Origin of the sequence: Stenotrophomonas maltophilia (assembly GCF_039555535.1) — a bacterium.
GTDB lineage: Bacteria > Pseudomonadota > Gammaproteobacteria > Xanthomonadales > Xanthomonadaceae > Stenotrophomonas > Stenotrophomonas maltophilia_Q.
On the sequence record NZ_CP154630.1, the window covers coordinates 2,641,464 to 2,756,806 of the forward strand.

The 115,343-nt window shown below is 67.1% G+C and carries 98 protein-coding genes and 1 pseudogene (2 of these 99 cut by a window edge); 66 read left to right on the top strand and 33 right to left on the bottom strand.

The window, feature by feature from the left end; all coding sequences use genetic code 11:
• The 45 genes and pseudogenes from rpoN to AASM09_RS12425 form a co-directional block, all read left to right on the top strand.
• On the top strand, positions 1-1,149 hold the 3' portion of the coding sequence (gene rpoN, locus AASM09_RS12205; protein WP_100443522.1) for an RNA polymerase factor sigma-54. 261 nt of this gene lie to the left of the window's left edge; 1,149 of the gene's 1,410 nt are visible here — the last part of the coding sequence; the start codon falls outside the window, past its left edge; it ends in the stop codon at positions 1,147-1,149.
• Positions 1,150-1,163: 14 nt separating this feature from the next.
• Entirely contained in the window at positions 1,164-1,541 is a 378-nt protein-coding gene (locus AASM09_RS12210) for a response regulator (protein WP_010485922.1), read from the top strand.
• Positions 1,538-3,043 carry a sigma-54 dependent transcriptional regulator gene (locus AASM09_RS12215; protein WP_100443523.1) on the top strand — a complete coding sequence of 502 codons (1,506 nt, stop codon included), beginning with the start codon at positions 1,538-1,540 and terminating at the stop codon, positions 3,041-3,043. The genes AASM09_RS12210 and AASM09_RS12215 overlap by 4 nt, the downstream gene beginning before the upstream one ends.
• Positions 3,044-3,635: 592 nt before the next feature.
• Positions 3,636-4,001, top strand: a complete 366-nt coding sequence (gene fliE / locus AASM09_RS12220; RefSeq protein ID WP_005416441.1) for a flagellar hook-basal body complex protein FliE — start codon at positions 3,636-3,638, stop codon at positions 3,999-4,001.
• Between the two features lie 13 nt (positions 4,002-4,014).
• Positions 4,015-5,661 carry a flagellar basal-body MS-ring/collar protein FliF gene (gene fliF / locus AASM09_RS12225; protein WP_049429345.1) on the top strand — a complete coding sequence of 549 codons (1,647 nt, stop codon included), beginning with the start codon at positions 4,015-4,017 and terminating at the stop codon, positions 5,659-5,661.
• Between the two features lie 7 nt (positions 5,662-5,668).
• Positions 5,669-6,655: a flagellar motor switch protein FliG gene (gene fliG / locus AASM09_RS12230; RefSeq protein WP_024958226.1), complete on the top strand. Its 987-nt coding sequence runs from the start codon at positions 5,669-5,671 to the stop codon at positions 6,653-6,655.
• Positions 6,652-7,293 (top strand): FliH/SctL family protein, encoded by a 642-nt coding sequence (locus tag AASM09_RS12235; protein ID WP_049429346.1) that lies wholly within the window; start codon positions 6,652-6,654, stop codon positions 7,291-7,293. The genes fliG and AASM09_RS12235 overlap by 4 nt, the downstream gene beginning before the upstream one ends.
• A complete protein-coding gene (locus tag AASM09_RS12240; protein WP_049429347.1) occupies positions 7,290-8,675 on the top strand; it encodes a FliI/YscN family ATPase in 1,386 nt (461 codons plus the stop codon). Before AASM09_RS12235 ends, AASM09_RS12240 begins: the two co-directional genes overlap by 4 nt.
• Before the next feature lie 3 nt (positions 8,676-8,678).
• The gene (fliJ, locus tag AASM09_RS12245) at positions 8,679-9,146 is read left to right on the top strand and encodes a flagellar export protein FliJ (protein ID WP_005413256.1); all 468 of its coding nucleotides are present in this window, start codon (positions 8,679-8,681) and stop codon (positions 9,144-9,146) included.
• Positions 9,146-10,312, top strand: a complete 1,167-nt coding sequence (locus AASM09_RS12250) for a flagellar hook-length control protein FliK (RefSeq protein WP_049429348.1) — start codon at positions 9,146-9,148, stop codon at positions 10,310-10,312. The genes fliJ and AASM09_RS12250 overlap by 1 nt, the downstream gene beginning before the upstream one ends.
• A gap of 242 nt (positions 10,313-10,554) precedes the next feature.
• Positions 10,555-11,070, top strand: a complete 516-nt coding sequence (locus AASM09_RS12255; protein WP_057504318.1) for a flagellar basal body-associated FliL family protein — start codon at positions 10,555-10,557, stop codon at positions 11,068-11,070.
• 10 nt (positions 11,071-11,080) lie between these two features.
• Positions 11,081-12,085 carry a flagellar motor switch protein FliM gene (fliM, locus tag AASM09_RS12260; protein WP_049431106.1) on the top strand — a complete coding sequence of 335 codons (1,005 nt, stop codon included), beginning with the start codon at positions 11,081-11,083 and terminating at the stop codon, positions 12,083-12,085.
• Complete coding sequence (fliN, locus tag AASM09_RS12265) at positions 12,082-12,417, top strand: flagellar motor switch protein FliN (RefSeq protein ID WP_005409543.1); 336 nt, start codon at positions 12,082-12,084, stop codon at positions 12,415-12,417. The genes fliM and fliN overlap by 4 nt, the downstream gene beginning before the upstream one ends.
• 17 nt (positions 12,418-12,434) lie before the next feature.
• Positions 12,435-12,833, top strand: coding sequence for a flagellar biosynthetic protein FliO (fliO, locus tag AASM09_RS12270; protein WP_180848852.1), 399 nt, complete (start codon positions 12,435-12,437; stop codon positions 12,831-12,833).
• A gap of 1 nt (position 12,834) precedes the next feature.
• Positions 12,835-13,614: a flagellar type III secretion system pore protein FliP gene (gene fliP, locus AASM09_RS12275; protein WP_049431111.1), complete on the top strand. Its 780-nt coding sequence runs from the start codon at positions 12,835-12,837 to the stop codon at positions 13,612-13,614.
• Positions 13,615-13,698: 84 nt separating this feature from the next.
• Positions 13,699-13,968 carry a flagellar biosynthetic protein FliQ gene (locus AASM09_RS12280; protein ID WP_005413254.1) on the top strand — a complete coding sequence of 90 codons (270 nt, stop codon included), beginning with the start codon at positions 13,699-13,701 and terminating at the stop codon, positions 13,966-13,968.
• Positions 13,969-13,981: 13 nt separating this feature from the next.
• On the top strand, positions 13,982-14,773 hold the full coding sequence (gene fliR / locus AASM09_RS12285) for a flagellar biosynthetic protein FliR (RefSeq protein ID WP_049431117.1): 792 nt from the start codon (positions 13,982-13,984) through the stop codon (positions 14,771-14,773).
• 275 nt (positions 14,774-15,048) lie between these two features.
• Entirely contained in the window at positions 15,049-17,181 is a 2,133-nt protein-coding gene (locus AASM09_RS12290; protein WP_100443524.1) for a putative bifunctional diguanylate cyclase/phosphodiesterase, read from the top strand.
• A gap of 210 nt (positions 17,182-17,391) precedes the next feature.
• Complete coding sequence (locus AASM09_RS12295) at positions 17,392-18,948, top strand: CocE/NonD family hydrolase (protein ID WP_238378609.1); 1,557 nt, start codon at positions 17,392-17,394, stop codon at positions 18,946-18,948.
• Complete coding sequence (locus tag AASM09_RS12300; protein WP_238378610.1) at positions 18,945-19,643, top strand: CocE/NonD family hydrolase C-terminal non-catalytic domain-containing protein; 699 nt, start codon at positions 18,945-18,947, stop codon at positions 19,641-19,643. Before AASM09_RS12295 ends, AASM09_RS12300 begins: the two co-directional genes overlap by 4 nt.
• A 247-nt stretch (positions 19,644-19,890) precedes the next feature.
• Positions 19,891-21,021 carry a flagellar biosynthesis protein FlhB gene (flhB, locus tag AASM09_RS12305; RefSeq protein ID WP_100443525.1) on the top strand — a complete coding sequence of 377 codons (1,131 nt, stop codon included), beginning with the start codon at positions 19,891-19,893 and terminating at the stop codon, positions 21,019-21,021.
• Between the two features lie 44 nt (positions 21,022-21,065).
• Complete coding sequence (gene flhA / locus AASM09_RS12310; RefSeq protein WP_180848854.1) at positions 21,066-23,126, top strand: flagellar biosynthesis protein FlhA; 2,061 nt, start codon at positions 21,066-21,068, stop codon at positions 23,124-23,126.
• A gap of 145 nt (positions 23,127-23,271) precedes the next feature.
• The gene (flhF, locus tag AASM09_RS12315; RefSeq protein WP_100443526.1) at positions 23,272-24,894 is read left to right on the top strand and encodes a flagellar biosynthesis protein FlhF; all 1,623 of its coding nucleotides are present in this window, start codon (positions 23,272-23,274) and stop codon (positions 24,892-24,894) included.
• A complete protein-coding gene (locus AASM09_RS12320; protein ID WP_049426835.1) occupies positions 24,881-25,768 on the top strand; it encodes a MinD/ParA family ATP-binding protein in 888 nt (295 codons plus the stop codon). Before flhF ends, AASM09_RS12320 begins: the two co-directional genes overlap by 14 nt.
• Entirely contained in the window at positions 25,765-26,508 is a 744-nt protein-coding gene (locus AASM09_RS12325; protein ID WP_005413248.1) for an RNA polymerase sigma factor FliA, read from the top strand. The genes AASM09_RS12320 and AASM09_RS12325 overlap by 4 nt, the downstream gene beginning before the upstream one ends.
• A 57-nt stretch (positions 26,509-26,565) precedes the next feature.
• The gene (gene cheY, locus AASM09_RS12330) at positions 26,566-26,958 is read left to right on the top strand and encodes a chemotaxis response regulator CheY (RefSeq protein ID WP_005413247.1); all 393 of its coding nucleotides are present in this window, start codon (positions 26,566-26,568) and stop codon (positions 26,956-26,958) included.
• Complete coding sequence (locus tag AASM09_RS12335) at positions 26,958-27,563, top strand: protein phosphatase CheZ (RefSeq protein WP_006442968.1); 606 nt, start codon at positions 26,958-26,960, stop codon at positions 27,561-27,563. Before cheY ends, AASM09_RS12335 begins: the two co-directional genes overlap by 1 nt.
• A gap of 2 nt (positions 27,564-27,565) precedes the next feature.
• Positions 27,566-29,383 (top strand): chemotaxis protein CheA, encoded by a 1,818-nt coding sequence (locus AASM09_RS12340; protein ID WP_049426837.1) that lies wholly within the window; start codon positions 27,566-27,568, stop codon positions 29,381-29,383.
• 101 nt (positions 29,384-29,484) lie between these two features.
• The gene (locus AASM09_RS12345) at positions 29,485-30,225 is read left to right on the top strand and encodes a flagellar motor protein (protein ID WP_005409527.1); all 741 of its coding nucleotides are present in this window, start codon (positions 29,485-29,487) and stop codon (positions 30,223-30,225) included.
• A 1-nt stretch (position 30,226) separates the two neighbouring features.
• On the top strand, positions 30,227-31,243 hold the full coding sequence (gene motD / locus AASM09_RS12350; RefSeq protein WP_049426838.1) for a flagellar motor protein MotD: 1,017 nt from the start codon (positions 30,227-30,229) through the stop codon (positions 31,241-31,243).
• Positions 31,244-31,247: 4 nt separating this feature from the next.
• On the top strand, positions 31,248-32,030 hold the full coding sequence (locus AASM09_RS12355) for a ParA family protein (protein ID WP_005413243.1): 783 nt from the start codon (positions 31,248-31,250) through the stop codon (positions 32,028-32,030).
• Positions 32,027-33,274, top strand: a complete 1,248-nt coding sequence (locus tag AASM09_RS12360; protein ID WP_100443527.1) for a chemotaxis protein CheW — start codon at positions 32,027-32,029, stop codon at positions 33,272-33,274. Before AASM09_RS12355 ends, AASM09_RS12360 begins: the two co-directional genes overlap by 4 nt.
• A 61-nt stretch (positions 33,275-33,335) precedes the next feature.
• Complete coding sequence (locus AASM09_RS12365; protein WP_049426841.1) at positions 33,336-33,644, top strand: STAS domain-containing protein; 309 nt, start codon at positions 33,336-33,338, stop codon at positions 33,642-33,644.
• Positions 33,641-34,006 (top strand): response regulator, encoded by a 366-nt coding sequence (locus AASM09_RS12370; protein ID WP_005409521.1) that lies wholly within the window; start codon positions 33,641-33,643, stop codon positions 34,004-34,006. Before AASM09_RS12365 ends, AASM09_RS12370 begins: the two co-directional genes overlap by 4 nt.
• A 45-nt stretch (positions 34,007-34,051) precedes the next feature.
• Positions 34,052-36,043: a chemotaxis protein CheA gene (locus AASM09_RS12375; RefSeq protein ID WP_343368465.1), complete on the top strand. Its 1,992-nt coding sequence runs from the start codon at positions 34,052-34,054 to the stop codon at positions 36,041-36,043.
• A gap of 396 nt (positions 36,044-36,439) precedes the next feature.
• Positions 36,440-38,689 (top strand): methyl-accepting chemotaxis protein, encoded by a 2,250-nt coding sequence (locus AASM09_RS12380; RefSeq protein ID WP_100443529.1) that lies wholly within the window; start codon positions 36,440-36,442, stop codon positions 38,687-38,689.
• 216 nt (positions 38,690-38,905) lie between these two features.
• Positions 38,906-39,679 (top strand): flagellar brake protein, encoded by a 774-nt coding sequence (locus AASM09_RS12385; RefSeq protein ID WP_049426672.1) that lies wholly within the window; start codon positions 38,906-38,908, stop codon positions 39,677-39,679.
• Between the two features lie 184 nt (positions 39,680-39,863).
• Positions 39,864-40,355, top strand: coding sequence for a chemotaxis protein CheW (locus AASM09_RS12390; RefSeq protein WP_049426673.1), 492 nt, complete (start codon positions 39,864-39,866; stop codon positions 40,353-40,355).
• Between the two features lie 136 nt (positions 40,356-40,491).
• The gene (locus AASM09_RS12395; RefSeq protein WP_005409515.1) at positions 40,492-40,875 is read left to right on the top strand and encodes a hypothetical protein; all 384 of its coding nucleotides are present in this window, start codon (positions 40,492-40,494) and stop codon (positions 40,873-40,875) included.
• A 101-nt stretch (positions 40,876-40,976) separates the two neighbouring features.
• Positions 40,977-43,355 carry a methyl-accepting chemotaxis protein gene (locus AASM09_RS12400; protein ID WP_100443530.1) on the top strand — a complete coding sequence of 793 codons (2,379 nt, stop codon included), beginning with the start codon at positions 40,977-40,979 and terminating at the stop codon, positions 43,353-43,355.
• Between the two features lie 816 nt (positions 43,356-44,171).
• Positions 44,172-46,441, top strand: a pseudogene (locus AASM09_RS12405) (methyl-accepting chemotaxis protein).
• A gap of 37 nt (positions 46,442-46,478) precedes the next feature.
• The gene (locus tag AASM09_RS12410) at positions 46,479-47,348 is read left to right on the top strand and encodes a CheR family methyltransferase (protein WP_049431156.1); all 870 of its coding nucleotides are present in this window, start codon (positions 46,479-46,481) and stop codon (positions 47,346-47,348) included.
• Positions 47,345-47,941 (top strand): chemoreceptor glutamine deamidase CheD, encoded by a 597-nt coding sequence (cheD, locus tag AASM09_RS12415; protein WP_014037083.1) that lies wholly within the window; start codon positions 47,345-47,347, stop codon positions 47,939-47,941. The genes AASM09_RS12410 and cheD overlap by 4 nt, the downstream gene beginning before the upstream one ends.
• Complete coding sequence (locus AASM09_RS12420; RefSeq protein ID WP_100443532.1) at positions 47,938-49,011, top strand: protein-glutamate methylesterase/protein-glutamine glutaminase; 1,074 nt, start codon at positions 47,938-47,940, stop codon at positions 49,009-49,011. Before cheD ends, AASM09_RS12420 begins: the two co-directional genes overlap by 4 nt.
• A gap of 238 nt (positions 49,012-49,249) precedes the next feature.
• Positions 49,250-49,621, top strand: coding sequence for a hypothetical protein (locus tag AASM09_RS12425; RefSeq protein WP_049431160.1), 372 nt, complete (start codon positions 49,250-49,252; stop codon positions 49,619-49,621).
• A 96-nt stretch (positions 49,622-49,717) separates the two neighbouring features.
• Here AASM09_RS12425 and AASM09_RS12430 read toward each other — a convergent pair whose 3' ends face one another.
• The 4 genes from AASM09_RS12430 to AASM09_RS12445 form a co-directional block, all read right to left on the bottom strand.
• On the bottom strand, positions 49,718-51,469 hold the full coding sequence (locus AASM09_RS12430) for a WG repeat-containing protein (protein ID WP_308306894.1): 1,752 nt from the start codon (positions 51,467-51,469) through the stop codon (positions 49,718-49,720).
• Between the two features lie 159 nt (positions 51,470-51,628).
• On the bottom strand, positions 51,629-54,220 hold the full coding sequence (gene acnB, locus AASM09_RS12435) for a bifunctional aconitate hydratase 2/2-methylisocitrate dehydratase (protein ID WP_049431167.1): 2,592 nt from the start codon (positions 54,218-54,220) through the stop codon (positions 51,629-51,631).
• Between the two features lie 43 nt (positions 54,221-54,263).
• Complete coding sequence (locus AASM09_RS12440; RefSeq protein WP_005409506.1) at positions 54,264-54,662, bottom strand: type II toxin-antitoxin system VapC family toxin; 399 nt, start codon at positions 54,660-54,662, stop codon at positions 54,264-54,266.
• Positions 54,663-54,668: 6 nt separating this feature from the next.
• On the bottom strand, positions 54,669-54,893 hold the full coding sequence (locus AASM09_RS12445) for an AbrB/MazE/SpoVT family DNA-binding domain-containing protein (RefSeq protein ID WP_005409505.1): 225 nt from the start codon (positions 54,891-54,893) through the stop codon (positions 54,669-54,671).
• A gap of 301 nt (positions 54,894-55,194) precedes the next feature.
• Here AASM09_RS12445 and acnA point away from each other — a divergent pair, with 301 nt between their 5' ends.
• Positions 55,195-57,948, top strand: a complete 2,754-nt coding sequence (gene acnA / locus AASM09_RS12450; protein ID WP_049431171.1) for an aconitate hydratase AcnA — start codon at positions 55,195-55,197, stop codon at positions 57,946-57,948.
• Between the two features lie 87 nt (positions 57,949-58,035).
• On the opposite strand, the gene AASM09_RS12455 is transcribed toward acnA, so the two are convergent.
• Together AASM09_RS12455 and AASM09_RS12460 are read right to left on the bottom strand one after the other, a co-directional pair.
• The gene (locus tag AASM09_RS12455) at positions 58,036-58,491 is read right to left on the bottom strand and encodes a hypothetical protein (RefSeq protein ID WP_152906599.1); all 456 of its coding nucleotides are present in this window, start codon (positions 58,489-58,491) and stop codon (positions 58,036-58,038) included.
• A gap of 116 nt (positions 58,492-58,607) precedes the next feature.
• Positions 58,608-60,158, bottom strand: coding sequence for a BCCT family transporter (locus AASM09_RS12460; RefSeq protein ID WP_049431175.1), 1,551 nt, complete (start codon positions 60,156-60,158; stop codon positions 58,608-58,610).
• A gap of 170 nt (positions 60,159-60,328) precedes the next feature.
• On the opposite strand from AASM09_RS12460, the gene betI reads away from it, so the two are divergent.
• The 5 genes from betI to AASM09_RS12485 all read left to right on the top strand — a co-directional run bounded on the left by betI (position 60,329) and on the right by AASM09_RS12485 (position 67,106).
• Positions 60,329-60,919 (top strand): transcriptional regulator BetI, encoded by a 591-nt coding sequence (betI, locus tag AASM09_RS12465; protein ID WP_100443535.1) that lies wholly within the window; start codon positions 60,329-60,331, stop codon positions 60,917-60,919.
• A gap of 38 nt (positions 60,920-60,957) precedes the next feature.
• Entirely contained in the window at positions 60,958-62,430 is a 1,473-nt protein-coding gene (betB, locus tag AASM09_RS12470; RefSeq protein ID WP_100443536.1) for a betaine-aldehyde dehydrogenase, read from the top strand.
• Between the two features lie 101 nt (positions 62,431-62,531).
• On the top strand, positions 62,532-64,214 hold the full coding sequence (gene betA / locus AASM09_RS12475) for a choline dehydrogenase (protein WP_049429885.1): 1,683 nt from the start codon (positions 62,532-62,534) through the stop codon (positions 64,212-64,214).
• A 181-nt stretch (positions 64,215-64,395) separates the two neighbouring features.
• Positions 64,396-66,072: a long-chain fatty acid--CoA ligase gene (locus AASM09_RS12480; protein WP_049429884.1), complete on the top strand. Its 1,677-nt coding sequence runs from the start codon at positions 64,396-64,398 to the stop codon at positions 66,070-66,072.
• A 161-nt stretch (positions 66,073-66,233) separates the two neighbouring features.
• Positions 66,234-67,106 carry a crotonase/enoyl-CoA hydratase family protein gene (locus AASM09_RS12485; RefSeq protein ID WP_049429883.1) on the top strand — a complete coding sequence of 291 codons (873 nt, stop codon included), beginning with the start codon at positions 66,234-66,236 and terminating at the stop codon, positions 67,104-67,106.
• Between the two features lie 74 nt (positions 67,107-67,180).
• Here AASM09_RS12485 and AASM09_RS12490 read toward each other — a convergent pair whose 3' ends face one another.
• From AASM09_RS12490 to AASM09_RS12530, 9 genes are all read right to left on the bottom strand, one after another.
• On the bottom strand, positions 67,181-69,358 hold the full coding sequence (locus AASM09_RS12490) for a response regulator (protein ID WP_049429882.1): 2,178 nt from the start codon (positions 69,356-69,358) through the stop codon (positions 67,181-67,183).
• On the bottom strand, positions 69,355-70,500 hold the full coding sequence (locus AASM09_RS12495; RefSeq protein ID WP_049429881.1) for a response regulator: 1,146 nt from the start codon (positions 70,498-70,500) through the stop codon (positions 69,355-69,357). The genes AASM09_RS12490 and AASM09_RS12495 overlap by 4 nt, the downstream gene beginning before the upstream one ends.
• A gap of 205 nt (positions 70,501-70,705) precedes the next feature.
• A complete protein-coding gene (gene lysS / locus AASM09_RS12500; protein ID WP_049429880.1) occupies positions 70,706-72,217 on the bottom strand; it encodes a lysine--tRNA ligase in 1,512 nt (503 codons plus the stop codon).
• Between the two features lie 161 nt (positions 72,218-72,378).
• Positions 72,379-74,019 (bottom strand): acetolactate synthase large subunit, encoded by a 1,641-nt coding sequence (locus AASM09_RS12505; RefSeq protein WP_049429879.1) that lies wholly within the window; start codon positions 74,017-74,019, stop codon positions 72,379-72,381.
• 65 nt (positions 74,020-74,084) lie between these two features.
• Complete coding sequence (locus tag AASM09_RS12510; protein ID WP_049429878.1) at positions 74,085-75,470, bottom strand: NAD-dependent succinate-semialdehyde dehydrogenase; 1,386 nt, start codon at positions 75,468-75,470, stop codon at positions 74,085-74,087.
• A 639-nt stretch (positions 75,471-76,109) separates the two neighbouring features.
• Positions 76,110-76,892, bottom strand: a complete 783-nt coding sequence (locus AASM09_RS12515; RefSeq protein ID WP_019661470.1) for a helix-turn-helix transcriptional regulator — start codon at positions 76,890-76,892, stop codon at positions 76,110-76,112.
• Between the two features lie 154 nt (positions 76,893-77,046).
• A protein-coding gene (prfB, locus tag AASM09_RS12520) for a peptide chain release factor 2 (RefSeq protein ID WP_014037064.1) occupies positions 77,047-78,172 on the bottom strand; the annotation gives its coding sequence in 2 pieces (ribosomal slippage) (positions 77,047-78,096 and positions 78,098-78,172; 1,125 coding nt in all).
• Positions 78,095-78,316, bottom strand: coding sequence for a hypothetical protein (locus AASM09_RS12525; protein WP_180848857.1), 222 nt, complete (start codon positions 78,314-78,316; stop codon positions 78,095-78,097). The genes prfB and AASM09_RS12525 overlap by 78 nt, the downstream gene beginning before the upstream one ends.
• A gap of 39 nt (positions 78,317-78,355) precedes the next feature.
• Entirely contained in the window at positions 78,356-79,225 is an 870-nt protein-coding gene (locus tag AASM09_RS12530) for a LytTR family DNA-binding domain-containing protein (protein ID WP_049427642.1), read from the bottom strand.
• Between the two features lie 175 nt (positions 79,226-79,400).
• Between AASM09_RS12530 and AASM09_RS12535 the strand changes: the two genes are divergently transcribed.
• On the top strand, positions 79,401-80,669 hold the full coding sequence (locus AASM09_RS12535) for an acyltransferase family protein (RefSeq protein ID WP_238378611.1): 1,269 nt from the start codon (positions 79,401-79,403) through the stop codon (positions 80,667-80,669).
• 107 nt (positions 80,670-80,776) lie between these two features.
• Here AASM09_RS12535 and AASM09_RS12540 read toward each other — a convergent pair whose 3' ends face one another.
• From AASM09_RS12540 to AASM09_RS12570, 7 genes are all read right to left on the bottom strand, one after another.
• A complete protein-coding gene (locus AASM09_RS12540; protein ID WP_049427640.1) occupies positions 80,777-83,671 on the bottom strand; it encodes a VIT domain-containing protein in 2,895 nt (964 codons plus the stop codon).
• A 125-nt stretch (positions 83,672-83,796) separates the two neighbouring features.
• Positions 83,797-85,554 carry a single-stranded-DNA-specific exonuclease RecJ gene (gene recJ, locus AASM09_RS12545; protein ID WP_049427637.1) on the bottom strand — a complete coding sequence of 586 codons (1,758 nt, stop codon included), beginning with the start codon at positions 85,552-85,554 and terminating at the stop codon, positions 83,797-83,799.
• Between the two features lie 163 nt (positions 85,555-85,717).
• Entirely contained in the window at positions 85,718-86,635 is a 918-nt protein-coding gene (locus AASM09_RS12550) for a phosphoglycerate mutase (protein WP_049427636.1), read from the bottom strand.
• 4 nt (positions 86,636-86,639) lie between these two features.
• Positions 86,640-87,104, bottom strand: a complete 465-nt coding sequence (gene greA / locus AASM09_RS12555) for a transcription elongation factor GreA (RefSeq protein ID WP_026347191.1) — start codon at positions 87,102-87,104, stop codon at positions 86,640-86,642.
• Positions 87,105-87,112: 8 nt separating this feature from the next.
• Positions 87,113-90,355, bottom strand: coding sequence for a carbamoyl-phosphate synthase large subunit (carB, locus tag AASM09_RS12560; protein WP_100443537.1), 3,243 nt, complete (start codon positions 90,353-90,355; stop codon positions 87,113-87,115).
• Between the two features lie 148 nt (positions 90,356-90,503).
• Positions 90,504-91,631, bottom strand: coding sequence for a glutamine-hydrolyzing carbamoyl-phosphate synthase small subunit (gene carA / locus AASM09_RS12565; RefSeq protein ID WP_049429087.1), 1,128 nt, complete (start codon positions 91,629-91,631; stop codon positions 90,504-90,506).
• A 308-nt stretch (positions 91,632-91,939) separates the two neighbouring features.
• Positions 91,940-92,611, bottom strand: a complete 672-nt coding sequence (locus AASM09_RS12570; RefSeq protein ID WP_049429088.1) for a 4-hydroxy-tetrahydrodipicolinate reductase — start codon at positions 92,609-92,611, stop codon at positions 91,940-91,942.
• 138 nt (positions 92,612-92,749) lie between these two features.
• On the opposite strand from AASM09_RS12570, the gene AASM09_RS12575 reads away from it, so the two are divergent.
• The 4 genes from AASM09_RS12575 to AASM09_RS12590 all read left to right on the top strand — a co-directional run bounded on the left by AASM09_RS12575 (position 92,750) and on the right by AASM09_RS12590 (position 95,167).
• Positions 92,750-93,511: a 3-oxoacyl-ACP reductase gene (locus AASM09_RS12575; protein ID WP_197620418.1), complete on the top strand. Its 762-nt coding sequence runs from the start codon at positions 92,750-92,752 to the stop codon at positions 93,509-93,511.
• A gap of 4 nt (positions 93,512-93,515) precedes the next feature.
• Positions 93,516-93,911 carry a MerR family transcriptional regulator gene (locus AASM09_RS12580; RefSeq protein WP_049429090.1) on the top strand — a complete coding sequence of 132 codons (396 nt, stop codon included), beginning with the start codon at positions 93,516-93,518 and terminating at the stop codon, positions 93,909-93,911.
• A 55-nt stretch (positions 93,912-93,966) separates the two neighbouring features.
• On the top strand, positions 93,967-94,548 hold the full coding sequence (locus AASM09_RS12585; RefSeq protein ID WP_049429091.1) for an NAD(P)H-dependent oxidoreductase: 582 nt from the start codon (positions 93,967-93,969) through the stop codon (positions 94,546-94,548).
• A gap of 157 nt (positions 94,549-94,705) precedes the next feature.
• Positions 94,706-95,167: a DUF4304 domain-containing protein gene (locus AASM09_RS12590; protein ID WP_049429092.1), complete on the top strand. Its 462-nt coding sequence runs from the start codon at positions 94,706-94,708 to the stop codon at positions 95,165-95,167.
• A 95-nt stretch (positions 95,168-95,262) separates the two neighbouring features.
• On the opposite strand, the gene AASM09_RS12595 is transcribed toward AASM09_RS12590, so the two are convergent.
• The 3 genes from AASM09_RS12595 to AASM09_RS12605 are packed head-to-tail and all read right to left on the bottom strand — an operon-like array spanning position 95,263 to position 97,633.
• Positions 95,263-95,517: a DUF6587 family protein gene (locus AASM09_RS12595; protein WP_049429093.1), complete on the bottom strand. Its 255-nt coding sequence runs from the start codon at positions 95,515-95,517 to the stop codon at positions 95,263-95,265.
• Complete coding sequence (gene feoB, locus AASM09_RS12600; protein ID WP_100443538.1) at positions 95,517-97,382, bottom strand: ferrous iron transporter B; 1,866 nt, start codon at positions 97,380-97,382, stop codon at positions 95,517-95,519. The genes AASM09_RS12595 and feoB overlap by 1 nt, the downstream gene beginning before the upstream one ends.
• Entirely contained in the window at positions 97,379-97,633 is a 255-nt protein-coding gene (locus AASM09_RS12605; protein ID WP_005409473.1) for a FeoA family protein, read from the bottom strand. Before AASM09_RS12605 ends, feoB begins: the two co-directional genes overlap by 4 nt.
• Before the next feature lie 119 nt (positions 97,634-97,752).
• Here AASM09_RS12605 and AASM09_RS12610 point away from each other — a divergent pair, with 119 nt between their 5' ends.
• The 6 genes from AASM09_RS12610 to AASM09_RS12635 all read left to right on the top strand — a co-directional run bounded on the left by AASM09_RS12610 (position 97,753) and on the right by AASM09_RS12635 (position 101,860).
• Entirely contained in the window at positions 97,753-98,541 is a 789-nt protein-coding gene (locus tag AASM09_RS12610; protein ID WP_049426738.1) for an enoyl-CoA hydratase/isomerase family protein, read from the top strand.
• A gap of 2 nt (positions 98,542-98,543) precedes the next feature.
• On the top strand, positions 98,544-98,945 hold the full coding sequence (locus AASM09_RS12615; RefSeq protein WP_100443539.1) for a VOC family protein: 402 nt from the start codon (positions 98,544-98,546) through the stop codon (positions 98,943-98,945).
• A complete protein-coding gene (locus AASM09_RS12620; protein WP_049427504.1) occupies positions 98,942-99,838 on the top strand; it encodes a hydroxymethylglutaryl-CoA lyase in 897 nt (298 codons plus the stop codon). Before AASM09_RS12615 ends, AASM09_RS12620 begins: the two co-directional genes overlap by 4 nt.
• A 100-nt stretch (positions 99,839-99,938) precedes the next feature.
• The gene (locus tag AASM09_RS12625; protein ID WP_049427502.1) at positions 99,939-100,709 is read left to right on the top strand and encodes an SDR family oxidoreductase; all 771 of its coding nucleotides are present in this window, start codon (positions 99,939-99,941) and stop codon (positions 100,707-100,709) included.
• 49 nt (positions 100,710-100,758) lie between these two features.
• Positions 100,759-101,325, top strand: coding sequence for an elongation factor P-like protein YeiP (gene yeiP, locus AASM09_RS12630; RefSeq protein WP_005409468.1), 567 nt, complete (start codon positions 100,759-100,761; stop codon positions 101,323-101,325).
• A complete protein-coding gene (locus AASM09_RS12635; RefSeq protein ID WP_049427499.1) occupies positions 101,315-101,860 on the top strand; it encodes a hypothetical protein in 546 nt (181 codons plus the stop codon). Before yeiP ends, AASM09_RS12635 begins: the two co-directional genes overlap by 11 nt.
• 88 nt (positions 101,861-101,948) lie before the next feature.
• On the opposite strand, the gene AASM09_RS12640 is transcribed toward AASM09_RS12635, so the two are convergent.
• From AASM09_RS12640 to AASM09_RS12655, 4 genes are all read right to left on the bottom strand, one after another.
• A complete protein-coding gene (locus tag AASM09_RS12640) occupies positions 101,949-102,641 on the bottom strand; it encodes a COG3650 family protein (protein ID WP_049427498.1) in 693 nt (230 codons plus the stop codon).
• An 83-nt stretch (positions 102,642-102,724) separates the two neighbouring features.
• Positions 102,725-103,117, bottom strand: coding sequence for a nuclear transport factor 2 family protein (locus AASM09_RS12645; RefSeq protein WP_049427496.1), 393 nt, complete (start codon positions 103,115-103,117; stop codon positions 102,725-102,727).
• Positions 103,098-106,247, bottom strand: a complete 3,150-nt coding sequence (locus tag AASM09_RS12650) for a multidrug efflux RND transporter permease subunit (RefSeq protein ID WP_049427494.1) — start codon at positions 106,245-106,247, stop codon at positions 103,098-103,100. Before AASM09_RS12650 ends, AASM09_RS12645 begins: the two co-directional genes overlap by 20 nt.
• A gap of 36 nt (positions 106,248-106,283) precedes the next feature.
• The gene (locus AASM09_RS12655) at positions 106,284-107,429 is read right to left on the bottom strand and encodes an efflux RND transporter periplasmic adaptor subunit (RefSeq protein ID WP_100443540.1); all 1,146 of its coding nucleotides are present in this window, start codon (positions 107,427-107,429) and stop codon (positions 106,284-106,286) included.
• Positions 107,430-107,558: 129 nt separating this feature from the next.
• On the opposite strand from AASM09_RS12655, the gene AASM09_RS12660 reads away from it, so the two are divergent.
• Together AASM09_RS12660 and AASM09_RS12665 are read left to right on the top strand one after the other, a co-directional pair.
• Entirely contained in the window at positions 107,559-108,275 is a 717-nt protein-coding gene (locus AASM09_RS12660) for a response regulator (protein ID WP_180848859.1), read from the top strand.
• Entirely contained in the window at positions 108,275-109,351 is a 1,077-nt protein-coding gene (locus tag AASM09_RS12665; RefSeq protein WP_049429054.1) for an ATP-binding protein, read from the top strand. The genes AASM09_RS12660 and AASM09_RS12665 overlap by 1 nt, the downstream gene beginning before the upstream one ends.
• On the opposite strand, the gene AASM09_RS12670 is transcribed toward AASM09_RS12665, so the two are convergent.
• From AASM09_RS12670 to AASM09_RS12680, 3 genes are all read right to left on the bottom strand, one after another.
• On the bottom strand, positions 109,329-111,224 hold the full coding sequence (locus AASM09_RS12670; RefSeq protein WP_414488880.1) for a DUF4105 domain-containing protein: 1,896 nt from the start codon (positions 111,222-111,224) through the stop codon (positions 109,329-109,331). The genes AASM09_RS12665 and AASM09_RS12670 overlap by 23 nt on opposite strands.
• A 10-nt stretch (positions 111,225-111,234) precedes the next feature.
• Positions 111,235-111,534 carry a DUF2388 domain-containing protein gene (locus tag AASM09_RS12675; RefSeq protein WP_005413193.1) on the bottom strand — a complete coding sequence of 100 codons (300 nt, stop codon included), beginning with the start codon at positions 111,532-111,534 and terminating at the stop codon, positions 111,235-111,237.
• 62 nt (positions 111,535-111,596) lie between these two features.
• A complete protein-coding gene (locus tag AASM09_RS12680; protein ID WP_049429053.1) occupies positions 111,597-112,985 on the bottom strand; it encodes an FAD-binding oxidoreductase in 1,389 nt (462 codons plus the stop codon).
• A gap of 169 nt (positions 112,986-113,154) precedes the next feature.
• Here AASM09_RS12680 and serA point away from each other — a divergent pair, with 169 nt between their 5' ends.
• Positions 113,155-114,396 (top strand): phosphoglycerate dehydrogenase, encoded by a 1,242-nt coding sequence (gene serA, locus AASM09_RS12685; protein WP_014037034.1) that lies wholly within the window; start codon positions 113,155-113,157, stop codon positions 114,394-114,396.
• Positions 114,397-114,490: 94 nt separating this feature from the next.
• On the opposite strand, the gene AASM09_RS12690 is transcribed toward serA, so the two are convergent.
• Positions 114,491-115,105, bottom strand: coding sequence for an NUDIX hydrolase (locus AASM09_RS12690; protein ID WP_080355001.1), 615 nt, complete (start codon positions 115,103-115,105; stop codon positions 114,491-114,493).
• 133 nt (positions 115,106-115,238) lie between these two features.
• Between AASM09_RS12690 and AASM09_RS12695 the strand changes: the two genes are divergently transcribed.
• Positions 115,239-115,343 carry the beginning of an amino acid permease gene (locus AASM09_RS12695; protein ID WP_100443543.1) on the top strand. The gene runs 1,371 nt beyond the window's last position, so the window shows 105 of its 1,476 coding nt (coding positions 1-105); the start codon lies at positions 115,239-115,241; its stop codon lies beyond the right edge, outside the window.

Below are 115,343 nucleotides of genomic sequence, written 5' to 3' on the forward strand. Positions count from 1 at the left end.
TGGCAGGACGGTGACGACGATCGCATGGCGCGTATCGCTGCCGGCGAATCGACCGACCCGCAGCTGCGCGTGCTGCAGCGCCTGTCGCTCGACATGGATGATCGCCAGCTGGCAGTGGCCGCATTCTGGCTGGACCACTGCGACGAGGCCGGCTACCTGCAGGCGCCACTGGACCAGCTGCAGCTGCTGGCCAGCGCACAGTTCGACATCGCTGCCGACGGCGTCGAAGCCATCCGCCAGCAGCTGCTGCACGGTGAACCGGCCGGCATGGCCGCGCAGGACCTGCGCGAGGGCCTGCAGGCGCAGCTGCGCAGCCTTCACGGCGCGGTGCCTGCCCGCCACCTGGCCACGCGCATCCTGGACGGCGCGCTCGATGCGCTGGCCGCACATGATTACCCCGCCCTCGCCCGCCAGCACGACGCCGAGATCGACGACGTTCGCGAAGCGGTACGCCTGATTCTGTCGCTGCAGCCACGCCCGGGCGACAGCCTGCTGCCGGAACGCAATGCCGTTGTGGTTCCGGACGTGGTCGCCTGGCACGCCGATGGCCAGTGGAAGGTGGCATTGAACCCGACCACCAGCCGCCGCGTCTCCATCAACAGCCAGTACGAACAGGCGCTGGCAGAGACCAGCGAGGCCGCCCCGGCACTGCGCGAAATGCTGCAGGAAGCGCGCTGGTTCAGCCGCGGCCTGTCGATGCGCTACGACACCCTGCTGCGCACCGCGCGGGTGATCGTCGAGCGCCAGGCCGCCTTCCTGGCCCGTGGCGAAGAGGCCATGGCCCCGCTGACCCTGAAGGAAGTGGCCGAGGAGATCGGCATGCACGAGTCCACCGTTTCGCGCATCACTACCGGCAAGTTCCTGCAGACCCCGCGCGGCACCTTCGAACTGAAGCACTTCTTCGCCGTGCGCCTGGAAGGCGCCAGCGTCTCCGGGCAGGCGGTGAAGGCCATGGTCCGCCGCCTGATCGACGCCGAACCGGCCGGCCGCCCGCTGGCAGACGAGGCCATTGCCGGCCTGCTGTCACGCCAGGGGGTGAACATTGCCCGCCGAACCGTCGCAAAATACCGAGAACAACTGGATATCGCCCCGGCCCGCGAACGGCGCCGGCTCAGCGCCAGGCAACCCCAGCTGGCCCGGGTGGGCTGAAAAGGATGTTGGACATGAACAAGCTCACGGTCCTGCTGGTCGATGACCACGAGGGCTTCATCAACGCGGCGATGCGCCATTTCCGCAAGATCGACTGGCTGCAGATCGTCGGCAGCGCCGGCAACGGCCTGGAAGCGATCGAGCGCTCGGAAACGCTGCGCCCGCAGGTGGTGCTGATGGACCTGGCGATGCCGGAAATGGGCGGCCTGCAGGCCACCCGCCTGATCAAGTCGCAGGACGATGCACCGTACATCGTGATCGCCAGCCACTTCGACGACGCCGAGCACCGCGAGCACGCACTGCGTGCCGGCGCCGACAATTTTGTCAGCAAGCTGTCCTACATCCAGGAAGTCATGCCGATCCTGGAAGGCCTCAGGGAGGATCGATCGTGAGCGAATCGCGCATCCTGGTGCTGGACAACGACGCCGTGCGCGCAGAGCGCACCGTTGCCCTGCTGGAATTCATGGACTTCAACCCGCGCTGGGTCTCCGACGCGGCCGACTTCGATCTGGGCCGGCAGCGCCAGAACGACTGGATGGCGGTGATCGTCGGCAGCCTGGACGACAGCGCCGCCAGCACCGCACTCTACAACTGGCTGGGCGGCAGCAGCCTGCCACCGCCGGTGCTGCTGGCCGATGGTGATGCCTCTGCGTTCGCGCAGCAGCACGGCCTGCACGAAGCCAATATCTGGCCGCTTGAAACGCCGCTGCGCCACGCGCAGATGGAAGCCCTTCTGCGCCGCGCCAGCCTCAAGCGCCTGGATGCCGAGCATCAGGCCGGTGCCGTGCAGGATCAGGGGCCGACCGGCAACGGTCCGGCGGTGACCGCACTGCGCACCATGATCGAACAGGTGGCCGCGTTCGATACCACCGTGCTGGTGCTGGGTGAATCGGGTACCGGCAAGGAAGTGGTGTCGCGCGCGATCCACCAGCGCTCGCCGCGCCGCGATGGCCCGTTCGTGGCGATCAACTGCGGCGCCATTCCGGCGGACCTGCTGGAAAGCGAACTGTTCGGCCACGAGAAGGGCGCCTTCACCGGTGCGCTGACCGCGCGCAAGGGTCGTTTCGAAATGGCCGAGGGCGGCACCCTGCTGCTGGATGAAATCGGCGACATGAGCCTGCCGATGCAGGTGAAGCTGCTGCGCGTGCTGCAGGAGCGCAGTTTCGAGCGCGTGGGCGGCAACCAGACCATCCGCTGCAACGTGCGCGTGGTGGCGGCGACCCATCGCGACCTGGAAACCCGTATTGCCGAGGGCAAGTTCCGCGAGGATCTGTTCTACCGCCTGAACGTGTTCCCGATTGAAGTGCCCGCGCTGCGCGAACGTCGCGAGGACCTGCCGGCACTGGTGGAAACCATCGCCGCACAGCTGGCCCGCACCGGCCGTGGCGAGGTGCGCTTCACCCCGGAAGCCTTGCAGGCACTGGCCGGCTACGAATGGCCGGGCAACGTGCGCGAGCTGACCAACCTGGTCGAACGACTGGCCGTGCTGCATCCGGGTGGTTCGGTGCGCGTGCAGGACCTGCCGGCCCGCTATCGTGGCGATGCGGCACTGGCCGCCGTCGCTACGCCGGCACCGGCACCGCCCGCCGCCAGCGAAGAGCGGCTGGACCTGCGCAGCTTCTCGTTCCACACACCCGGCAGTGGCAACCAGCCGGCGCTGGAGCACGGCATTGCCGTCAATCGCCCGGCGGCTCCGGCCGCACTGCCCGACGAAGGCATGGACCTGCGCAACCACATGGCCAACATCGAACTGGGCCTGATCCACGAAGCACTGGAACGCACCCAGGGCGTGGTCGCCCACGCCGCCCAGCTGCTCGGCCTGCGCCGCACCACCCTGGTGGAAAAGCTGCGCAAGTACGGCATCGAGCGCGAGCAGGCCGAGCTGGCCGGCTGAACCGCGCTATCAGCATGAAGGGGGCACGAACGCCTGGGCTTGCCCGGGCGTTGGTGTTTGTGGCGCCCGGGGTCAGATCCCTTTCCGCTGGAAGGGGATCTGACCCCCCGCGCACTCACAGCGCCGGAATTCCGGCCACTGGACCCTGCGGCCCCAGGCCAGAAAACCGACGCCGGTTAAATGGCGCCATGACCGGGGTCAGAGCCCGTTGCACTGCAACGGGATCTGCCCCCCTCCGAGCAGTGTCGACCAAGGTCGACACCCACCATCAGATCGCAGAGAACTGTCGAAGGCGGGGTGGGTCCGGTTGCGGGGGCGTGAGCCGCATGGATGCGGCGACCGAGCCTCCATGGACGGATTTACGGCGCCCCCCGCAACCGGACCCACCCCGCCATCCCACGGAATGTTCGCTGTTGCTGTTGCTGTTGCTGTTGCTGTTGCCGGCCAGCGGCCGGCACTACCGCGGGGAGCGGGGTGCAACCCCGCACGCACACCCAACCTCCTCACTTCACTGAATCGAAAACCGGTTTCGGCACGGCACTTGCACTGGCTCCAGCAGACAACCCCATCCCTGTTTCTGGAACCGTTGCAGATGTCCCACTCCGTCACTTCGATCCTTTCGCAGATCCGCTCCTATCAGACCCAGATGGGACAGCCGGCGCTCAACCCGCTGGGCGAAACCCCGCGCAGCAATGCCCTGCCGGGCACGGTGCTGGAAGCACCGCAGGCCCAGCCGGCCAGCTTCACCGAAACCCTGCGTGGTGCGATTGCCGGCGTCAACGACGCGCAACAGAAGTCCGGCGCCCTGGCCAAGGCCTTCGAAATGGGCGACCCCAGTGCCGACCTGGCCAAGGTGATGGTCGCCTCGCAGCAGTCCCAGATCGCCTTCCGCGCCACCGTGGAAGTCCGCAACCGTCTCGTCCAGGCTTACCAGGACGTGATGAACATGCCGCTGTAAGGAACATTGACGCATGGCACTGACGCTCTCCAAGGACAGCCTGAACGCCGAGAAGGCCGGGCAATGGTTCGACCGCCTGCAGAGTCTGCAGATCACCCGTCGGCTGGGCCTGATGGCGATGATCGCGGTGGCGGTGGCGGCAGGCCTGTCCGTGTTCTTCTGGTCACAGAAGCCGGGCATGGTCCCGCTGTATACCGGCCTGGACCAGAAGGCGACCGCTGAAGCGACCGACCTGCTGCGCGCCGCGCAGATTCCGTTCGCGCTCGATCCCGCCACCGGCGGCATCACCGTGCCGGAGAAGAACCTGCACGACGCCCGCCTGAAGCTGGCCGGCTCCGGCCTGACCGACAGCGGCAAGCTTGGCTTCGAGCTGATGGAACGCGACCCGGGCTTCGGCGTCAGCCAGTTCGTCGAAAGCGCGCGCTACCAGCACGCGCTGGAAACCGAGCTGTCGCGCACCATCAACACGCTGCGCCCGGTGCGTGATTCGCGCGTGCACCTGGCCATTCCCAAGCCCAGCGCCTTCACCCGCCAGCGCGATGTCGCCAGCGCTTCGGTGACCCTGGAACTGCGCGGCGGCCAGCAGCTGGAACGCAGCCAGGTGGACGCCATCGTGCACATGGTCGCGGCCAGCATCCCGGATCTTGCCCCGGAACGGGTGACCGTGGTCGACCAGAGCGGGCGCATGCTCAGCATCACCGACCCCAACAGCGAGGCGGCCGTCAACGCTGCCCAGTTCGAACAGGTGCGCCGCCAGGAAACCTCGTTCAACCAACGCATCCGCGAGCTTCTGGAACCGATGACCGGCCCGGGCCGCGTCAACCCGGAAGTGAGCGTGGACATGGATTTCTCGGTGACCGAAGAAGCCCGCGAGCTCTATAACGGCGAGCCGCAGAAGCTGCGCAGCGAGCAGATGAGCGAGAACACCACCAGCACGCCGGGGCCGCAGGGTGTGCCGGGGGCGACCAGCAACAGCCCGCCGGGCCAGCAGGCCGCGCCGGCCACCGCGCAGACCCCGACCGAAAGCAGCAAGAACGCGACCCGCAACTACGAGCTGGACCGCACCCTGCAGCACACCCGCCAGCCCGCGGGCCGCATCAAGCGCGTGTCGGTGGCAGTGCTGGTGGACAACGTGCCGCGCGCCGGCGCCAACGGCAAGATGAGCCCGCAGCCGCTGTCGGCCGCCGAGCTGACCCGCGTCGAGGCCTTGGTGAAGCAGGCGGTCGGCTTCAACGCCGAGCGTGGCGACACCGTGTCGGTGATGAACGCCCCGTTCGTGCGCGAGATCACGCCCGAGGAAGGCCCGGCCTGGTGGGAGCTGCCTTGGGTGCACGACGCCGGCCGCATGCTGCTCGGCGCGGTGGTGGTGCTGGCACTGCTGTTCGGCGTGCTGCGCCCGGCGCTGCGCGCGATCACCGGCCAGAACAAGAAGAACGACGAGCACGCACTGGAACCGCATACCGCGGACGTGCAGCTGGTTGATGACGATGGCACCCCGCTGCCGGCGCTGGGCGCCGACCGGGCCAGCCTGGCCGGGCCAGACGCACTGGCCCTGCCGGTGGATTCATATGAGGAACGACTGCGGATGGCGCGTGAAGCCGTGAAGACCGACTCCAAGCGCGTGGCCCAGGTGGTCAAGGGCTGGGTGGCCAATGACTGAGCCGCAATTGACCGGCGTGCAGCGCGCGGCCGTGCTGCTGCTTTCGCTGGGTGAGCTGGACGCGGCCGAGGTGCTGCGCCACATGGAACCCAAGGAAGTGCAGAAGATCGGCATCGCCATGGCCACCATGACCGACATCACCCGCGAGCAGGTGGAACGGGTGATGGACCAGTTCGGCCAGGAGCTGGGCTCGAAGACCTCACTGGGCGTGGGTTCGGATGACTACATCCGCAACATGCTGGTGCAGGCGCTGGGCAGCGAGAAGGCCGGCAACCTGATCGACCGCATCCTGCTCGGCCGCAACACCACCGGCCTGGACGCGCTGAAGTGGATGGACCCGCGCGCGGTGGCCGACCTGGTGCGCAACGAGCACCCGCAGATCATCGCCATCGTGATGGCGCACCTGGAAACAGACCAGGCCGCCGACGCACTGAAGCTGCTGCCCGACCGTACCCGCGTCGACGTACTGCTGCGCATCGCCACCCTCGACGGCATTCCGCCGAACGCGCTCAATGAACTCAACGAGATCATGGAGCGCCAGTTCGCCGGCAACCAGAACCTGAAGTCGTCCAACATCGGCGGCGTGCAGTGCGCGGCCAACATCCTGAACTTCATGGACAGCGGCCAGGACCAAGCGATCCTGGGCGAAATCGCACGCATCGATGCGCCACTGAGCAACCGCATCCAGGACCTGATGTTCGTGTTCGACGATCTGGTCGATCTGGACGATCGCGAAATGCAGCTGGTCCTGCGCGAAGTGAGCGGCGAGCGCCTGGGCTTGGCCCTGCGCGGTGCCGACATCAAGGTGCGCGACAAGATCACCCGCAACATGTCGCAGCGCGCGGCCGAAATCCTGCTGGAGGACATGGAAGCCCGTGGCCCGGTGCGCCTGTCCGACGTGGAAGGCGCGCAGCGCGAGATCCTGGCCATCGTCAAGCGCATGGCCGATGAAGGCACCGTCACCATCGGTGGCAGCGCGGAGGCCATGCTGTGAGCAACGTCGTGCGCTGGCTTGCCCCGGACCTGCTGGCCCAGCCCGAACCGGCGCTGGCGCAGGAAGATGTGTTCGAACTCACCGAGCCGGACCCGGAACACGAACCCGAGCCACCGCTGCAGCTGCCGACCCTGGAGGAGATCCAGGCGATCCAGGACAGCGCCGAGAAGGAAGGCTTCCAGCACGGCCATGCCGACGGCTACAGCCAGGGCCAGGCCGAGGTGCGGCGCCTCGCCGCGCAGATCGAAGGCATCCTGGACAACTTCAGCCGGCCGCTGGTGCGGCTGGAGAATGAAGTGGTCGGTGCGCTCGGCGAGCTGGCCGTGCGCATCGCCGGTGCCCTGGTCGGGCGTGCCTACGAGGCCGACCCTGCGCTGTTGGCGCAGCTGGTCGGCGAGGCCATCGACGCGGTCGGAGGCAGCACCCGCGAAGTCGAGGTGCGCCTGCACCCCGACGACATCGCCGCCCTCGCCCCCCTGCTGAACCTGTCGCCGCAGCAGCGCCTGGTGCCCGATACCAGCCTGAGCCGCGGCGACCTGCGCGTGCATGCTGAAGCGGTGCGCATCGACGGCACCCTGGAAGCCCGCCTGCGTGGCGCGCTGGATGCGGTGATCCGCCAGACCGGAGCAGGCGCATGACGCCCGAATCGCAGCCGGCACCACCGCCCGCCGACTGGGCCATGGCCCGCAACCTGCGCCTGGCCCGTCGCCTCGACGGCCTGCGCGTGGATACCGCGCATGGTCGCGGCCTGATCCGCGAGGGCGTGCTGCGCCGCGCGGTCGGGCTCACCCTGGAAGCGGTTGGCTGCGAGGCGCCGCTGGGCGCCAGTTGCAAGGTGGAAGTGGTCGACGGTGGCTGGGTCGATGCCGAAGTGGTCGGCTTTGCCGGCGAGCGCACCTACCTGATGCCCAGCGCTGAACTGCACGGCCTGCTGCCCAACGCCCGCGTGGTGCCGTCGGCGCGCCGCGGTGGCGTGGAAGTCGGCGAAGGCCTGCTCGGCCGGGTCATCGACAGTGATGGCGTGCCGCTGGACGGCAAGGGGCCGATCCGCGCCGAAGGCCACGTCGGCATGGCCGGTGTCTCGATCAATCCGCTGGCACGTGAACCGATCACCCAGCCGCTGGATGTGGGCGTGCGCGCGATCAACGCGCTGCTGCCGATCGGCCGCGGCCAGCGTGTCGGCCTGTTCGCCGGTTCCGGCGTCGGCAAATCCACGCTGCTCGGCATGATGACCCGCTACACCGCTGCCGATGTGATCGTGGTCGGGCTGATCGGTGAACGTGGCCGCGAAGTCCGTGATTTCGTCGAAACCACTCTGGGTGAGGAAGGCCTGCGCCGCGCCGTGGTGGTGGCCAGCCCGGCCGACCGCCCGCCGCTGGCACGCCTGCACGGCGCCTACCGTGCCACCGCCATTGCCGAATGGTTCCGCGACCAGGGACTGAATGTGCTGCTGCTGATGGACTCGCTGACCCGCTTCGCCCAGGCACAGCGCGAGATCGGCCTGTCGGTCGGCGAGCCGCCGACCACCCGCGGCTACCCGCCGTCGGTGTTCGCCAAGCTGCCGGCGCTGGTCGAACGCGCCGGCAACGGCGCCAAGGGGCGTGGTTCGATCACGGCGTTCTACACGGTGCTGACCGAGGGCGACGATCCGCAGGACCCGATCGCCGATGCCGCCCGCGCGATCCTCGATGGTCACATCCTGCTCTCGCGGCGCGTGGCCGACAGCGGCCTGTATCCGGCCATCGACGTCGAATCGTCAGTCAGCCGAGTGGTCACGGAAATCGCCGACGAGCCGTGGCGCCTGCGCATCCGCAAGCTGAAGCGGCTGGTCTCGGCCTACTCGGCCAACCGCGACCTGATCGCCATCGGTGCGTACCAGCGCGGCAACGACGCGGCCACCGACGAAGCCCTGGAACGCTGGCCGGAAATCATGGAGTTCCTCGGCCAGGACGTTGCCAAGGCCGCAGATCTCCCGCACAGCCAGGCGGCACTGCAGCGCCTGGTGGAACAAGAGAGTTAAGCCATGAACCAGTCCAAGCGCATCGATCCCCTGCTCAAGCGGGCCCAGGAACACGAGGACGCGGTCGCCCGAGACCTCGCTGAACGCCAGCGCGTTCTCGATACCCATCTATCGCGACTGGACGAACTGCGACGTTATGCCGAGGAGTACGCAAACGCGCAGATGGCAGCGACCAGCCCGGCGCAGCTGCTGAACCGTCGCGCTTTCCTGGACCGCCTGGACAGTGCGGTCGAGCAGCAGCAAGCCACGGTCAACGGCAACCGCGAAAAAGTGGAAGCCGAGCGTGCCCGCCTGATCCTGGCCAGCCGGGACAAGGCCGTGCTGGAACAGCTCGCCGCCAGCTACCGCGCGCAGGAAAAAGTGGTGACCGATCGCCGCGACCAGCGCGAGATGGACGACATCGGTGCGCGCCGCGCGCGCCTTGTACAGGCCGAAGACCAGGATGGCACCGAGCAGGGAGGCCGCTCGTGATGCCCTCCCCGCTCGCCAGCAGCGCCAACGCGCAGACACAGAATTCCGGCGGCGCTGCAGCGCGCGCACCGCGCAGCGAGGGCGGCAAGGAATTCGGCCAGCTGCTGCAGGGTGGCGCGCCCTCTGCAGCCGCCCCTGCCAGCAGCGCCACCACGCCGACGCCATCCACGCCGAGCCAGCCATCGACCCCCGACAGCAATGGCCAGGCTCCCGGCGAACGCAACGCAGAAGGCGAAGCGGCAAGCGCTGAAACGTCGCCGCTGCCGCCCGTTGCCGCCACCCCGGCTGGACCCGGCACCGACAAGGACACGCCCGCCGCGACCGAGGATGCCCCGTGGCCACCGCTCGGCCTGGCCGGCCTGGTGCTGGCGATGCCGACGCCCGTGGATCCGGCCGCCGCTCTGCCGACCACCGCTGCACCGTCGCTGTCCAGCGACGGTAGCGCGCTGCCCGCTGCCCCCGCCGCGAACCCGGCGCTGCCCGCAACCGCCCCAGCAGCGGCTACCGCAGCCGCAGCGACGGCCGACGGCAAACCTGCGGCGACCAGCGCTGGGGATGCCAGCGCGCTGCCACTGCCGGAGATGATCCCGCCCGGCAAGCGCAGCGAGCGCGGCGAAGGCAGTGACGTGGCTGCCTTCGGCGACCGCAACAGTGCACCACTGCTGCACGCACCGGCAGCGGCCGCCGTGCAGGACCTGAAAGCGGCGCTCGCCACCGGCAACGCGATCTTCAATGGCGAACCCACGCCCAAGCCCGTGCTGGGTGACGACGGCTTCGACCAGGCCATCGGCGCGCGCCTGGGCTGGCTGGCCGACCAGAAGATCGGTCACGCCCACATCCGCCTGAGTCCGGACGACATGGGCCCGGTGGATGTTCGCCTGCAGTTGAACGGCGACAAGGTGCATGCCAGCTTCAGCAGCCCGCACGTGGACGTGCGGCAGGCGCTGGAAAGCAGCCTGCCGCGCCTGCGCGAGCTGCTGGGCGAACAGGGCTTCCAACTGGCCCACGCCGATGTCGGCCACCAGGCGCCTGGAGGTGACGGCAGTGCGTCGGGGCAATCCGGCGCCGGCGGCATGGCCGGTGACGGAGAACCGTCGCCGGGTGACACCAGCGTGTCGTCCGCGCAGTTGATCCGCCAGCGCGGATTGCTGGACGCCTACGCCTGACAGACGTGCCAACCAAGGTTGGCACCTACCAGAGTGGGGCGGTCGGCGCCCACCAGGGCACAGGGGCACCGGGGCAATGGAGCCGGCCAGGATCGGCACTTCGCCGTATCGCGTTGGTGGCTGCGGAGCTTGCTCCGCACGGCCGCACCGGCACCCCGACGGAATTCCGTCGCACCCCACTGCCCCATCTTCGGCACACCCCTTGCATATCCCGGTGAAGCAACCCTCAGGAGCTTCACCCCGTGGCCGCAGCCGCTGACAAAACCAAGAAGACCGCCGAGAAGGACAAGGCCGCCAAGCCGCGCAGTCCGATCCTGATCACCGCATTGGTGGCCGTGCTGGCCGCCGCCGCCGCTGGTGGCGGCGTCTGGTTCTTCACCCAGTCCAAGCCGGAAGAGAAGACCGCGCAGGCCCCGAAGAAGTCGGCCACCCCGGCGCCGGCGCAGTACTTCGCGCTCGACCCGGCCTTCGTGGTCAACCTCAACGGCCCCATCGACGGCCCGCGCTACCTGCAGCTGGAAGTGCAGCTGATGACGCGTGACCCGGCCGCGCTGGAGGCGATCAAGACCCACGCGCCGGCCATCCGTGCACGCCTGCTGATGCTGTTCTCGCAGGTCAGCCCCGACCAGATCGCCGATGTCGCCGGCAAGCAGAAGCTGCAGGCTGCGTCGCTGGCCGAAGTGCAGAAAGTGCTCAAGGCCGAGACCGGCAGCAATGGTGCCGACGACCTGCTGTTCACCAGTTTCGTGACCCAGTAAGGGCCCACCAATGAATGATCTGTTGTCCCAGGACGAGATCGATGCCCTGCTCCACGGCGTGGACAGTGGCGCGGTCGAGACCGATCCGGAACCGCCGTCAGGCGAAGCGCGCTCATACGACTTCGCCAGCCAGGACCGCATCATCCGCGGTCGCATGCCAACCCTGGAAATGGTCCACGAGCGTTTCGCACGCCTGTGGCGGATCGGCCTGTTCAACCTGATCCGCCGCTCGGCCGAGCTGTCGGTGCGCGGCATCGAGCTGATCAAGTTCAACGACTACATGCACTCGCTGTATGTGCCGACCAACCTGAACCTGATCCGTTTCAAGCCGCTGCGTGGCACCGGCCTGATCGTGTTCGAACCGACCCTGGTGTTCGCCATCGTCGACAACTTCTTCGGTGGCGACGGGCGCTACCCGACCCGCATCGAAGGCCGCGAGTTCACCGCCACCGAAATGCGGGTGATCCACCTGCTGCTGAAGCAGACCTTCGCCGACCTGCGCGAGGCCTGGGCACCGGTGATGGATGTCGATTTCGAGTACATCAACTCGGAGATCAACCCGCACTTCGCCAACATCGTGACGCCGCGCGAGTACGTGGTGGTGTGCCGCCTGCACGTCGAGCTCGATGGCGGTGGCGGCGACATCCACGTGACCCTGCCCTACTCGATGCTGGAGCCGATCCGCGAGCTGCTCGACGCCGGCATCCAGAGCGACCGCAACGATCGCGACGAGAGCTGGGGGCAGACCCTGCGCGAACAGCTCAACATCGCCGAGGTGACCCTGTCCAGCGTGCTGGCCAGCAAGCGCATGACGCTGCGTGACCTGACCCAGCTGAAGGTCGGCGACATCCTGCCGATCGAGCTCAGCCCGCAGGTGCCGTTGTGCGTGGAGAACATCCCGGTGTTCACCGGCGAGTTCGGCATCGCCAACGGCATGAACGCCGTGAAGATCACCGCTACCCATCCGCCGGGCACCCGCCCGCGCGTACCCGTCATCCAGGAAGACCCGCAATGAACGATATCGACGCCCTCGAACCCACCCCGGCCCAGTTCAGCAGCCTGCAGGCCGACGAGGCGAACGGCCCGGACCTGAACCTGGACGTGATCCTGGACGTGCCGGTGACGCTGTCGCTGGAAGTCGGTCGCGCGCGCCTACCGATCCGCAACCTGCTGCAGCTCAACCAGGGCTCGGTGGTGGAGCTGGAACGCGGCGCCGGCGAATCGCTGGATGTGTTCGTCAACGGCACCCTGATCGCCCACGGCGAAGTGGTGGTGATCAATGACCGCTTCGGCGTGCGCCTGACCGACGTGGTCAGCCCGAGCGAGCGGATCCGGAGACTGCGTTGAGCCTGCTGGCCTCCACCCTGCTGGCGGTCGGCAAGGCCGCCGCCCCGGTTGGCCCGCAGGTCGGCCAGCACGCGGCCGCCGCACCCAGCCTGTTCGGTGCGGTGCTGGCGCTGCTGGCGGTGCTGGCCCTGGTCATCGGCCTGGGCTGGCTGCTCAAGCGCATGCCTGGCAGCGGCTTCCGCCCTGCCGAAGGCATGAAGCTGGTGGCCAGCCTCAGCGTCGGCGCCAAGGAACGCGTGGTGGTGGTCGAGGTCAACGGCCAGCAGCTGCTGCTGGGCGTCACCGCCGGCGGCATCAATACCCTGCATACCCTGCCCGAACCGTTGCCGCCACCGGCGCCGGTACGCGTGCCGGACTTCAAGAACCTGCCGAATTTCGCCCAGCTGCTGCAGCAGCGGCTGCGCAAGGACCCCTGACATGCGTGTCACCCGTACCCGTCTTGCCACCCTGATGCCGTGGCTGCTGTTGCTTGCCCTGTGCCTGTTGCCGGCACTGGCGTTCGCCGCGCCCGGCGCACCGACCACGCCGCTGCCGGACATCAACGTCGGCAAGATCGGCGGTGCGCCGGTCAGCCTGCCGCTGCAGACCCTGCTGCTGATGACGGCGATCACCCTGATCCCGTCGATGCTGCTGGTGCTGACCTCGTTCACCCGCATCATCATCGTGCTGGGCCTGCTGCGCCAGGCGCTGGGCACGGGCCAGACGCCGTCCAACCAGGTGCTGCTGGGCCTGGCCCTGTTCCTGACCGCGATGATCATGCTGCCGACCTGGGACAAGGCTTGGAGCACCGGCATGGCGCCTTACCTCAACGGCGACATCGACTTCCAGACCGCCTGGACGCTGACCACCACGCCGCTGCGCGCCTTCATGCTGGCGCAGATCCGCGAGACCGACCTGATGACCTTCGCCGGCATCGCCGGGCACGGCACCTACGCCAGCCCCGACGCGATCCCGTTCCCGGTGCTGGTCGCCTCGTTCGTCACCAGCGAGCTGAAGACCGCCTTCGAGATCGGCTTCCTGATCTTCATCCCGTTCGTGATCATCGATCTGGTGGTGGCCAGCGTGCTGATGTCGATGGGCATGATGATGCTGTCGCCGATGCTGGTGTCGGCGCCGTTCAAGATCCTGCTGTTCGTGCTGGTCGATGGCTGGGTGCTGACAGTCGGCACACTGGCGGCGAGCTTCAATCCGGCTTGACCCAACCCCGCAACGGCCGTCGAGCACGGCTCGACGCTACATGAGCGTTGCCGGGCACCGCCCGGCGCTACCGATGGAAAGACCATGTCTCCCGAACTTGCCCTGACCGAACTGCGTGGCGGCCTGATCACCGTGTTGTGGGTGGCCGGCCCGCTGCTGCTCACCGTACTGGTGGTGGGCGTGGTGGTCGGCGTCGTGCAGGCCGCCACCCAGCTCAACGAACCGACCATCGCCTTCGTCGCCAAGGCGGCGGCGCTGACCGCGGTGCTGTTCGCGCTGGGCAGCCTGCTGATCGGCCACCTGGTTGAATTCACCACGCTGTTGTTCCAGCGCATCCCGCACCTGATCGGCTAGGACACACGCTTCGATGGACGCCGCCACCCAGATGGCTGCCGACGGCCTGCAGGCCTTCGGCATGATCGGCACCGTACTGTGGACCATGCTGCGCATCGGTGCGGTGACCATGGCCATGCCCATGGTCGGCACCCGCGCGGTGCCGGCGCGGATCCGCGTGATCCTGGCCGGCACCCTTGCCATCGCGTTGGCACCACTGCTGCCGCCGGTACCGGACTGGACCGGCTTCGATGCCGCCACCGTGCTGACCATTGCGCGGGAACTGGCCATCGGCGTGTCCATCGGCTTCCTGCTGCGCCTGGTGTTCGAAGCCGGTGCGCTGGCCGGCGAACTGATCGCCCAGGGCACCGGCCTGGCCTTCGCGCAGATGAGCGACCCACTGCGCGGCGGCACCTCCGGCGTGATCGGGCAGTGGTTCTACCTGATGTTCGGCCTGCTGTTCTTCACCGCCAATGGCCACCTGGCGCTGATCTCGCTGGTGGTGGACAGTTACCGGGCACTGCCGATCGGCGCCCCGCTGCCCGACCCGCACGCGTTCTTCAGCATTGCCCCGACCTTCCTGCTGACCGTACTGCGCGGCGCACTGACCCTGGCCATCCCGCTGACGGTGGCGATGCTGGCGGTCAATCTGGCGTTCGGCGTACTGGCCCGCGCCGCCCCGGCGCTGAACCCGATCCAGTTGGGCCTGCCGGTCTCGCTGCTGCTGGGCCTGTTCCTGCTGGCCCTGCTGGCCGGTGAAATGGGGCCGCCGGTGCAGCGCTTGTTCGATGCCGCCTTCCAGGCTGCGGACGCGGTTACACACTGACCTGATCATCACGTTTTACTGGTTGCCATGCCTTCGTTTCTGTAGAGCCGAGCCCATGCTCGGCTGCCATTGGCCGGAGCGCTAGCCGAGCATGGGCTCGGCTCTACAGGGGCGCAATTTCACGTCTTGCCGCTTGAAGTCCCCCCGGGTCCACGCGTTAGAGTGAATGCGCGGCGCCCAGGGGGACGCCGCGTCTGGTCGACGCACTGCGTCGGCCTGCCTCATGCATGCCCCACCGTGGTTTCCGTCGACAGGCAGGTCCGGGAGACTGACGAATGCTGGTAGGCACGTACAATCCTTGGCTGGTGGCGATCTCGTTGCTGGTCGCCGTGATGGCTTCGTACACCGCGCTGGCGATGGCCGGGCGCACCGTCACCGCACCAGGCAAGGGCGCGGCGTGGTGGTGGCGCCTGGGGGGCGGCTTCGCCATGGGCCTGGGCATCTGGTCGATGCACTTCATCGGCATGCTCGCCTTCGACCTGCCCATTCCACTGGGCTACGACCTGCCCATCACCCTGCTCTCGCTGGCGTTGGCGATCGCCTCGTCTGTGTTCGCGCTGTGGCTGGTGTCACTGCGCACCCTGCCGCATCCCCGCCTGGCCGGCGGGGCATTGCTGATGGGTACCGGCATCGCCTGCATGCACTACGTCGGCATGGCGGCCATGCGCATGCAACCCGGCATCGACTATGACCCGGGCTGGCTGCTGTTCTCGCTGATGGTGGCGGTCGCCGCCTCGTGGACTGCGCTGTATGTGGCATTCCGCCTGCGCGCGCAGCGCACCCGTGTCGGCGACCGCCTCGCGGCCGCCGGCCTGCTCGGGCTGGCCATCGTCGGCATGCACTACACCGGCATGGCCGCCGCACGCTTTCCGGAAGGCAGCATCTGCGGCGCGGCGGTCGGCGATGGCCTGCAGAGCGAATGGCTGGCCATGCTGGTGGTGCTGCTGACCGTCGCAATCCTGGCCGTGGTGCTGGTGGTGTCGTGGCTGGACCAGCGGGTCGAGGCCCAGCTGCTGCGCCTGCGCAACTCGATGTTGAGCACCTCCCTGACCGACGCGCAGCAGGAGCTGACCCAGGCTGCACTGCATGATCCGCTCACCCGCCTGCCGAACCGCCTGCTGCTGCAGCGGCGCATCGTGCAGGCGCTGGCCGAGGCCGAACAGGGCGGCAGCCGTTTCGCAGTGATGTTCATGGATCTTGACGGCTTCAAGCAGGTCAACGATGCCTATGGCCACCAGGCCGGCGACGCGCTGCTGGTGGCGGTGGCCGAGCGCACCCGCCAGCTGCTGCGCCCCCATGACATGCTGGCCCGCCTCGGCGGCGATGAGTTCGTGCTGGTGGTACGCATCGAGCACGACGAGGATCTGCCTACCCTCGCCCGGCGCATCCTGCAGGCGGTCGGCAGCGGACCGCTGCTGCCGGACAACGAACTTCAGGTAACCGCCAGCATCGGCGTGGCGATCTGCCCCGACCATGCTGCCAGCGAGCGGCAGCTGATGGCGTTTGCCGACGCGGCGATGTACCAGGCCAAGGAGTCCGGACGCAACGCCTTCGTGCTGTTCGCGGACTGGATGAACGACAGTGCCGAGCAGCAGTTCCGGCTGCTGGCCGACCTGCGCCGGGCGATCGGCAGCGACCAGTTGTTCCTGAACTTCCAGCCCAAGATCCGCGTCGCGACGCAGAAGGTGGCCGGCGCCGAGGCGTTGATCCGCTGGCGGCATCCGGAACATGGCCTGATTCCGCCCGATCGATTCATCCGCCTGGCCGAGCGCAGCGGCGCGATCAACGACATCGGGCGCTGGGCGCTGGACCAGGCCTGCCAGCAGCTGCGGCGATGGCACGTTGCCGGTCATGAAGGCTGGTCGATGTCGGTGAACCTGTCGCCGGTGCAGTTCAGCTCGCCGCACCTGCTGCAGGACGTGCGCACGGTGATCGAGCGCCACAACATCGCGCCACGGCACCTGGTGCTGGAAATCACCGAAAGCACGGTGATGCGCGATACCGACACCAGCCTGCGCCTGTTGCAGGCACTGTCGGCACTGGGCGTAGGCATTTCCATCGACGACTTCGGCACCGGCTATTCCAGCCTGCTGTACCTGAAGCGGCTGCCGGCCACCGAGATCAAGATCGACCACGCCTTCGTGCGCGACCTGGAGCACAGCGCCGAGGACGTGGTGATCGTCTCGGCGATCGTGGCGCTGGGCCATGCGCTGGACATGGACATCGTCGCCGAAGGCGTGGAAACCGCCGCCCAGCGCGCCTACCTGGAGCGTCTGGGCTGCGACTACCTGCAGGGCTACCTGCTGGGCCGGCCGGTCGATGCAGCGCGCTTCATGCAGCTGCACGACCTGCCACGGCCGCGGGTGGAACTGGCGCAGAGCCCGCCGCCGCAACACCCGCCCGGATAACGCCTCGCGGCGCGGCCGCCCGCCATCACGGAACGACTCCTTCGACACCCTCCTGTAGAGCCGAGCCTGCGCTCGGCTGCGCTTCGCGCTTGAGCCAACCGCAGCCGAGCATGGGCTCGGCCCTACAAATGCCCCGCGCCTCCTGTAGCGCCGAGCCTGCGCTCGGCTCCCGTATGATGGGCCGCGCGACCGTCATGCAAGGAAGAGCCCGTGGCCCTACGCACTACCCTTGCTGGCCTGTTGCTGGCCCTTGCTGTTGGCCACGCCACCGCCGCTGATCTGCCGTGGTCATTGCCAGCCGATGCTTCCCCGGTCCAGGTCGACGCTGCCCTGCAGACCCTTGGCAAGGGCGTGCTGAAGTCGCCCAGCCTGACCGACGCACAGCGCAGCCACGCGCTGCTTGCGCTGGACCGGACCAGCGAAGCGCGGCGATCGATCCAGCAGGCACGCGCATCGCTTGCAAGCGACGGTGATACCGCGGCGGTGCAGCGCTGGGTGCCGATGCTGCTGCTCGCCACCGCCGGCGAGCAGGACGCAGCGGGGTATGCGCGTGCCTTCCACAGCACCTTCGCTGCCCTCGACGACGTTGCCGCGGTGCAGGCCGATGCCGCGCTCTCGGCTGAGCCAGCCCCGGTGCGCGCGCAGCTGGAGCAGGCCATCGCCGCGCAGGCGGGGGCCGCGACCGTCACCGAGGCCGTCGCCCTGGAACTGCTGCGCCTGCGGGCGGTACTGCGTGCACAGACCCTTGCCGCCGCACTGGCCCCTGCGCTGGTCGCCGCGGAAGAGCAGCGTCGCTTCGTCATCGACGATGCCCTGCGCATCCCCGCCGGCGATGGCGTCGTGCTGTCGGCGCAGCTGGCACGGCCACGCGCCGCCAGGGCTCCGCTGCCTGCAGCAATGCTGTTCACCATCTACACCGATCCACCCAAGAACCGGCAGAAGATGCTGCTGGCCGCCGCACATGGCTACGCCGGCATCGTGGTCGATGCCCGTGGCAAGGGTCGGGGCATCAGCACCATCGCTCCCTATGAGCATGACGGCGGGGACGCCAACGCAGCCATCGACTGGATCAGCCACCAGCCGTGGAACGATGGCCGGGTGGCCATGTATGGCGGCAGCTATGAGGGCTTCACTGCCTGGGCGGCGGCGCGCCATCACCATCCCGCACTGAGGACCATCGTGCCCTACGTTGCCGCCATCCCCGGCCAGGGCCTGCCGATGGAAAACAACGTGTTCCTGAGTGCCAACTACGGTTGGGCGTTCTATGTGGCCAATGGCCCGATGCTGGACAACGACACCTACAACCAGAACGAGCGCTGGTCGCAGCTGCCGCGCCGCTGGTATGCCTCCGGCCGCCCCTACCGGCAGATCGACCAGGTCGATGGCACGCCGAACCCCTGGCTGCAGCGCTGGCTCGACCACCCGGCGTACGACGCTTACTGGCAGTCAATGGTTCCCTATGGCGACCAGTTCGACGACATCCGCATCCCGGTACTGACCATCACCGGCTACTACGACGATGGCCAGATCTCGGCACTGCAGTACTTCAAGGACCACCTGCGGCACCGCCCCGATGCGGACCATGCCCTGCTGATCGGCCCCTACGACCATCGTGGTGCGCAGTCGGCGGTCAAACCGCTGCAGCTGCGTGATTACGCGGTCGACCCCGCCGCGCAGTTCGATACCCCGGCAGTCACCTTCCAGTGGCTGGACCATGTGCTGCGCGGCGCGGCGCGCCGCGTCCTGCGCTGGTGCCCGACCGCGTGAACTACCAGCTGATGGGCGCCAACCGCTGGGGCCATGCGGCAACGCTGGACGCCGCCGCGGGTGCCCACCGCCGCTACCACCTGTCGGCCGCACCCGCTTCGGCCGATGGCTACCACCGCCTGCAGGAACAGCCGCCAGCGCCAGACCAGCTGGGGCAGACCGTGGACCTGGCCGACCGCAATGAAATGCGGCATGGCTACTACCCGTTCCCGATCATCGCAGCACAGGACGAAAGGGATACGGCGCTGTCCTTTGTCACCGATCCCTTTACAGGCCCGATGGATCTGGTGGGCAGCTTCTCCGGCGACCTGAAGGTCCGGATCAACAAGCGCGACTTCGATTTCACCGTCACCCTGTACGAACTGATGGCCGATGGACGCCGGATGCAGCTGTCCTACTACATGGGCCGGGCCAGCCACGTGCGTGACCCGACCACGCGCCAGCTGCTTCAGCCAGGCCAATGGACCCACCTGCCCTTCGACCGCACGCGCATGGTGGCGCGCCGACTGGCCGCCGGCAGCCGCCTGCTGGTGAAGGTGGATGTACTGAAGGACGCGATGCACCAGGTGAACCACGGTACCGGCCGCGATGTCAGCGACGAGAGCGTGGCCGATGCGGGTGAACCGCTGCGGGTGGACTGGCACAGCGACAGCATGTTGTCGATTCCGCTGCAGCCGGTGAAGCCGGACGGATGATTGCGCCGGGCACGGCCCGGCATTGCCCGTGCCGCCGCCCGCCATCACGGAACGGTTCCTGCAACACCCTCCTGTAGAGCCGAGCCTGCGCTCGGCTGCGCTTCGCGCCTGGGCCAACCGCAGCCGAGCGCGGGCTCGGCTCTACAAACGGGCATCCGGTAGATCCACGCCATGCGTGGATGAGCTACCCACCATCACGGAACGGTTCTTGCACGCACCCCGGCATCCCCTGCCGTAGTGCCCCGTGATGTCCGAGAACGAATCCGCCGGCGAAAAGACCGAGCAACCGACCGAAAAACGCCTGCGCGACGCCCGTGAACAGGGCAACCTGCCGCGCTCGCGCGAACTCGGCACGGCCGCCGTATTCGGCGCCGGCGTGCTGGCGGTGATGGCGATGAGTGGCTCGATCGGCCGTGGCGCCACGGCCTGGATGAAGCAGGCGCTGAGCCCGGAACAGAGCCTGCGGCAGAACCCGAAGGAGCTGTTCGGCCACTTCGGTGACCTGCTGCTGCAGTTCATGCTGGTGATCGCGCCGCTGGTGCTGGTCTGCCTGCTGGCCAGCTTCGTCGCCCCGCTGGTGATGGGTGGCCTGCGCTGGTCGCAGAAGGCGTTGCTGCCCGACATCAACCGCATGAACCCGATGAGCGGGCTCAAGCGCCTGTACGGCCCGGAGGCCATTGCCGAGTTCACCAAATCGCTGCTGCGCGTGGCCTTCGTCGGCGTCGCCGCCGGGCTGGTGGTCTGGAACGGCTTTGACACCCTGCGCGGGCTGATCCACCACCCGCTGGAGACGGCCATCACCGACGGGCTCGGCTTCACCCTGCGCCTGCTGCTGGCCACCGCCGGCGCCATGCTGGTGCTGGCCGCCATCGATGCGCCGTACCAGCGCTGGAACTGGATGCGCAAGCTGAAGATGACCCGTGAAGAGCTGCGCCGGGAAATGAAGGAAAGCGAAGGCAGCCCAGAGGTGAAGGGCCGCATCCGCCAGCTGCAGCAGCAGATGGCCAACCGCCGGATGATGGAAGCGGTGCCCACCGCCGACGTGGTGGTGGTCAACCCCACCCACTACGCGGTGGCCCTGAAGTACGAAGGCGGGGCCATGAACGCCCCCACCGTGGTCGCGCTGGGCGTGGACGAGACCGCCCTGCGCATCCGTGAGGTGGCCGACGGCAACAAGGTCGCGATCGTCTCCGCCCCGCCTTTGGCACGCGCCTTGTATCGGGAAGGCCAACTCGGAAAGGAAATCCCCGTGAGACTGTATTCGGCCGTCGCCCAGGTCCTGTCCTACGTCTACCAGCTGCGCGCCTGGCGCACTGGCCCGATGCCGGACGCCCCGCACATCCAGGTGGATGAATTCGGCAAGGGAGGCCGCCCGTGAGCGCCCAGCCCTCCGCCGGATTCAATACCCGCCGCGCCCTGGAAATGATCCGCCAGGGTCTTGGCGCACCGCTGATCGTGCTGGCCCTGCTGGCCATGGTCGTGGTGCCGCTGGCCGCGCCAGTGCTCGATGCACTGTTCACCTTCAACATCGCCATCTCGCTGATGGTGCTGCTGGCGGTGGTCTACGTGAAGCGCCCGCTGGACTTCACGATCTTCCCGATCGTGCTGCTGATCACCACCATGCTGCGGCTGGCGCTGAACGTGGCGTCCACCCGCGTGATCCTGCTCAACGGCCAGAACGGCCACGACGCCGCGGGCAAGGTCATCGCCGCCTTCGGCGAATTCGTGATCGGCGGCAACTACGCGGTCGGCATCGTGGTCTTCGCGATCCTCACCATCATCAACTTCGTGGTCATCACCAAGGGCGCAGGCCGCGTCTCCGAAGTGACCGCGCGCTTCATCCTGGACGCGATGCCCGGCAAGCAGATGGCGATCGACGCCGACCTCAACGCCGGTTTGCTGACGCGTGAAGAAGCCAAGCTGCGCCGTGAAGAGGTCCGCGAGGAAGCCGACTTCTACGGCGCGATGGACGGTGCCAGCAAGTTCATCCGTGGCGACGCCATCGCCGGCATCCTGATCCTGTTCATCAACATGCTCGGCGGCCTGGCCGTGGGCGTGCTGCAGCATGGCATGCCGTTCGGCGACGCCGCTGCCACCTACACCCTGCTCTCCATCGGTGACGGCCTGGTGGCGCAGCTGCCGGCCCTGCTGGTGTCCAGCGCGGTGGCGATGCTGGTCACCCGCGCCTCGCGTTCGCAGGACATGGCCCAGGCCATGACCGGCCAGGTGTTCGGCCAGTACCGTGCGCTGGCGATCACTGCCGGCATCATCGGCGTGGTCGGCCTGGTGCCGGGCATGCCCAATGTCGCTTTCCTGACGCTGTCCGCGATCCTCGGCTTCATCGCGTGGAAGGTCTATCGCAAGGGCAAGGCTGCCACCATCGATCCGGGAGCTGCAGGCAACGACGCCGCTGCGCTCAACGCATTGGGCCGCCCGGCCGCGCCGGCACCGACCGCCGAACTGAGCTGGGACGAGCTGCGCCCGGTCGATCCGCTGGGCCTGGAGGTCGGCTACCGGCTGATCCCGCTGGTGGACAGCAACCAGGGCGGCGAATTGATGGCGCGCATCAAGGGTGTGCGCCGCAAGTTGACCCAGGACGTCGGCTTCCTCATTCCGTCGGTGCATATCCGCGACAATCTGGAGCTGCCGGCCAATGGTTACCGCGTGCTGGTGCACGGCGTGCCGGTGGCCACCGCCGAGATCCACCCGGACCGCGAACTGGCGCTGGACCCCGGCAGTGCACTCGGCGCGCTGGAAGGTATCGCCGGCAAGGACCCCGCGTTCGGCCTGGATGCCACCTGGATCCAGCCGCACCAGCGTGCCCAGGCCGAAACGCTGGGCTACACCGTGGTCGACCCGGCCACCGTGGTCGCTACCCACCTGTCGCACCTGATCCGCGAGCACGCGCCGGAACTGCTCGGCCACGAGGAAGTGCAGCACCTGCTGGCCAACCTGGCCAAGAGCGCGCCCAAGCTCGTCGAAGATCTGACGCCGAAGGCGCTGCCGCTGTCGGCGGTGGTGCGCGTGCTGCAGAACCTGCTGGTCGAGCGCATTCCGATCCGCCAGCTGCGCAAGATCGCCGAGGCACTGGTCGAACACGCGCCCAGCAGCCAGGACCCGGCGGTGCTGACCGCTGCCGTGCGCACCGCGCTGGGCCGCTTCATCGTGCAGGAGATCGCCGGAATGTCGGCGGAGCTGCCGGTGTTCACCCTCAACCCGCAATTGGAACGTGTCTTGCAGGAGTCCACGCAGGGCAACGGCGCCGCGCTGGAACCCGGACTCGCTGAGCGACTGCACCAGAGCCTGGCCGAATGTGTCAGCAAGCAGGAAGCCCGCAACGAGCCCGCGGTCGTGCTGGTACCTGGCCCGGTGCGCGCCGCGCTGGCCCGCCTGGTCCGCCACAGCGTTCCGTCGCTGTCGGTCCTGGCCTACAGCGAGGTGCCGGAGGACAAGCGCCTGAAGCTGGTCGGAACGATCAGCTGACGCCGCCCTCCGATGCGCCAGAAAACAGACACCACTTTCGAACCAACGCAACAGACAGATACCAAGGGGAACCCGCACCGTGCAGACCACCGACCACCCGAGTTCCCCGACCGCCACCCCGCCGTCTTCGTCCCGTGACCACAGCATGAAAATCAAACGATTCGTCGCCGCCGACATGCGCTCGGCCATGAACCTGGTGCGCAAGGAACATGGTCCTGACGCCGTGATCCTGTCCAACCGCCGGATCGAGGAAGGCATCGAGATCGTCGCCGCGGCCAACTACGACGAGAGCGCCGTGCAGCGCGCACTGGAAGCCTCGCGTCGTGACGTCGCCCCGCCGCCGGCACCGAAGCCGCGCACCGCCGCCGACGCGGTGATCGCCGCGGTGACCCGCCGCCGCAGCGCTACCCCGGCGCCGGAGCCGGTGGCCGCCACCACCTCGGCCGTGGCCGCCCTCGCCCGCGCCGCGGTCGGTGCCACCGGCCGCACCCTGGACAGCGCCGACGAGATCGTGCCGACCCGCGGCAGCACCGGCTTCGCCGCGACCCTGGCCCGCGCTGCCGTCAACGAACCGGCGCTGCCCGAACAGATCTTCGCCCCGTTCGCCGAGGCCATCGTTGCACCGGCACCGGACGTCAGCGCGCCAGCCAACCGTGCCCGCTTCCAGATCGACCCGCCGCACGACACGCATCACGAAAGCGTGTCCCCCGCCGTGCAGCCGCCGCCGCTGCCGGGCGCGGCCGTCGCCGAACCGCAGCCGGCCATCGCCGCCCGCGAACCGGCGTTGGCCGATGCCAGCGTCGAAACCGCGCCGGAGCCCACCCTCGCCCCGGCCCCGGTGCTGACCGTGGTTGCCCAGGACGACGCCGAGATCCGCCAGCTGCGCCAGGAAGTGGCCGGCATGCGCCAGGTGATCGAGCGCGAGATGAACCGCTTCACCGACGAGCGCCTGCGCGGCTGCCCGGTGCGCGCCACCGCGCTGGACCTTATGGACGAGTACGGATTCGACGCCGGGCTGGCCCGCGACGTGGCCATGCAGATCCCGCTGGAGACCGAAGCCCACCGTGGACGCGGCCTGATGCTGGGGCTGATCTCGCGCAAGCTGCCGATCGCCCCGGTCGACCCGCTGGAAGAAGGCGGCGTGATCGCGCTGGTCGGCCCGACCGGCGCCGGCAAGACCACCACCATCGCCAAGCTGGCCTCGCGCTTCGCCGAGAAGCACGCCCCGCGTGACGTCGCCCTGGTAACCACCGACACCACCCGCATCGGCGCCCGCGAGCAGCTGTACGGCTACGGCCGCCAGCTCGGCATCGCGGTGCACGAGGCCAACAGCGGCACCGACCTGGACCAGCTGCTGGAACGCCTGAAGGACTACAAGCTGGTGCTGATCGACACCGCCGGGCTGGGCCCGCGCGACCGCGCACTGGCCGCCCAGCTGCAGTGGCTGCGCGCCGCCCGCCAGGTCCGCACCCTGCTGGTGCTGCCGGCCAACACCAGCTTCGGCGACATGGACGAGGTGGTCCGCCGCTTCGGCGCCGCCAACCTGCAGGGCCTGGTGCTGAGCAAGCTGGACGAGACCGGCCGCTTCGGCAACGCCCTGTCGGTGGCCGTGGACCATGCCCTGCCGATCACCTGGGTGACCGATGGCCAGGACGTTCCGGACGACCTGCACCGGGCCAGTGCAGCCAATCTTGTACTTCGCCTTGAAGATTTGCGCCGAGCGGCCGATATGCCCTGCAACCCGGAGTTGAACCATGCCGTCGCGTGAGTACGCCAAGCTGACCAAGACCTTCCCGCTGTCGGCCACCCGCAGCGAGCCGCTCGGCCCTGTGCGCACCCTTGCCGTCACTGGCGGCAAGGGCGGCGTGGGCAAGACCAATGTCTCGGCCAACCTGGCCGTGGCACTGGCCGGCATGGGCAAGCGCACGCTGCTGCTGGACGCCGACCTTGGCCTGGCCAACATCGACGTGATCCTGGGGCTGAACCCCACCTTCACGCTGGCCGACCTGGTCGCCGGCCGCTGCTCGCTGGACGATGTGATCGTCGAAGGCCCGAACGGCGTGCTGGTGGTCCCGGCCGCGTCCGGCCGCCGGCACATGGCTGAGCTGGCCCCGGCCGAGCACGTCGGCCTGGTCAACGTGTTCTCCGAACTGGAACGCGAACTGGACATCATGGTGGTCGACACCGCCGCCGGCATCACCGACGGCGTGCTGACCTTCTGCCAGGCCGCACAGGACACCGTGGTGGTGGTCTGCGATGAACCCGCGTCGATCACCGACGCCTACGCGCTGATCAAGGTGCTGTCGCGCGAACGCGGCGTGGACCGCATCCAGGTGGTGGCCAACATGGTGCGCGACCCCAACGAGGGCCGCGTGCTGTACGAGAAGCTGACCCGCGTCTGCGAGAAGTTCCTCGCCGATGTCTCGCTGAACTACCTGGGCTGCGTGCCGCAGGATGACTGGCTGCGCCTGTCGGTGCAGCGCCAGCAGCCGGTGGTGAAAGCCTATCCGTCCAGCCCGGCAGCACTGGCGATCACCGAGATCGCGCGTCGCACCGCACGCTGGCAGGCGCCAACCGAACCGCGTGGCGGCGTCGAGTTCTTCCTCGAGCGCATTCTCAAGCAGCGCGGGGTGGCCGCATGAAAGGTGCAGCCCAGTACCGGGAGGTCCAGCGCTCGGCGGCCAACGAGGTCATCGCCCAGCACTCGGACCTGGTGCGGCGCATAGCCCACCACCTGGCCGCGCGGCTGCCGGCCAGCGTTGAAGTGGACGACCTGATCCAGGCCGGCATGATGGGCCTGATCGAAGCCTCGCGCAGCTACGACGCCGACCAGGGCGCCTCGTTCGAGACCTATGCCTCGATCCGCATCCGCGGTTCGATGATCGACGAGATCCGCCGTGGCGACTGGGTGCCGCGCTCGGTGCACCGCCGTGCCCGCGATGCCGCCGCCACCATCCGCCGCCTGGAACAGAGCAGCGGCCGCGCCGCCAGCGCCACCGAAGTGGCCGCCGCGATGGAGATGCCGCTGCCCGAATACCTGCGGTTGATGGAAGACGCCGCACGCGGCCAGGTACTGAGCCTGGAATCGCGCATCGAGGACCAGGGCGAGCTGGACACCGTCGCCCAGGGCGGCCCGACCCCGCAGCAGGTGCTGGAGCGCGGCGAATTCGGCCGCGAGCTGGGCAAGGCCATCGGCCACCTGCCCGAGCGCGAACAGCTGGTGCTCTCGCTCTATTACGAGCAGGAACTGAACCTGAAGGAGATCGGCGCGGTGCTCGGCGTGAGCGAGTCGCGGGTCTGCCAGATCCACGGCCAGGCGGTGCTGCGCCTGCGTGGCCGGCTCAAGATTTTCGAGGCGGCGGACGCCGGCCTGGAAGAATGAACATGCCCGAGGCGGCTGCCCCCGGCCGCCCGGAATGAACAACAAAGGAACTCTGCTTTGAACAAGAACATGCGCATCCTGATCGTCGACGACTTCTCGACCATGCGTCGAATCGTCAAGAACCTGCTGGGCGATCTGGGCTTCACCAACACCGCCGAAGCCGAGGACGGGCATGCCGCGCTGTCGCTGCTGCAGAGCCAGCCGTTCGATTTCGTGGTCACCGACTGGAACATGCCGGTGATGACCGGCATCGAGCTGCTGAAGGCGATCCGCGCCGATGCCAAGCTGAAGACCCTGCCGGTGCTGATGGTCACCGCCGAGGCCAAGCGCGAGCAGATCATCGAAGCCGCCCAGAACGGCGTGAACGGCTACATCATCAAGCCGTTCACCGCGCAGACGCTGGAAGAGAAGCTCGGCAAGATCTTCGAACGCCTGGCGGCCAGCGCCTGATGGATACCACGGTCGACAAGAACGCCCTCGCCCTGCGCCTGCAGGAAGCCCTGGACGCACTGGAGTCCGGTGACGAAGCCGCCTGGCGGCAACGCATCGACGGACTGGTCGCGCTGCGTACGCAGCCGATGATGAGCGGCCTCTCGCGGCTGGCCCGCGAGCTGGGACAGGCACTGGGTGAACTGCCGACCGTGCCCAGCGAGGCCGGCGAGCTGGACGACGCCTGCGCACGCCTTGACCACGTGGTGGCGATGACCGAACAGGCCACGCACCGCACCCTGGACCTGGCCGAGGAATGCCGCAGCCTGACCGAACAGCTGCGCGCCGAAGGCCTGCAGCCGGGCCAGGACGCGCAGCTCGAGCGCATCCGCCACAACCTGACCGAGATCGCCCTGACCCAGAGCTACCAGGACCTGACCGGGCAGATCATCCGTCGCGTGGTCGGCATCGTCCGCCGCGTGCACGAGGGCTTTGGCGCACTCGGCCTGCCGCCGGAACAGCATCGCACCGATCCGGAACTGGCCGGGCCGGCACTGAAGGGACTGGACCGCCACGCGGTCTCGCAGAACGACGCCGACGACCTGTTGTCGGATCTGGGGCTGTAAGCATGAGCGCGGTATCCGACGACATCACTGCCGATTTCATCATCGAGGCCCAGGAAATCCTGGATCGCCTGGGCGAACAGCTGGTGTCGCTGGAGCAGGCACCGCAGGACACCGAGCAACTCAACGCGGTGTTCCGCGGCTACCACACGCTCAAGGGCGGCGCCGGCTTCCTTGGCGTCACCGCAATGGTCGAGCTGTGCCACGCCGCTGAAGAAGCACTTGGCATCGCGCGTGCCGGGCAGGCGGTACTGCAGGCCCACCACTTCGACGCCGCCCAGCAATCGCTGGACTACCTGCAGTCGATGCTGGACGCCGTGTCCTCCGGTACGGAGCCGGGCTATGCGCCGCCGGACCTGATCGCGCAGTTCGACATGAACGGTGGCACTGCCGCACCGGTCGCTGCGGCCGCGCCTGCGGCAGGTGGCAGCGATCTGATCACCGACGACGAATTCGAGGCCCTGCTCGACCAGCTGCACGGCGGCAACGCGCCGACCGCAGTCGCGCCGGCGAAGAAGGCCGACGACGGCCTGATCAGCGAAGACGAGTTCGAAGCCCTGCTGGACCAGCTGCACGGTGGCGCTGCGCCAGGCGCCAAGCCTGCTGCCGCCGTCGCGGCGGCACCCGCCGCAGCACCGCGCCCGGCACCCGCAGCCAAGCCGGCAGCCAAGCCGATGGCCGAGGCCGAGCACACCGTGCGCGTGGACACCAAACGCCTGGATGCGATCGTCAACCTGATCGGCGAACTGGTGCTGTCACGCAACCGCCTGAAGACCCTGCGTGCACGCCTGCGCGACGAGGAGCTGGACCGCGCCGTATCGACGCTGGACATCGCCACTGCCCGCCTGCAGTCGGCGGTGATGCGTACCCGCATGCAGCCGGTTGGCAAGGTGTTCTCGCGCTTCCCCAAGGTCGCCCGCGACGTCGCCCGCTCGCTGAAGAAGGAAGTGGACCTCGAGCTGGTCGGCGCCGAGACCGAGCTCGACCGCAACCTGGTCGAAGCGCTGGCCGACCCGCTGGTGCACCTGGTCCGCAACGCCATCGACCATGGTGTGGAAATGCCCGAGCTGCGTGAAGCGCAGGGCAAGCCACGGATGGGCCATGTGCGCCTGTCGGCGCAACAGGAAGGCGACTACGTCAGCATCGAGGTGCAGGACGATGGCGCCGGCATCGACCCGGAAAAGCTGCGTGCCAAGGCGCGCGAAAAGGGCCTGATCGATCCGGAAGCCGCCGCTCGCCTGAGCAGCGAGGAATGCCTGCACCTGGTGTTCCTGCCCGGCTTCTCGACCAAGCAGCAGGTCACCGACATTTCCGGCCGTGGCGTCGGCATGGACGTGGTGCAGTCGCGCATCCGCGAACTGAGCGGCCAGATCCAGATCCAGTCGGAACTGGGGCGTGGCAGCCGCTTCCTGATCCGCGTGCCGCTCACCCTGGCGATCCTGCCAACCCTGCTGGTGCAGGCCGGCGAGGACGTCTACGCGCTACCGCTGGCGCGCGTGATGGAAGTGCTGCACGCACCGCGCACGTCGCTGGGCTGGTTCGATGGCCGCGCCGTGCTCGACCGCCGCTCGCACACCCTGCCGCTGGTCGACCTGCGCCAGTGGCTGGATGTGACGCCCGCCGCGTCGACCCTGCTGACCATCGTGGTGCTGCAGGCCGGTGAAGCGCGCTTCGGACTGGTCGTGGACCAGGTGCGCGGGCGCGAGGAAGTGGTCATCAAGCCACTGCCGAAAGCCCTGCGCGGCCTGCGCGGTTATGCCGGTGCAACCTTGATCGGCGATGGTCGCATGGCACTGATCCTGGACGTGGACGGCATCCGCTGAACACCGCCGGGCGTGGCCCGGCGACCCGAAAACTGTGACTACCGTCTGTACGCGTTCTCCCGGTGTCTCAAGTCCCATTCATACAAGCCGATACCGGAACCATGGATAGACTCAGCCTCATTGGACTCTTTCTCGCCCTGGCCTCGCTGGTCGGTGGCAGCATCCTCAAGGGCGCCGGCCTGGCGTCGCTGTGGTCGCCTGCGGCGTTCGTGATCGTCATCGTCGGCACCGTTGCCGCGATCCTGCTGCACACCTCGCCGGCGGTGTTCAAGCATGCGTTCAAGATCGTGCGATGGGTCGTGCGCCCGCCGCACAGCGATCGTCGCGAACTGATCCAGCAGATCGTCGAGTGGAGCAACATCGCCCGTCGCCAAGGCCTGCTGGGCTTGGAATCGCAGGTGGAAGCGCAGCAGGATCCGTTCCTGCGCAAGGGCCTGCAGTTGCTGGTGGACGGCGTCGAGCCTGAATCGATGCGGCACATGCTGGAAATCGAACTGGGCAGCCAGGAACACCAGGACCAGGCCGGTGCCAAGGTATTCGAGGCGATGGGCATCTACGCGCCCACGCTGGGCATCATCGGCGCCGTGCTCGGCCTGATCGCGGTGATGAAGAACCTGGCCGACCCGAGCAAGCTGGGCCACGGCATCGCTGCCGCGTTCACCGCCACCATCTACGGCATCGCCTCGGCCAACCTGCTGTTCCTGCCGATCGCGGCCAAGCTCAAGAGTGTGATCTCGCACAACACGCGCGACCGCGAAATGGTCATCGAAGGCCTGATCTCGATCGCCCAGGGCGAGAACCCGCGCAACATCGAAACCAACCTCTCCGGCTTCCTGCACTGACATGGCCCGCCGCAAGCACCACGAAGAGCACGCCAACCATGAAGCATGGGCGATCCCCTATGCCGACCTGATGACGCTGCTGCTCGCCTTCTTCGTGGTCATGTACGCGATCTCTTCGGTCAACGAGGGCAAGTACCGGATCATGGCCGACGCGCTCACCGATGCCTTTGGTGGTGCGCCGCGCACGATCAACCCGGTGCAGGTCGGCAACAAGCAGGTGCAGGGCGGCGGCTGGGACAGCCCGTCGGTGATCAAGTCCGGCACCAAGATCGGCCCCTCCGCGCCGGCGCCGTCGCACGACCCGACCCTGCTGCCGTCGATGGCCTCGCAGATGCGCATGCCGGTCTCGGTGCACAACCAGGAACAGATCGCCCGTGCCGAGCGCCAGCTCAACAGCATCGCCGACCGCCTCACCGCCGCGCTGGCGCCGCTGATCGACCGCGGCATGATCAGCGTGCGCCGCACCGAGCTGTGGATCGAAGTGGAGATCAACAGCGACATCCTGTTCCCCACCGGCTCGGCCGCGCTGGACATGCATGCACGGCAGACGCTGGCCAGCCTGGCCGAGGTGCTGCGTGACGTGCCCAACAGCGTGCGCGTGGAAGGCCATACCGACAACGTGCCGATCGCCACCGCCACCTTCCCCTCCAACTGGGAGCTGTCGGCCGGACGCGCGGCCAGCGTCGTGCACCTGTTCGCCGACCAGGGCGTGCAGCCGTCGCGGCTGGCGATGGTCGGCTATGGCCAGTTCCGTCCGCGCGAAGAGAACGACAGCGCACAGGGGCGCAACCGCAACCGCCGGGTGATGGTCATCATCCTGGCCGACACCTCGCATGCGGTGGATCCACTTGGCCAGCGCCTCAATGCGGCCACCGGCGCCGCCGACAACAGCACCACCGAACAAGCCGCCGCAACTCCGGCTAACGCCCCCACGTCCCCCATCGCACCGGTGAAGTTGCCGCCGGTGCCGGCTGGCAGCCGTGTCGGCGCCGCCGTTCCCCCGGCAATGAAGGAGTAAACCGATGCGCATCTGGGCAGTCGCCAACCAGAAGGGCGGAGTCGGCAAGACCACCACCACCCTCGCCCTCGGCCGTGGCCTGGCCGCGCTTGGCCATCGCGTATTGCTGATCGACCTCGATCCGCATGCCTCGCTCAGCCGCGCCTTCGGCGTGCCGGTGGATCCGCCCCCGGCCGGCGTACTGGAACTGTTCGGCGCCCCGCCGGCAGATCTTTCCAGCCTGTGCCATGCCAGCAGCATCCACGGTCTGGACTATGTCTGCGCGCAGTCGGCGCTGGCCACGCTGGAGCGCCGCAGCGCCAACCAGCCCGGCCTCGGCCTGGCCCTGCAGAACGCGCTGGCGCGCCACCAGGGCCAGCACGACTACATCCTGCTGGACTGTGCCCCCACCCTCGGCCTGTTGATGATCAATGCGCTGGCCGCTGCGGACCGCCTGATCATTCCCACCCAGGCCGAGCCGCTGGCCCTGCACGGCCTGGATGGCATGGTCCGCACCGGCGAGATGGTCGAGCGCTCGCGCCGCCGCCCCCTGCCGATCTCGATCCTGCCGACCCTGTTCGACCGCCGCACCCGCGCCGGCAACGAATCGCTGCGCACCATGCAGGATCGTCACGGCACCCGCGTGTGGGAAGACGCGATTCCGATCGATACCCGCATCAGCAATGCCGCAGGCCTGACCCTGCCCAGCGTCGGCGAGGACTACCCCGGCCGCGGCCTGGCCGCCTACCGCCGCGCCCTGAACTGGATCCTCGGCGAAGATGCCCGTGCCCTGGAGCAGGCGGCATGAACAGCACAGGCGTATTGGACGACTACCTGGACGAACTGCTGGGCGAAGCGATTGTGGCGACGCCGCCCTCCACCCTGTCATCCGACAACGCCGGCCCCTGCCCGACGAGCGCGGTAGCGCCCGAGCGTGAGCCGACCTGGGACGACCTGCCCTCCGAAGTCATCTACGAGACGGACGCCGTCGTCGCGCAGCCCGCTGCAGACAACGCAGCCCTGGAGGCCGCCTTCGACGCCGCCTCCACGCCCGCGACCGTGACCGACACGGAACGCGAGCCGACATGGGACGACCTGCCGGCCGAAGTGATCTACGAAACCGGAACCGTCGCCCCAACTGCCGAGGACACGGCCGCGCTGGAGGCCGCTTTCGAGGCCGCCACCAGCGGTAGCGCCGGGCCGCGCCCGGCGAGCGAAGCGGCCGCCGAACGCGAGCCGACATGGGACGACGTGCCCGATGAGGTCGTTCATGAGACCGCACCCGCCCTCGCTCCGGTCACAACCAAGGCCGGCCCAGAGCCCACCTGGGACGACTTGCCCGACGAAGTGATCTACGAGACCGACGCGGCCGACAGCCATCACCTCGCCCACACTGACAGCCCAGGGCTGCAGGCCGCATTCGAAGCCGCCGCCGGGGGCGAGGATGTCCCCACGCCGCCGCCGGCCGTGGTCGCGCCCCCGGCACCGCGCCCTGTACCTGCACCTGCCCCGGCGGCGCGCGTTGCCGTGGATGCCCCGGCCAGCAGCCGTCCCGGCACCTGGCAGGAGCTGCAGGCACAGGCGCACCAGCCCGCCAGCAGCCCACACCCACAGAACCGCCGCGCCGGCGAGCGTACCTCGCGCTGGCTGCGCCTGCGCTGCGGGACCCAGGCGTATGCACTGGAACTGCTGAAAGTGCAGGAAGTGGTGTTGCCGGTACCGCTGCTGCCGTTGCGCGGTACTGCGCCGGCGATGCTCGGGATCATGAACCTGCGTGGCCAGGTGGTGCCGGTGATGGACCTCGGCCTGCACCTCGGTGCCGCGGCAGCGGAAGACGACGCCCAGACCCGCATCGTGGTGCTGGAAGAGGATGGCGAGACCATCGGCCTGCGTGTGTCGGCAGTGGAAGATGTCGCCAACCTCACCGATTCGCAGATCGAGCCACCCGATACCGCCCGGATCTGCCAGATCTCCAATGATCTGTTTCGCGGCGTCGCCCGGGTCAGCCAGCGGCCGATGATCCTGCTCGATGCCACGCGGCTGTTGAGTTGAGCCGACGCACCGCGTCGATTCCTCTAAAGAACCCCGCCGGGACCGTTTGTCCGGAGCAACGATGAGCACTGTCGAACTGGGTGAGGATCTCGGCATCGAGAGCACCACCGAGCTCAAGAACCGCCTCGCCCCGCTGGTGGCGCAGGCAGGCGAGCTGATCCTGGATGCAAGCCAGGTCGCCCGCATCCACACGGCAGCCGTGCAGGTGCTGTGTGCCTTCGTGCAGGCCCGCCGCGAGGCAGGCCTGGGCACCGGCTTCCACGGTTGCACCGCAAACTTCCGTGACGCCGCGCGCCTGCTGGGCGTCACCCAGGCCCTGGGCCTGGACGTAACCCATGACAACCTGAAATCTGTGGAGAACGCTGCATGAGCGCACGTATCTTGGTGGTGGACGATTCGGCGTCGATGCGCCAGATGGTTTCCTTCGCCCTCACCTCGGCCGGTTTTGCCGTCGAAGAAGCCGAAGACGGCGCGGTCGCGCTCGGTCGCGCCAAGGGCCAACGCTTCAACGCGGTGGTCACCGACGTCAACATGCCGAACATGGACGGCATTGCGCTGATCCGCGAACTGCGCCAGCTGCCGGACTACAAGTTCACCCCGCTGCTGATGCTGACCACCGAGTCGGCCGCCGACAAGAAGTCCGAAGGCAAGGCCGCCGGCGCCACCGGCTGGCTGGTCAAGCCGTTCAATCCGGAACAGCTGGTCGCCACCGTGCAGAAAGTGCTGGGCTGATCGCCCGGCACTGCTCCCCCTCTTCGCTTCCGGACCACCACTGCCATGAGCATGGACCTGCAACGCTTCCACGCCACCTTCTTCGAGGAGAGCCGCGAAGGCCTCGACGCGATGGAGGCTGGCCTGCTGGCCCTGGAATCGGGGCAGCAGGACGCGGAGATCATCAATTCGGTGTTCCGCGCCGCCCACTCCATCAAGGGCGGCGCCGGCACCTTCGGCTTCGATGCCATCGCCGGCCTGACCCACGTGCTGGAAACGCTGCTCGATGAGCTGCGTGCCGGCAAGCGGGCCCTGGAAGGCCACGCTGTCGACGCCATGCTGTCCTCGGTGGACGTGCTGCGCGCGCTGCTGCGCGAGGCCGAGCACGGCCAGGCTGCCGACCCCGCCGCTGTTGCTGCGGTGAAGGCACGCCTGGAAGCCGTTCTCTCCGGCCAGGCCGCACCGAGCGCGCCGGCCGCTGCCGCCGCCAAGGTGGACGATACGCCGGAAGCCTGGCAGATCGGCTTCACCCCGGCACCGTCGCTGTTCATGAGCGGCAACGATCCGTTGCGCATCATCCGCGAACTGGAACACCTCGGTTCGCTGCAGGTGGCCGCGCGCATGGAACGCCTGCCCGGATTTGCCCAGCTCGACCCGCTCGAGGCCCACCTGGCGTGGGACCTGGGCCTGGTCGGCAAGGTGCCGCGCAGCAAGATCGAAGACACCTTCGCCTGGGTACTGGACGACTGCGAGCTGGACATCCGTCCGGCAGCGCCGCCGAGCCTGGCTACCCAGGCGCCCGTTGCAGCAACCCCTTCCACGCCTGCTGCCATCGCACCGGCAGCGCCTGCTGCGCCAGCCGCCAGCGGCGCTGCCAGCCAGGAAGCCGAGACCTCGATCCGCGTCAGCGTCGACAAGGTCGATGCGCTGATCAACCTGGTCGGCGAACTGGTCATCACCCAGGCCATGCTCAAGCAGGTCTCGCACGCGCTGGACCCGGTCCACGCCGAGAGCCTGTTTGCCGGGCTTGACCAGCTGGAACGCAACACCCGCGACCTGCAGGAAGCAGTGATCGGCGTGCGCATGCTGCCGGTCGATGCGGTGTTCCGCCGCTTCCCGCGCCTGGTCCGCGACCTGTCCAGCCGCCTCGGCAAGCAGGTGCGCCTGCGCACCGTCGGCGAAGGCACCGAGCTGGACAAGGGCCTGATCGAGAAGATCGCCGATCCGCTGGTGCACCTGGTGCGCAACTCGATCGACCACGGCCTGGAAATGCCCGATGTGCGCCGCGGCGCGGGCAAGGACGAGACCGGCACGATCACCCTGGCCGCTTCGCATCAAGGCGGTCATATCGTCATTGAAGTGAGCGACGACGGCCGCGGCCTGGATCGCGCCAAGATCCTGGCCAAGGCCACCGAACGCGGCCTGGCCGTGCCGGACAACCCGACCGATTCGCAGGTCTGGGACCTGATCTTCCAGCCCGGCTTCTCCACCGCCGATGCGGTCACCGACCTGTCCGGGCGCGGCGTCGGCATGGACGTGGTCCGCCGCAACATCCAGGCGCTGGGTGGCGAGGTGCAGATCGAAAGCAGCCTCGGCGCCGGTACCCGCACACTGATCCGCCTGCCGCTGACCCTGGCCATCCTCGATGGCATGACCGTGGCCGTGGCCGGCGAAACCCTGATCCTGCCACTGGCCTATGTGCTTGAGGCGTTGCAGCCGCAGGCCGAGGACATCCGCAGCATGGCCGGCGAAGGCCGCGTGCTGCGCGTGCGTGGCGAGTACCTGCCCATCTTCTCGCTGAGCGAGTACTACGGCTACGGCAACCGTGCACCGGGCAGCGAATCGCTGGTGGTCGTGGTCGAAGGCGATGGCCAGAAGATCGCACTGGAAGTGGACGAGCTGGTCGGCCAGCAGCAGGTGGTGGTGAAGAACATCGAGAACAACTACCGCCGCATCGGTGGGGTGTCCGGTGCCACCATCCTTGGTGACGGCCGCGTGGCACTGATCGTCGACATCGGTGGGCTGGTGCGTTCGCTGCGGATGCCGCAGGCCGCCTGATCCATCCTGCAAGCGTTCATGAAACCGCCGCCCTTCGGGGTGGCGGTTTTTGTTTGTGCACGTTCCGGCGATGGGGCGGCGATGGGGTCAGATCCCTTTCCTGCGGAAAGGGATCTGACCCCCGCCTGACGGCGCCGCCCATTCCGTGAACTTCGTCGCCATGATGGTTTCGCGCGCAACCACGCCACTCAAGCGAAGCCCCGCCGCTACGCCACTTTCGCGCCCTTATCCCTACGCATCCGAATGTGATCTGCGTCCATAAAGTCCGCGCAGGTTGCGCCGCTATTCCGCAATGACGGCCGTCACCGAACCCCCACCGGGCACTCCCGTTCGCTCTGCAACCACCCCCAAACCGGCGCACAGACGCCGGCACTCTGCCCACCTGGAGCACCCTGCATGAAGTGGTTCCAAGATCTGCCCATCGCCCGCAAGCTGGCCGTGGGGTTCACCCTCACCACCTTGATGACCCTGGTCCTCGGCGCCTTCGCACTGGTGCGTCTGAGCGAAGCCAACGCGCAGCTGCGCGAGATGGCTGGCAACGACATTCCGTCGGTGCAGCACCTGGGCGAGGCGCGCTCGCAACTGGGCGAGTTCCGCACCTACGAACTTGCACAGCTGAGCATGCTCGACCAGCCGGAGAAGGTCGCCGACTACAACAAGCGCATGGACGACACCGCCAAGGCCGTGCATGACGAGCTGGCCGCGTACTCGGCGCTGCCGGCGCTGGCCAAGGAGCGTGAACTGTATCGCGCGGCGAGCGCGCAGCTGGATCGCTACTTCGCCGCCAACAAGGCGATGCGCGACGCCGTGGCTGCCGGTGATGGCGCACGGGCCCAGCAGATCTCCGACGAGCAGTCGCGCCCCGCGCGTCGCGATCTGTTCGCTGCAATGAAGGCACTGGGCACCCACATCGCCGGCCAGATGGACGGCAAGATCGCCGGCGCCAATGCCACCCACCGCACCAGCATGATTGCCATCGTCGGCTGCATGGTGCTGCTGTCGCTGGTCGCAGCCGTGCTGGCCGTCGTCATCTCGCGTGCAGTGACCGGCCCACTCGGCAAGGCCGTGCATGCCATCCAGGCCGTCGCGCGCGGTGATCTCAGCGTCAGCACCCAGGCCACCAGCAAGGACGAAGCCGGCAAGATGCTGGCCGCCACCGCCGAGATGACCGCGATGCTGCGCCGCTTCAGCGAGCAGACCCAGCTGATGGCGCAGATGCATGCCGGCCCGGACATCAGCCACCGCATTCCCGAAGACTTCCCGGGCGTCTACGGCCAGCTGGCCAACGGCATCAACACGGTGATCTTCGAACACCTCGATGCGATCGTCGATGCCATTGAAGTACTCAACCAGTACGCCATCGGCAATCTGACCCCGGACGCACGCCGCCTGCCCGGCAGCCGCGCCATCCTGCATGAATCGATGGATGCAGCCAAGGCCAGCCTGCTGGCAATCAATACGCAGATCCAGCAGCTGGCTGCAGCAGCGGCCGCAGGCGACTTCAGCCAGCGCGGCGACGCCCAGCGTTTCCAGCACGACTTCAAGCTGATGATCGAACACCTCAACACCATGATGCAGGTGGCTGACGGTAACCTCGGCCAGCTCTCGCAGCTGCTGCAGTCCATTGCCGCAGGCGACCTGACCGCGCGCATGGATGGCCAGTTCAACGGCGTGTTCGCCCGCATGCGCGACGACGCCAACACCACCGTTGCGCAGCTGACCCAGATCGTCGGCCAGATCCAGGCCAGCGCCTCCAGCATCACCCTGGCCGCCGGCGAGATCGCCTCCGGCAACAGCGACCTGTCGCGCCGCACCGAGCAGCAGGCCGCCAACCTGGAAGAAACCGCTGCCTCGATGGAGGAGCTGACCTCCACCGTGCGCCAGAACGCCGAACACGCGCGCCAGGCCAACCAGCTCGCCATCGGTGCGCATGGTGTCGCCTCGCAGGGTGGCGACGTGGTCGGCCAGGTGGTCACCACCATGTCGGCCATCGAAGCCTCGTCGAAGAAGATTGCCGAGATCATCTCGGTCATCGACGGCATCGCGTTCCAGACCAACATCCTGGCGTTGAACGCCGCGGTGGAAGCCGCCCGCGCCGGTGAACAGGGCCGTGGCTTTGCCGTGGTTGCCAGCGAGGTGCGCACCCTCGCCCAGCGCTCCGCTGCCGCCGCCAAGGAGATCAAGGGCCTGATCGACGATTCGGTCGGCAAGGTCGCCGAAGGCTCCAGCCTGGTCCATCAGGCCGGCAGCACCATGGGCGAGATCGTCGCCTCGGTGCAGCGCGTGACCGACATCATGGCCGAGATCTCCGCTGCCTCGCAGGAACAGAGTGCCGGCATCGAGCAGGTCAACCAGACCGTGGTGCAGATGGACGAAACCACCCAGCAGAACGCTGCACTGGTGGAAGAAGCCACTGCTGCCGCACGTGCGATGGAAGACCAGGCCGTGCAGCTGGGCGAAGCCGTAGCGCGCTTCCGGCTGGCATCACAGGGCGTCGCCGCTGCACCGGCACGGCTGGCAAATGCGCCGCAGCCACGCCAGGTCGCGGCTGCCCTGCCCGCCACCAAGGCAGCACCGGCACGACCGTTGCGTGCATCGGCCGCCCAGCCGGCGCTGGCTGCCGAGGGTGACTGGCAGGAGTTCTGAGGACACCGGGGTCGGATCCCTCTTCCGCGGAAGGGGGCTCTGACCCCACGCAGGAAGAGAGCCACGGGGTCAGATCCCTTTCCCACGGGAAAGGGCTCTGACCCCTTACGCATGGAAAGTGATGCAAATCTCACTTCATAATCCAATGCAGAGGCCGATATCCCCATCGAGCCTCGCGCCAACGCGTGCTGGCGCCCGCCCCTGATCACAGATTCCATGTCCGACGGCCACGACACTGAACTGCACGATGTCCACGCGGCCGACGCCGCGGACGAACGCTTCCTGGTCCGCAACCCCCGCCAGCTGCGCCACCTGCTGCGCTCGCTGATCGACCAGCGATCACTGATCAACGCGCATATCGACGGCCGGGACCGTTCGTTCCCGACCGCCCTGCTTGATCTCGACGAGGACGAAGACTACCTGCTGCTCGACGGCAGCCCGCAGGAGGCATCCAACCGTGCCGCCGAGCAGGCCGACCATCTGCTCTGCTTCGCCCAGCTGGAACGTGTCCTCGTGCGGTTCCGCCTGCACGCGCTGCAACGCGTGGACAACGATGGCCACGTCGCCTTCCGCGCCCCGCTGCCGGACGAACTGGTGCACCTGCAACGCCGCGAGCTGTACCGGCTCGAGACCCCGGTCACCGACTCACCACAGCTGCTGCTGCCACCCGGCGAAGCCCGCGCCGAAGCACTGTCGATGCGGGTGGTGGACATCAGCGGTGGCGGCCTGGCCGTAGTGGTACCCAACGACTGCGCCGTGTTCGGCCTGCAGAAGCGCTACACGGCGCAGCTGTCGCTGCCCGATGGCCCGGACCTGGACATCGAACTGGTGGTCTGCAACCTGCTGCCTCAGCGACAGCCCAACGGCATCGAGGTCAAGCGCGTAGGCATGCGCTTTGACAGCCTGCCGCGCGGTGGCGACAGCGCCATACAGCGCTACATCTTCCGCATCGACCGCCAGCGCAAGGCCCGCCGCAACGGCGAGCTCTGAGGCCCGTCCAATGGGTATGCCGGCCAGCGGCCGGCACCATCCACGCCGTGCGTGGATGCCCAACCCACCGCCCCGGTAGACCCACGCCATGCGTGGATGCCTCTCCCCCGGCACCTAAAGTCCCCCCATGCGGGGCCGATATCGAGCCTGACACCGGGACTTCCGGCAGAACCAGGACCCCTCGATGAACGACAAGACCAGCTCCGCCGCCAGCGCCGGCGGCGAATTCCTCAGCTTCACGCTCGGCGCCGAGCACTACGGCGTGGACATCCTCAAGGTGCAGGAAATCCGTGGCTACGATGCGGTCACCCGCGTGCCGGATGCCCCGGACTACATCAAGGGCGTGATCAACCTGCGCGGCACCATCGTGCCGGTCATCGACCTGCGCCTGAAGCTGCGCCTGGACAACGCCCGCTACGACGCCTTCACCGTGATGATCGTGCTCAACGTCGAAGACCGCGTGGTCGGCATCGTGGTCGACAGCGTGTCGGACGTGATCCCGCTGTCGGCCGAGCAGATCCGCCCGACCCCGGAGTTCGGCGCTGCGGTCGATACGCGCTTCATCTCCGGCATCGGCACACACGACGACCGCATGCTGATCCTGCTGGACATCGAGACCCTGCTCGACAGCGCCGACATGGGCCAGTCCACCCTCGCCGAAGACGTTGCCGCCTGACCCAGCGGACCTGCTTCACGTTCTGGTCACAAAACCCTTCAGTTCCCCCCGGCGGTGCCGATAGGGGGACAGAAGCCGGTCGCGCAGGAGCGCGCGGAACCGGAACGACCATCACCATCCCCGGAGATACACCTCGATGAAGTCCCTGCTTGCGTTCGTTTCGGCCGCTGTCCTGGCCACCACCGCTTCCTCCGCGTTCGCCCAGGCGGCCGACATGATCCCGCCGGAACTGGCCCCGCGTTCGGTCGGCAAGGACGGCATGGTCTGTGGCAAGGTCGAAAAGGCCCGTTACGCAGAAGGTTCCGAAGGCCAGCCGACCTTCCTGTACATGGGCGGCGCCTTCCCGCGCCACACCTTCTCGGCGCGCATCGCCGGCGAGAACCGCGGCAAGTTCTCCTTCCCGCTGGAAACCCTGGAAGGCAAGACCGTGTGCGTGATCGGCAAGATCCAGCGCGACGCCTCGCGCGCGGAAATCGAAGTCAGTTCGCCGGCGGGCCTGAAGCTGGCCAACATCAAGTAATCCGCTGTCCGTCGAACCACGCCGGAGCTTGTGCCGGCGTGGTTTCTGCTGCAACCGGGCCCGACGCCCGGACGCGTCTGCCTTAGGAGATCGCAACGCCCATGCCGTGGATCAACAACCTGAAACTGATGCCGAAGCTGCTGTTGACCTTCGGTGTCCTCCTGCTGGTGATGCTGCTGCAGGGCATCGTCGCCTATCGCGGACTGCATTCGCTGAACAACGTCACCACCGAGTTGGCCGGTTCGCGCATGGAAAGCATCCGCATGGCCGGCGAGATGCGCGGCATGCTGGGCGAGTACCGCAATGCCGCCTACCAGCAGCTGATCCGCGCCAGCGATGACGTCAAGGCCGACGCGCGCAAGCAGGCCGTCGACCTGCGCACCAGCATGGACACGTCGATCAAGGACTACCCGAAGCTGGTCGACAACCCGCAGCAGAAGAAGCTGTTCGATACCTTCGCCAAGGAATGGAAGGACGCCCTGGCCTCCTATGACAGCGTCACCGAAATGCTGGAGCTGGACCTGCCGGACGATGCCATCGATACCTTCGTGGGCGAGACCCGCACCAAGCACCGCAAGGCGGCTTCGGCGCTGGAAGCGCTGATCGCCGAAGACAACCGCCTCGCCCGCGCCTCGCGCGAAGAGGCCGCGTCCACCTATTCCGCCTCGGCCGTGCTGACCGTGATTGCCCTGCTGGGCGGCGCCGCACTCGGCCTGGTGCTGGTCTGGCTGTTCGCCCGTGCTCTGGTCGGCAGCGTGCGTGGTGCCGTTTCGGTTGCCAACGACGTCGCCGGCGGCAAGCTCGATGGCCACATCGACGTCAGCCGCCAGGACGAAGTGGGCGAGCTGATGCAGGCCATGCAGCGCATGCAGCGCGACCTGCGCGAGCGCATCGAAACCGACCAGGCCGTCGCCCGCGAGAACCTGCGCATCCGTACCGCGCTGGATTACAGCTCCACCGGCGTCTACCTGACCGATACCAGCAACACCATCGTCTACAGCAACCGCGCCCTGCAGCAGACCCTGAGCCAGTACCAGGACGAAGTGCGCCGCGACCTGCCGGACTTCGACGCCCAGGCCTCGCTGATCGGCAAGCCGGTCACCGTGCTGGAGCACCGCGGCGAGATGGACCAGACCCTGCTGGGCAACCTGAAGGCGCACGGCGTCGCCCGTCGCCCGATGCAGTACGGCGACGCCCAGTTCGCGCAGGTGGTGTCGACCATCCGCAATGAAAGCGGCGACACCGTCGGCTACGTGGTGGAATGGCGCGACCGCACCCAGGAGGCCCTGGTCGAAGCCGAAGTGGCGCGCGTCATCGCCCAGGCCGCCGCCGGCGACCTGTCCGGCCGCATCGACGCCAGCGACAAGGAAGGCTTCTTCCTGCAGCTGGCACAGCAGATCAACGGCCTGCTGGACGCCAACGCCGGCAGCATCGAACAGATCTCCGGCCTCCTTGCCGCACTGTCGCAGGGTGACCTGACCGTGCGCATGCACGGCGATTACCAGGGCGTGTTCGCCCGCATGCGCGACGACGCCAACGCCACCGCCGCGCAGCTGAGTGAAATCGTCACCCGCATCAAGCAGTCCAGCCGCGCGATCAGCTCGGCCGCCGGCGAAATCGCCTCCGGTAACAGCGACCTGTCGCGTCGTACCGAGCAGCAGGCGGCCAACCTGGAAGAGACCGCCGCCTCGATGGAGGAACTGACCTCCACCGTGCGCCAGAACGCTGAACATGCCCGTCAGGCCAACCAGCTCGCCATCGGCGCGCATGGTGTCGCTTCGCAGGGCGGCGACGTCGTCGGCCAGGTAGTCACCACCATGTCGGCCATCGAAGCCTCGTCGAAGAAGATCGCCGAGATCATCTCGGTCATCGACGGCATCGCCTTCCAGACCAACATCCTGGCGCTGAATGCCGCGGTGGAAGCCGCGCGTGCCGGTGAACAGGGCCGTGGCTTTGCCGTGGTCGCCAGCGAGGTGCGCACCCTCGCCCAGCGCTCGGCCGCCGCCGCCAAGGAGATCAAGGGCCTGATCGACGATTCGGTCGGCAAGGTCAACGACGGCTCGGCACTGGTGCACAAGGCCGGCGCGACCATGGGCGAGATCGTTGCCTCGGTGCAGCGCGTGACCGACATCATGGCCGAGATCTCCGCCGCCTCGCAGGAACAGAGTGCCGGCATCGAGCAGGTCAACCAGACCGTGGTGCAGATGGACGAAACCACCCAGCAGAACGCTGCACTGGTGGAAGAAGCCACCGCCGCCGCCCGGGCGATGGAAGAACAGGCCGGCCACCTCAGCGAGGCCGTTTCGATCTTCGTGGTCGACGAAGCCGATACCGTGGTTGCACCGCCGCGCGTTGCTGCCCCGGCCCCGCGTGCTGCTGCACCGGCAGCACCGGCTCCGGCCGCTCCGCCCGCGCGCCGCACCGCGGGTGGTCGCCCGATGGCCACGGAACTGGCCGACGGGGACTGGCAGGAATTCTGATGCCTGCCTGACCTGATGTACGAGAACGCCCTGGCCCTGTGCTGGGGCGTTTTTGTTTACGGGGTATCTGGATTCCAGCCAACGGCGAAGCCCCTCGGGGTGGTCGCGGAGAGCGGCGGATTTCCTACGTTTAGGCCGGGAGGGTGGGCTGCGCAGGGGACGCCGTGAACCCGTCCCTGGGGGCTTGGCCGCGGCATCCATGCCGCGGACACCCCTGCGCAACCCACCCTCCCGGCCACGGACAGTTTTCGTGCGCGTCCACCCCGGATTGAAGAAAGAAAAGCAAAAAACAAAAGCCAGGTCACTTCCGGGGTCAGATCCGTTTTCCGCAGGAAAACGGATCTGACCCCTCTTTCCACTTGGAAACCCAACGCTCTTTCCGTCCGACACCGAAGTGCCGAGAGGGCTGGGCCGGGGTGGGTAGGCAGGACCGTTGGCGCCATGGATGGCGCCATCGAGCCCCCATGGGTGAGGGCGCTTTGCTTGCGAAGCACTGCTTCGCAAGCGCCCGAACGCACAGCCGCCAGCGGCTGGGCCGGACCCCGGAGGGGGGTTTACGGCGTGTCCTGCCTGCCCACCCCGGCCCAGCCACTTACTGACAATCCAGCGCCGACCAACCGCTGTTGCTGTTGCTGTTGCTGTTGCTTCAAAAGCCTGCCGCAGGCAGCGCCGCAGCCGCCGCTGCACGGAAACCTGAATACGTTCGGACACAACACCTCAATCCCCCGCCCCAGCGGCCGATAACGGGGTTGTCACGGCGTATCCCGCCGCTGACCGGCTCGGCGCCGCCCGCCCGTTTCGACCTGGTCCTGCTCGATGAATCTCCTGCATCGCTGGCAACACTACTTCAGCAATCTCTCCGTCCGGCGCAAGCTCAACCTGCTGACGCTGCTCATCGCGCTCGGCGTGATCGCGCTCTCGGTGATCGCCGCCCGCATGCAGTACCTGGACCTCACCGAGACCCGCAAGACCGCACTGAAGACCCAGGTCGAACTCAGCTACGGCATCCTGCAGCACTACCATCGCCTGGCCGGCACCGGCGAGCTCAGCGAGGACGCCGCCAAGGGCGCCGCGCTGCAGGCGCTGGAATCGATGCGTGCCGAGAACGATACGTACTACTTCAACATCTACGACACCGGCTACCGCCTGCTGATGCACCCGTTCCGGAAGGACCTGGTCGGCAAGGACATGAAGGACTTCCGCACCGACGACGGCGTGCGCATCTATTACGACCAGGTCGAAGCGGCCAGGGCCGGCGGCGGCTTCGTCAACTATCGCTGGGCCAAGCCTGGCAGCAAGGGCGAGGTCGAGAAGGTCGCCTACGCCGGCCTGTTCGCGCCCTGGAACTGGGTGGTCAGCAGCGGCGTCTACATGGACGACGTGCAGCAGCAGGCGCTGGTGTTCACCGCCATCATGGCAGTCTCCGGTGGCGTCCTGGTGTTGATCGTCCTCGCCCTGAGCTGGGTCATCGGCAACCGCATCGCGCGCCCGCTGAAGCAGGCCACCGCCGTCGCCGAAGGCATTGCCAATGGCAAGCTGGACAGCCACATCGGTCCGCAGGCGCATGACGAACCCGGCCGCCTGCTTGAAGCCATGTCCGGCATGCAGCAGCAGCTGCACGCGGTGATCGGCGGCCAGCGCGAAATGGCCCGCCGTCACGATGCCGGCGAACTGAGCTACCGCATCGACGCCAGTGTCTTCCCCGGCGAGTATGGGTTGATGGTGCAGGAGACCAATACCCTGGTCGGCAGCCACGTGCAGACCCTGCATGACGTGCTGGACGTGGTACAGCAGTATGCGGTCGGCGACCTGAGCCGCGACATCGCCCGCTACCCCGGCGAAAAGGCGGCGATGACCACCACCGTCGACACCGTCAAGGCCAACCTCGGCCGCATCAACGCCGAGATCAAGCAGCTGGCCAGTGCCGCCGCCGCCGGCGACTTCAGCCGCCGTGGCGACGCGCAGCGTTTCGATCACGATTTCCGCCTGATGCTGGAAAACCTCAACGCGATGATGGCGGTCAGCGATGACAACCTCGGCAAGCTCTCGCAGCTGCTGTCGGCGATTGCCGAAGGTGACCTGACCGCGCGCATGCACGGCGATTACCAGGGCGTGTTCGCCCGCATGCGCGACGACGCCAACACCACCGTTGCGCAGCTGACCCAGATCGTCGGCCAGATCCAGGCCAGCGCCTCCAGCATCACCCTGGCCGCCGGCGAGATCGCCTCCGGCAACAGCGACCTGTCGCGCCGCACCGAGCAGCAGGCCGCCAACCTGGAAGAAACCGCTGCCTCGATGGAGGAGCTGACCTCCACCGTGCGCCAGAACGCCGAACACGCGCGCCAGGCCAACCAGCTCGCCATCGGTGCGCATGGTGTCGCCTCGCAGGGTGGCGACGTGGTCGGCCAGGTGGTCACCACCATGTCGGCCATCGAAGCCTCGTCGAAGAAGATTGCCGAGATCATCTCGGTCATCGACGGCATCGCCTTCCAGACCAACATCCTGGCGCTGAATGCTGCGGTGGAAGCCGCGCGTGCCGGTGAACAGGGCCGTGGCTTTGCCGTGGTCGCCAGCGAGGTGCGCACCCTCGCCCAGCGCTCCGCTGCCGCCGCCAAGGAGATCAAGGGCTGATCGACGATTCGGTCGGCAAGGTCGCCGAAGGCTCCAGCCTGGTCCATCAGGCCGGCAGCACCATGGGCGAGATCGTCGCCTCGGTCCAGCGCGTCACCGACATCATGGCCGAGATCTCCGCCGCGTCGCAGGAACAGAGCGCTGGTATCGAGCAGGTCAACCAGACTGTGGTGCAGATGGACGAAACCACCCAGCAGAACGCCGCGCTGGTGGAGGAAGCCACGGCCGCCGCACGTGCGATGGAAGACCAGGCCGCGCAGCTGGCCGACGCCGTGGCGATCTTCCGCCTCGACAACCAGGTTTCCGCCGCAGTGAAGGCTGTGGCGGAACGCGTGGAACCGGCGCGCGTCACCACCGTGGCCCGTCCGCAGCCGACCAGCACGCCCGCGCCGGTCCGCCGCAGCAGCAACGCCAGTACCTTCGTGGCCAGCGACAGCGACTGGCAGGAATTCTGAGACCCACCCGCGGTGGCTTCGGCCACCGCCCTCGCCGATGGACACGTCCCCCGTGCAAAGTCCCACTCCCATCGTCACCGGCCCGCGCGAATTCGAGTTCGCCGACCGTGATTTCCGCCGCGTCTGCGACCTGATCTACCAGCGCGTGGGCATCGCCCTGGCGCCGGCAAAGCGCGACATGGTGTATGGCCGCCTCTCTCGCCGCCTGCGTACGCTGGGCATGCGCAGCTTCCAGCAGTACCTGGACCATCTGGAGCAGGAAGACGGCGACGAGTGGCAGGCGTTCACCAACGCCCTGACCACCAACCTGACCTCGTTCTTCCGCGAGCCGCACCACTTCGACAAGCTGCGCGAAGAGCTGCAGCAGCGCTCCGGCCGCACGCCGCTGCTGCTGTGGTCGTGCGCGGCGTCCACCGGTGAAGAGCCCTATTCGATGGCGATCACCGCCTGCGAGGCCTTCGGCACCCTGAAGCCGCCGGTACGCATCATCGCCACCGACGTCGATACCCAGGTGCTGGCCACCGCCGGCCGTGGCGTCTACAACATCGACCGCGTCACCAACCTCGACCCGGACCTGCGCCGGCGCTACTTCCAGCGCGGCAGCGGCCCCAACGAGGGCCAGTGCCGCGTGCTGCCGGCACTGCGCGAGCTGATCGAGTTCCGCCCACTGAACCTGCTTGCCCCGCGCTACGACGTCGGCGGCCCGTTCGATGCGTTGTTCTGCCGCAACGTGATGATCTACTTCGACAAGCCAACCCAGCGCGCGATCCTCGGCCGCCTGGTACAGCACCTGGCCGATGACGGCCTGCTTTACACCGGACACTCGGAGAACTACCTGCACGCCGCCGACCTGATCCAGCCCTGTGGCCGCACCCTGTACCGCCGCGCGGCAAAGGCCGGTGCATGAACGCCTCGCTGCGTACCGACGATGTGATGCGCTACCAGGATGCGCGCTTCCAGACCATTGCCGCCAAGCTTCTGCCGACCCAGTACCTGGTGGTAGACGACACCACCGCGCTGACCACCACGCTGGGTTCCTGCGTGGCGGCCTGCCTGCGGGACCCGGTACTGAAGATCGGTGGCATGAACCATTTCCTGCTGCCCGAGGGCAATGCCGGCGACGGCGCGCCCGCGCGTTACGGCAGCTACGCGATGGAACTGCTGATCAACGACATGCTCAAGCGCGGCGCCCACCGCAAGCGCATCGAGGCCAAGGTGTTCGGCGGCGCCAACGTGCTCAAGGGATTCACCAGCAATCCGGTCGGTACCCGTAACGCCGAGTTCGTGCGCCAGTACCTGCAGGCCGAGCATATCCCGATCATCGCCGAGGACCTGTGCGGCATCCATCCGCGCAAGATCTGGTTCTTCGCCGATACCGGCCGCGTCGTCGTGCAGCGCCTGCCGCACGCCCACGAAGCCGAAGTGGCCGCTACCGAATCGGCGGTGCGTGCACGCCTGTCCAAGGCACCGGTCACCGGTGGCGTGGAGCTGTTCGAATGACCCTGACCGGCAACGCCCCCTGCCGGGTCCTGATCGTCGACGACTCCGCCGTCGTGCGCCAGATGCTCACCGAGATCCTGTCCAGCGACCCGACCATCGACGTGGTCGGCACCGCCGCCGACCCGCTGCTGGCGCGCGAGAAGATCAAGCGCCTGGCCCCGGACGTGATCACGCTGGACGTGGAAATGCCGCGCATGGACGGGCTGGCATTCCTGGAAAACCTGATGCGCCTGCACCCGCTGCCGGTGGTGATGATCTCCTCGCTGACCGAACGCGGCGCCGACACCACCCTGCAGGCGCTGGCGCTGGGCGCGGTGGACTTCGTGTCCAAGCCCAAGCTGGACGTGGCGCGCGGCCTGCAGGCCTACGCCGATGAGATCATCGCCAAGGTCAAGATGGCGGCGCGCTCGCGCGTCCGCCCGCTGGTGCGTGCGGCCGCTCCGAAACTCCTGCTCGAAGCAGCTCCTGCAATGCGCCCGGCTGCGCCGCAGTTCCGCACCACCGACCGCCTGATCGCGATTGGTTCTTCGGCCGGTGGCACCGAAGCGCTGCGCGTTGTGCTGGAAGGCATGCCTGCCGATGCTCCCGCCGTGGTGATGACCCAGCACCTGCCCGCCAGCTTCAGCAGCGCCTTCGCCGAGCGACTGGATCGGCACTCGGCGATGGCCGTGCGCGAGGCCAGCGATGGTGAAGCCGTGCTTCCCGGCCATGCCTACCTGCCGCCGGGTGGCAAGCACCTGCGCATCATCCGCGACGGTGCGCGCTGGCGCTGCCGCGTCGACGATGGCCCGGCGGTGAACCGGCACAAGCCTGCGGTCGACGTGCTGTTCCGTTCGGTCGCGCAGAATGCCGGCGGCAACGCGATCGGTGCCATCCTCACCGGCATGGGCGATGACGGCGCGCGCGGCCTGCTGGAAATGCGCCAGGCCGGCGCACCGACGCTGGTCCAGGACGAGGCCACCAGCGTGGTCTGGGGCATGCCCGGCGCCGCGTTCAAACTCGGCGCCGCTGAGGAACAGGTGCCGCTGGAACGGATTGCCGAGCGGCTGCTGGCGCTCGCTCGCGGCTGATAGCGCGCCCCGGCTCAAGGACTCCGCGGGCAGTAGATCCACGCCATGCGTGGATGCCTTTGTAGAGTCGAGCCGCGCTCGACTCATCGCGCATCGCACGAACAGCAGCCAAGCATGGACTCGGCGCTACAGGCCATCATGCAACAAGAAAAGGTGCCGGCTTTCATCGGGGTTCTTCGTTTCAACGCGCTACCCGCATGTGTGCTTTGATAGCGGTATTGCACAAGGAATGCTGCACATGATCAAAGGCATATGGAAGGCCGCCCTGGCGGCCGTACTGCTTTCATTGCCACTGGCACCCGCCAGCGCCAGTGGCGATCTGTTCTACTTCGAGGCCAAGCAGGGTGATGTGTTCTTCATGCTGATGCTGGTGGGTCGCGAAGATCCCGGCGCGGTAAGCGTCAGCTGGAAAGGCCCGTCTATCCCGCCGTACCCCAACGTGCATCGCCGCTACTACATCGAATTCAACCGTGCAAAGCGCCAGTCCTACGTGCGTCCACTTGACCGTGATGGACTGCCTTGGTTCGAGATGGATGTCTCCGGTAAGAGCGGCAACGTGCTGATCGGCGGCCGTCGGCTGGAAGGCAGCGCAGACTGGACCGTGCAGTAGCGCCGGAAGCCTGAGCGTTGCGTTGTTTCCAACACGCCCAGATCTTCCATTTGGATCGCACCAGGCTCCAGCCATACCAAGCAGTCAATGGTCCGACTATTGGCTGGGACGAGGATGCAGACGCCCCAGAACGGTCCCGTCAAGCTTGATCAGCTCCAAGGTCTGATCTGTCTTCAACGTCTCAAACAGACCATCCGGTCGAGAATGAATCGATAGAAATCCCTGTTCGAACAGCGTCGTTTCTGTGTCCGGGTCAAGAAAATTAACCGTAATATCACCGGCACTGTTTCGCTCACGCACGGAAACCAGGCCTTTCGAAACATTCACGTAGCCGTAGCGGGGCGCCAGCCTCCACCGCCCCGACTCATCCAGAAGACCCCAACGGCCACGTAGTGAGAGCGCATAGACTCTTGTTCCATCCGCCAAAAAATCCGGCAAGGGATCATGCAGCGTGAAATCAGCCACCGCATTGCCACGCAGATCGAGTATGTGATACCCGGGGTCATATCCCGGCCGTTCGAATGCCGCGACCAGATTCGGACCCAATGGTCTTATTCGACGGTAGCGAGGAGGAATCAGCCAAGCACCCGTAGCATCTATTACACCCCATCCTCCATCGGCTTGGGCCAACAGCAGTTGGTCATCCAGCCCTTCCGCGGTTTGAAAACGCGCAAGTCGGTAGTACAGGGAAGACGAGATGCTGCCATCTTCCAGCATCATGAAACGCACCCCCGCTTCGCCGGGCTTTTGATACTCGACGATCCTGCGGTTCAACGGATGCAGGCCTGCAGCGCGTTGCAGGGAGCGCAGCGACCCATCCAGGCCTACAACGTATTCATCATCTTCCGAACTGAAGATTACATACCCCACTCGTTCAGCGAACTCATCTGTCTTCATACAGTGGCCTGCAGGCGTCGGAAACATCAAACCCGCGCGCGTGAAATGCAGGCACTGGCCGTCTTCGGCTACCGCAGAAAGCAGGTACCCACCCCGACCAAACTTGAACCGATATCGACCCATGGGCGCCACTTGCACCCCGTGGGGATCCAGCACCGTGTCGTTCCCGCCCTGGGTGGCGAGCGCGAAACCCGAACTGTTGAAGGTCATCTGATCGTAGTCCTGGCGCCCTATGCCTGCCAGTGATCGATCAACCAGGCCAAAGTGGACACCATCGCGCGAAGCGATGGCCACTTCCCCATCATGACCCACGGGACCAAAGCTACCAAAGACACTGAAAACGGGACCGGACCTGCCCTTTGCGTCAAGGAAGTGGGTCGTGCAGCGCCGCTTTTCACTGTTGCAGAGTTCTACAGCCGGGTTTCCTGCCCAGGACGCCGAGCGCAGGAGATCGATCTCGCCTTTCTCCTCAAACCGACGCACCAATCGGCCTCGTGCATTGAAGAAGTCGATTCGCGTGTACGCCTTGGGCGGGCTCCGCAGCAATACCTTGGCTTCGATCATCCCGTTGCCATGTACCTCAACCGAGTCGTAATGCGCTTCAAGGACGATACGCCCTTCTGAATTCATGACGCCCCTGTTCTCCCCCCTTTCGAAGACCGCCACCCCATTTTTGAAGGGGCGGAGGTATTGCATTCCCCGATGCTCGACCAGTTGCCGGCCCGTGCCATCCAGCACCACGCAGCGACCCTCATGACAGAGGCTGTGGCGTGTAGTCCTGTCGAGACGGGGCGGCGGCTTGATAGACAGCGGCATCGCAGACGCCGGAGTTGCGCCGACCGATGGCGCTATGATCAGAAGTACGGAGGCCAGCAGAGCCCCGAAGGCTTGGGTGATGACGCTGCGGCGATGGGCAGGGCTGGGAGTCGTCAGCAGAAATGAATGGCGCATCTCAGGCAAGACCCGAATGGTGGGCATCCACGGTAGGCGCCATGCGTCGCCAGAGACATACAATTTGTCCGAAAGTGCCCTGTCCACAAAAAACCCCCGGCTCTCACCGGGGGTTCTTCGTTTCAACGGGGCCGCCAGCCAGCGGCCGGCACTACCGCATCAGGCAGCGACCGTCTTGGCCACGTCCTGATATTCCTCGATCTGGTCGAAGTTCATGTAGCGGTAGATCTCCGCACCATTGGCGTTGATCACGCCGATGTCCGCCATGTACTCCTCCTTGGTCGGGATGCGGCCCAGGCGCGAGCAGATCGCCGCCAGTTCGGCCGAACCCAGGTACACGTTGGTGTTGCGGCCCAGGCGGTTCGGGAAGTTGCGGGTCGAGGTCGACATCGCGGTGGAACCTTCGCGGATCTGCGCCTGGTTGCCCATGCACAGCGAGCAGCCCGGCATTTCCATGCGTGCGCCGGTGGCGCCGAAGGTGCCGTACACGCCTTCCTTGGTCAGCTCCGAGGCATCCATCTTGGTCGGCGGGGCCACCCACAGGCGGGTCGGCAGGTCACGCTTGCCTTCCAGCAACTTCGCAGCGGCGCGGAAATGACCGATGTTGGTCATGCACGAACCGATGAACACTTCGTCGATCTTGGCGCCGGCGACTTCGGACAGGGTCTTCACGTCGTCCGGGTCGTTCGGGCAGGCCACGATCGGCTCGTGGATGTCGGCCAGGTCGATCTCGATGACGGCAGCGTATTCGGCGTCGGCATCCGGCTCCAGCAGCTCCGGGTTGGCCAGCCACGCTTCCATCTTCTCGATACGACGCTGCAGCGAGCGCGGATCCTGGTAACCCTCGGCAATCATCCACTTCAGCAGGGTGATGTTGCTGGTCAGGTACTCGATGATCGGTTCCTTGTTCAGGCGCACCGAGCAACCGGCGGCCGAACGCTCGGCCGAGGCGTCGGACAGCTCGAACGCCTGCTCGACCTTCAGCTCCGGCAGGCCTTCGATTTCCAGGATGCGGCCGGAGAAGATGTTCTTCTTGCCAGCCTTGGCCACGGTCAGCAGACCCGACTTGATCGCGTACAGCGGGATCGCGTTGACCAGGTCACGCAGGGTCACGCCCGGCTGCATCTTGCCCTTGAAGCGCACCAGCACCGATTCCGGCATGTCCAGCGGCATGACGCCGGTGGCCGCAGCGAAGGCGACCAGGCCCGAGCCGGCCGGGAACGAAATGCCCACCGGGAAACGGGTGTGCGAGTCACCACCAGTACCGACGGTGTCCGGCAGCAGCATGCGGTTGAGCCAGCTGTGGATCACGCCGTCGCCCGGGCGCAGCGAAACGCCGCCACGGGTGGAGATGAACTCCGGCAGGGTGTGGTGGGTCTTGACGTCCACCGGCTTCGGGTAAGCGGCGGTGTGGCAGAACGACTGCATCACCAGGTCGGCCGAGAAGCCCAGGCAGGCCAGGTCCTTCAGCTCGTCACGGGTCATCGGGCCGGTGGTGTCCTGCGAGCCGACCGAAGTCATCTTCGGTTCGCAGTAGGTGCCCGGGCGCATGCCCTGGCCTTCCGGCAGGCCACAGGCGCGGCCGACCATCTTCTGCGCCAGCGAGAAGCCCTTGCCGTTGTCGGCCGGCTGCACCGGCAGGCGGAACAGGTCGGTCGGGGCCAGGCCCAGCGCCTCACGCGCCTTGCCGGTCAGGCCACGGCCGATGATCAGCGGAATGCGGCCACCGGCGCGCACTTCGTCGAACAGCACGTCGGACTTGACCTGGAACTCGGCGATCACTTCACCGTTCTTCAGCGCCTTGCCTTCGTACGGACGCAGCTCGACCACATCGCCGTGCTCCATCTTCGACACGTCCAGCTCGATCGGCAGCGCACCGGCATCTTCCATGGTGTTGTAGAAGATCGGGGCGATCTTCGAACCCAGGCAGACGCCGCCGGCGCGCTTGTTCGGGATGAACGGAATGTCATCACCGGTCCACCACAGCACGCTGTTGGTGGCCGACTTGCGCGAGGAACCGGTGCCGACCACGTCGCCGACGTAGGCAACCAGGTGACCCTTGTCCTTCAGGTCGAGGATCTGCTGGATCGGACCGCGCTTGCCGTCTTCTTCCGGGGTGAACGGCGCGTCGTCGCGCTTGTTCTTCAGCATCGCCAGGGCGTGCATCGGGATGTCCGGGCGGGTGGTTGCGTCCGGTGCCGGCGACAGGTCGTCGGTGTTGGTTTCGCCCGGCACCTTGAACACGGTGACGGTCAGGCTCTGCGGCACTTCCGGGTTGCTGGTGAACCACTCGGCATCGGCCCAGCTCTGCAGCACGGCCTGGGCGTTGGCGTTGCCGGCCTTGGCCTTTTCCTGCACATCGTGGAACGCATCGAACACCAGCAGGGTCTTCTTCAGGCCGTTGGCAGCGATGGTGCCGACGCTGGCGTCGTCCAGCAACTGCACCAGCGGGGCCACGTTGTAACCGCCGAGCATGGTGCCCAGCAGTTCGGTGGCGCGCTCGCGGCTGATCAGCGGGTTCTGCTCGCTGCCCAGCGCGATCGCGGCCAGGTACGAGGCCTTGACCTTGGCTGCGTCATCGACGCCGGCCGGCACGCGGTGGGTCAGCAGGTCGAGCAGGAACTCGGCCTCGCCCTGCGGCGGGTTCTTCAGCAGTTCGATGACATCGGCCGTCTGCTGCGCGCTCAGCGGCAGCGGCGGGATGCCAAGCGCAGCGCGCTCGGCGACGTGGTGGCGGTAGGCTTCCAACATGACAACTCCCGGGTAATGCGTAGGTTGAAATAACAAGGTGGGCTCAGGCTTGCGGCACGATCAGCTTCAGGCCCTTGAAGTAGTCGCGGTAAAACGTGTCGTTCCAGGTGATCAGGCCATCGCACTGCAGCAGTGCGTGGGCGCCGACCATGAATTCGTCCAGGCTGCGGCGGCTGCCGCCGCGCTGGCGATGACGGCGGTGCATCTCGCCGGCGCGCAGGGCCGACTTGGCTTCCATCGGGTTGAAGTGCACACCCATCTCTTCCAGTGCTTCCAGCACCTCGGCGCCACCGCGCAGCGATGCGCAGACTTCGGCCAGGGTCGCGCCACACACCACTACGCGGCCACCGACCAGGCTCTGCCGCAGGATGGCTTCCACGGCATCGGCCTGCGGGCCATTGCTGAGCAGCTCGACCAGTACCGGTGAATCGACGGCGATCATCACGGCTTACTCCTCGTCACGCACCGCGCGTACCGCTGCGTCGGACGATTCGAAGCCGTCCAGCGCGAACTTGCCGCGCGCCCGTGAAATGGCATCGTCAACACTCTTGCGCAGGATGATGCGGCTGCCGTCCAGCTCGACCTTCAGCAGCGTGCCCTTGGTCAGGCCGAGGGCATCACGCACCGCCTTGGGCAGGGTGATCTGTCCGCGTTCTGCAACAGTGGCTTCCATCGGTAGGCCCTCCAGAGTATGCACAAATTATACATACTTCCCCGGGCATACTTCCACTCTGAACAGGACCGGCGACCCGCCAGCCCTTGCCTCGCAAAGGATCGGCCACAAACGTGACATACGCCATACACCTTCCCCTGTAGTCTGGAACCGATGCCGCAGGCCGGACCCGGCCCGGGTGAATCCATTCAGTTTCGGGTTCATACTGGAACCTCCGGGGCCACCAGGCCCGCGGCGACCGCAAGCAGGCCCACCCACGAACGGGCCACTGCAAGCCATCCGCAAGAAGGAGTTACCCCGCATGAGCGATTCGTTCTCCACCCGCAGCCAGCTGAACGTCGGCGGCAAGACCTACGACTACTTCAGCCTGCCCACGCTGGGCCAGCGCTTCGATATCTCCCACCTGCCCTACTCGATGAAGATCCTGCTGGAGAACCTGCTCCGGCATGAGGACGGCGGCGCCACCGTCGGCCCGGACCACATCGAAGCCGTGGCCCGCTGGAACCCGTCCGCCGAACCGGACACCGAGATCGCCTTCATGCCGGCGCGCGTGGTCCTGCAGGACTTCACCGGCGTGCCCTGCGTGGTCGACCTGGCCGCAATGCGCGACGCGGTGGTCAAGCTCGGCGGCTCGCCCGAGCAGATCAACCCGCAGATTCCCTCCGAGCTGGTCATCGACCACTCGGTGCAGGTCGACGTGTTCGGCAAGCCCGACGCGCTGGACCTCAACGGCAAGATCGAATTCCAGCGCAACCAGGAACGCTACGGCTTCCTGCGCTGGGGCCAGAAGGCCTTCGACAACTTCAAGGTGGTGCCGCCCAACACCGGCATCGTCCACCAGGTGAACCTGGAAAACCTGGCCCGCGTGGTGATGACCGCGGACAAGGACGGCAAGGCCGTTGCCTACCCCGATACCGTGTTCGGTACCGACAGCCACACCACCATGATCAACGGCATCGGCGTGCTCGGCTGGGGCGTGGGCGGCATCGAGGCGGAGGCGGCCATGCTCGGCCAGCCATCGTCGATGCTGATCCCACAGGTGGTCGGCTTCAAGCTGACCGGCAAGCTGCCCGAAGGCGCCACCGCCACCGACCTGGTGCTGACCGTCACCCAGATGCTGCGCAAGCTGGGCGTGGTCGGCAAGTTCGTCGAGTTCTACGGTGACGGCCTGCAGCACCTGCCGCTGGCCGACCGCGCCACCATCGGCAACATGGCCCCGGAATACGGCGCTACCTGCGGCATCTTCCCGATCGACGCCGAATCGCTGAACTACCTGCGCCTGTCCGGCCGCAGCGAAGAACAGATCAACCTGGTCGAAGCCTACGCCAAGGCGCAGGGCCTGTGGCACGAACCGGGCAGCCCGCACGCCCAGTACAGCACCACGCTGGAACTGGACATGGGCACGGTGAAGCCGTCGCTGGCCGGCCCCAAGCGCCCGCAGGACCGCGTGCTGCTGGAAGACGTGCAGAAGAACTACCGCGAAGCGCTGGTCGGCATGACCGCCAACCGTGACAAGCGCAGCGAGGATGTGTCCTCGTTCGTCAATGAAGGCGGCGGCGCCGCGGTCGGCAACGAGCAGCTGGCCAAGGGCTACGCCGACATCGAAACCGAAGGCCGCAAGGTCCGCCTGAAGGACGGTGCGGTAGTCATCGCTGCCATCACCTCGTGCACCAACACCTCCAACCCGGCGGTGATGATCGGCGCCGGCCTGCTGGCCCGCAACGCGGCCGCCAAGGGCCTGAACCGCCAGCCGTGGGTGAAGACCTCGCTCGGGCCGGGCTCGCGCGTGGTCACCGACTACCTGGAAAAGGCCGGTGTACTGAAGGAGCTGGAGAAGATCGGCTTCTACGTGGTCGGTTACGGCTGCACCACCTGCATCGGCAACTCCGGCCCGCTGCCGACCGAAGTCAGCGCCGGCATCGCCACCGGCGACCTGGTGGTGACCTCGGTGCTGTCGGGCAACCGCAACTTCGAGGGCCGCGTGCATCCCGAAGTGAAGATGAACTACCTGGCCAGCCCACCGCTGGTGGTGGCCTATGCCATTGCCGGCACCACCGACATCGACCTGACCACCCAGCCGCTGGGTACCGGCAGCGATGGCCAGCCGGTGTTCCTGCGCGACATCTGGCCGAGCAACAAGGAAATCGGCGACGTCATCGCCGCCACCATCGGCCCGGAAATGTTCAAGCAGAACTACGCCGATGTGTTCAAGGGTGACACCCGCTGGAACACCATCGCCTCGCCGGACGGCAATCTGTACGAGTGGAGCGATGCCTCCACCTACATCAAGAACCCGCCGTACTTCGATGGCATGACCATGCAGACCGGCAGCATCGACGACGTGCACGGCGCGCGCGTGATGGGCCTGTTCGGCGATTCGATCACCACCGACCACATCTCCCCGGCCGGCAACATCAAGAAGGATTCGCCCGCAGGCCGCTTCCTGCAGGAACGCGGCGTGCAGCCGGCCGACTTCAACAGCTACGGCAGCCGCCGCGGCAACGATGACGTGATGGTCCGCGGTACCTTCGCCAACATCCGCATCAAGAACCTGATGTTCGGTGGCGAGGAAGGCGGCAACACCCTGTACTACCCGGCCGGTGGCGGCCAGCCGGAGAAGCTGGCGATCTACGATGCGGCCATGAAGTACAAGGCCGACAAGGTGCCGCTGGTGGTGCTGGCCGGCAAGGAATACGGCACCGGCTCGTCGCGCGACTGGGCAGCCAAGGGCACCCTGCTGCTGGGGGTGAAGGCGGTCATCGCCGAAAGCTTCGAGCGCATCCACCGCTCCAACCTGGTCGGCATGGGCGTGCTGCCGCTGCAGTTCCGCAACGGCGAAAACGCACAGAGCCTGGGCCTGGACGGTTCGGAGGTGATCGACATCACCGGCCTGCAGGACGGTGCCAGCAAGCGCGCCACGGTCACTGCGACCAAGGCCGACGGCACGAAGAAGACCTTCGAAGTGTCGGTGATGCTGCTGACTCCGAAGGAGGTCGAGTACTTCCGTCATGGCGGCCTGCTGCAGTACGTGCTGCGCCAGCTGGCCAGCAAATAACGCCTGACCTGTAGAGCCGAGCCATGCTCGGCTGCATTGCCACCAACCGCAGCCGAGCATCGGCTCGGCTCTACAGATGCACTGCCCCTACGGCCCGACGCCGTAGATCCGCCACGGCGCCGCGCTCGGCCCGACGTCATACACCAGGCCGCGCAGGCCCTCCGGCATCACCGTCCCGCCATTGGCGGCACCGGTGTTGAGCACGGTTACCACCATCTCGAACGCCGGATGCGGCGCCTGGCCGATGCGCGAACAGACCACGCCACGGTCCTCGTAGTGCACCACCGGGGTAAAGCCACCATCGCCGCAGGCCACCGCAATGAAGCGGTAGCCGCGATCCTCGGCACTGCCCGGCATCAGCGCATGCGCGGCGTAGGACACGCGCCCCTGCCCGCCGGCATAGGCCGGCACCTGGACACGGAACTGGCCGATATCCCCCACCGCCAGCACCGGGAAATCGAGTTGCAGCATCGGTGGGGGGATCGGCTCGGCACGCAGCGGAATCGCAACGGACAGCAACAGGCCACAGAGAAGTCGTTTCATCGGGGTCTCCCGCTTGAAGAGACTCCATGGTCGATCACGACCCCATGCGACGTATCTAGGAATGCAATGAAATGTGGCAGGCATCGGCCCGCGCCGATGCCCACCCGCACCGCCCCTCAGCGCCGCGGCGCGTCCGGATCGGTGCGCAGCGCCTTCAGCAGGCCCCACATGTAGAAGGCCAGCGTGAACGAGAACGGCAGGCCGCACAGCACCACCGCCGTCTGCATCGCACTGAAGTTGCCGGCCAGCAGCAGGCCGACGCTGGCCACGGTGATGCCGGCCGCCCAGAACACGCGCAGCCAGATCGGCGCGTCGTGGCCGTCCTCCACGCCGTCATCGACACGACGGGTGCACAGGTTGGCGATCATCAGCGTGCCCGAATCGACCGGAGTCAGGAACAGCACGAAACCGATCACCACCGCGGCACCGGCCATGTAGGGCGCGGCGGGCAGGTATTCGAGCAGCTTGAACAGCGTCATCGCCGCATCGTGCTGGGCGACGTCGCCCAGGATCGCCTGGCCGTGGTTGAGCACCAGGTCGATGGCGGTATTGCCGAAGATCGACAGCCAGGCCAGGGTGAAGCCGAGCGGGATCAGCAACACGCCCATGATCACTTCGCGGATGGTGCGGCCACGCGAGATGCGTGCCACGAAAAGGCCGACGAACGGTGCCCAGGCAATCCACCACGCCCAGTAGAACAGCGTCCACGAGCCCATCCACTCACGGCCCTTGGGGTCGTTGAGGTACATGTCGAAGCTCTTGCGCACGAACGCGCCCAGGTAGTCGCCGGTGTTCTGGATCAGGCCGTCGAACAGGTGCAGGGTCGGGCCGGTGACCAAAACGAACAGCAGCAGGCCGCACAGCAGGCGCACGTTGAGGTTGGAGAGCCAGGCGATGCCCTTCTCCACGCCCGCGACCACGCCGATGGTGGCCACCGCCATCATCACCAGCACGATCGCCACCAGCACCTGCGGCGTATCCGGGATGTTGAACAGGTAGACCAGGCCGGACTGCACCACCAGCGCGCCGATGCCGAGGTTGGTCACCATCGAGATCAGCGTGGCCAGGATGCCGAAACCATCCACCATGTCACCGATGCGGCCGTGGATGCGCTCACCGAAGATCGGGTACAGCGCCGAGCGCAGCGCCAGCGGCAGGTCGCGGCGGTAGGCGAAGTAGCCCAGCGCCACGCCGACCAGCGCGTACAGCGCCCAGCCGTGCAGGCCCCAATGCAGGAAGGTCAGCACCATCGCCTCGCGGCCGGCGGCCACGGTACCGCCGGGCTGCCCGGGAGGATTGAGGAAATGGTCCAGCGGCTCGTAGGCGCCGTAGTACAACAGCGCGATGCCGATGCCGGCCGAGAACAGCATCGACACCCAGGCCACGTAGCCGAACGCCGGTGATTCCTCGTTGTGGCCCAGGCGGATGCGGCCGTACGGCGAGAACGCCAGCCACAGCACGAAGCCCAGGCACAGCACGATCAGCAGCATGTACCACCAGCCGAACGCCGCCGAGACCTCGGCCTGCGCCCATTGCAGCCAGTGCTCGCTGCCTTCGGGATAGAGAACGGTGAGCAGCCCGAGGATGCCGATCGACACCGAGGAACTGAAGAACACAAAACGGTTCAAGCGCAGGGGCGAACGCTTGGGATGAGCCAGGGAAGACATGGGGTCGTCTCATCAAGTCCGAGGGAGCACATGGGCGGGGCCGGACCGGTAAACCGGGCCCATGGCGTGGGGCGCGAGCGCATCCTAGGGTTTATTGATTGAACGTTCAATCAATAAAAAGCATAATGGCGGGCAGCCCGATCCTTCGGGTCGCAATCCGTGGAGAGACAATGCCGAAGAAAGGCGTGGAACCGGTACGGCGCGAACAGCTGATCCGGGCCACTTTCCAGACCATCGACGAGATCGGCATGGCCGATGCGACCGTCGCCACCATCGCGAAGAAGGCCGGGCTGTCCAGCGGCATCGTCGCCCACTACTTCGGCGACAAGGACGGCCTGCTCAATGCTGCAATGCGGCAGATCCTGCGCGAACTGAAGGACGCGGTCGCCCGCTACCGCGCCGACGCAAGCGACGATCCGCGCGAGCAGCTGCGCGCCATCGTCGACGGCAACTTCGACGACAGCCAGATCAACGGCACTGCGATGCGCGTCTGGCTCACCTTCTGGGCCGCCAGCATGCACCAGCCGGAACTGGCCCGGCTGCAGCGCGCCAACGACCAGCGCCTGTTCTCCAACCTGTGCCACCAGTTCAACCGCCTGCTGCCCCACCCGCAGGCCCGCCTGGCCGCCCGTGGCCTGGCCGCGATGATCGACGGCCTGTGGCTGCGCGGCAGCCTGGTCGGCGGCCAGTTCAACGCCGAGAAGTCCCGGCGCATCGCTTACGGCTATATCGACTTCCAGTTGCAGGCTGGCGCGCTATAAGCGCTTCAGCACCCGCCCCCTTCCAAGGAGTACGCCCCATGACCACCCTGCCCGTCCAACAGCTCTACATCCACGGCCAGCGCGTCGACGCCACCAGCGGCAAGACCTTCAAGACCGTCAACCCGGCCACCGGTGAAGTGATCGCCGAGGTGCAGGTCGCCAGCCAGGCCGACGTCGAGCGCGCCGTGCAGAGCGCGGCCGAAGGCCAGAAGGTGTGGGCCGCGATGACCGCGATGGAGCGTTCGCGCATCCTGCGCCGCGCCGTTGAGATCCTGCGCGAGCGCAACGACGAGCTGGCCCACCTGGAAACCCTGGATACCGGCAAGGCACTGGCCGAGACCACCACCGTGGACATCGTCACCGGTGCCGACGTGGTCGAGTACTACGCCGGCCTGGCCACCGCCATCGAAGGCATCCAGCTGCCGCTGCGCGAATCGAGCTTCTTCTACACCCGCCGTGAGCCGCTGGGCGTGGTAGCCGGCATCGGCGCCTGGAATTACCCGATCCAGATCGCCATGTGGAAGTCGGCCCCGGCGCTGGCCGCCGGCAACGCGATGGTGTTCAAGCCGTCCGAAGTGACCCCGCTCACAGCAATCAAGCTGGCCGAGATCTACACCGAAGCCGGCGTGCCGGCCGGCGTGTTCAACGTGGTGCAGGGCCCGGGCCGCGAGATCGGGCAGTGGCTGACCGAGCACCCGGTGATCGAGAAGATCTCCTTCACCGGCGGCGTCGCCACCGGCAAGAAGGTGATGGCCAGCGCCGCCTCCTCGTCGCTGAAGGAAGTGACCATGGAACTGGGCGGCAAGTCGCCGCTGGTGATCTGCGACGACGCCGACCTGGACCGCGCCGCCGACATCGCGGTGATGGCCAACTTCTTCAGCTCCGGCCAGGTCTGCACCAACGGCACCCGCGTGTTCGTGCCGCGCAGCATGCTGGCCGCGTTCGAAGCCGCCGTTGTCGAGCGCGTCAAGCGCATCCGCATCGGCGACCCGATGGCCGCCGAGACCAACTTCGGCCCGCTGACCAGCTTCCCGCACATGGAAAACGTGCTGCGCTACATCGAGAGCGGCAAGGCCGAAGGCGCCCGCCTGCTGACCGGCGGCGGCCGTGCCACCGAAGGCGCGCTGGCCAATGGCGCCTACGTGCTGCCGACCGTGTTCTCCGACTGCCGCGATGACATGACGATTGTCCGCGAAGAGATCTTCGGGCCGGTGATGAGCATCCTCGCCTACGACGACGAGGACGAAGTGGTGCGCCGCGCCAACGACACCACCTTCGGCCTGGCCGCCGGCGTGGTCAGCAAGGACGTCAGCCGCGCCCACCGCATCATCCACCGCCTGGAAGCCGGCATCTGCTGGATCAACACCTGGGGTGAATCGCCGGCCGAAATGCCGGTGGGTGGCTACAAGGAATCCGGCGTCGGCCGCGAGAACGGCATCTCCACCCTCGGCCACTACACCCGCATCAAGTCGGTGCAGGTCGAGCTGGGCGACTACGCCAGCGTGTTCTGACCGGCGCGCCCTGCGCGCGCCCCATCGTCCGGCCATCGTGCCGATCCGACATTCCGCCCGGACGCCTGCATGCAGCGCGCCCCGGCCTGCAGGAGACACCCATGAGCACCCATAACGAGTACGACTACATCATCATCGGCGCCGGTTCGGCCGGCAACGTGCTGGCCACCCGCCTCACCGAAGATGCCGATGTCAGCGTGCTGCTGCTGGAAGCCGGTGGCCCGGACTACCGGCTCGACTTCCGTACCCAGATGCCGGCGGCACTGGCCTTCCCGCTCCAAGGCAAGCGCTACAACTGGGCGTACAAGACCGATCCGGAGCCCTTCATGAACAACCGCCGCATGGACTGCGGCCGCGGCAAGGGCCTGGGCGGCTCGTCGCTGATCAACGGCATGTGCTACATCCGCGGCAACGCGATGGACTACGACAACTGGGCCAGCATGCCGGGCCTGGAAGACTGGACCTACCTGGACTGCCTGCCGTACTTCCGCAAGGCCGAAACCCGCGACATCGGCCCCAACGACTACCACGGTGGTGATGGCCCGCTGCGCGTGACCACGCCGAAGGCCGGCAACAACGAGCTGTTCGCCGCGATGGTCGAGGCCGGCGTGCAGGCCGGCTACCCGCGCACCGACGACCTCAATGGCTACCAGCAGGAAGGCTTCGGCCCGATGGACCGCACGGTGACCCCGAAGGGCCGTCGCTCCAGCACTGCCCGCGGCTACCTGGACCTGGCCAAGCCGCGCCCGAACCTGACCATCGTCACCCACGCGCTGACCGACCGCATCCTGTTCTCGGGCAAGCGTGCGGTGGGCGTGCAGTGGCTGCACAACGACCAGCCGCAGCGTGCCACTGCCCGTCGCGAAGTGCTGCTGTGCGGCGGTGCCATCGCCTCGCCGCAGATCCTGCAGCGCTCCGGCGTCGGCCCGGCCGACCTGCTGCGCAGCCTGGACATCGACCTGGTGCACCACCTGCCGGGCGTTGGCGCCAACCTCCAGGACCATCTGGAAATGTACCTGCAGTACGAGTGCAAGAAGCCGGTCTCGCTGGCGCCGGCACTGAAGCTGTACAACCAGCCGGCGATCGGTGCCGAGTGGCTGTTCCTGGGCACCGGCATCGGCGCCAGCAACCAGTTCGAGGCCGGTGGCTTCATCCGCAGCGACGCCGAGTTCGACTGGCCGAACCTGCAGTACCACTTCCTGCCGGTGGCGATCAATTACAACGGCTCCAACCCGATCAAGGCACACAGCTTCCAGATGCACGTCGGCTCGATGCGCTCGCCCAGCCGCGGCCGCATCCACGTGCGTTCCAAGGACCCGCGCGAACATCCCAGCATCCTGTTCAACTACATGTCGCACGACCAGGACTGGCGCGAGTTCCGCGCGGCGATCCGCATCACCCGTGAGATCTTCGCGCAGCCGGCACTGGCCCCTTACAGCGGCCGCGAGATCTCGCCGGGCAGCGCGCTGCAGACCGACGCGCAGATCGATGCGTTCGTCCGCGAGCATGCCGAGACCGCCTACCACCCGTCGTGCTCGAACAAGATGGGCCACGCCGATGATCCGATGGCGGTGGTCGACGGCCAGGGCCGCGTGCACGGCCTGGAAGGCCTGCGCATCGTCGATGCCTCGATCATGCCGCAGGTCGTGACCGGCAACCTCAACGCGCCGACCATCATGATGGCCGAGAAACTGGCCGACGTGATCCGCGGCCGCACCCCGCTGGCCCGCAGCACCGCGCCGTACTACAAGGCCAATGGTGCACCGGTGCGCAAGCAGGGCTGAGCCAGCCGCTCACGGTGAAACATCCGCCGGGCATGGCCCGGCGGCGTTTGACGCGTTCGCACAATGCGGCACGCAAACCCCTCTTCGCGTTTTCCCTACGGCGGGGTATGCTGCAATGAACGGCCATTGTCGCTACGCTCAGGGCCGAAACCTAATACATCACGATTCCTGGAGGGGGAATATGAGTCTGGATCGTCCCTGGCTGCAGAGCTATCCGAAAGGCGTTCCCGCCGAGATCGACGTCAACGAGTTCCATTCGGTAGCTTCGGTCTTCGACGCTTCCGTCGCGAAATTCCGCGACCGTCCAGCCTACTCCAGCTTCGGCAAGGTGCTCACCTACGGTGAGACCGATGCGCTGGTCACCCAGTTCGCGGCCTACCTGCTGGGTGAGCTCAAGCTCAAGAAGGGTGACCGCGTCGCCCTGATGATGCCCAACTGCCTGCAGTACCCGGTGGCCACCTTCGGCGTGCTGCGCGCAGGCCTCACCGTGGTCAACGTCAACCCGCTGTACACCGCCCGCGAGCTGAAGCACCAGCTGGTCGACGCCGGCGTGACCGCACTGGTCGTGGTCGACAACTTCGGCGATACCGTCGAGCAGGTCATCGCCGACACGCCGGTCAAGCACGTGATCACTACCGGCCTGGGCGACCTGCTCGGCGCCAAGGGCGCGATCGTCAACTTCGTGCTGAAGTACATCAAGAAGATGGTGCCCAACTACCACGTCAAGGGTGCCGTCCGCTTCAGGCAGGCACTCACGCTGGGCAGCCGCCACGCGCTCCCGCCGGTCGAGATCGACCACGACGACATCGCCTTCCTGCAGTACACCGGCGGCACCACCGGCGTGGCCAAGGGTGCGATGCTGACCAACCGCAACCTGATCGCCAACATGCAGCAGGCCTCGGCCTGGATCAGTGCGTCGGGCATCGAGATGGGCAAGGAGTGGATCATCACCGCCCTGCCGCTGTACCACATCTTCGCACTGACGGCGAACGGCCTGGTCTTCATGAAGTTCGGTGGCTGCAACCACCTGATCACCAATCCGCGCGACATGAAGGGTTTCGTCAAGGAGCTCAAGTCGGTGCGCTTCACCGCCATCACCGGCGTCAACACGCTGTTCAACGGCCTGCTCAATACCCCCGGTTTCGACACGGTCGACTTCTCGTCGCTGAAGGTCACCCTGGGCGGCGGCATGGCCGTGCAGCGCGCCGTGGCCGAACGCTGGAAAAAGGTGACCGGCGTTACCCTGGTCGAGGCCTATGGCCTGACCGAGACGTCGCCGGCGGCCTGCATCAACCCGCTTACCCTCACCGAGTACAACGGTTCGATCGGCCTGCCGATCCCGTCCACCGATGCCTGCATCAAGGATGACAACAGCAACATCCTGCCGCTGGGCGAAGTCGGCGAACTCTGCATCAAGGGCCCGCAGGTGATGAAGGGCTACTGGCAGCGTCCGGAGGAAACCGACAAGGCCATCGACGCCGACGGCTGGCTGCACACCGGCGACATGGCGAAGATGGACGAACAGGGCTTCTTCTACATCGTCGACCGCAAGAAGGACATGATCCTGGTGTCCGGCTTCAACGTGTACCCGAACGAAGTCGAGGATGTCATCGCGATGATGCCCGGCGTGCTGGAAGTGGCTGCGGTCGGCGTGCCGGACGAGAAGTCCGGTGAGGTGGTCAAGGTGGTCATCGTGAAGAAGGACCCGAACCTGACCGCCGAAATGGTCAAGGAACATGCCCGGGCCAACCTGACCGGTTACAAACACCCCAAAATCGTAGAATTCCGAAAGGAGCTGCCGAAGACCAACGTCGGCAAAATCCTCCGCCGCGAACTCCGCGATACGCCCGCCCAGTAAGGGTTTCGGGCAATTTGAACGGCATCGGGCCCGGGACGGAAACGTTCCGGGCCCTTTCGCATGCGGCGCCCCGGTGGCGGTGTAGCATCGCCGCGTGTGTGGACCGTTCGGCCCGCCGGCCACCCACCTGACTCTGCGGGCCGCATGCCGAGGACCCTTCCATGAGTACCATCGAAAAGCTGCCGAGCAGCGGCTCGCGTTTTGCCACCATCCGTACCGAGGACAGCGCCGACGGCACTGCCCACTGGTTGTTCATGCATGCCGATGCTGCCACCGGCATCCGTCCGTGCTGCCGAAAGGACATGCTCGATGAGATGTGGAGCTTCATGGCCGCCATCACCCGCAGCCCCGCCGAGCGCCACAGCGGCACGTTGCGGCATTTCGTGCTGGCGTCCGATGCCGTCGCCTACAACCTGGGGGGCGACCTGGACCTGTTCACCCGCCTGATCCGCGAAGGCAACCGCGACCTCCTGCTGAACTACGCCCAGCGGTGCGTGGAAGGCGTGCACCACCTGCACACCGGATTCGGCGGCGACGTGCGTTCGATCGCCCTGATCCAGGGCGACGCGCTTGGCGGTGGCCTGGAAATGGCATTGGCCTGCCACACCATCGTGGCCGAGGAAGGCAGCGGAATGGGCCTGCCCGAAGTGCTGTTCGGCCTTTTCCCCGGCATGGGCGCCTATTCGTTCCTGTGCCGGCGGGTGTCACCGCACCTGGCCGAGAAGATCATCCTTGACGGCCGTGTCTACAGCGCCGAGGAAATGCATGCGCTGGGTATCGTCGATGTACTGGCGAAGAAGGGCGAAGGTCGTGCCGCGGTTGAAGAGCTGATCCGCCAGCAGCAACGCACCCCGCAGTCCTATCTGGCAATGAACGCCGCGCGCAGCATTGCCCAGGCGGTCAGCTACGACGAACTGCTGGAGATCACCAAGGTATGGGTCGATTCCGCCCTCGCCCTTGGCGACCGCTCCTTGCGTACCATGGATCGCCTGATCAAGGCCCAGACCCGTCGCGCCGGTCTCGACGCGGCCTGATTCATCCCCTCCCCCAGGATGGGTTCAAGCCCGGTTGGCCACCGGGCTTTTTTTATGACACCACACGCCCAGGCTCAGCGCGCCTCACCATCCTCGGCGGCACCGCGCAGGCGGCGCTCGGCGCGCGCATCCAGCGCACGCCGGCCTTCCTTGATGGCGTCCTGCAGCACACCCAGGCGTACGCGCCATTCGGCCTTCAACTGCCAGTCGGCCATCCGCATCAACTCGCCGGCACGGTTGGACGCGCGCATCAGTCCGAGGTTGCTGGCCACGCCCTTGATCGCATGGGACTGCTCACGGAACACCTCCCACTGCGCGGTTTCACCCGCCTGCTCGGCCTTGCCCATGCAGCTCGCTGCGTCCTCCAGGCACTGGCGGATGAACTCACGCTCGAACCCTTCACCCATTCCCAGTGACGCCAGCTCGTCCAGCACGCTGCTGTCGAGCACCCCATCCTGCAACGGCGCCGCGGGTCGCACGACCGGCGCGGCCATGGTCCTCAACTGGGCATTGCTGGCGATCTCGGCCAGGGTGTCGAGCAGCCGTACCGCCACCACGGGCTTGGCCAGGAATGCATGGGCACCGGCCTGGGTGCACCGCTGGATCGCCTCCGGCGTGACATCGGCACTGAGCACCAGCACCGGCGTGCGCGGACCACCGCCGGCCTGCATCACGCGCAGTTCCTTGAGCATGTCCAGCCCACTCATGCCCGGCATGTGCAGATCGACGATGACCGCATCGAACTCGCTGTCGGCCAATGCGTCCAGTACGGCTTCACCACCGTCGACGCACAGCACCCGGTGACCGGCCTTCTGCAGCAGGCGCTGCAGGACCATGCGGTTGGCCTCGTGGTCGTCGGCCACCAGGATCTGCATGCTGCGCACGCGCGCGCGATGACGCAGGAATGGATCGGCAAAGGCAATCACGTTCCCGCCGGGCCCCGCGTCCTCCTCGCCGGACAGGGTCGGGACCGCGCCCGGCACCATCGGCTGCGGTGGCGCGAAAGGCAGCTCGACCCAGAAGTGACTACCGCGCGGCGGGTTCTCCAGATAGCCGATGTCGCCGTCCATCGCTTCGACCAGGCCCTTGGCGATGGTCGTGCCCAGTCCCGTGCCCTCATGGCGGCGCGCCATGCTCACATCCGCCTGCTCGAAGGCATCGAACAAGCGCGCACGCATCGCCGGCGCCACGCCGATGCCGGTATCGAAAATATCGAAGCGCAACCGCACCGCGCCACTCGTATCAGCATGCACCACACCGACACGGATCTCGACCCGGCCGTGGTCGGTGAACTTGACTGCGTTGCCCGCCAGGTTCAACAGGATCTGCCGCAGGTGCCCGACGTCGCCGCGCACGCGCGGTGGCACGCCGTCGGCAACCTTCACCCGGTAATCCAGGCCCTTGGCCCTGGCCTGCGGCATCAGGATCAACCCGATCGCCTGGATCACGTCGGTCACGGCGAAATCCTCTGCCACCACCCGCAGCTTGCCGGCCTCGATGGCAGAGATGTCCAGCACCTCCTCCACCAGCGCCAGCAGGCTGCGCGAAGACGCCTGGATGGTACTGAGGCACTCGCGCTGCTCATCATCCAGGCGCGTGGTCGCCAGCACTTCGGTCATACCGTTGAGCCCATTCAACGGGGTGCGGAACTCGTGGCTCATGTTGGCCAGGAAGCGGCTCTTGGCCTCGCTCGCGCGCCGGGCCTCGGCCATCGCTTCGGTCAGCTGCCGCAGCAGCGTGGAGAAGTACAGCGGCACTGCGGCCAGTCCGAGCCAGAGGCCGATGGCCAAGCGGAAATTCTGCATCCAGTACGGTGTCTGGAGCACGGTGAAGCCGAAGCTCACCAAGGCCATTGCCACTGCCACGTACAGGTAGTGGTTGCCGAACCGCATGCCGTTGCCGACCGTCACCCACATCACAACGATGTAGACCCAGGCCAGCGGCTCACCCATCTGCACCATGCCGGCCGCGATCAGGCCGTAGTCGGCCAGCATGCCAAGCACGCGGCGCGCGTCGGAACGTGCCGGTCGCCACAGCAGCCAACCGAACAGCAGCAGGGACAGGCTCAACCCGGTCAGCACGATCGCCAACACACCCACGTACTGCCCATGCGGCAGGTCGTGGCGCGGCGCCGGCAACAGCACGTAGGCAAGGATCAGGCTGATCAGGACAATACGGACAATCTGCTGGCCGTGCTCGCTGTCCTGCCGCTGGGACAGGCGCAGCCGCAGCCGCGACAGCAGGCGTTTCACGCGCCCAGCCCCGGGCGTGCGGACGCCATCGAATGCTCGGCGCAGATCTGGTCCAGCTGCTCACGGCCGCGCATCAGCGCATCCACGCAGCGCGGATCGAACAGTCGCCCACGCTGGGCGTACAGATAAGCCAGTGTCGCTTCCATGGTCCATGCTTCCTTGTACGGACGGGGTGAGATCAGTGCATCGAACACGTCGGCGACAGCAACGATCCGCGCTTCCAGCGGGATCGCCTCGCCGACCAGGCCATCAGGATAGCCGCTGCCGTCATAGCGCTCGTGGTGGCGCAGCGCGATGAGCGCGCCCACCTGGATGAAACGGTTCTGGCTGCCACTGAGCAGCTCATGGCCGATTCGCGGGTGCCGGCGCATGATCGCCAGCTCCTCGTCGTTGAGCTTGCCCTGCTTGAGCAGCACCGCATCGGGAATGGCGATCTTGCCCATGTCATGCAGCGGCGCCGCCATCTCGATCAAGCGCACGTCGTCTTCGGGCAGGCCCAGCTGCTCGGCGATCAGCCCCGCAACCCGTGCCATGCGTTCGAGGTAGGCACTGGTGCCGGCATCACGGAACTCGATCGCCCGCGCCAATCGCGACAGGGTCTCGCGTTCGCGCTCTTCGACCTCATGCATGCTGGCCAACAGGCGCTGCTCCAGCGACAACGCGCGTTGCTTCACGTTCTCGGTCTGCTGGCGCAGCTGCAGCAGGTTGTAGCAGCGCGCGCGCAGTTCGCGCGGGCGGATCGGCTTGACCAGGAAGTCGATGACACCCGCTTCCAGCGCCGCCTGCCGGATCGGCTCGTCACCGACCACAGTGATCAGGATCACCGGGATGTCGCGGTGCTTGGGCAGGCGACGGAAACGACGGGCGAACTCCAGCCCGTCCATCTCCGGCATGCGGTAATCGAGCAGCAGCAGGTCGACCGGATGCGCCTCGCACCAGGCCAATGCGGTCAGCGGATCACCAAAGTCATACACGCTCAATTCCGGCGCGATGTCTTCGATGACGTGACGCAGCATCGTCCGCGCGGACGTCTGGTCGTCAACAATGACGATGTTCAACGCGTACTCCGCCTGGTTTCTCGACCATGCTGGATCATCAGCAGGCGAGGATACCCTGCTGCTGCGAACGCTCGCACCCTGCATCGGCCCGACTCCCGTGTCATGCGTCCCGGTTCATGATCGTCATCGCATTGTGAAGCGGACTCTCCACAACGCGTCATCCCCCTGACGCCGATCAAGCCATAACGGACGTCAAGGTAGTGCATTAACGATACGCCGAGTGCGGGAGGCGTCAAATGCGCCGTCTCGTTTCGCGACGGCGCGCACAATCAGGAGTCAGAAAAGCGACTTACTGCTCCGGACGCATGTACGGGAACAGCAGCACGTCGCGGATCGAGCTGCTGCCGGTCAGCAGCATCACCAGGCGATCGACGCCGATGCCCAGGCCGCCGGTCGGCGCCATGCCGTACTCCAGCGCACGGATGTAGTCGGCGTCGTAGTGCATGGCCTCGTCGTCGCCGCCTTCCTTCGCGGCCACCTGGGCCTGGAAGCGCTGCGCCTGGTCTTCCGGGTCGTTCAGTTCGGAGAAGCCGTTGGCCAGCTCCTTGCCGTTGACGAACAGCTCGAAGCGGTCGGTGTAGCCCGGATCGTTGTCGTTGGCACGGGCCAGCGGCGAGACCTCGACCGGGTGATCGGTGATGAAGGTCGGCTGGATCAGGGTGTGTTCGACCGTGGCTTCGAAGATCTCCAGCAGCAGCTTGCCCCAGCCGTAAGAAGGCTTGACGCGGATCTTCAAGCGCTCGCAATGGCGCAGCAGCGCCTCGCGGTCGGTGCAGTCGGCCGCGGAGATTTCCGGGTTGTGGTGGCGCACCGCTTCATCCATGCGCCAGCGGCGGAAGGCCGGGCCCAGGTCGATCTTCGCGCCGTCCCATTCCACTTCAGTGCCACCGTTCACGGCCTGGGCCACGTCACGGATCACGCCTTCGGTCAGGTCCATGATTTCGTTGTACGTGGCATAGGCCTCGTACAGTTCCATCATGGTGAATTCCGGGTTGTGGCGGGTGCTCACGCCTTCGTTGCGGAAGTTGCGGTTGATCTCGTAGACGCGTTCCAGGCCACCCACGGTCAGGCGCTTGAGGTACAGCTCCGGCGCCACGCGCAGGTACAGGTCCAGGTCCAGCGCATTGTGGTGGGTGGTGAACGGCTTGGCCGCCGCGCCGCCGGGGATGTAATGCATCATCGGCGTCTCGACTTCCAGGAAGTCGCGGTTGTCCAGCCAGGCGCGCATGGCGCGGATGATCTTCGAGCGCTTGATGAACACCGCGCGCGATTCCGGGGTCACGATCAGGTCGACGTAACGCTGGCGGTAACGCTGCTCGACGTCGGCCAGGCCATGCCACTTGTCCGGCAGCGGGCGCAGCGACTTGGTCAGAAGGCGGATCGACTCGGCCTTGACCGACAGTTCGCCGGTCTTGGTGCGGGTCAGGCCGCCTTCGACGGCGATGATGTCGCCCACGTCCCAGCCCTTGAAGGCGGTGTAGGCATCACCCAGTACGGAACCCTGCAGGAACAGCTGGATACGGCCGGACTCGTCCTGGATCTGCGCGAAACTGGCCTTGCCCATGATGCGCTTGGCCATCAAGCGGCCGGCCATCTTCACCTGGCGTCCGTTGCCTTCCAGCGCCTCGGCGGTCCAGGTTTCAGCGTCGGCAAACTCCTCCTGCAGGCGGCCGGCGAAGTCTTCGCGACGGAAGTCGTTCGGGTACGCGATGCCCTGCCCACGCAGCGTTTTGAGTTTCTCGCGGCGCTCGGCGATCAACTTGTTTTCGTCAACGGGGGGGGTATCGGTAGCTTCGCTCATGGATCTGCGGGAATCGTGTAGTGAGGGGGGTGTCGCGCCCGGCACGGCCGGCCCCACAGCATACCAAAACCGCCCTGCCCCGGCCTGGAGAGGGGTCAGAACCCTTTTGCGAGGCAAAAGGGATCTGACCCCATCCGGGACCCTGCCTGGACCCTGGATATCTACCTGTTCCCCGGGAACGCCTGCCGCAACTCGTCCACCAGCACCCGTTGGTTCTCCGAATAATCGATCGGCACCGACACCAGGTGCACCCCACCCTCATTGAACGCCGCCTCCAGCGTCGGGATGAACTGCTCGATGGCGGTTACCTCATGCCCCTTGCAGCCATAGGCTTCCGCGTACTTGACGAAATCCGGGTTGCTGAAGGTCATGCCGTAGTCGGTGAAGCCATCCACCGCCTGCTTCCAGCGGATCATCCCGTAGGCACCGTCGTTGAGGATCAGCACCACCAGGTTCAGGCCCAGCCGGCGCGCGGTCTCCAGCTCCTGGCTGTTCATCATGAACCCGCCGTCGCCGCACACCGCCAGCACCCGCCGCTGCGGGTACAGGATCGAGGCCATGATCGCCGACGGCAGACCTGCACCCATCGTCGCCAGCGCATTGTCCAGCAGCAGCGTATTGGCCACCTGGGTGCGGTAGTTGCGCGCAAACCAGATCTTGTACATGCCGTTGTCCAGCGCCACGATGCCGTCCGGCGGCATCACCTGGCGTACGTCATGCACCAGCCGCTGCGGGGTGAAACCGACCTCCTCGGCACGGTCGGCCAGATGCTCAAGGATGGTCGCGCGCAGTGGCAGCAGCGCATCGGCGTTCGGCACCGCACCTTCGATGCGGTCAGCCAGCTGGGTCAACGAACGACCGATATCGCCGATCACTTCCACCTGCGGGAAGTACACCTGCTCCACCGCCGCCTGCGAGTAACCGATATGGATCACGGTCGGCCCACCCGGACGCATCACGAATGGCGGCTTCTCGGTGACCTCATGGCCGATGGTCACGATCACATCTGCCTGGTCAATGGCCGTGTGCACGTAGTCGCGTTCGGTCAGCGCCGCAGTGCCCATGTACAGGCCCGAACCACCCGCCACCGCGCCCTTGCCCATCTGCGTGGTGAAGAACGGGATGCCGGCGCGCAGCACGAACGCCGACAGCGCTTCGCTGGACTGCGGCCGCGAGGCGGCCGAGGCGATCATCAGCAGCGGGCGCTTGGCAGTGCGGATGATCCCGGCCGCGCGATCCAGCGCCTCCGGGCTGGCAATCGGCCGGTCCACCGCGTGCGGTGGAATCAGCGCCACGCCCTCGACCTCATCGGCCGCGATATCCTCTGGCAGCTCCAGCAGCACCGGTCCGGGGCGCTCTTCCTGGGCCACACGGAATGCCTCGCGGACGATGGTCGGTATGGTGCGTGCCGAGACGATCTGCCGCGCCTGCTTGGTCAGTGGCTTCATCGTGCTGACGATGTCGACGATCTGGAAGCGCGCCTGCTTGCTGGCGACGATGCCCTTCTGGCCGGTGATCATGATGACCGGCCACGCACCAAGGAGCGCGTAGGCGGCGCCGGTGGTGAAATTGAGCGCGCCCGGCCCGAGCGTGGCCAGGCACACGCCCGGCTTGCCGGTCAGGCGGCCGTAGGTGGCGGCCATGAACACCGCAGCCTGTTCGTGGCGGGTGATCACCAGCTCGATGCTGGAATGGCGGAGTGACTCGACGACGTCGAGGTTCTCTTCGCCGGGAATGCCGAAAATACGCTCGACGCCTTCGTTCTCAAGTGCGGCGACGAGCAGGTCTGAACCCTTGGACATGGGAATGCCGTCCTTTTTTCGCTGGACTGATGGTGGATCGTTGCAGGAAGGATGGAAGCCGTGCGTCAACGCTTGTCGAACCACACCGTCTGCGCATTGACGAACTCGCGGATGCCGAAGTGCGAGAGCTCGCGGCCGAAGCCGCTCTTCTTCACGCCACCGATCGGCACGCGCGGGTCCGAAGCGGAGAAACCGTTGACGAACACGCCGCCGGTCTGCAGCCGGCGCGCCAGCTGCATCGCACGGGCGCGGTCGCCGGTCCACAGGTTGCCGCTGAGGCCGAACTCGCTCTGGTTGGCCAGTTCCACCGCATGGTCGGCGTCGCGGGCGCGGCTGATCGAGGCCACCGGGCCGAAGGTCTCGGTATCGAAGGCCTGCATACCCGGCTCCACCCCGGCCAGCACGGTGGGCGCATAGAACGCGCCCGGACGATCCAGCTGGTGCCCGCCGACCAGCAGCTGCGCACCGGCATCGACCGACGCGCGTACCTGCGCATCGAGCTGTTCCAGCAGGTCCTGGCGCGCCATCGGGCCGATGCGGTTGGCCGGGTCGCGGCCATCGCCGATGGTCAGCGCCTGCACCTTCTCGCAGAACTGCGCCACGAACCGTTCGTAGACCGCGTCTTCGACGATGATGCGCTTGCCGGCGATGCAGACCTGCCCGGTATTCTGGAAGCGCGAGGCCACCGCCGCATCGACGGCCGCATCAAGATCGGCATCGGCCAGCACGATGAACGGATCGGAACCGCCCAGCTCCAGCACCACCTTCTTCAACGCCTGCCCGGCCTGCGCGGCGATGCTGCGGCCAGCGGCCACGCTGCCGGTCAGGGTCACCGCGGCAATGCGGTCATCGGCAATCGCGCGACTGGTGCCCTCGCGGCTGATGTTGGCCGCGATGAAGGTGCCCTCCGGCAGCCCGGCATCGCGCCAGGCCGCGTCGAGCAGCTGCGCGGTGCCGACGATGTTCTCGGCCGGCTTCAGCAGGAAGCCGTTGCCGCCCATCAGGATCGGCACTGCCGCCCGCATCACCTGCCAGTACGGGAAATTCCACGGCATGATGCCCAGCACCACGCCCAGCGGCAGGTAGGACACGTAGGCCTTGTCGTCCGGCACCTGGGTCGGTTCGTCGCGCAGGAACTGCGCGCCATGGTCGGCGTACCAGTCGCACAGCACGGCGCACTTTTCGATCTCGGCCAGCGCTTCGGCCTGGACCTTGCCCATTTCGGCGGTGGCCAGCGCAGCCAGTTTCTCGCGATCACGGCGCAGTACAGCGGCCATCGCGCGCAGCACCTCGGCCCGCTGCTCCAGGCTCCTGGCGCTCCAGGCGGCGAAGCCAACCTGGCCGCGATCGAGGATGGCTTCCAGTTCGGCGTCGGTAGCGAAGGGATGGCTGGCGATCTGCTGGCCAGTGGCCGGATCGCGGGAAATGGCAGTACTGGGGGCAGCGGACATGCAGGGCTCCTGTTGTCTCGACAACGGGCGGCGGCCCGTCTCCTGCACAGGAATGTGGACCCGATTGGCGGAGGCAACAAGGCGTCTGTTTATCCTGTGACCTGCACTTACCTGCCTGAATGGGGTTATCGGCAGGGCTGCGCCCTGCACCCGCAGAGGCCAGGGCAACGTCAAGGACAAAGGCCTGCATTCCGTGGGATGGCGGGGTGGGTCCGGTTGCGGGGGACGGCGTGAATACGTCCATGTAGCCTCGGTCGCGCCATCCATGGCGCTCACGCCCCCGCAACCGGACCCACCCCGCCTTCGACAGTTTTCCGCGATCTGTCGGAAATACTCTTGGGGTCAGATCCGTTTTCCTATGGAAAACGGATCTGACCCCGAAATTTCATTCGATATCTGACAGATGTGTCGACCAAGGTCGACACCTACCAACATCCGCGCGAAATCTGTCTGAGGTGGGGCGGTGTGGGTTGGCAGGACCGTTGGCGCCATGGATGGCGCCATCGAGCCCCCAAGGACGGGTTTACGGCGTGTCCTGCCAACCCACACCGCCCCGCCAAACCACGGAATCCAGCTCTGGCTCTGGCTTTGGCCGTTGCATTGAGCAGGTGCAGGGCTGCAAGCCCTGCCGAACACCCCCTACTTCCGCGGCAGGTAGGTCACCAGTGACAAATCGTGCCGGCTCTCCGGTACCAGCGCCACGTACTGCAGGTCCAGCAACCCACGCGTGGGATGGTTCAACTTCTTCGCACCTTCATCGAACCGCCGCACGTCGTGCTCCGGCCACCACTGGCGGAACTCCTCACTATGCGCCGCGATATCCTCCACCAGCGCCAGGAACGGCGCCTTGTCCGGCGCCTGTGCCATCGCCGCGCGGAAGCCGGCCAGCAGGCCGCGGGTCATTTCTTCCCAGTTGAGGATCAGCGTGCGGTACGGCGGGTACAGGAACATCAGCCGCAGCGTGTTGCGCTCATGCGGTGCCAGCTGGCTGTAGTCCACGAACAGGTCGGCGATGGCCGGGTTCCAGGCCAGGATGTCGAAACGGGTATTGCGCACGTAAGCCGGGATCGGCTGCATCGCCTCCACCAGCTGGCGCAGGCCGTCGGTCACGCTCTCGTCCGGTGATTCCAGCGGCACGCCGTAACCGGACAGCGCGAACGCATAGGCGCGCTCGTCATCGCTCATGCGCAGCACCTGCGCCAGCCGCTCCAGCACCTCGGGCGAGGCGCGCACTTCACGGCCCTGCTCGATCCAGGTGTACCAGCTGACGCTGACCCCGATGGCCAGGGCGACTTCCTCGCGCTTCAGTCCCGGGGTCCGCCGGCGCCCGGCCGGCAGGCCGAGCGTGGCAGGGTCGACACGGGCGCGGCAGGCCTTGAGGAAGCCGCCGAGTTCCTTGCGTTCACTTTCGCTGCGCATCATCGCTACCGCCGTGCCCGTTGTAGCGTCGAGCCATGCTCGACGCATCTGCTACTGCACCAACAGCAGCCGAGCATGGGCTCGGCTCTACAGAACGCGTGATCGGCCACCCTCGGCGTCGCGCACGAGGGTGCCGATATCCGCGCAGGCGCGTCGATCAGGCATCGACGCGCTTGGAACCCACGGCCAGGCCGGCCTTCAGGCTGGCCTCGACGAACTCGTCCAGGTCGCCGTCGAGCACCTTCTGCGTGTCCGAACGTTCGATGCCGGTACGCAGGTCCTTGATGCGGCTCTGGTCCAGCACGTAGTTGCGGATCTGGCTGCCCCAGCCGATGTCGGACTTGGTGGCTTCCACCGCGTCCTTCTCGGCATTGCGCTTCTGGATCTCAAGCTCGTAAAGCTTGGCGGCCAGCATCTTCATCGCGTTGTCGCGGTTCTGGTGCTGGCTGCGGCCGGTCTGGCACGCCACGACGATGTTGGTCGGGATGTGGGTGATACGCACCGCCGACTCGGTCTTGTTCACGTGCTGGCCACCGGCACCGGACGAACGGTACACGTCGGTACGCAGGTCGGCCGGGTTGATGGTGATGTCGATGTTGTCATCGATTTCCGGCGACACGAACACCGAGGTGAAGCTGGTGTGGCGGCGGTTGTCCGAGTCGAACGGCGACTTGCGCACCAGGCGGTGCACGCCGGTCTCGGTCTTCAGCCAGCCATAGGCATAGTCGCCTTCCACGCGCAGCGTGGCCGACTTGATGCCGGCGACGTCACCACCGGAGACTTCCATCAGCTCGGTCTTCCAGCCGCGCGATTCACACCAGCGCAGGTACATGCGCAGCAGGATCTCGGCCCAGTCCTGGGCTTCGGTACCACCGGCACCGGCCTGGATGTCGACGAACGCCGCCGCATTGTCCATCTCGCCGGAGAACATGCGCTGGAACTCCAGCTTCTCCACGTGCGCCTGGTGCTTGTCCAGGTCGGCAACCACGGCCAGTGCGGTGTCCTCGTCCTGCTCGGACTCGGCCAGCTCCAGCAGTTCGGTCGCGTCGTTCAGGCCATCCAGCACCGAGGCGATGCCGCCCACGGTCTTTTCCAGGCTGGAACGCTCGCGGCCCAGGTTCTGTGCGTACTCGGCGTTGTTCCAGACGTCGGGGCTTTCCAGCTCCCGCGTTACTTCTTCAAGACGCTCTTTCTTGGCGTCGTAGTCAAAGATACCCCCGAAGCGACAACACGCGATCGGTCAGATCGGTGATGCGCTGGCGGACAGGATTCAGTTCGATCATGTCGGCGGTTATGCATTCAAAAGATGACTGGTAATGATAGCGCAGGCCGGGGGTACCCGGAATGAGGGGCCAGGCCTGCCGCTGGGAGCCAACCTCTGGTGGACCGGCTTCTGTAGAGGCGACTGCCAATTGACTGCTTTTCATTCAGGTTGCGGCGAAGCCCGCGCTGCGCGCGATAGTCGACTAACCCGCGCCCGCCCCGCCCAGCGCCTGACGCAGTACCGGCAGCTGTCGCCGGCTGCACGGCACCTTGGCCCCGTCGGCCATGTGCAACAGGGCCTCGCCGCCGTCCAGCGGCTCGATCGAGCGCAGCTGCCCGCGATGGATCAGCCAGCTGCGGTGCGGGCGCAGAAACAACGCGGGATCCAAACGCTGTTCCAGCACCGCCATGGTGATCCGCAGCGGATAGTCATGTCCACGTACCCGCAGGTTCACGTAGTTCCCCGCCGCCTGGGCGTACTCCACGTCTGCGGTGGCGACCAGGAACTCCTTGCCCAGTTTGCGCACCAGGAAGTGCTGCGGGCGCTCGACCGGTTCCACGGGCGGGCCTACATCGGGCTCGGCCAACAGGCTCGCCTCGCCCTGCCTGCGCCGCCCGAACCAGCTGGTGAAGTGCTCCAGTGCCACGAACATCGCGAACGTGCGGACATCCTTCAGGTATTCGTAGGCAAAACGCTCCAGCCATCCCGCATCGTCCTGATAGCGGTAGCCCAGCGATGCATAGGCCAGGTGCCGCAGCACCATCATCCCCACCACGTGCAGAAACGACCAGCCCACGCTGGCCAGCAGGTACAGCGGCAACCGCTGCTTCCAGGTATCGGCATGCAGCGGCCAGCGCTCGCAGCCCCACCACAGCAGCGGCAGGGTCAACAGGATCAGGGCGAGGCTGCTGAATTCCCAGATCATCGGCTCCCACAGGCCGAGATCGCTGCCCCGCCGCGTGGCGTCCATCACCTCAACCAGCGCATTGGTCACCGCCGAGGCCGACAGGATCGCTGCCCAGACCAGCAGACGGATGGTGGTGCGCCAGCGCGGTGGTCGGCCCTGGGTCATTGTGGCGTCCATGTGGTTGCAGTGCTCCAGCGTGCCCCAAGGGACCGAGAGTAGCGCCTCCATTGGTCCCACCACCCCCGCCATTGGTCACTGGGCGGGTTCCGGCGGCCCCTTGGCAGTCGCTGCACGGACCGGGCGGCGTCACCTTGGCTCGACTCTCCGGCACACCACCACCATGACCCGACGCCACGACATCGACGCCCTGCGCGTGTTCGCCTTCGCGCTGCTGATCCTCTACCACACCAGCATGGCCTACGTGGATGACTGGGGTTTCCACCTCAAGAGCCTGCATACCGCCGAATGGCTGCAGTGGCCGATGCTGTTCATCAACCGCTGGCGGATGTCGCTGCTGTTCCTGATCTCGGGCATCGCCATCGCGATGATGCGACCGGAAGGAAAGCTGCTGCGCTTTGCCGGCCTGCGCACGTGGCGGCTGCTGCTGCCATTGCTGTTCGGCATGTTCGTGATCGTGCCGATCCAGCCCTACTGCGAAGGCGTGGCCAACGGCCACGTGGCACCCGGCTTCGGCCACTTCCTGTTGCGCTACTGGCAGGTGCGGCCGTGGCCGGAAGGCAGCTTCGCCGGCTGGCAATACGGCATCACCTGGAACCACCTGTGGTACCTGGCCTATCTGTGGAACTACACGCTGGCCCTGGCCCTGTTGATGCCATTGCTGGGAACGGCCGTGGTTCGCCGTGCGATCGCGTTCTGCGCCGCCTCGCCGATACTGCTGATCGGAATTCCGTCTGCGCTGCTGCTGGCCTGGGTGATCTGGCTGGAGCCGATCTATCCGTCCACCAATGCCCTGCTTGGCGACTGGTACCAGCACGCGAAGTACGCGACAGTGTTCCTGGCCGGCTACCTGCTCGGTCGCGAGCCGTTGTTCTGGCAGCGCGTGGTCTCCCTGCGCCGCACCACGCTGTGGCTGGCGCTGGCGGCGGTCGGCTGGTATCTGGGGTTGCGCATCCTCGGCCAGGTGCTGCCGGCTGACTCCTCGCTGCGGCAATGGCCTGAAACGTTCTGGGACCTGCAGGGCAGGACCAGCCAGTCGGTGTATGTCTGGAGCGCGCTGCTGGCCATCCTCGGCTGGGGCAAGGTCTTCCTCGACCGCCCGTTCGGCTGGCTGCCGTACTGCACCGAGGCAATCTATCCCTGGTACATGCTGCACCAGAGCCTGATCATTGCCCTGCTGTTCTGGCTCAAGCCGTTGCAACTGGGTCCTTGGCTGGAGCCGTCGCTACTGCTGGGCGGCACCGTCGGCGGCTGCATGCTGATCCACGAACTGCTGATCCGACGCTCCCGCTGGCTGCGGCCCCTGTTCGGCCTGAAGGCCGATCCGAAACGGCCCAGCGAGCATCATACTGATGTAGAGCCAAGCCCATGCTCGGCTGCTCCAGCCATGCGCGGCGCATGGGCTCGGCGCGACCCACCCATGAACCGATGATCCGCTGTCCTCAACGATTGCGCCCATGCTCGCCCGCTTCCACAGTGAGCCGAGCATGGGCTCGGCTCTACAGGATCAGGGCTCGGACAGCCACGCATGGCGTGGCACTACTTCACCTCGAACTCGCCCACCAGCACGGTTTCGGCGCGATCCTTCAACCGCATCGTGACCATCTGGTCCTTCTGCTTCGGCGTGCCCCAGTGGGTGGTCAGGCGCAGCATCAGTGTCGTCGCCCCGGTCACCAGCTGCTGGCGGCTGCCGAAGTAGTTCGCCTCCACCTTGTACCTGCCCGGCTTGGCGTTGCGCAGCGAGAACTGCTCGGGACCATAGCCGCCGGTGAAGTCCTGCGACATCTGCCCGCCCTGGTAGGTCAGGCGGTTGCCGTAGTAAGCGCGCTCGCCGTTCGGGTCGGTCACCCACAGGTCCATGTCGCTGTTGTCGGCATCCCACGACAGCACCACGCGCAGGTCCAGCGGCATCGCCTGCAGCAGGCGTGGGTCGATGGCCGAGGTATCCAGCCGGGGGGTGCTACGCGCCACCAGGTTGGTCAGCTCATCCAGTGCGATCAGGGCGATGCCATCGAAACGGCTGTCCCACGGGCGCACGACCACCTGGTACAGCGGCACCAGCGCCTGCTGCGGCTTGCCGGCCGCTGCCAGTGCCAGGCCCAGGTCGCGGAAGCTCTGCGGTTCTTCCTGGCCCATGGCCAGCACCTGCTCGAACACCGGCACCGCCAGCGCGGGCGCATCGGCCTGCATCAGCCGATAGCCGAGCACGCGCAGCAGGTGGCGATTGTCCAGGTCCATCTCGGCCAGGTTCGACAACACGCGCAGCGCCAGGTCGCGTTGGCCCTGCTCCAGCAGCAGGTCAGCCACGTCGAGGAAGAATGCGCTGCTGTCGGCATGGGCATCGCGCTCGGCCAGATAGCGGTCATACAGTTGCGACGCCGGGCCCTGGCGCAGGCGCCGGGCGATGGCCGAGTCCGGCTGCCACGCCGCCAGCTGGATGCCGAGCTCGCCCTCGTTGGCGGCAGCGGGCGCAGCGACACGGCCACCCGTGACCGTGATTGAATCCAGGGCCTTGTTCGATGCAGGCGCTGAGCGACGTGCACGCGCGCTGCTGGCTTCCATGCGCTGCTCGGCGGCAGCCATCGGTGCCGCAGGGGCCGGCGCGGCGAGCATCGCTACCGGCGCCGATTCCATCGCGTAGTCCGCGGAGGCCACTTCCAGTGCCCCGCCCTTCGGCTGCGGCGGCCTTCCCTTCGGCCAGCTGCGGTCCCACCACTGCAGGCGTTCCTTCCAGCGTGCCGCCACTTCATCCAGGCGCTGGCGATCTGCCGCGGCGCGATCCGCCACCTGCACTGCGAATCGTGCATCGTATTCGGTGCGAAGCGTGCCAGACGGACGGATCGCATAGCGCAGGTAGTCCTCCAGGGTCTCCAGCACGATCAGCGAGGTATCCGGCCCCACCAGGCCAAACTGCTGCGACAGGCGCTGCGTCGCCTCGCGGTTGCCACGGCGGTCGGCGGCCAGCTGCTGCAGGCGCGCCTGCGCCCACAAGCCCGCCAGCAGTTCTCCGTCGTTGCTCTTCTGCGTGGCGGGCAGCGCCTGCCATTCGCCGCCACCCACGCGCACCCGCATCGGCACGCCATCGGCTGCCAGTCGTGCGTGCAGCCACAGCCAACCCTGGGCCTCACTGCGACGATCGATCACCACGTCCTGTACGCCACGACCTGCATCGACCTGCACGTCCAACGGCGACGACAGCAGCTCGCGCGCAGCCGAATCGACATCCTTGCCCAGCGCGACGAAGCGACCGCCATGGGATTCGCTCCAGCCACGCAGTCGGGTGCTGTCGGTGCGGGCACCGGCGCTGCTGATTGCAAACAGGCGCTGATCCGGTACCAGCGTCGGCAACTGCTCCGGCCCATAGGTCAGCAGGCCATCGCTGACCAGCAGGTATTCCTTCACACTCGGCTGCGGCTGCCACTGGGCCAGCGCGCTGGCACCGTCCGGGCGCACCGCCTGCAGTGCCGCGCGCAGCTCGCTCCAGTTGCCTGCGCGGATACGGAAGCGCCGTACCGGTTCGGCGCGGTCGCGCAGTACGGTCAGTGCCACCGTGCCGTCACCCATTGCGGCGAAGTACCGATCCAGCAGGGCGAACTCACGCGTGCGGTCGCGCTGGCCCGCCGAGCCGGAGCCATCCCACAGCAGCCCGACCTCGCTGGGCAGCGTGCGCGGCGAGTGGCTGACCGGCACCGGCAGCTGCGCCAGCAGGTAGTGGCCGTCCTGCCAGGGCGCCACCTGCACCTGTGCCTGACGTGCCGCCGGCAGGCTCCACTGCAGCTGCGCTGGCAGCTGCGCGCCCTTGCCCTGCCAGTACAACTGGCCCGCGTTGATTCGGAATGGCGCCGTACCCGCAGTGGTCGCACCCGGCGCCTGCAGCTTCAGCTCAACCGAGGCCGCACCGGCGGCGAACTGCAGCGGCAGCGTCCACTGCCAGCCTTGTCCGGCGAAGGCCAACGGCTCACGAATCACCAACTGCACGCGGCGGCTGCCACCGGCCGGCAGCGGATAGATGCGCAGGCGGAACTGGTTGCCGGCGGTCTGTTCCAGCAGGCCCGGATCAACGCCACGGCGGGCGATCTCCTCGAACACCTGGCGGCCGCGGTCCTTCGGTACCGGCACGGCGTCGCGCAGCTCGCCGTTGATATCCAGGGCGAAGCCGGAGATCTGCTGGCCATCGGCCAGCGGGAACTGCAGCTCGCCCTCCAGCACGCGCCGGTTCGGGTTGTGGAATTCCAGTGTGATCCGGGTCTGGGCAACGCCGGCCTGCACGTCGCCTTCAATGCGTGCGCGCTGCAGCTGCACCGGTTGTTCGGCGGCCGGCGCGATCAGCAGCGGCGTGGTGGCCTGCGGCCGGGAGATCCGTGGCGACTGCGCGCCAGCGGGCCAGGCCACGAGGGCCAGCAACAACACAGTGCAGCATCGGGCGAAGACCATGACCGGACTCCAGTGGGATCGTGGACGGTTCAACGCTTCAGCATGGCAGACGGGGTTACCGTTCCAACACTGAAGTCGTCCGCCGGGCGTGGCCCGGCGCTACCTTGGCGTCTGGCCCCCCTTTCCTAGGCGGGCAGGCTGTGCTCGACGATCAGCTGGATGGCGCTGCCGCCGCGGTAGTCGTCGCAGGCCAGGCGGTAGGCGAGATGCACGTGGCGGCCCGGCGCGTTCCCGTGCCAGCCGCCGAAGTGGATCGCGTTGATCGTGCCGGGTACGCCTGGCAGGCGCAGTTCCAGCTTGAGGTGGCGTTCCTTCAGCACGCGCCAGTTGGCCACTTCGAAGTGGCCGTCGAACAGCGGCTCGGGGAAGCCTTGGCCCCACGGTCCAGCAAGACGCAGCGCGTCGGCGTGGCGATGGTCGAGTTCGTCCGCCGCCAGTTCGCCGTCGCTGAGTACCTGCTGCTGCAGCGCGGCCGGGTCGAGCATTTCCAGCACCACGGCGACGAAGGCCGCCTTGAAGTCATCGACGTGATCGAGGCGCAGGCTGAGGCCGGCCGCCATGGCGTGGCCGCCGAAGCGTTCGATCAAGCCCGGATGGCGCGCATCGACCAATGCCAGTGCGTCACGGATATGCAGGCCGGGAATGGAGCGCGCCGAGCCACGCAGGGTGTCGGCACCGGGTTCGGACGGCGCGAAGGCGATCACCGGGCGATGCAGGCGGTCCTTCATCTTCGACGCGACCAGCCCCACCACGCCCGGGTGCCAGTCGGCGTCGAACAGGCAGGCCGCGACCGGACGTTGCCCGGCCATCTCCAGCACCACGCGGGTCAGCGCCTGCTCGGCGTCGTCGGTCATCGACTGCTGCACGGCGCGGCGCTCCGAGTTGATCTGTTCCAGCGTCTGCGCGATCTCGCGCGCCTGGCGCGGGTCTTCGGTCAGCAGCAGCGCGATGCCCAGCGCCATGTCTTCCAGGCGGCCCGCAGCATTCAGGCGTGGGCCGAGGGCGAAGCCGATGTCGGTGGCGGTCAGTCGCGCGGCGTCACGGCCACTGGCTTCGATCAGGGCACGCAGGCCGATGCAGCCCTGCCCTGCACGCAACCGACGCAGGCCCGCGCTGACCAGCGCACGGTTGTTCGGGTCCAGCGCCACCAGATCGGCGACGGTGCCAACCGCCACCAGGTCCAGCAACGTGGTCAGGTCCGGGCCCTTGCCATCGGCGAAGACGCCGGCCTCGCGCATCTGACGGCGCAATGCCATCAGCACGTAGAAGATCACGCCGACGCCGGCCAGCGATTTGCTGGGGAACGCATCACCGTCCAGGTTTGGATCGACGATGACATCGGCCGGCGGCAACTGCGGACCGGGAAGATGATGGTCGGTGACCAGCACCTGCCAGCCGCGTGCCTTGGCCGCAATGACACCCGCGTGGCAGGCAATGCCATGGTCGACCGTGACCAGCAGGTCCGGCTTCAACTCGGCCAGTTCCTCCACCAGCGACGGCGACAGGCCATAGCCATGCACCATGCGGTTCGGCACGGCGTGGAAGACATGCCGTGCGCCGAGCATGCGCAGGCCACGCACGCCGACCGCACAGGCGGTGGCGCCATCGCAATCGAAATCGCCGACCACCAGGATGCGCTTGTCGTTGGCGATGGCCTCGACCAGCAGGCCCACCGCATCGTCGATGCCGGTCAGCAACTCGGGAGCGTGCAGATTGCCCAGCTTCGGCTGCGCCAGCTCCGGGGTATGCGCGCCGCGTGCAGCGTACAGGCGCGCCAGCAGCGGCAGCGTGCCCTCCGGCCAGCTTCCGGGCACGACCGCATCGCGGCGGCGGATCGTCGGCGTATCAGGGGATGACTGCACAGCATCGGCGGCAAGGGACATCGGCATCGCCGGGTGACGGAGGACCCGTCGATGATACCGCCACGGCGGCCGCCCGGTAGAGTCGACTGTTAGTCGACTAACGCGCAACGCGCGGGATTTTCTGCATCCGAGCGAAGTGCAGTCGACTAACAGTCGACTCTACCTACCGGATCCTGCCGGATGCTCAGTCGTGAAGCTGGCGCGGCTTCTTCCAGAACTGCCAGCGCTGGCCGCGGTCCAGCTGGAACTGCAGGCCATCCTCGAAATCCAGCACCAGCCGCTGCAGTTCGCCACGCTTCAGCGCGGCCAGCAACGGCCGGATCGCATCGTTGCCGAGCTGCTGCAGCGAACGCAGCTGGCGCAGATCGACCAGTGCATCCACGGCCTGCTCGCCATCGACCGCCACACCCGCGGCCAGAGCCAGGCCCTGCAGCAGGGCATCGCGGCTGCGCACCTGCGCGTGTGGCGTACTCACCGACACCGGCATCACGCCACCGCCCCAGAACCACAGCGAGTTGATCGGCTGCTGGCCCTGCGCGGCACGTTGCTGGTTCCAGGAATGGTTGTGCAGCAGCACCTGCGCTTCGGTCATCAGCGCGCGCCAGCGGCGACCGCCCTCGCCTTCGGGCAGGTGCGAGAACAGGTCATCGCCGAGCACCTCGTCCGGGCTGTCGAAGTCAGGCAACGCCATGTCGATCGGAAGCCGCAGGTACCAGCGCGAAGGGTCCGGCGCGTCGAGCACGAATCCGGCATCGGCAAACAGCGGCTGCAGCACCGGCAACAGTGCCAGGCAGTCGGCCAATGTCGGCCGCAGCGTCTCGCCGTAGGCCATCATCCGCGCGCCGTGCATGTCCGGCACCATGCAGGCCGGGTCGGCACGCAGCCAGCTGGCGCCGGCTGCATCGCCGACGTCGCGCTGGCGGGTCATCGCGGCTACCGGCCAATGCGGCGCGGCAACCGTGAAATGGCGCGTCAGTTGTGCACGTTCGCCCGGTGCGACCTGCACCGTCGTGGCACGGCCGAGCGCACGCGCCACATCGTCCGGCAGCGCAGCCGCGGCAAAGCGGCTGCGTGCAGGCAACAGCAGGGTCGCCGTCGCCACGCGGTCAGTCCACGTAGCTGACGCTGACGATCTCGTACTCGCGCTGGCCGGCCGGGGCGTCGATCACGATCGAATCGCCTTCCAGCTTGCCGATCATCGCGCGCGCCACAGGCGAGGAAATCGCGATCAGGCCCAGCTTGATGTCCGCTTCCAGGTCACCGACGATCTGGTACTTCTTCTCTTCGTCGGTTTCCACGTCAGCCAGCGTCACGCTGGCGCCGAACACCACCTTGGAGCCGGCGTTGAGCTTGCTCACGTCGATGATCTCGGCGTGCGACAGCTCGCCTTCCAGCTGCTTGATGCGCCCTTCGATGAAGCCCTGCTCCTCGCGCGCGGCGTGGTACTCGGCATTCTCCTTCAGGTCGCCGTGCTCACGCGCTTCGGCGATGGCCGCAATGACTTTCGGGCGCTTGACCGACTTCAGGTGATCCAGCTCATCGCGCAGCTTCTGCGCGCCCTTCATGGTGATCGGTGCTCTCATGCATTCAACTCCTTGTGCAGCTCCTGCAGCGACCAGACGGGGCCGGTACCGCGGAATTCCAGTGAATCCACCAGCGCCTTGGCGCCGGCAATGGTGGTCGAGTAGGTGACGCGGTGCTGCAGCGCCTCGCGACGGATCGAGAACGAGTCGTTGATCGCCGAACGACCTTCGGTCGTGTTGACGATGTAGACGATCTCGCCGTTCTTGATCGAGTCGACGATGTGCGGACGGCCTTCGACCACCTTGTTGATGATCTCGCAGTCCATACCGTGCTGCTGCAGCCACGCGGCGGTGCCACGGGTGGCGACCAGGCTGTAGCCGCGCGCCAGCAGGGCCTTGGCCACCGGCAGCACGCGCTTCTTGTCCGGATCGCGCACCGAGACGAAGGCCTTGCCGACCGGCGGCGCCTTGATGCCACCGGCTTCCTGCGCACGCGCAAAAGCGGCGTTGAAGGTGCGGCCGACGCCCATCACCTCACCGGTGGAGCGCATCTCCGGCCCGAGGATCGGGTCGACGCCCTGGAACTTGGCGAACGGGAAGATCGCTTCCTTCACCGAGTAGTAGTCCGGCACGATTTCCTTGGTCGCGCCCTGCTCGGCCAGGCTCTTGCCAGCCATGCAGCGGGCGGCAATCTTCGCCAGCGGCATGCCGGTGGCCTTGGACACGAACGGCACGGTGCGCGAGGCACGCGGGTTCACTTCCAGCAGGTAGATGGTGTCGGCACCTTCGTCGCTGGTCTGGATTGCGAACTGGGTGTTCATCAGGCCGACCACGTTCAGGGCCTTGGCCAGTTCCACCACCTGGCGGCGCAGCTCGGCCTGGGTTTCAGCGGACAGCGAGTACGGCGGCAGCGAGCACGAGGAATCGCCCGAGTGCACGCCGGCTTCTTCGATGTGCTCCATCACGCCGCCGATCAGGACGTTGCCATCCTTGTCGGCGATGATGTCGACGTCGCACTCGACCGCGTTGTCGAGGAAGCGGTCCAACAGCACCGGCGAATCGTTGGACACCTTCACCGCGTCGCGCACGTAGCGGGCCAGATCGGCTTCGCCGTAGACGATTTCCATCGCACGGCCGCCCAGCACGTAGCTCGGGCGCACCACCAGCGGGTAGCCGATCTCGCGGGCCAGCAGCAAGGCTTCCTGGTCGTTGCGGGCGATGCGGTTCGGCGGCTGCTTCAGGCCCAGCTTGTCCACCAGCTGCTGGAAGCGCTCGCGGTCTTCGGCCAGGTCGATCGAGTCCGGGCTGGTGCCGATCACCGGCACGCCGTTGGCTTCCAGCGCGCGCGCAAGCTTCAGCGGGGTCTGGCCGCCGTACTGCACGATCACGCCCTTCGGCTGTTCCAGCTCGACGATTTCCAGCACGTCTTCCAGGGTCAGCGGCTCGAAGTACAGGCGGTCGGAAGTGTCGTAGTCGGTCGACACGGTTTCCGGGTTGCAGTTGACCATGATGGTTTCATAACCATCCTCGCGCAGCGCCAGTGCCGCGTGCACGCAGCAGTAATCGAACTCGATGCCCTGGCCGATGCGGTTCGGGCCACCGCCCAGGATCATGATCTTGTCGCGGTTGCTCGGCGCAGCCTCGCACTCGTCCTCGTAGGTCGAGTACAGGTAGGCGGTACCGGTGGAGAATTCACCGGCACAGGAGTCGACGCGCTTGTAGACCGGGCGCACCTTGTGCGCACGACGCAGCGCGCGGATGGCGGCTTCGTTGGTACCGATCAGCTGCGCCAGGCGCGCGTCGGAGAAACCGGCGCGCTTCAGCTTGCGCAGGCGCGCGGCGTCCAGCGCGTCGATGCCATCGGCGGCGACGGCGGTTTCCGCGGCGATGATTTCCTCGATCTGGTCCAGGAACCAGTGATCGATGAACGACAGTGCGTAGATTTCTTCAACGCTCATGCCGGCGCGGAACGCATCAGCGACGAAGAACAGGCGCTCCGGACCCGGTGCCTTCAGTTCGCGGCGCAGGGTCTGCAGGTCTTCTTCATTGCCCAGGTCCAGGCCGGTCGGATCGAAGCCGACCTTGCCGGTTTCCAGGCCGCGCAGCGCCTTCTGCACCGACTCCTGGAAGGTACGGCCCATCGCCATCACCTCGCCCACCGACTTCATCTGGGTGGTCAGGCGGGCATCGGCGGCCGGGAACTTCTCGAATGCGAAGCGCGGGATCTTGGTGACGACGTAGTCGATGGACGGCTCGAACGACGCCGGGGTCAGGCCGCCGGTGATCTCGTTCTTCAGTTCGTCCAGGGTGTAGCCCACGGCCAGCTTCGCGGCGACCTTGGCAATCGGGAAGCCGGTGGCCTTGGAGGCCAGCGCCGAGGAACGCGACACACGCGGATTCATCTCGATGACGACCACGCGGCCGGTCTTCGGGTTGATACCAAACTGCACGTTCGAGCCACCGGTATCGACGCCGATCTTGCGCAGCACGGCGATGGAGGCATCGCGCAGGCGCTGGTATTCCTTGTCGGTCAGGGTCTGCGCCGGCGCCACGGTGATCGAGTCACCGGTGTGCACGCCCATCGGGTCCAGGTTTTCGATCGAGCAGACGATGATGCAGTTGTCCGCCGTATCGCGGACCACTTCCATCTCGAACTCCTTCCAGCCCAGCACCGACTCTTCCACCAGCACTTCGGTGGTCGGCGACAGTTCCAGGCCGCGGCTGACTATCTCGACCAGCTCTTCGCGGTTGTAGGCGATGCCGCCACCGCTGCCGCCCAGGGTGAAGCTGGGGCGGATGATGGTCGGGTAGCCGACGCGGGTCTGGATCTCCAGCGCTTCGTCCAGGGTGTGGGCGACGGCGGCGGTCGGGCATTCCAGGCCGATCTCACCCATGGCCACGCGGAACAGCTCGCGATCTTCGGCCATGCGGATCGCTTCGCGCTTGGCGCCGATCAGTTCGACGTTGTACTTCTCCAGCACGCCGTGGTCGGCAAGGTCCAGCGCGCAGTTCAGCGCGGTCTGGCCACCCATGGTCGGCAGCAGCGCGTCGGGCTTTTCCTTGGCGATGATCTTCTCGACCGTCTGCCAGTTGATCGGCTCGATGTAGACGGCGTCGGCCATCTCCGGGTCGGTCATGATCGTGGCCGGGTTGCTGTTGACCAGCACCACGCGGTAACCCTCGTCACGCAGGGCCTTGCAGGCCTGGGCGCCGGAGTAGTCGAACTCGCAGGCCTGGCCGATGACGATCGGGCCAGCACCGATGATGAGGATGGTCTTGAGGTCAGTGCGCTTGGGCATTTTCTTCTCTAAGTCAGTACAGCGTGACAAGGGGGGTGATCGCACGCTGTCGATCAGGAATCTTGATCCGCAGCGCCGCGCCGGGGGCAGCAGCGATGCGGGGTTTACGGTCCATCGCGACGCCACCGGGAGGCCGGCGGCGTACTGATCACGCCTTGGCCTGCTCCATCAGCACCACGAAGCGGTCGAACAACGGACCGACGTCGGTCGGGCCCGGCGACGCTTCCGGGTGGCCCTGGAACGAGAACGCCGGCACGTCGGTGCGGGCGACACCCTGGTTGGTGCCATCGAACAGCGAACGGTGGGTCACGCGCAGGGTCGGCGGCAGGGTCGCTTCATCGATCGCGAAGCCGTGGTTCTGCGAGGTGATCATCACCCGGCCGCTGTCCAGGTCCTGCACCGGGTGGTTGGCACCGTGGTGGCCATGGCCCATCTTCATGGTCTTCGCGCCCGAGGCCAGGCCGAGCAGCTGATGGCCCAGGCAGATGCCGAAGGTCGGGATCTTCACGTCGATGAAGGCCTTGATCGCGTCGATGGCGTAGTTGCACGGTTCCGGGTCACCCGGGCCGTTGGACAGGAACACACCATCCGGCTTCAGTGCCAGCACCTCGGCGGCCGGGGTCTGCGCCGGCACCACGGTCACTTCGCAGCCGCGCTCGGCCAGCATGCGCAGGATGTTGGTCTTCACGCCGAAATCGTAGGCCACGACCTTGAACTTCGCCGGCACGCTGACGAAGGCATTGGCATCCAGGTCCAGCTGGCCCTCGGTCCAGGTGTAGGTCTTCTCGGTAGTGACAACCTTGGCCAGATCCATGCCCTTCAGCCCCGGGAACTTGCGGGCGGCTTCCAGTGCCTTTTCCACGTCGATGTCACCGGCCATCAACGCACCGTTCTGTGCGCCCTTCTCGCGCAGGATGCGGGTCAGCTTGCGGGTGTCGATGCCGGCGATGGCGACCACGCCACGCTGGATCAGCCAATCCTGCAGCGACACCTGGCTGCGCCAGTTGCTGGGGCGGCGCGGAACATCGCGCACGATCAGGCCGGCCGACCACACCTTGGACGCTTCATTGTCCTGGTCGGTCATGCCGGTATTTCCGATATGCGGATAGGTCAGCGTGACCATCTGCCGGGCGTAGGACGGGTCGGTCAACACTTCCTGATAGCCGGTCATGGCGGTGTTGAACACCACCTCACCGACGGACAGGCCGGGCGCGCCTACGGATTCGCCCTCGAATACGGTGCCGTCTTCGAGGACGAGGATTGCGGCTTGGGTCACGGGAATCTCACTTTGGCTACCGAGGGGGCTGCCGAAGTCACGCCTGCGCTTCACGGAAATCCGGTTGCAAAAAAGCGCGGACGTACGGTCTGGGACCGGTCCGGCTTTCGTGATTCGGCGAGTGCGAATTGTAGCGCTGACGGGGCGCTCGCGCCAGCGGTTATCGCGCTTCATGAACAGGCGATTGCGTATTCATTTCAATCCGGCGGCGTATGCGGCGCCCGCTACCCGGTAGTGCCGGCCGCTGGCCGGCAACCCCATTGGCTCCCGTCCCCCAAGGGTGCCGGCCAGCGGCCGGCACTACCGCCTTACGCCAGCAGGTCCCGCACCCGGTAGCTGCCCGGGGCTCGGCCCTGCAGCTGGCGGGCGGCAAACAGGGCGCCGCGGGCGAAGATGTCGCGGTTGGTGGCCCGGTGCACCAGTTCGATGCGCTCGCCCAGCCCGGTGAACTGGACCAGATGCTCACCGACGATGTCACCGGCACGCAGGCTGGCGTAGTGCGGCTCGGCGCCACCGCGCTGCGCAGCGGCACCCAGGGTCAGCGCGGTACCCGACGGAGCGTCCTTTTTCTGCGTGTGGTGCGATTCGACAATGTCGCAGTCCCAGCCGGCCAGCGCCTGCGCCGCGCGCTCGACCAGCTCGTCCAGTACCGCCACGCCCAGGCTGAAATTCGAGGCCCAGACCAGCGGGATCTTCGCCGCCGCCGCCTCCAGCGCCTGGCGCTGCGTGCTGGAGATCCCGGTCGTGCCCGAGACCAAGCCCGCGCCTCGCTCCACGCACAGCGCCAGCATCGGGTCGAAACCCTCCGGCAGGCTGAAGTCGATCGCCACGTCGAATGCCGGCGCACCGGGCAGCTCACTGGCAGCGAAGAACGGTACCCCATCGACCACGCGCTGGGCCGGCGCACGGCCGGTCACCGCGGCCACGATCTGCAGCGTTTCGGGATGTTCGACGGCCAACCGCAGCAGGGCCTGGCCCATGCGCCCGGAGGCGCCGTGAATGAGCAATCGCAGGGGAGTCTGGTTCATCCCTGCAGGCTAGCGGCAGCACGCCCGCTCCGGCAAGCGCCATCGCTGCTACGCTGCATGCCCTTTCATGCAATGGATGGCAGCTCCCTCATGCAGATCAGCGAACAGCTGGTGCTGGTCACCGGTGCCGGGCGCGGGCTTGGCCAGCACATCGCCCGCGCCTTCGCCGCACAGGGCGCGCGCGTCATCGTCAATTACCACCGAAGCGAAGGCGCCGCACGTGCCCTGGCTGCCGGGCTCGGTGGACAGGCGATCGCACTGCCGGCCGACGTCACCGACCGCGCCCAGGTCGATGCGATGCTGCAGCAGGCACTGGCCCACTTCGGGCAAGGCGTAACCACCGTGGTCAACAACGCGCTGGCGGCGTTCTCGTTCAATGGCGATGCCCGCGACAATGCCGCAGACATCGGCTGGCCGGCCTTCCAGGCCCAGTTCGAGGGCAGCGTGCGCGGCGCACTGAACACCGTGCAGGCTGCCCTGCCCGGCATGCAGGCCCGGCGTTTCGGCCGCGTCATCAACGTCGGCACCAACCTGTTCCAGAACCCGGTGGTGCCCTACCACGACTACACCGCAGCCAAGGCCGCACTGCTGTCACTCACCCGCACCCTGGCCGGTGACCTCGGCCCGCACGGGATCACCGTGAACATGCTGTCCGGCGGACTGCTGCGCACCACCGATGCCAGTGCCGCCACACCCGAAGCGGTGTTCGACTACATCGCCGCCAACACGCCACTGCGCAGCGTCACCACCCCGGCCGAGTTCGCCGATGCCGCGCTGTTCTTCGCCAGCCCGTGGTCGCGCGCGGTGACCGGCCAGAACCTGGTGGTGGACGGCGGACTGGTGCGGGACTGAGCCGATGCGCATTTCCGAGGTCAGCCGCCTGACCGGTGCCAGCGCCAAGGCCATCCGCCTGTACGAGGCACGCGGGCTGCTGCCGCCGGTGCCACGCGTGAACCGCTATCGCGACTACAGCGAACAGGACGTAGCCTGGGTGCAGCTGATCCGCCAGGCGTTGGCGCTGGGCATCACGCTGGCTGCGATTTCCCGCCTGCAGGGCCGTGACGGGCAGCTCGACTGGCCCGCGGTACTGGCCTTGCTGGAGCAGCAGCGTAGCCACATCGCCAGTGAACGGGCACGACTGGAACAGGTCGAACTCGCCCTGCGACAGGTCAGCGACGAACTCCGGCAATGGCTGCATGCCGGCCGCGGTGACTGCGTGCTGGACCCCAACGGCTGCACCACCCCGGCTTGACTCTGCCCCAGGGGCAGACTGCACCCTCGCGCACTTTCCACTGCCCGAGGTTGCCGTGTCCCGTTCCATCCTGATCCTGCTGGGCCATCCCGACCGCGACAGCCTGTGCGGCGCTCTCGCCCAGCGCTACGCCACCGCCGCCGAGAACGCAGGCCACCAGGTACGCCTGATCGCACTGGGCGAGCTCGAATTCGACCCGGTGTTGCGGCACGGCTATCGCCAGATCCAGCCGCTTGAACCCGATCTGCAGGACGCCGCCGATGCGATCGAGGCCTGCGATCATCTGGTACTGGTCTACCCCACCTGGTGGGGCGCGATGCCGGCCCTGCTGAAGGGCTTCTTCGATCGCGTGCTGCTGCCGGGGTACGCCTTCCGCTACAGGCGTGATTCGGTGTGGTGGGATCGCCTGCTGGCCGGGCGCAGTGCACGGGTGATCACCACGCTGGACACGCCCCCCTGGTACTACCGCTGGATCTACCGCGACCCGGGCATCGTCCAGATCCGCGCCACCATCCTGGAGTTCTGCGGCATCCGCCCGGTGCGCGTCAGCCGCCTCGGTGCGGTTCGCGGCAGCACCCCGGCGCAGCGAGAGCGCTGGCTGGCGGTGGCAGCAGATCTGGGAGCGCGGGCTCGATAGATTCAGGCCATGGGCAAGGCGTGCGAACCAAGGTTCGCACCCACCTGGAAGGATCGCACCCACCCGGGGCGCTCGCTGCGCGTGTCGCATTTGCCAATTGATCTGGAATCATTGCGCCTCAAGGCTGTGGGCCCTTCTTCCGGCTCGGGCAGAACGCATGAAATCCGCGACAGTCTTCAGCAGATGTGCAAGGAAAACAGGCTTTGCCGGAACAACGACCACCCGCTACCGGTTGCTGGACGGCGCTTCGCTTGTCGTAAATCACCAGGCCGCCAGTCACGGCAGGGGCTTCTATGTGAATGCCGGGCTCTACTTCGCGGAGCTGCTTGAGCACACGCTTGAACCGTGCGACCTCGAGAAGGCCTTCAGATACCGCACCAGCATTCCCACGCCCCATGTGGACTGGCGGATCGAAGAGACGCCAGGGCTGCGCCGGGCCTTCACCCAGCAGGATCTCCATGACCTGCTCGAGGCCGGCGACCGCAGCGCGATGAAGCGCCTACTGCTGGATGCCTTTCGCGATGTCCTGCGCTTCGTCGCAGCCCACGGAAACCGCGCCTCGGTGCGGCGGATGCAGCAGGAAGGACGCTTTCGCGCGATCATCCGCAAGGAGGTCTGAACCCGGCCGACGTTCGGTAGATCCACGCCATGCGTGGATGAACCCCGCAAGCGTGCGAACCAGGGTTCGCACCCACCAGGGCAGGAAAAGCAGCGTCAGTGCTGCTTCGGCGGCGTCGGCCCGCAGCTGTCGCAGCCACCACAGGCGCCACCTCCGCCCGTAGCTGGTGGCGCGATCTTCCGCCCCAGCGCCTGCATCCAGCCGGGACGGCCCGGCTTCAGCAGGGCCAATGCCAGCACACCGCGCAGCTTGCGCACAGTGCCCGGGAACTGCTTCTTCAACACCACCCAGGCACTGACCAGCACGGCCACCGCGATGATCAGGTACTGGATCAGCAGGCCGGTATCCATCAGCCGCCTCCCAGCGCCTTGGTCACCTGGTAGGTGATCAGCGCGGCCACATAGGCCGCTGCGAACAGGTAGAACGCGGCGAAGCCCATCTGCTTCCACGAGTTGGTCTCGCGCTTGATGGTGGCCAGCGTCGAGATGCACATCGGTGCGTAGATGTACCAGACCAGCAGCGACAGTGCGGTGGCCAGCGACCAGCCGTCGCTGATCAGCGGGGTCAGCGCCTGGCTGGCGGCATCGTCATCGGCCGCGGACAGCGCGTAGACCGTGGCCAGCGACGATACTGCCACTTCGCGCGCGGCCAGGCCCGGGATCAGTGCGATGCAGATCTGCCAGTTGAAGCCCAGCGGCGCGAAGAACACCGCCATCGCATGGCCGATCTGGCCGGCGTAGCTGTAATCGATCGCGGGCATGGTGGCGCCGACCGGCGCGGCCGGGAACGACAGCAGCACCCACAGCAGGATGGTCAGCGCCAGGATGATGCCGCCGACGCGCTTGAGGAAGATCATGCCGCGCTCGTACAGGCCCACGGCCAGGTCGCGCACGTGCGGCAGGCGGTACGACGGCAGCTCCAGCATCAGCGGGTGCTCGCTCTTGTCGCGACGCCACTTCTTCATGATCCACGACATCGCCAGCGCACTGAGGATGCCCGCCGCGTACAGGCCGAACAGCACCAGGCCCTGCTGGTTGAACACGCCCCATACCGTCTTCTGCGGAATGAACGCACCGATCAGCAGCGCGTACACCGGCAGGCGTGCGGAACAGGTCATCAGCGGCGCCACCAGGATCGTGGCCAGGCGGTCACGTGGGTCCTGGATGCTGCGCGTGGACATGATGCCCGGCACTGCGCAGGCAAAGCTGGACAGCAGCGGGATGAACGAGCGGCCGGACAGCCCGGCGGCGGCCATCATGCGGTCGAGCAGGAACGCCGCGCGCGGCAGGTAGCCGGATTCCTCCAGCACCAGGATGAAGAAGAACAGGATCAGGATCTGCGGCAGAAACACCACCACGCCGCCGACGCCGGCGATGATGCCGTCGGTGAGCAGGCTGGCCAGCGGCCCTTCCGGCAGCACGCTGCCGACGAACTGGCCAAGCCAGGCGAAGGCGGCTTCGATGCCATCCATCAGCGGCGTCGCCCAGGCGTACACCGCCTGGAAGATCAGGAACATCACCACCGACAGGCTGACCAGGCCGAACACCGGGTGCAGCAGCCAGCGGTCCAGCGCGTCATCGATCTTCGCGGTACGTGCGGGCATGCGCACGGCCACCGCAAGGATCTGGCGCACCTTGGCGTGGTAGTCGATGCCGCCTTCCGGGCCCGGCACCGGTGCATCCAGGTGCGGCACCATCGCGTCCAGGCGCTCGACCAGGGCCTTGGCACCCTGCTTGCGCACCGCCACGGTCTCCACCACCGGCACGCCCAGCTCGCGCTCCAGCGCGGCCACATCCACCTGGATGCCACGGCGCTGGGCGGCATCGACCATGTTCAGGGCCACCACCATCGGCTTGCCCAGTTCGCGCAGTTCCAGCGCGAAACGCAGGTGCAGGCGCAGGTTGGTGGCGTCAATCACGCACAGCAGCACGTCCGGCGCGGCCTCACCCGGGTAGAAGCCCCGGCACAGGTCGCGGGTGATCGCCTCGTCCAGGCTCGCCGGCTGCAGGCTGTAGGCGCCCGGCAGATCGAGCACGGCGAACTCGCGGCCGGACGGCGCACGCAGGCGGCCTTCCTTGCGCTCGACGGTGACGCCGGTGTAATTGGCGACCTTCTGCCGGCTCCCGGTCAGCTGGTTGAACAGTGCGGTCTTGCCGCTGTTCGGATTACCGACCAGCGCAACGCGCAGGGGGGCGGTAGTGGCAGTGGCGGTCATGCACGTCGTTCCTGGCTGGCGGCGTCAACAACGACGCGCTTGGCTTCACTGATCCGCAGCGCGAACCGGGTGAACCCGACCTGCACCAGCAGCGGCTCGCCCCCCACCGGACCCTTGGCCACCAGGCGTACTTCCTCGCCCTTCACGAAACCCAGCTCGCGCAGGCGACGGGCGATGGCATCGTTGGCATGCAGGTCCTGCACGGACTCGACCACGGCCGAGGTGTGCAGCGGCAGTTCGGACAGCGTCATCTAGCGTGTTCTCTGCTGGATGTAAATGGTTCTCGATTCTAACATTCCCGCGTCGCGTCATGGCCCATGACCAATGGCCCGCTATGATCCATACAGGTATGGAGTGACCCTGGAATCCCATGAACGATGCTTTGCAGATCGAGCGCAGCGGCGCCACCCTCACGCTCTGGCTGAACCGGCCGGAGCTGCACAACGCCTTTGACGCCGGGCTGATCGCCCGCCTGACCGCTGCACTTGAGGCCACCGGCCGCGATGATTCGGTGCGCGCGGTGGTGCTGGCCGGCCACGGCGCCTCCTTCTCGGCCGGTGCCGACATGCAGTGGATGCGCGGCATGGCCGCCGCCAGCGAGGCCGACAACCGCGAGGACTCACTGGCCCTGGCCCGGCTGATGCGCACCCTGGACGAGCTTCCCAAGCCGACGCTGGCCCGGGTCCACGGCGCGGCCTTCGGCGGCGGCGTCGGCCTGGTCGCCTGCTGCGACATCGCCATCGCCAGCACCTCGGCCCGCTTCGGCCTGACCGAAAGCCGCCTTGGCCTATTGCCGGCGGTGATCTCGCCCTATGTGATCGAGGCCATCGGCCCGCGCCAGGCCCGCCGCTGGTTCGCCACCGGCGAGCACTTCGACGCCGATACCGCACTGCGCATCGGCCTGGTCCACCAGCTGGTCGAGCCCGAACGCCTGGACGAGGCCGTGCAACGCCAGCTGGCCCTGCTCGACAAGGCCGGCCCGATCGCCTCGTCCACCGCCAAGCAGCTGGTGCGCCAGGTCCGCGACAGCCATGACCGCGACACCCTGGATCGCGATAATGCCGCCCTGATCGCGCGCCTGAGGGTGTCCGCCGAGGGCCAGGAAGGCCTGGGCGCCTTCCTCGACAAGCGCGCGCCCCACTGGGTCACGGAAGCCTGAACATGCTCGATCATCTTGGTTTGACCAGCGCCGACCTGGCGCGCAGCAAGACCTTCTTCCTGCAGGCCCTGGCACCGTTGCAGATCGGCGTGGTGATGGAAGTGACCGCCGAACAGACCGGCGCGCACGACCACATCGGCTTCGGCAGCGACGGCAAGCCGTTCTTCTGGCTGGGCAATGGCGGCACCGCCAGCCATGGCGTGCACGTGGCCTTCGCCTGCGCCAGCCGCGACCAGGTGGACGCCTTCCATGCCGCCGCCCTCGCCGCCGGCGGCCGCGACAACGGCGCGCCTGGCCTGCGCCCGTGGTACCACCCCGACTACTACGGCGCCTTCGTGCTCGACCCGGACGGCAACAACATCGAGGCGGTCTGCGATCGCCCCGTCAGCGAGGTGGCCGCATGAGCGACTACGTCCGCATTGTCGAGGTCGGCCCGCGTGACGGCCTGCAGAACGAAAAGCAGTCGGTGTCCACCGCTGACAAGATCGAACTGATCAACCGCCTGTCGGCCACCGGCCTGCGCAGCATCGAGGCGACCAGCTTCGTCAGCCCGAAGTGGATCCCGCAGCTGGCCGACGCCGCCGAGGTCTACGCCGGCATCCAGCGCCGGCCCGGCATCCACTACCCGGTGCTGGTACCGAACGAACAGGGCTACGACCGCGCCCGTGCGGTGGGCGTGGAGGAAGTGGCGGTGTTCACCGCCGCCTCCGAGGCGTTCAACCGCACCAACACCAATGCCGGCATCGATGAATCGCTGGCACGCTTCGAACCGATCCTGCGCCGCGCCGCCGCCGATGGCGTGCGCGTGCGCGGCTACGTCTCGACCGTGCTCGGCTGCCCCTACCAGGGCGAAGTGCCGCTGGCCGACGTGGTGCGTGTTGCACGCGCCCTGCACCAGATGGGCTGTTACGAAATCTCGCTGGGCGACACCATCGGCGTCGGCACCCCGCGCAAGGCACGGGCGATGCTGCAGGCGGTAGCGGCCGAGATTCCGATGACGGCATTGGCCGTGCACTTCCACGACACCTACGGCCAGGCCATCGCCAACATCGCCACCTGCCTGGAAGAAGGCGTGCGCGTGGTCGACAGCGCGGTATCGGGCGCCGGCGGCTGCCCGTATGCGAAGGGTGCCAGCGGCAACGTCGCCAGCGAGGACGTGGTCTATCTCCTGCAGGGCCTGGGCCTGGAGAGCGGCGTGGACCTGCCGGCCCTGGCCGAGACCGGGCGCTGGCTGGCCGGCCTGCTTGGCCGCGCCACTGCCAGCCGCACCGGCCAGGCGCTGGCCGCCGCCGGTTGATGGTGGCACTGCGCCGTCCTTGCCGGGCGGCGCAGTGCACAACGGCGACGGTCGCGGCTTCCGTTAGAATCGGCGGTTCTCGAACCTGCAGGACCGTTCAATGCAGCTGTCTTCCGTACGTGCCGTGATCACTGGCGGCGTCTCCGGCCTCGGCCTGGCCGTGGCCCAGCACCTCGTCGCCCAGGGCGGCAAGGTGGCCCTGTTCGACCTCAACGATGACAAGGGCGCTGCCGCCGTTGCCGGACTGGGCGCCGAAAAGGCCCGCTACTTCAACGTCAACGTCAGCGATGAGGCGGCGGTGACCGCGGCCATCGACCAGGCCCACGATTTCCTCGGCGGCCTCAACGTGGCGATGAACTGTGCCGGCATCCTCGGCGCCGGTCGCGTGCTGGGCAAAGAAGGCCCGATGCCGCTGGCCGGTTTCCAGGGCACGGTGATGGTCAACCTGGTCGGCAGCTTCAACGTCGCCAAGGCCGCGGCCAACCGCATGCAGCACAACGAAGCCGGCACCGACGGCGAGCGCGGGGTGATCATCAACACCGCCAGCATCGCCGCCTACGAAGGCCAGATCGGCCAGGCCGCGTATGCCGCCAGCAAGGGCGGCGTGGTCTCGATGACGCTGCCGATGGCGCGCGAACTGTCGCGCTTCGGCATCCGCGTCAATACGATTGCGCCCGGCGTGTTCTGGACGCCGATGGTCGACGGCATGCCCGAGGCCGTGCAGCAGTCGCTGGCCGCCTCGATCCCCTTCCCGTCGCGCCTGGGCAAGCCGGAAGACTTCGCCAGCCTGGTCGGCTTCATCCTCGGCAACACCTACCTCAACGGCGAGACCATCCGCCTGGACGGCGCTACCCGCCTCGCTCCGAAGTGATTCCCCCCGGGCGCCGGGACGGCGCCCTCCCCCAACGACCTAGATCACCATGAAAGCCAACGACATCAAGAAGGGCAACGTCGTCGAGTACAACAACGGCGTGTACCAGATCCGCGACATCGAGCGCAGCTCGCCGCAGGGTCGCGGCGGCAACGTCCGCTTCCGCTTCATCATGTACAGCGTGCCGGGCGGCAACAAGCTCGACGCCAGCTTCGATGCCGACGACAACCTGGTCGAGGTCGAACTGCTGCGCCGCCAGTCCACCTATTCGTACAAGGATGGCGATGCGTTCGTGTTCCTCGATGACGAGGACTACACCCCCTACACCCTGGACGCGGACGTGATCGGCGACGACGCCGGCTACATCACCGACGGCCTGACCGGCATCTACGTGCAGGTCATCGACGAGCAGCCGGTGGCGATCCAGCTGCCGGCCTCGGTGGTGCTGGAAGTGATCGAGACCCCGCCGGAACTGAAGGGCGGCACCGCCACCAAGCGCCCGAAGCCGGCCAAGCTCAACACCGGCATCGAGATCATGGTGCCGGAATACATCGTCAACGGCGAACGCGTGCTGGTGAACACCGCCACCGGCGAATTCGCTGGCCGTGCCGACTAAGCGCCTGGCGCTGATCGCCTGCCTGTCCCTGCTTGCGGCGTGTTCGCCGCAGGCAGCGGACAGCGCTGCCGATGCCGCCCCGGGCAGCACGCAGGTCGAACCGGCCGTGACGGCCGCGGCGGCGGCGGAGGCACCGGCCGCCGTGGAGGCCACCACCGAAGCGGAGCCATCGACCGGTCTGCCCTCGGGCGACGATGCGCTGGACAAGGCACGTGCGGCAGCCGGCTGTCCGGTCCCTGAGGATGTGTATGACGTCGAGGACGTGCGCATCTACTGCACGATGCCGGCCGATGTGCAGGCCTTCCTCGCACGCGAGAACACCTGCCAGCATTTCGCCGGCGAAGAGCCGTACGACGACGAGCGTCGCCGCGAACTGGAAGAGGCCAGCGCGAAGTACTGCGAGGGCCGCGAGAAGATCTTCACTGATCTGGTCGCGCGTCATCGCGGTGACTGTGCGATCCGTGATGCGCTGATCGCGATCAACGGCCGCTACGATCTGGTGTTCGAGCTGGACCTGAAGACCTGCGAGGGCTGACCCGCAATGTTGATGTAGAGCCGAGCCCATGCTCGGCTGCGTTGCGCTCTGCACTGCAGTCGAGCGTGGGCCCGGCTCTACAGAGGGCTTACGGCTGCTTCGCGCCGAAATTGCCACAGCCGTGGTACTGGCGCGTGCCGACCGTCAGCATCACCTTGGCCTCGAACGCCTCGCCACTCATGTCGTCCTGGCAGGTCGTGCGCTGGAAGCTGAGCTTGACGTCGGTGCCATCGGACGCCTTGCCACTCCAACCGTCAGCACCTTCGGTGGGCTTGGCCACGTCGAAGCGACGCTCGCCATAGTCGACTTCCACCTGCAGGCCCGGCGCGTCGCCATCAACGACCGCAAGCCAGCCGGGTTCATTGCCGGTGGCACGGAACGCAGCGTTGCCGGCACTGCCATCGCCTTCGGCAGCCTCCACCGCGTGGCACTCACGATCCGCTTCGCCCTTCAGGCTCAGCAGACCGTCATCGCTGCCCCTGGTCCAGAAGCTGTTGCCCTGGCCATCGCCATATTTGGCGCCGGATGCCGTGCGTTCGGAGGTCATGGCGAAGGTGCGCTCGCCGATCACCACCGTGGCCGCGTCTTCGCCATTGAAGGTCGCACGCACGTTCAGATCACCACACTGGTAGGCGGTCTCGCTGCCACCCGCGGTGCTGGCACCTGGCTGCGGCGTGGGAGGCGGGGTGTCATTGCCGCCAGCGGCGGGTGCCTGGGCCGGCTGGCACGCGGCCAGCGCCAACCCGAGGGAGGCTGCCAACAGACTGGGAACTACACGCATGGCTCGACTCCTTGTCGACACTACTGAGATCATCGACCCTACCACCTGCCGGTGAGCGGGGCCTGAAAGGGGCCTGACCATGCTCACACGGCCAACACCGCCATCGACAGCAGTTGTGCGCCGCTGTCGCCGGAACTGCAGGTCCACACCCGCAGCAGGCGCAGTTTCAGTTCGCGCTCCTGGCCCTGCCCGCGCACTGACAGGCGCACGTCGCTGGACAGCAATGCCAGACGCCCGCACAGCAGCGTTTCCACAGCGCACGTCTGCAGGCTGCCCACCTGCAGTTTCCCAGCCAGCCAGTCGCCCAGCCATGGCAGGTCGAGCATGCGGCCGCCGTGGCCATCCATCATGAACAAGGCCGGCGATACAAGCGTGCTCAATGCATCGTGATCATTTTCCAGCAGCGCTGCGCACAGGCGCTGCTCCAGCGCCATCAACTGTTGCTCGTGCAGATCTTCAACGATGTTCCGTTCCATCCACGATTCCTCCCGGCATCGGCCGGCGCCTGCGCAGGCGCTGCGCGATCCATTGCCGCGCGCCCTGCACCACTACATAGAAGACCGGCACGAAGAACACGGCCAGCACGGTCGCACTGACCATGCCACCGAACACACCAGTTCCGATCGCCCGCTGGGTTTCCTTCGACGCCCCCTGCGCCAGCATCAGCGGCACCACGCCCAACGCGAAAGCCAGCGAGGTCATCACGATCGGCCGCAGGCGCAGCCTGGCCGCCTCCAATGCTGCCTCGACCAGGCCGCGCCCCTGCTGTTGCAGCTGCCGCGCGAACTCGACGATGAGGATCGCGTTCTTCGCAGACAGCCCGATCACGGTGATCATGCCGACCTTGAAGAACACGTCGTTGGGCATGCCGCGCAACAACACCGCGGCGACCGCACCGAGCAGGCCCAGCGGCACCACCAGCATCACCGCCAGCGGAATCGACCAGCTCTCGTACAGCGCCGCCAGTACCAGGAACACCACCAGCATCGACAACACCAGCAGCCATGGCGCCTGCGCCCCCGACTCGCGCTCCTGCAGCGACTGGCTGGTCCACTGCAGGGAGAAGCCGGTTGGCAGCGCTTCGGCCAGCCGCTCCATCTCCGCCATCGCCTGGCCGGTCGACACGCCGGAGGCCGGTGCACCGGACAGGTTCAATGCCGGAAAGCCGAGGTAGCGCTGCAGCTGCAGCGGCGCCTCGGTCCAGTGTGGCGTCACCAGTTCCGACAACGCCACCATGCCACCCTCACTGTTGCGCACGTACAGCTTCAGCACGTCCTCCAGTTCCATCCGGTACGGCGCATCGGCCTGCAGGATCACCTGCTGCAACCGGCCCCTGTTGGGGAAGTCGTTGACGTACTGCGAGCCCATTGCTGCCGACAGCGTGCTGCTGATGTGCTCGAAGCCCACGCCCATCGCCTCGGCCTTGGCCCGGTCGATGTCCAGCCGCACGCTGGTGCCCGCAGGCAGGCCATCGGCGTGCACTTCCGACAGCAGCGGGCTGGCCTCGGCCAGCTTCAGCAGCTGCTGCAACGCCGCGCGCAGTTCCGCCTGGCTCTGCCCGGTACGTGCCTGCAGGGCCAGCGAGAAGCCGGAAGAACGCCCCAGGCTGTCGATCGCCGGCGGCATCACGCTCATCACCTCGCCCTCGGCCAGCGTGGCCATCGCCTTCTGCGCGGCCTCCACCTCACCGGCCGCAGTGGCGCCTGCACGCTCGCCCCAGTCCTTCAGCATGGTGTAGGTCAGCGCCGCGCTCGGGCCGGAGCCTGAGAAGCTGTAGCCGAGGATGGACTGGTTGGAAGCAATGCCCGGGCGCGAGGCCACGTGCCGCTCATAGGCTTCGACCACCGCCAGCGTGCGTTCGGCCGTCGCTTCGGCCGGCAGCTGGATCGATGTCATGAAGTAGCCCTGGTCCTCTTCCGGCAGGAACGCGCCCGGCAGCCAGTGCAGGCCCAGCAGCAGGGCCGCCACCAGGGCAGCGAACACGCCCATCACCCGGCCACTGCGCTGCAGCACCGAGGCCACGCCACGCTGGTAGCGCCCGGTCATCCTCTCGAAGCCACGATTGAACGCGCCGAACAGCCCACCACGACCGTGATGACCATGGGTGCTGGGGCGCAGCAGGGTCGCGCACAACGCCGGCGTCAGGCTCAGTGCCAACAATGCCGAGAACAGGATCGACACCGCCATCGCCACGGTAAACTGACGGTAGATCGCGCCCACCGAACCGCTGGCGAATGCCATCGGAATGAAGACCGCGGTCAGCACCAGGGTGATGCCGATCACCGCGCCGGTCAGCTCACGCATCGCCTTGATGGTGGCCTCGCGGGGTGGCAGACCTTCCTCGGCCATGATGCGCTCCACGCCTTCGACCACCACGATCGCATCGTCAACGATGATGCCGATCGCCAGCACCATGCCGAACATCGTCAGCACGTTGATCGAGAAGCCCAGCGCCAGCATCACTGCAAAGGTGCCCAGCAGCGCGATCGGCGCGACCAGCGCCGGGATCAGCGTGTAACGCCAGTTCTGCAGGAACAGGTACATCACCGCGAACACCAGCAGCATCGCTTCCAGCAGCGTCTGCACCACCTTCTGGATCGAGATCTTCACGAAGGGTGCGGTGTCGAACGGAATGCTCGACTCCACCCCACGCGGCAGGAGCGATGCCAGTTCGGCCATGCGTTCGCGAACTGCAGATGCGGTCCGCACGGCATTCGCGCCGGGGCGTAGCTGCACGCCGGCGGCGGTAGCGGGATGGCCATCCTCGCGGGTGCCCCAGGCATAGCTCTGCGCGCCCAGTTCGACGCGGGCGACATCGCCCAGCAGCACCCGTGAGCCATCGGTCCCGGCGCGCAGCACGATGGCGGCGAACTGTTCCGGCGTGGACAGCTGACCGTCGGCGCTGAGTGGCACGGTGATGCGCTGCCCCGGCACACCGGGCGAATCGCCGATGCGTCCCGGCGAGATCTCCAGGTTCTGCTGCTCGATGGCGTCCGCCACATCGCCCATGGTCAGGCCGTAGCCGGTCAACCGGGTCGGGTCCAGCCACACCCGCATCGCCTGCTCCGCGCCGAACAACTGCACGCGGCCGACGCCATCGATGCGGCGCAGCTCTTCGATGATGTTGCGCGCCATGAAGTCGCCCAGCGCGGCCTCGCTGACGCTGGCATCCGGCGAACGCAGGCCGACCAGCATCAGGAAGCCGGAATCGGCGGCCTCCACGAACAGGCCGTTCTGGCGCACGCTGCGCGGCAGCCGCGGTTCGATCGCCTTGATCCGGTTCTGCACGTCCACCTGTGCCAGTTCCGGATCGGTGCCGGGCTTGAAGGTGGCGGTGATGGAGGCCTCGCCGGAGGTGTCCACCGACGATTCGAAGTAGAGCAGGTGCTTGACGCTGGACAGCTCGCGCTCGATCAGGCCGACCACCGCATCGTTCAGCGTCTGCGGGCTGGCGCCCGGGTAGCTGGCGTAGATGCTGACGCTGGGCGGCGCCACCGCCGGGTAGCGCTCCACCGCCAGGCGCGGGATCGCCAGCACGCCGGCCAGAATGATGAAGATCGCCAGCACCCAGGCGAACACCGGGCGATCGATGAAGAAACGTGCCATGTTGGATTTTCCTGGAGGGACCGGCCCGGGACAGGCTCAGCCCTTGCTGCCGGCCTGCACGGCACCGGCGCCTGCGACCGGCAGCTGCCAGTCGCGCGCATCGACCACTACGCCTTCCTGCAGGCGTTCCTGGCCCTCGACCACCACCTTCTCGCCGGCCTTCAGGCCGGAGCGCACCAGCCACTGGCGATCGACGCTGCCATCGACCTCCAGCGTGCGGATCACCGCCTTGCCGTTGGCGCCGATCACCCAGGCATAGGCCTGGCCGCCGGCGCTGCGCAGCAAGGCCTGCTGCGGCACGGTCAATGCGCTGGCCGGTGCACCGCGCGGCACCTTCGCACGCACGTACATCCCCGGCAGCAGCTGGCGCTGGGGGTTGTCGACCAGGATGCGCAGGATCACGTCTCCGGTGCGCGCGTCGACATTGATACCGGAGAACAGCAGCTGGCCGCGTTCGGACAGTGGCTTGCCCGCTGCACCGATGATGGTTACCGGCAGTTCGCCACCACCGGCACTGCGCTGCAGCGCCTCCAGCTGTGCGGCCGGCTGGCGCACGTCCACGTAGACCTGGTCGATCTGCTGCACCACCGCCATCGGTTCGGCGTCGGCAGCACCGACCAGCGCGCCCTCGGTCACCAGCGCCTGGTCGATGCGGCCGGCAATCGGTGCGCTGACCGTTGCGTAGCGCAGGTCGAGCTGGCGTCGTGCCAGGATCGCGCGCGCCTCGTTCACTGCCGCACGGGCCTGTTCGTACTCGGCACTGGCATCGTCGCGGTGCTGTTGGCTGACCGCCTGCGCGGCCGCCAGCGCATGCAGGCGCTGCGAGTGCACGCGGCTGCGGCCCAGCGCCGCTTCGCTGCGCTGAAGAGCCGCCAGTGCCGAATCCACGTCGGCGCGGAATGCCGCCGGATCGATCTGGAACAGCGCCTGGCCGGCGCTGACTTCCGCGCCCTGGTCAAACAAGCGGCGCTGCACGATGCCACCCACCTGGGCACGGATCTGTGCGGTGCGCACGGCGGACACGCGGCCGGGCAGTTCGTCATCGCGCTGTACCACCTGCGGGCCGACGGTGACCACGCTGACACGCGGCGTGGCTTCCGGCGTGGCTTCGGGGGTGGAGCAGGCCGTCATGGCCAGGGCGAGGGCCGCGATCAACGCGACCGGAGTCCTGAAGGTTCTCATTGCTGTGCACAATGCCGCGCAGGCGGCTGATAGGTTCTGAAGCGTGCAGTCTGCGGGGTGATGATGGGGTTTCGATGGAGGAACTGTGGAGATACGATGGAGGCAAGCACCTTAAGGCCCCGCCCCTGCATGCATGCCTCCCCTGCCCTCGCCGCCCTCGTCCTGATCGTCGAGGATGAGGCCGAGATCGCCGATATTCTTACCGCCTACCTGGAACGCGAAGGACTGCGCACCCTGCGTGCCGCCGATGGCCACAGCGCACTGGACCTGCACCGCAGCGCCCGCCCGGACCTGGTCCTGCTCGACGTACAGCTGCCGCGACTGGATGGCTGGAGCGTGCTGACCCAGCTGCGCCAGCGCGGCGAAACGCCGGTGATCATGCTGACCGCGCTGGACCAGGACCTGGACAAGCTGACCGCGCTGCGCATGGGCGCCGACGACTATGTGGTCAAGCCATTCAATCCGGCCGAAGTTGCCGCGCGCGTGCGTGCGGTACTTCGGCGTACGCTGCGTGCCTCACGCGTGGACACGCCGACGGCGCTGCGCGCGGGCCCATTGCTGATCGACTCGGCCACCCACGCCGTGCACGTCGAAGGCGATGGCTACAGCCATGAAGTACTGCTCACCCTTACCGAGTTCAAGCTGCTGCACTGCATGGCGCTGGCGCCGACCCGCATCTTCAGCCGCAGCGAACTGATGCACGAATGCCTGCCGGAAAGCGAGGCACTGGAACGCACCGTCGACAGCCATGTCAGCAAGCTTCGCCGCAAGCTGGATGAAGTCGGCATGGTCAACGTACCGGCCAGCGTGCGGGGTGTCGGCTACCGGTTGATGGCCGACCGCTGATGGGCCGCCTGCGCCGATCCGGGCTCAGCCGGCACATCATCGTCTCGATGTCGCTGATGGTCATCGGCGTGATCGTGATGATGATCCTGTCGTCATGGTTGCTGTATGCGGTGCTGGTCGAGTTTTTCCCCGGCAGCACCGAGGAACCGGAAGGATGGCTGCCGACCGGGCCGGAGCTGGCGTGGATGGTCGGCGTGATCCTGACCGGCCTGGCGCTGGCCATCGCCGCCTCGTTCCGACTCGCCCATCGCATCCTGTCACCCCTGAATTCACTGGTGGATAGCGTGCGAGCGCTCGCTGGCGGCGATCTGGGTGCACGTGCCAGCGTCGAAGAGAATTCGCCGGGCGAGGTGGCGACCCTGGTCGAGGATTTCAATGCGATGGCGCGCCGCCTACAGCATATGGAGAGCGAGCGTGCGATGTGGCATGCGGCCATCGCCCATGAACTGCGGACCCCGGTGACGATCCTGCGCGGCCGCCTGCAGGGCCTGGCCGAGGGCGTGTTCCAGCCAGACGAATCGCAGTTCCGCAGCCTGCTCGCGCAGGTCGAGGGCCTGTCGCGTCTGATCGAGGATCTGCGCGTACTCAGTCTGTCCGACAATGCACGGCTGGACGTGCGCCGCGCCCGGACCGACGTGGTGGCCGAAGTGCACTCGGTGATGACCCTGGTCGACCCGCAGTTCCGCGCCGCCGGCTTCGTGCTGGAACTGGAAACCAGCCGTGAAGAACACAACGCGCACTGTGATCCGACCCGCCTGCGCCAGGCCCTGCTGGCGCTGCTGGAGAACGCACGCCGCTACGCCAGCCCGGGCAAGGTGCGGATTGCCGTGCATGACACGCCTGGGCACGTGCAGGTGACAATCGAAGACGAAGGTCCGGGCATCGACCCGGAACTTCACACCGACATCTTCACTCCGTTCATGCGCGCCGATGGCTCGCGCTCGCGCCAGGGCGGCGGCAGCGGGCTTGGCCTGGCGGTGGTCAAGGCCATCGCCGATGCACATGGTGGCCGCGTCTACTGCACGCCCGGCAGCGCCGGCGGCAGCCGCTTCGTCATCGAGCTTCCGCGCCAGTAACCGACGTCGCTGCCTGCTCGCGCAGATGCGCACCGAGTTCGGCCAGGTTGCCATCGATCGCATCCATCTGGTCGCGCTGCCTGGACGGCAACTGCTGGCGCAGCTGCACGCGCAGCGCCTGCCAGGCAGGTACGGCCTGCGCACTGGCAGTGGCCACCGCCTCGGACAGCAGCGCCTGGTCGTCGCTCAGCGGCAACCCATAGCCTCCGTCCTGCAGCAGCGTCCCCGGCCGCAACCACTGCCCGCTCTGCTCCAGCAGGCCGCGCAGGCTGCGGGTTTCCGCACTGTCCGGTGAAGCCAGCAGCTGCCGCTTCAGCACGTCACGCGCGCGCAGCTCGGCACGCCGCTGTGCGGCCTGTTCCAGCAGCAGCAAGCCGGCACTGGCGCGCAGGTCGCCCTTCAGCAGCCACGGTGCGCGTTGCTGTGCAGGCAGCTTCAACCAGGCGCGCACATCACGGACGGGCAAGGCCAGCTGCCCCGCCGCCACTGCGAACAACTGCTGGTAGTGGTCGCGTGCAGAGGCGAAGTAATAGCCCTGTGCCTGCGCTGCGCTGCGGTCGGCCAGCACCTGCTCGTCAAGTACCTGCAATCGCGCCAGGCGGCGCTTCAACCCACGCGGGCTCAGCTGGGCCAGACCGGCCCGCCCAAGGCGCGGCACGCCCGCCTGCAGCAGCTTGGCGGTTTCCACCGCGCAGTTGTTGCTGACGAAGTAATAGCGCCCGTCATAGCTCCAGTGCACCTGCGCAGTGCGCTCGAGCAGGCTGGCGATCTCCTCGCGTCGCAGCTGTAACGGCAGCGATTGCAGGCCACGCAGTTCGACCTTGGTGTATTCGTCCACCACCTGCTGCAGCGGCAACACGAACAGCCGCGAGGGATAGCCGCCAGTCAGTCCGCGCCAGTTGGAAATCTGCACGTCGCCGACGAATGCACGGAACGACAGCACGCGGTGGTACTCCAGGTCCAGGCGGCAGTCCGGCCCCGGTGCGCGGCCGGGTCGGCAGATCACCAGCCGCAGCATGCTGTGGCCCCAGCGGCTCATCGGTTGTGCGCTGCCTTCGGCGAACAGGTAGTCCACGGCATAGACACGCGCGGGGTCGAGCTGCAGCAGCGATGCGGCACCCTCTTCTGAGTCGGACTGGAGCAAGGGCAGCGTCGTAGCGCAGTGCGACTGCGGCAGCGATGGCGGTGTTCCGAAATGGGCCTGGTACCACTGCGCCAGTGCCGGGCGCCGGCAGGCGAATTCGGCATCGAGCACGAAATGCTCGGCGTTCACCGCCAGGTATTCGGCCGGGTCCTTCAGTTCATAGGCATCCGGGCTGCGGTCACGGAAGTCGTTGTCGCCGCGCCCCATATGCCAGGGCTTGCGCTGCCACCCGGCCAGATCGCGCCAACGCGGGCTGCGCGACCATGCCGCGCCGCTTCGATCTGCCACATGGGTCAGTTCGTGCACGAGCGCGCTCCGCCTTGCCCGGCGCGCACCCGGCAGGCCGTCTTCAAGCAGGTCGCGGCGCAGGGCAATGCCGCCAGCAAAGGCGCGGCCGTGCACGTCAGCCGGCAGGTCGTCGCTCCAGCGCACCTGCACGCGTGCCGGCAACGCGCGCAGCAGGCCATCGGGCAGCAATGACTGCACGTCGGCCAGGGTCTGGCTGGCGAGCTGCTGCTGCGCCGGATCGAGACCTGAGGGATCGAGCTGAAGGCGATCGGCTGCGTGCGCGGAAGGGATGAGCAGCCACGCCAATGCGGCGATCCACCCGCACCGCCCGCTGTGCCTCTGTAGAGCCGAGCCATGCTCGGCTGAATGCCCGGCGCATGCGGATCGCAACAGCAGCCGAGCTTGGCTCGGCGCTACAGAAAGCGATGACGCCGAGGCCATGCTGCCTGGATCACCGCGCCAGCAGCGCGCGGGCCAGTTCCAGATCGCTCTGCTGCTGTGCGGCGGCGCTCTGCTCACGCAGGTGGACCAGCGCGGCCTGCAGGCGCGCACCCCGGATCTGGCCGTCGCTGGCAACGAATGCGGCGGCATCATCACGTGCAGCCTGCACCACCTTGTCATCGCCCGAACTGCTGGCCGAAGAGCCCGACGATGCGCCGGTGGCGGAACCGGCCGAGGTGCCGGCGAAGCTGGAAGCGAAGCCGGCCAGCGGCAGGGACAGCAGGGCAAGCAGCAGAAGCGGACGGGTCATCGGTGCGGAGCCGGTTGTGAAGGTGCGTGGAGCGTAACGGGTACGTGAAGGATTTTGCCGGCTCAGAGGTCGAAGAGCTTGCCGGGATTCAGCCGCGCTTGGGGATCGAACGCGCGTTTGACCGCCTTCATCAGGGCGATCTCGGCCGGGCCACGGGTGCTGTCCAGGTACCCCTTCTTGACCAGGCCGATGCCGTGTTCGGCCGAAATGCTGCCGTCGAAGCGGGCCAGCACCTGCGCCAGCAGCTTGGTCACCTGCTCGCACTGCGCCACGAAATCGGCGTCGCTGGTGTCATCGGGCTTGAGCACGTTGATGTGCAGGTTGCCGTCGCCGATATGGCCGAACCAGACCACGTCGAAGTGCGGGTAGGCTTCACCGATCAGCGCCTGGGTCTCGGCCAGGAACGCCGGCATCGACGAGATCCGCACAGAGACATCATTCTTGTAGGGCTTGTAGCGCGCCAGCGACTCAGTGATGCCTTCGCGCAGACGCCACAGCTGGGCCGCCTGGGCGTCGCTGGCGCTGATCACGCCGTCGCTGACCCAGCCATTGCCCATGCAGTCCTCGAAGGCCGCCATCGCCGCCGCTTCCTGAGCGTCGTCGCCGGCGGCGAACTCGGTGACCACGTAGTACGGATGCACCTCATCGAACGGCGCCTGCGCACCGTGCGCCAGCACATGCTCCAACGCCCGGTCGGTGAAGAACTCGAAGGCCTGCAACTGCAGGCGCGCACGGAACGCGGCGAACACCTGCATCAGCACTTCGAAGCTGGGCAGTGCCAGCAGCATCACGTTGCTTGCAGGCGGCGGATCGGTCAGCTTCACCGTCGCCTCGACAATCACGCCCAAGGTGCCCTCCGAGCCGATCAGCAGCTGGCGGAAGTCGTAGCCGCTGGAGTTCTTGATCAGGCCCTTGTTGAGCTCGAGCAGTTCGCCACCGGCAGTGACCACCTTCAGCCCTGCGATCCACTCGCGGGTATTGCCGTAGCGGATCACGCGGATGCCGCCGGCATTCGTAGCGATGTTGCCGCCGATCGTGCAGGAACCACGCGCGGCGAAATCCACCGGGTAGATCAGGCCATGGTCCAGCGCGGCATTGTGCACGGCTTCCAGCGGCATGCCGGCCTGCACCACCAGCGTGCGATCGACCGCATCGTAGGCCAGTGCCTTGTTCATCCGTTCCAGGCTGAGCACCAGCTCGCCGTTGGCCGCCACTGCGCCACCGGACAGGCCGGTGCGGCCGCCGGACGGCACCACCGCCACGTCATTCCCGGCGCTCCAGCGCATCACCGCCTGTACTTCCTCGACCGTGGCCGGCAGCGCGACCGCCAGCGGCGCCGGTGTCCAGCGCCGGGTCCAGTCGCGCCCGTAATGCTCCAGGTCGGCCGGGTCGGTCTTCAGCTTCAGGCCGGGACAGGCCTGCTGCAGCGAGGCAATGCGGGAATCAGTCATGACGGTCCAGCGCGGGGCGTGAAGAACGGGCAAGCGTGCCAGCGGCACGCGCCAGCGTCCAGCCCCGCAGGCAGGCAGATAGCTACCGATGCAACCAATTGCGCACTGCACCATGGGCGTCGCGATCTGGCATAGTGATTGGCCCCTGTCCCACTGGCCGTGTTGCCCCATGTCGCCGAAGAAGACCTCGTTCCCGAAGCAGGATATCCGCGTGCTGTTGCTGGAGGGGGTCAGCCAGACCGCCGTGGAGGTGTTCAGCGCCGCCGGCTACAGCCAGATCGAGGCGCACACCAAGGCGCTGCCCGAGGACGAACTGAAGGCGCGCATCGCCGAGGCGCACATCGTCGGCATCCGTTCGCGCACCCAGCTCAGCGCTGAGGTACTGGCCGAGGCCAAGCGCCTGATCGCGGTGGGCTGCTTCTGCATCGGCACCAACCAGGTCGACCTGGACGCGGCCGAGCTGGCCGGCATCCCGGTGTTCAACGCGCCCTATTCCAATACCCGCAGCGTGGCCGAGCTGGTGATCGCCGAGGCGATCATGCTGACCCGCGGCATTCCGCAGAAGAACGCCGAATGCCATCGCGGCGGCTGGTCGAAGTCGGCCAGCGGCAGCCATGAGGTGCGCGGCAAGACGCTGGGCATCATCGGCTACGGCCACATCGGCACCCAGGTCGGCGTGCTGGCTGAGTCGCTGGGCATGCAGGTGATCTTCCACGACGTGGAAACCAAGCTGGCGCTGGGCAATGCGCGTGCTGCCGCCAGCCTGGACGACCTGCTGGCGCGCGCCGACATCGTGACCCTGCACGTGCCGGAAACCCCTTCCACGCAGTGGATGATCGGCAGCACCGAGCTGGCGAAGATGCGCAAGGGTGCGCACCTGATCAATGCCGCACGCGGCACCGTGGTCGACATCGATGCACTGGACGCGGCGTTGGCCAGCGGCCACGTCGGCGGCGCCGCGCTGGACGTGTTCCCGGTCGAGCCGAAGGGCAACGGCGATATCTTCGAATCGCCGCTGACCCGCCACGACAACGTGATCCTGACCCCGCACGTGGGCGGCAGCACGCTGGAGGCGCAGGACAACATCGGCGTGGAAGTGGCGGCCAAGCTGGTGCGCTACAGCGACAACGGCAGCACCCTGTCGGCGGTCAACTTCCCCGAAGTGACCCTGCCCGAGCACGCCGACAGCCTGCGCCTGCTGCACATCCACCAGAACGTGCCGGGCGTGCTGTCCAAGGTCAACGAGATCTTCTCGCGCCACAACGTCAACATCGACGGTCAGTTCCTGCGCACCGACCCGAAGGTGGGCTACGTGGTCATCGACATCACCGCCAGCGAGGAACAGGCCGCGGCCGTGCGCGACGAACTGGCCGCGATTCCGGGCACGCTGCGTACGCGCATCCTGTATTGACGCGCGTTCCACCTTGCACTTGTAGAGCCGAGCCCATGCTCGGCTGCGCTTCTGGCCGACATTGAGCCGAGCATTGGCTCGGCTCCACATATTGCTAGCGCGCCAACCACCGGCGCGCCATGCGCTGCATCGACTCATCCGATTCCGGGTCTGCGGCGACCTCCGCCACCGGCCGCCAGGCCAGCTCCAGCGACTCCTCGCTGAGCACGAAGGCCTCGCCGCCCAGTGCCCGGATCACGAAACGCACGTCATAGTGCCAGTGTCCCGGCACGTCCTTGCGTTCCGGAATCCAGTGCTTGTCGATGTCGAAGATGGCAGGGTCTTCCAGCACCAGGCCGCTCAGGCCGGACTCCTCCTCGGCCTCCTTCAGCGCGACCTGGGCCAGGTCGCGGTCGCCGTCGGCGTGGCCGCCCAGCTGCAGCCAGCGCTGCAGCTTGCGGTGGTGGGTCAGCAGCAGGCGCTGGCCATCGGCACTGACCAGCCAGCAGCTGGCGGTGAAGTGGCCGGCCAGGCGCTCGCGGCGGAACGGATCTTCCGGATCGTCCAGCAATGTGCCGAATTCGGCAGCCAGTGCGTCGTGGGCCGGTTCGCGGCGGGCATAGTCACGCAGCAGGCCACGCAGGCGATCGTCAAGCACGGCAAGGGTTTCGGCGGTCTGGCTCATGAATGGGCGGCGTTTGGAAAAATACTGCTCATTATCGCCGTTCATTGTTGCGATTGCGCTTGTGCGTTGGCTTCAGCTTTGGCTAAGGTACAGCGGGCCGTTCGCGCGGCCTTCACCATTCCAGGGTTGCCGGCAACGTATCGGCGGCCCACCCAATCCGATCACTAGGAAGTACTGCATGCTGAAAGCTCTGTTGAGGGTCAAGCCGGTTGAACCGGCCGGGCACGTCGATGCCGGCGAACCCATCGAAGGCAGCCTGGATGGCGAAGCCACGCTGAAACGG

What these genes read in the sequence shown, in the direction of transcription:
- AASM09_RS12210 (WP_010485922.1), top strand. Translation starts at nt 1,164, where the DNA reads ATGAACAAGCTCACGGTCCTGCTGGTCGATGACCACGAGGGCTTCATC.
- fliE (WP_005416441.1), top strand. Translation starts at nt 3,636, where the DNA reads ATGTCCCACTCCGTCACTTCGATCCTTTCGCAGATCCGCTCCTATCAG.
- fliF (WP_049429345.1), top strand. Translation starts at nt 4,015, where the DNA reads ATGGCACTGACGCTCTCCAAGGACAGCCTGAACGCCGAGAAGGCCGGG.
- AASM09_RS12240 (WP_049429347.1), top strand. Translation starts at nt 7,290, where the DNA reads ATGACGCCCGAATCGCAGCCGGCACCACCGCCCGCCGACTGGGCCATG.
- fliJ (WP_005413256.1), top strand. Translation starts at nt 8,679, where the DNA reads ATGAACCAGTCCAAGCGCATCGATCCCCTGCTCAAGCGGGCCCAGGAA.
- AASM09_RS12250 (WP_049429348.1), top strand. Translation starts at nt 9,146, where the DNA reads ATGCCCTCCCCGCTCGCCAGCAGCGCCAACGCGCAGACACAGAATTCC.
- fliM (WP_049431106.1), top strand. Translation starts at nt 11,081, where the DNA reads ATGAATGATCTGTTGTCCCAGGACGAGATCGATGCCCTGCTCCACGGC.
- fliN (WP_005409543.1), top strand. Translation starts at nt 12,082, where the DNA reads ATGAACGATATCGACGCCCTCGAACCCACCCCGGCCCAGTTCAGCAGC.
- fliP (WP_049431111.1), top strand. Translation starts at nt 12,835, where the DNA reads ATGCGTGTCACCCGTACCCGTCTTGCCACCCTGATGCCGTGGCTGCTG.
- AASM09_RS12280 (WP_005413254.1), top strand. Translation starts at nt 13,699, where the DNA reads ATGTCTCCCGAACTTGCCCTGACCGAACTGCGTGGCGGCCTGATCACC.
- fliR (WP_049431117.1), top strand. Translation starts at nt 13,982, where the DNA reads ATGGACGCCGCCACCCAGATGGCTGCCGACGGCCTGCAGGCCTTCGGC.
- AASM09_RS12290 (WP_100443524.1), top strand. Translation starts at nt 15,049, where the DNA reads ATGCTGGTAGGCACGTACAATCCTTGGCTGGTGGCGATCTCGTTGCTG.
- flhB (WP_100443525.1), top strand. Translation starts at nt 19,891, where the DNA reads ATGTCCGAGAACGAATCCGCCGGCGAAAAGACCGAGCAACCGACCGAA.
- flhA (WP_180848854.1), top strand. Translation starts at nt 21,066, where the DNA reads ATGATCCGCCAGGGTCTTGGCGCACCGCTGATCGTGCTGGCCCTGCTG.
- flhF (WP_100443526.1), top strand. Translation starts at nt 23,272, where the DNA reads ATGAAAATCAAACGATTCGTCGCCGCCGACATGCGCTCGGCCATGAAC.
- AASM09_RS12320 (WP_049426835.1), top strand. Translation starts at nt 24,881, where the DNA reads ATGCCGTCGCGTGAGTACGCCAAGCTGACCAAGACCTTCCCGCTGTCG.
- AASM09_RS12325 (WP_005413248.1), top strand. Translation starts at nt 25,765, where the DNA reads ATGAAAGGTGCAGCCCAGTACCGGGAGGTCCAGCGCTCGGCGGCCAAC.
- AASM09_RS12335 (WP_006442968.1), top strand. Translation starts at nt 26,958, where the DNA reads ATGGATACCACGGTCGACAAGAACGCCCTCGCCCTGCGCCTGCAGGAA.
- AASM09_RS12340 (WP_049426837.1), top strand. Translation starts at nt 27,566, where the DNA reads ATGAGCGCGGTATCCGACGACATCACTGCCGATTTCATCATCGAGGCC.
- AASM09_RS12345 (WP_005409527.1), top strand. Translation starts at nt 29,485, where the DNA reads ATGGATAGACTCAGCCTCATTGGACTCTTTCTCGCCCTGGCCTCGCTG.
- motD (WP_049426838.1), top strand. Translation starts at nt 30,227, where the DNA reads ATGGCCCGCCGCAAGCACCACGAAGAGCACGCCAACCATGAAGCATGG.
- AASM09_RS12355 (WP_005413243.1), top strand. Translation starts at nt 31,248, where the DNA reads ATGCGCATCTGGGCAGTCGCCAACCAGAAGGGCGGAGTCGGCAAGACC.
- AASM09_RS12360 (WP_100443527.1), top strand. Translation starts at nt 32,027, where the DNA reads ATGAACAGCACAGGCGTATTGGACGACTACCTGGACGAACTGCTGGGC.
- AASM09_RS12365 (WP_049426841.1), top strand. Translation starts at nt 33,336, where the DNA reads ATGAGCACTGTCGAACTGGGTGAGGATCTCGGCATCGAGAGCACCACC.
- AASM09_RS12370 (WP_005409521.1), top strand. Translation starts at nt 33,641, where the DNA reads ATGAGCGCACGTATCTTGGTGGTGGACGATTCGGCGTCGATGCGCCAG.
- AASM09_RS12375 (WP_343368465.1), top strand. Translation starts at nt 34,052, where the DNA reads ATGAGCATGGACCTGCAACGCTTCCACGCCACCTTCTTCGAGGAGAGC.
- AASM09_RS12380 (WP_100443529.1), top strand. Translation starts at nt 36,440, where the DNA reads ATGAAGTGGTTCCAAGATCTGCCCATCGCCCGCAAGCTGGCCGTGGGG.
- AASM09_RS12385 (WP_049426672.1), top strand. Translation starts at nt 38,906, where the DNA reads ATGTCCGACGGCCACGACACTGAACTGCACGATGTCCACGCGGCCGAC.
- AASM09_RS12390 (WP_049426673.1), top strand. Translation starts at nt 39,864, where the DNA reads ATGAACGACAAGACCAGCTCCGCCGCCAGCGCCGGCGGCGAATTCCTC.
- AASM09_RS12395 (WP_005409515.1), top strand. Translation starts at nt 40,492, where the DNA reads ATGAAGTCCCTGCTTGCGTTCGTTTCGGCCGCTGTCCTGGCCACCACC.
- AASM09_RS12400 (WP_100443530.1), top strand. Translation starts at nt 40,977, where the DNA reads ATGCCGTGGATCAACAACCTGAAACTGATGCCGAAGCTGCTGTTGACC.
- AASM09_RS12410 (WP_049431156.1), top strand. Translation starts at nt 46,479, where the DNA reads ATGGACACGTCCCCCGTGCAAAGTCCCACTCCCATCGTCACCGGCCCG.
- cheD (WP_014037083.1), top strand. Translation starts at nt 47,345, where the DNA reads ATGAACGCCTCGCTGCGTACCGACGATGTGATGCGCTACCAGGATGCG.
- AASM09_RS12420 (WP_100443532.1), top strand. Translation starts at nt 47,938, where the DNA reads ATGACCCTGACCGGCAACGCCCCCTGCCGGGTCCTGATCGTCGACGAC.
- AASM09_RS12425 (WP_049431160.1), top strand. Translation starts at nt 49,250, where the DNA reads ATGATCAAAGGCATATGGAAGGCCGCCCTGGCGGCCGTACTGCTTTCA.
- AASM09_RS12430 (WP_308306894.1), bottom strand. Translation starts at nt 51,469, where the DNA reads ATGCGCCATTCATTTCTGCTGACGACTCCCAGCCCTGCCCATCGCCGC.
- acnB (WP_049431167.1), bottom strand. Translation starts at nt 54,220, where the DNA reads ATGTTGGAAGCCTACCGCCACCACGTCGCCGAGCGCGCTGCGCTTGGC.
- AASM09_RS12440 (WP_005409506.1), bottom strand. Translation starts at nt 54,662, where the DNA reads ATGATCGCCGTCGATTCACCGGTACTGGTCGAGCTGCTCAGCAATGGC.
- AASM09_RS12445 (WP_005409505.1), bottom strand. Translation starts at nt 54,893, where the DNA reads ATGGAAGCCACTGTTGCAGAACGCGGACAGATCACCCTGCCCAAGGCG.
- acnA (WP_049431171.1), top strand. Translation starts at nt 55,195, where the DNA reads ATGAGCGATTCGTTCTCCACCCGCAGCCAGCTGAACGTCGGCGGCAAG.
- AASM09_RS12455 (WP_152906599.1), bottom strand. Translation starts at nt 58,491, where the DNA reads ATGAAACGACTTCTCTGTGGCCTGTTGCTGTCCGTTGCGATTCCGCTG.
- AASM09_RS12460 (WP_049431175.1), bottom strand. Translation starts at nt 60,158, where the DNA reads ATGTCTTCCCTGGCTCATCCCAAGCGTTCGCCCCTGCGCTTGAACCGT.
- betI (WP_100443535.1), top strand. Translation starts at nt 60,329, where the DNA reads ATGCCGAAGAAAGGCGTGGAACCGGTACGGCGCGAACAGCTGATCCGG.
- betB (WP_100443536.1), top strand. Translation starts at nt 60,958, where the DNA reads ATGACCACCCTGCCCGTCCAACAGCTCTACATCCACGGCCAGCGCGTC.
- betA (WP_049429885.1), top strand. Translation starts at nt 62,532, where the DNA reads ATGAGCACCCATAACGAGTACGACTACATCATCATCGGCGCCGGTTCG.
- AASM09_RS12480 (WP_049429884.1), top strand. Translation starts at nt 64,396, where the DNA reads ATGAGTCTGGATCGTCCCTGGCTGCAGAGCTATCCGAAAGGCGTTCCC.
- AASM09_RS12485 (WP_049429883.1), top strand. Translation starts at nt 66,234, where the DNA reads ATGAGTACCATCGAAAAGCTGCCGAGCAGCGGCTCGCGTTTTGCCACC.
- AASM09_RS12495 (WP_049429881.1), bottom strand. Translation starts at nt 70,500, where the DNA reads ATGCAGGGTGCGAGCGTTCGCAGCAGCAGGGTATCCTCGCCTGCTGAT.
- lysS (WP_049429880.1), bottom strand. Translation starts at nt 72,217, where the DNA reads ATGAGCGAAGCTACCGATACCCCCCCCGTTGACGAAAACAAGTTGATC.
- AASM09_RS12505 (WP_049429879.1), bottom strand. Translation starts at nt 74,019, where the DNA reads ATGTCCAAGGGTTCAGACCTGCTCGTCGCCGCACTTGAGAACGAAGGC.
- AASM09_RS12510 (WP_049429878.1), bottom strand. Translation starts at nt 75,470, where the DNA reads ATGTCCGCTGCCCCCAGTACTGCCATTTCCCGCGATCCGGCCACTGGC.
- AASM09_RS12515 (WP_019661470.1), bottom strand. Translation starts at nt 76,892, where the DNA reads ATGATGCGCAGCGAAAGTGAACGCAAGGAACTCGGCGGCTTCCTCAAG.
- AASM09_RS12525 (WP_180848857.1), bottom strand. Translation starts at nt 78,316, where the DNA reads ATGAAAAGCAGTCAATTGGCAGTCGCCTCTACAGAAGCCGGTCCACCA.
- AASM09_RS12530 (WP_049427642.1), bottom strand. Translation starts at nt 79,225, where the DNA reads ATGACCCAGGGCCGACCACCGCGCTGGCGCACCACCATCCGTCTGCTG.
- AASM09_RS12535 (WP_238378611.1), top strand. Translation starts at nt 79,401, where the DNA reads ATGACCCGACGCCACGACATCGACGCCCTGCGCGTGTTCGCCTTCGCG.
- AASM09_RS12540 (WP_049427640.1), bottom strand. Translation starts at nt 83,671, where the DNA reads ATGGTCTTCGCCCGATGCTGCACTGTGTTGTTGCTGGCCCTCGTGGCC.
- recJ (WP_049427637.1), bottom strand. Translation starts at nt 85,554, where the DNA reads ATGTCCCTTGCCGCCGATGCTGTGCAGTCATCCCCTGATACGCCGACG.
- carB (WP_100443537.1), bottom strand. Translation starts at nt 90,355, where the DNA reads ATGCCCAAGCGCACTGACCTCAAGACCATCCTCATCATCGGTGCTGGC.
- AASM09_RS12570 (WP_049429088.1), bottom strand. Translation starts at nt 92,611, where the DNA reads ATGGGCCAGGCCCTGCTGCGGTTGGCCGTCGAACATCCCGAAACGCTG.
- AASM09_RS12575 (WP_197620418.1), top strand. Translation starts at nt 92,750, where the DNA reads ATGCAGATCAGCGAACAGCTGGTGCTGGTCACCGGTGCCGGGCGCGGG.
- AASM09_RS12580 (WP_049429090.1), top strand. Translation starts at nt 93,516, where the DNA reads ATGCGCATTTCCGAGGTCAGCCGCCTGACCGGTGCCAGCGCCAAGGCC.
- AASM09_RS12590 (WP_049429092.1), top strand. Translation starts at nt 94,706, where the DNA reads ATGAAATCCGCGACAGTCTTCAGCAGATGTGCAAGGAAAACAGGCTTT.
- AASM09_RS12595 (WP_049429093.1), bottom strand. Translation starts at nt 95,517, where the DNA reads ATGGATACCGGCCTGCTGATCCAGTACCTGATCATCGCGGTGGCCGTG.
- feoB (WP_100443538.1), bottom strand. Translation starts at nt 97,382, where the DNA reads ATGACCGCCACTGCCACTACCGCCCCCCTGCGCGTTGCGCTGGTCGGT.
- AASM09_RS12605 (WP_005409473.1), bottom strand. Translation starts at nt 97,633, where the DNA reads ATGACGCTGTCCGAACTGCCGCTGCACACCTCGGCCGTGGTCGAGTCC.
- AASM09_RS12610 (WP_049426738.1), top strand. Translation starts at nt 97,753, where the DNA reads ATGAACGATGCTTTGCAGATCGAGCGCAGCGGCGCCACCCTCACGCTC.
- AASM09_RS12615 (WP_100443539.1), top strand. Translation starts at nt 98,544, where the DNA reads ATGCTCGATCATCTTGGTTTGACCAGCGCCGACCTGGCGCGCAGCAAG.
- AASM09_RS12620 (WP_049427504.1), top strand. Translation starts at nt 98,942, where the DNA reads ATGAGCGACTACGTCCGCATTGTCGAGGTCGGCCCGCGTGACGGCCTG.
- AASM09_RS12625 (WP_049427502.1), top strand. Translation starts at nt 99,939, where the DNA reads ATGCAGCTGTCTTCCGTACGTGCCGTGATCACTGGCGGCGTCTCCGGC.
- yeiP (WP_005409468.1), top strand. Translation starts at nt 100,759, where the DNA reads ATGAAAGCCAACGACATCAAGAAGGGCAACGTCGTCGAGTACAACAAC.
- AASM09_RS12640 (WP_049427498.1), bottom strand. Translation starts at nt 102,641, where the DNA reads ATGCGTGTAGTTCCCAGTCTGTTGGCAGCCTCCCTCGGGTTGGCGCTG.
- AASM09_RS12645 (WP_049427496.1), bottom strand. Translation starts at nt 103,117, where the DNA reads ATGGAACGGAACATCGTTGAAGATCTGCACGAGCAACAGTTGATGGCG.
- AASM09_RS12650 (WP_049427494.1), bottom strand. Translation starts at nt 106,247, where the DNA reads ATGGCACGTTTCTTCATCGATCGCCCGGTGTTCGCCTGGGTGCTGGCG.
- AASM09_RS12655 (WP_100443540.1), bottom strand. Translation starts at nt 107,429, where the DNA reads ATGAGAACCTTCAGGACTCCGGTCGCGTTGATCGCGGCCCTCGCCCTG.
- AASM09_RS12660 (WP_180848859.1), top strand. Translation starts at nt 107,559, where the DNA reads ATGCATGCCTCCCCTGCCCTCGCCGCCCTCGTCCTGATCGTCGAGGAT.
- AASM09_RS12665 (WP_049429054.1), top strand. Translation starts at nt 108,275, where the DNA reads ATGGGCCGCCTGCGCCGATCCGGGCTCAGCCGGCACATCATCGTCTCG.
- AASM09_RS12670 (WP_414488880.1), bottom strand. Translation starts at nt 111,224, where the DNA reads ATGGCCTCGGCGTCATCGCTTTCTGTAGCGCCGAGCCAAGCTCGGCTG.
- AASM09_RS12675 (WP_005413193.1), bottom strand. Translation starts at nt 111,534, where the DNA reads ATGACCCGTCCGCTTCTGCTGCTTGCCCTGCTGTCCCTGCCGCTGGCC.
- AASM09_RS12680 (WP_049429053.1), bottom strand. Translation starts at nt 112,985, where the DNA reads ATGACTGATTCCCGCATTGCCTCGCTGCAGCAGGCCTGTCCCGGCCTG.
- serA (WP_014037034.1), top strand. Translation starts at nt 113,155, where the DNA reads ATGTCGCCGAAGAAGACCTCGTTCCCGAAGCAGGATATCCGCGTGCTG.
- AASM09_RS12690 (WP_080355001.1), bottom strand. Translation starts at nt 115,105, where the DNA reads ATGAACGGCGATAATGAGCAGTATTTTTCCAAACGCCGCCCATTCATG.